The sequence below is a fragment of the Chitinophaga deserti genome, from assembly GCF_003149455.1.
Taxonomy (GTDB): domain Bacteria; phylum Bacteroidota; class Bacteroidia; order Chitinophagales; family Chitinophagaceae; genus Chitinophaga; species Chitinophaga deserti.
In genome coordinates, this window is sequence record NZ_QFFK01000015.1 from 1 (window position 1) to 97,540 (window position 97,540).

73 protein-coding genes and 1 tRNA gene are annotated in these 97,540 nt (G+C 50.3%); 40 read left to right on the forward strand and 34 right to left on the reverse strand.

The genetic code is table 11. The features are described 5' to 3' along the window. Nucleotides 1–322 precede the first annotated feature (322 nt). The 10 genes from DEV76_RS24475 (at nucleotide 323) to rluF (ending at nucleotide 14,013) form a co-directional block, all read left to right on the forward strand. Nucleotides 323–1,342, forward strand: a complete 1,020-nt coding sequence (locus DEV76_RS24475; protein WP_109700593.1) for an SDR family NAD(P)-dependent oxidoreductase — start codon at nucleotides 323–325, stop codon at nucleotides 1,340–1,342. Between the two features lie 10 nt (nucleotides 1,343–1,352). Continuing rightward, nucleotides 1,353–1,997, forward strand: a complete 645-nt coding sequence (locus tag DEV76_RS24480; protein ID WP_109700594.1) for a DUF2652 domain-containing protein — start codon at nucleotides 1,353–1,355, stop codon at nucleotides 1,995–1,997. Nucleotides 1,998–2,079: 82 nt separating this feature from the next. Continuing rightward, the gene (locus DEV76_RS24485) at nucleotides 2,080–2,892 is read left to right on the forward strand and encodes a helix-turn-helix domain-containing protein (RefSeq protein ID WP_109700595.1); all 813 of its coding nucleotides are present in this window, start codon (nucleotides 2,080–2,082) and stop codon (nucleotides 2,890–2,892) included. A 112-nt stretch (nucleotides 2,893–3,004) separates the two neighbouring features. Next, nucleotides 3,005–3,580, forward strand: a complete 576-nt coding sequence (locus DEV76_RS24490; RefSeq protein WP_157963093.1) for an RNA polymerase sigma factor — start codon at nucleotides 3,005–3,007, stop codon at nucleotides 3,578–3,580. A gap of 136 nt (nucleotides 3,581–3,716) precedes the next feature. Continuing rightward, complete coding sequence (locus DEV76_RS24495) at nucleotides 3,717–4,805, forward strand: FecR family protein (RefSeq protein ID WP_109700597.1); 1,089 nt, start codon at nucleotides 3,717–3,719, stop codon at nucleotides 4,803–4,805. A 195-nt stretch (nucleotides 4,806–5,000) separates the two neighbouring features. Further along, nucleotides 5,001–8,384: a SusC/RagA family TonB-linked outer membrane protein gene (locus DEV76_RS24500; protein WP_109700598.1), complete on the forward strand. Its 3,384-nt coding sequence runs from the start codon at nucleotides 5,001–5,003 to the stop codon at nucleotides 8,382–8,384. Nucleotides 8,385–8,394: 10 nt separating this feature from the next. After that, complete coding sequence (locus tag DEV76_RS24505; protein ID WP_109700599.1) at nucleotides 8,395–10,323, forward strand: RagB/SusD family nutrient uptake outer membrane protein; 1,929 nt, start codon at nucleotides 8,395–8,397, stop codon at nucleotides 10,321–10,323. Nucleotides 10,324–10,340: 17 nt separating this feature from the next. After that, entirely contained in the window at nucleotides 10,341–11,513 is a 1,173-nt protein-coding gene (locus DEV76_RS24510) for a DUF4959 domain-containing protein (protein ID WP_109700600.1), read from the forward strand. Nucleotides 11,514–11,537: 24 nt separating this feature from the next. Continuing rightward, nucleotides 11,538–12,644: a DUF4998 domain-containing protein gene (locus DEV76_RS24515; protein WP_109700601.1), complete on the forward strand. Its 1,107-nt coding sequence runs from the start codon at nucleotides 11,538–11,540 to the stop codon at nucleotides 12,642–12,644. Between the two features lie 217 nt (nucleotides 12,645–12,861). Beyond that, on the forward strand, nucleotides 12,862–14,013 hold the full coding sequence (gene rluF, locus DEV76_RS24520) for a 23S rRNA pseudouridine(2604) synthase RluF (protein ID WP_109700602.1): 1,152 nt from the start codon (nucleotides 12,862–12,864) through the stop codon (nucleotides 14,011–14,013). 112 nt (nucleotides 14,014–14,125) lie between these two features. Here the strand turns inward: rluF and DEV76_RS24525 are convergent, their stop codons facing one another. The 5 genes from DEV76_RS24525 to DEV76_RS24545 all read right to left on the reverse strand — a co-directional run bounded on the left by DEV76_RS24525 (nucleotide 14,126) and on the right by DEV76_RS24545 (nucleotide 20,919). After that, nucleotides 14,126–14,926, reverse strand: coding sequence for a hypothetical protein (locus DEV76_RS24525; RefSeq protein ID WP_157963094.1), 801 nt, complete (start codon nucleotides 14,924–14,926; stop codon nucleotides 14,126–14,128). 11 nt (nucleotides 14,927–14,937) lie between these two features. Then, nucleotides 14,938–15,720 (reverse strand): hypothetical protein, encoded by a 783-nt coding sequence (locus DEV76_RS24530; RefSeq protein WP_109700604.1) that lies wholly within the window; start codon nucleotides 15,718–15,720, stop codon nucleotides 14,938–14,940. A gap of 26 nt (nucleotides 15,721–15,746) precedes the next feature. Further along, entirely contained in the window at nucleotides 15,747–19,178 is a 3,432-nt protein-coding gene (locus DEV76_RS24535; protein ID WP_109700605.1) for a TonB-dependent receptor, read from the reverse strand. Between the two features lie 163 nt (nucleotides 19,179–19,341). Then, nucleotides 19,342–20,277 (reverse strand): FecR family protein, encoded by a 936-nt coding sequence (locus tag DEV76_RS24540; protein ID WP_109700606.1) that lies wholly within the window; start codon nucleotides 20,275–20,277, stop codon nucleotides 19,342–19,344. A gap of 69 nt (nucleotides 20,278–20,346) precedes the next feature. Continuing rightward, a complete protein-coding gene (locus DEV76_RS24545; RefSeq protein ID WP_109700607.1) occupies nucleotides 20,347–20,919 on the reverse strand; it encodes an RNA polymerase sigma factor in 573 nt (190 codons plus the stop codon). 170 nt (nucleotides 20,920–21,089) lie between these two features. Between DEV76_RS24545 and DEV76_RS24550 the strand changes: the two genes are divergently transcribed. The 4 genes from DEV76_RS24550 to moaCB all read left to right on the forward strand — a co-directional run bounded on the left by DEV76_RS24550 (nucleotide 21,090) and on the right by moaCB (nucleotide 25,327). Beyond that, nucleotides 21,090–22,007: an endonuclease/exonuclease/phosphatase family protein gene (locus DEV76_RS24550; protein ID WP_109700608.1), complete on the forward strand. Its 918-nt coding sequence runs from the start codon at nucleotides 21,090–21,092 to the stop codon at nucleotides 22,005–22,007. A gap of 590 nt (nucleotides 22,008–22,597) precedes the next feature. Next, nucleotides 22,598–23,779: a molybdopterin molybdotransferase MoeA gene (locus DEV76_RS24555; protein WP_109700609.1), complete on the forward strand. Its 1,182-nt coding sequence runs from the start codon at nucleotides 22,598–22,600 to the stop codon at nucleotides 23,777–23,779. Continuing rightward, nucleotides 23,769–24,407 (forward strand): molybdenum cofactor guanylyltransferase, encoded by a 639-nt coding sequence (gene mobA, locus DEV76_RS24560; protein ID WP_157963095.1) that lies wholly within the window; start codon nucleotides 23,769–23,771, stop codon nucleotides 24,405–24,407. The genes DEV76_RS24555 and mobA overlap by 11 nt, the downstream gene beginning before the upstream one ends. An 11-nt stretch (nucleotides 24,408–24,418) precedes the next feature. Beyond that, the gene (moaCB, locus tag DEV76_RS24565) at nucleotides 24,419–25,327 is read left to right on the forward strand and encodes a bifunctional molybdenum cofactor biosynthesis protein MoaC/MoaB (protein WP_109700611.1); all 909 of its coding nucleotides are present in this window, start codon (nucleotides 24,419–24,421) and stop codon (nucleotides 25,325–25,327) included. Nucleotides 25,328–25,356: 29 nt separating this feature from the next. Here the strand turns inward: moaCB and DEV76_RS24570 are convergent, their stop codons facing one another. Beyond that, nucleotides 25,357–28,695: a DEAD/DEAH box helicase gene (locus DEV76_RS24570; RefSeq protein WP_109700612.1), complete on the reverse strand. Its 3,339-nt coding sequence runs from the start codon at nucleotides 28,693–28,695 to the stop codon at nucleotides 25,357–25,359. A gap of 224 nt (nucleotides 28,696–28,919) precedes the next feature. Between DEV76_RS24570 and DEV76_RS24575 the strand changes: the two genes are divergently transcribed. Beyond that, on the forward strand, nucleotides 28,920–29,834 hold the full coding sequence (locus tag DEV76_RS24575) for a CPBP family intramembrane glutamic endopeptidase (protein WP_109700613.1): 915 nt from the start codon (nucleotides 28,920–28,922) through the stop codon (nucleotides 29,832–29,834). A 78-nt stretch (nucleotides 29,835–29,912) separates the two neighbouring features. Here the strand turns inward: DEV76_RS24575 and DEV76_RS24580 are convergent, their stop codons facing one another. Further along, a complete protein-coding gene (locus DEV76_RS24580; protein WP_157963096.1) occupies nucleotides 29,913–30,419 on the reverse strand; it encodes a hypothetical protein in 507 nt (168 codons plus the stop codon). Nucleotides 30,420–30,544: 125 nt separating this feature from the next. Beyond that, nucleotides 30,545–31,273, reverse strand: a complete 729-nt coding sequence (locus DEV76_RS24585; protein WP_109700615.1) for a Crp/Fnr family transcriptional regulator — start codon at nucleotides 31,271–31,273, stop codon at nucleotides 30,545–30,547. 95 nt (nucleotides 31,274–31,368) lie between these two features. Here DEV76_RS24585 and DEV76_RS24590 point away from each other — a divergent pair, with 95 nt between their 5' ends. The 4 genes from DEV76_RS24590 (at nucleotide 31,369) to DEV76_RS24605 (ending at nucleotide 33,435) form a co-directional block, all read left to right on the forward strand. Further along, complete coding sequence (locus DEV76_RS24590) at nucleotides 31,369–31,773, forward strand: hypothetical protein (protein ID WP_109700616.1); 405 nt, start codon at nucleotides 31,369–31,371, stop codon at nucleotides 31,771–31,773. Nucleotides 31,774–31,880: 107 nt separating this feature from the next. Then, nucleotides 31,881–32,372, forward strand: a complete 492-nt coding sequence (locus DEV76_RS24595) for a methyltransferase (protein WP_109700617.1) — start codon at nucleotides 31,881–31,883, stop codon at nucleotides 32,370–32,372. A 22-nt stretch (nucleotides 32,373–32,394) separates the two neighbouring features. Further along, entirely contained in the window at nucleotides 32,395–32,649 is a 255-nt protein-coding gene (locus tag DEV76_RS24600) for a hypothetical protein (RefSeq protein ID WP_109700618.1), read from the forward strand. 78 nt (nucleotides 32,650–32,727) lie between these two features. Beyond that, nucleotides 32,728–33,435, forward strand: coding sequence for a Crp/Fnr family transcriptional regulator (locus DEV76_RS24605; protein WP_109700619.1), 708 nt, complete (start codon nucleotides 32,728–32,730; stop codon nucleotides 33,433–33,435). A gap of 28 nt (nucleotides 33,436–33,463) precedes the next feature. Here the strand turns inward: DEV76_RS24605 and DEV76_RS24610 are convergent, their stop codons facing one another. The 7 genes from DEV76_RS24610 to DEV76_RS24640 all read right to left on the reverse strand — a co-directional run bounded on the left by DEV76_RS24610 (nucleotide 33,464) and on the right by DEV76_RS24640 (nucleotide 41,707). Then, nucleotides 33,464–34,216, reverse strand: coding sequence for a YoaK family protein (locus DEV76_RS24610; RefSeq protein WP_109700620.1), 753 nt, complete (start codon nucleotides 34,214–34,216; stop codon nucleotides 33,464–33,466). Between the two features lie 50 nt (nucleotides 34,217–34,266). After that, on the reverse strand, nucleotides 34,267–34,863 hold the full coding sequence (locus DEV76_RS24615; RefSeq protein WP_109700621.1) for a methyltransferase domain-containing protein: 597 nt from the start codon (nucleotides 34,861–34,863) through the stop codon (nucleotides 34,267–34,269). A 1,463-nt stretch (nucleotides 34,864–36,326) separates the two neighbouring features. After that, complete coding sequence (gene rsgA, locus DEV76_RS24620) at nucleotides 36,327–37,388, reverse strand: ribosome small subunit-dependent GTPase A (protein ID WP_109700622.1); 1,062 nt, start codon at nucleotides 37,386–37,388, stop codon at nucleotides 36,327–36,329. A 251-nt stretch (nucleotides 37,389–37,639) separates the two neighbouring features. After that, nucleotides 37,640–37,726: transfer RNA gene (locus tag DEV76_RS24625), tRNA-Leu, on the reverse strand. A gap of 73 nt (nucleotides 37,727–37,799) precedes the next feature. Beyond that, nucleotides 37,800–38,744, reverse strand: coding sequence for a DUF5996 family protein (locus DEV76_RS24630; RefSeq protein ID WP_109700623.1), 945 nt, complete (start codon nucleotides 38,742–38,744; stop codon nucleotides 37,800–37,802). 120 nt (nucleotides 38,745–38,864) lie between these two features. Further along, on the reverse strand, nucleotides 38,865–40,547 hold the full coding sequence (locus DEV76_RS24635) for a C25 family cysteine peptidase (RefSeq protein ID WP_157963097.1): 1,683 nt from the start codon (nucleotides 40,545–40,547) through the stop codon (nucleotides 38,865–38,867). 125 nt (nucleotides 40,548–40,672) lie between these two features. After that, nucleotides 40,673–41,707, reverse strand: a complete 1,035-nt coding sequence (locus DEV76_RS24640; RefSeq protein ID WP_232827039.1) for an MBL fold metallo-hydrolase — start codon at nucleotides 41,705–41,707, stop codon at nucleotides 40,673–40,675. 52 nt (nucleotides 41,708–41,759) lie between these two features. Here DEV76_RS24640 and DEV76_RS24645 point away from each other — a divergent pair, with 52 nt between their 5' ends. After that, entirely contained in the window at nucleotides 41,760–42,110 is a 351-nt protein-coding gene (locus DEV76_RS24645; RefSeq protein WP_109700625.1) for an MmcQ/YjbR family DNA-binding protein, read from the forward strand. On the opposite strand, the gene DEV76_RS24650 is transcribed toward DEV76_RS24645, so the two are convergent. Further along, entirely contained in the window at nucleotides 42,105–42,887 is a 783-nt protein-coding gene (locus DEV76_RS24650) for a DeoR/GlpR family DNA-binding transcription regulator (RefSeq protein WP_109700626.1), read from the reverse strand. The genes DEV76_RS24645 and DEV76_RS24650 overlap by 6 nt on opposite strands. A gap of 352 nt (nucleotides 42,888–43,239) precedes the next feature. Here DEV76_RS24650 and DEV76_RS24655 point away from each other — a divergent pair, with 352 nt between their 5' ends. From DEV76_RS24655 to DEV76_RS24680, 6 genes are read left to right on the forward strand one after another with little or no spacing between them, the layout of a single operon-like run. Further along, entirely contained in the window at nucleotides 43,240–46,389 is a 3,150-nt protein-coding gene (locus tag DEV76_RS24655; protein WP_109700627.1) for a SusC/RagA family TonB-linked outer membrane protein, read from the forward strand. Nucleotides 46,390–46,407: 18 nt separating this feature from the next. Next, complete coding sequence (locus tag DEV76_RS24660; RefSeq protein ID WP_109700628.1) at nucleotides 46,408–47,949, forward strand: SusD/RagB family nutrient-binding outer membrane lipoprotein; 1,542 nt, start codon at nucleotides 46,408–46,410, stop codon at nucleotides 47,947–47,949. Nucleotides 47,950–47,996: 47 nt separating this feature from the next. Further along, complete coding sequence (locus DEV76_RS24665; protein WP_198652225.1) at nucleotides 47,997–50,225, forward strand: glycoside hydrolase family 20 protein; 2,229 nt, start codon at nucleotides 47,997–47,999, stop codon at nucleotides 50,223–50,225. A gap of 13 nt (nucleotides 50,226–50,238) precedes the next feature. Further along, complete coding sequence (locus DEV76_RS24670; protein ID WP_109700630.1) at nucleotides 50,239–51,540, forward strand: GntP family permease; 1,302 nt, start codon at nucleotides 50,239–50,241, stop codon at nucleotides 51,538–51,540. Between the two features lie 14 nt (nucleotides 51,541–51,554). Then, entirely contained in the window at nucleotides 51,555–52,025 is a 471-nt protein-coding gene (locus DEV76_RS24675; protein WP_109700631.1) for a RidA family protein, read from the forward strand. Between the two features lie 49 nt (nucleotides 52,026–52,074). Next, complete coding sequence (locus tag DEV76_RS24680) at nucleotides 52,075–53,097, forward strand: sugar kinase (RefSeq protein WP_109700664.1); 1,023 nt, start codon at nucleotides 52,075–52,077, stop codon at nucleotides 53,095–53,097. Nucleotides 53,098–53,103: 6 nt separating this feature from the next. On the opposite strand, the gene DEV76_RS24685 is transcribed toward DEV76_RS24680, so the two are convergent. Next, a complete protein-coding gene (locus DEV76_RS24685) occupies nucleotides 53,104–56,247 on the reverse strand; it encodes an ATP-binding protein (protein WP_109700632.1) in 3,144 nt (1,047 codons plus the stop codon). Beyond that, a complete protein-coding gene (locus DEV76_RS24690) occupies nucleotides 56,247–58,094 on the reverse strand; it encodes a hypothetical protein (RefSeq protein WP_109700633.1) in 1,848 nt (615 codons plus the stop codon). The genes DEV76_RS24685 and DEV76_RS24690 overlap by 1 nt, the downstream gene beginning before the upstream one ends. 197 nt (nucleotides 58,095–58,291) lie before the next feature. Here DEV76_RS24690 and DEV76_RS24695 point away from each other — a divergent pair, with 197 nt between their 5' ends. The 5 genes from DEV76_RS24695 to DEV76_RS24715 all read left to right on the forward strand — a co-directional run bounded on the left by DEV76_RS24695 (nucleotide 58,292) and on the right by DEV76_RS24715 (nucleotide 69,969). Next, nucleotides 58,292–61,189, forward strand: coding sequence for a caspase family protein (locus DEV76_RS24695; protein WP_109700634.1), 2,898 nt, complete (start codon nucleotides 58,292–58,294; stop codon nucleotides 61,187–61,189). 11 nt (nucleotides 61,190–61,200) lie between these two features. Continuing rightward, the gene (locus DEV76_RS24700) at nucleotides 61,201–63,804 is read left to right on the forward strand and encodes a S8 family serine peptidase (protein ID WP_109700635.1); all 2,604 of its coding nucleotides are present in this window, start codon (nucleotides 61,201–61,203) and stop codon (nucleotides 63,802–63,804) included. A 228-nt stretch (nucleotides 63,805–64,032) separates the two neighbouring features. Next, entirely contained in the window at nucleotides 64,033–67,632 is a 3,600-nt protein-coding gene (locus tag DEV76_RS24705) for a PAS domain S-box protein (RefSeq protein WP_109700636.1), read from the forward strand. 64 nt (nucleotides 67,633–67,696) lie between these two features. Then, entirely contained in the window at nucleotides 67,697–68,914 is a 1,218-nt protein-coding gene (locus tag DEV76_RS24710; RefSeq protein ID WP_109700637.1) for a PAS domain-containing sensor histidine kinase, read from the forward strand. Further along, entirely contained in the window at nucleotides 68,911–69,969 is a 1,059-nt protein-coding gene (locus tag DEV76_RS24715) for a response regulator (protein ID WP_109700638.1), read from the forward strand. Before DEV76_RS24710 ends, DEV76_RS24715 begins: the two co-directional genes overlap by 4 nt. Here the strand turns inward: DEV76_RS24715 and DEV76_RS24720 are convergent. From DEV76_RS24720 to DEV76_RS24740, 5 genes are all read right to left on the reverse strand, one after another. Continuing rightward, nucleotides 69,962–70,285, reverse strand: coding sequence for a hypothetical protein (locus DEV76_RS24720; RefSeq protein WP_157963098.1), 324 nt, complete (start codon nucleotides 70,283–70,285; stop codon nucleotides 69,962–69,964). The two genes, DEV76_RS24715 and DEV76_RS24720, sit on opposite strands and share 8 nt — an antisense overlap. Nucleotides 70,286–70,287: 2 nt before the next feature. Continuing rightward, nucleotides 70,288–71,109: a universal stress protein gene (locus DEV76_RS24725; RefSeq protein WP_109700640.1), complete on the reverse strand. Its 822-nt coding sequence runs from the start codon at nucleotides 71,107–71,109 to the stop codon at nucleotides 70,288–70,290. 151 nt (nucleotides 71,110–71,260) lie between these two features. After that, on the reverse strand, nucleotides 71,261–72,262 hold the full coding sequence (locus DEV76_RS24730) for a glycoside hydrolase family 43 protein (RefSeq protein WP_109700641.1): 1,002 nt from the start codon (nucleotides 72,260–72,262) through the stop codon (nucleotides 71,261–71,263). A 67-nt stretch (nucleotides 72,263–72,329) separates the two neighbouring features. Then, the gene (locus tag DEV76_RS24735; protein WP_109700642.1) at nucleotides 72,330–72,764 is read right to left on the reverse strand and encodes a carbohydrate-binding protein; all 435 of its coding nucleotides are present in this window, start codon (nucleotides 72,762–72,764) and stop codon (nucleotides 72,330–72,332) included. Between the two features lie 64 nt (nucleotides 72,765–72,828). Then, nucleotides 72,829–74,136 carry a sensor histidine kinase gene (locus tag DEV76_RS24740; RefSeq protein WP_109700643.1) on the reverse strand — a complete coding sequence of 436 codons (1,308 nt, stop codon included), beginning with the start codon at nucleotides 74,134–74,136 and terminating at the stop codon, nucleotides 72,829–72,831. Between the two features lie 99 nt (nucleotides 74,137–74,235). On the opposite strand from DEV76_RS24740, the gene DEV76_RS24745 reads away from it, so the two are divergent. Continuing rightward, entirely contained in the window at nucleotides 74,236–75,090 is an 855-nt protein-coding gene (locus DEV76_RS24745; RefSeq protein WP_157963099.1) for a tetratricopeptide repeat protein, read from the forward strand. Between the two features lie 221 nt (nucleotides 75,091–75,311). Here the strand turns inward: DEV76_RS24745 and DEV76_RS24750 are convergent, their stop codons facing one another. Together DEV76_RS24750 and DEV76_RS24755 are read right to left on the reverse strand one after the other, a co-directional pair. Further along, a complete protein-coding gene (locus tag DEV76_RS24750) occupies nucleotides 75,312–76,037 on the reverse strand; it encodes a LytR/AlgR family response regulator transcription factor (RefSeq protein ID WP_109700645.1) in 726 nt (241 codons plus the stop codon). Next, nucleotides 76,006–77,127 (reverse strand): sensor histidine kinase, encoded by a 1,122-nt coding sequence (locus tag DEV76_RS24755; RefSeq protein ID WP_109700646.1) that lies wholly within the window; start codon nucleotides 77,125–77,127, stop codon nucleotides 76,006–76,008. The genes DEV76_RS24750 and DEV76_RS24755 overlap by 32 nt, the downstream gene beginning before the upstream one ends. 213 nt (nucleotides 77,128–77,340) lie before the next feature. Here DEV76_RS24755 and DEV76_RS24760 point away from each other — a divergent pair, with 213 nt between their 5' ends. After that, nucleotides 77,341–77,700, forward strand: coding sequence for a SnoaL-like domain-containing protein (locus DEV76_RS24760; RefSeq protein WP_109700647.1), 360 nt, complete (start codon nucleotides 77,341–77,343; stop codon nucleotides 77,698–77,700). Between the two features lie 8 nt (nucleotides 77,701–77,708). Here DEV76_RS24760 and DEV76_RS24765 read toward each other — a convergent pair whose 3' ends face one another. Continuing rightward, entirely contained in the window at nucleotides 77,709–78,515 is an 807-nt protein-coding gene (locus DEV76_RS24765; RefSeq protein ID WP_109700648.1) for a nuclear transport factor 2 family protein, read from the reverse strand. A 77-nt stretch (nucleotides 78,516–78,592) separates the two neighbouring features. Between DEV76_RS24765 and rpiA the strand changes: the two genes are divergently transcribed. Continuing rightward, nucleotides 78,593–79,264, forward strand: a complete 672-nt coding sequence (gene rpiA / locus DEV76_RS24770) for a ribose-5-phosphate isomerase RpiA (RefSeq protein ID WP_109700649.1) — start codon at nucleotides 78,593–78,595, stop codon at nucleotides 79,262–79,264. A 27-nt stretch (nucleotides 79,265–79,291) separates the two neighbouring features. Continuing rightward, the gene (locus DEV76_RS24775) at nucleotides 79,292–80,194 is read left to right on the forward strand and encodes a DNA-3-methyladenine glycosylase family protein (RefSeq protein ID WP_109700650.1); all 903 of its coding nucleotides are present in this window, start codon (nucleotides 79,292–79,294) and stop codon (nucleotides 80,192–80,194) included. A 9-nt stretch (nucleotides 80,195–80,203) separates the two neighbouring features. Here DEV76_RS24775 and DEV76_RS24780 read toward each other — a convergent pair whose 3' ends face one another. From DEV76_RS24780 to DEV76_RS24800, 5 genes are all read right to left on the reverse strand, one after another. Next, the gene (locus DEV76_RS24780; RefSeq protein ID WP_109700651.1) at nucleotides 80,204–80,917 is read right to left on the reverse strand and encodes a 2OG-Fe(II) oxygenase; all 714 of its coding nucleotides are present in this window, start codon (nucleotides 80,915–80,917) and stop codon (nucleotides 80,204–80,206) included. A gap of 27 nt (nucleotides 80,918–80,944) precedes the next feature. Further along, nucleotides 80,945–81,784: a methylated-DNA--[protein]-cysteine S-methyltransferase gene (locus tag DEV76_RS24785; RefSeq protein WP_109700652.1), complete on the reverse strand. Its 840-nt coding sequence runs from the start codon at nucleotides 81,782–81,784 to the stop codon at nucleotides 80,945–80,947. 71 nt (nucleotides 81,785–81,855) lie between these two features. Beyond that, nucleotides 81,856–82,455, reverse strand: coding sequence for an alpha-ketoglutarate-dependent dioxygenase AlkB family protein (locus tag DEV76_RS24790; protein WP_109700653.1), 600 nt, complete (start codon nucleotides 82,453–82,455; stop codon nucleotides 81,856–81,858). Further along, nucleotides 82,431–82,697, reverse strand: coding sequence for an Ada metal-binding domain-containing protein (locus DEV76_RS24795; protein ID WP_109700654.1), 267 nt, complete (start codon nucleotides 82,695–82,697; stop codon nucleotides 82,431–82,433). Before DEV76_RS24795 ends, DEV76_RS24790 begins: the two co-directional genes overlap by 25 nt. A gap of 308 nt (nucleotides 82,698–83,005) precedes the next feature. Further along, nucleotides 83,006–86,167 (reverse strand): TonB-dependent receptor, encoded by a 3,162-nt coding sequence (locus tag DEV76_RS24800; RefSeq protein ID WP_109700655.1) that lies wholly within the window; start codon nucleotides 86,165–86,167, stop codon nucleotides 83,006–83,008. A gap of 499 nt (nucleotides 86,168–86,666) precedes the next feature. On the opposite strand from DEV76_RS24800, the gene DEV76_RS24805 reads away from it, so the two are divergent. Both DEV76_RS24805 and DEV76_RS24810 read left to right on the forward strand, forming a co-directional pair. Next, a complete protein-coding gene (locus tag DEV76_RS24805) occupies nucleotides 86,667–87,557 on the forward strand; it encodes a TraB/GumN family protein (RefSeq protein WP_157963100.1) in 891 nt (296 codons plus the stop codon). 42 nt (nucleotides 87,558–87,599) lie between these two features. Next, nucleotides 87,600–88,997: a serine hydrolase gene (locus tag DEV76_RS24810; protein ID WP_109700657.1), complete on the forward strand. Its 1,398-nt coding sequence runs from the start codon at nucleotides 87,600–87,602 to the stop codon at nucleotides 88,995–88,997. 2 nt (nucleotides 88,998–88,999) lie between these two features. Here the strand turns inward: DEV76_RS24810 and DEV76_RS24815 are convergent, their stop codons facing one another. Then, a complete protein-coding gene (locus DEV76_RS24815) occupies nucleotides 89,000–89,884 on the reverse strand; it encodes an alpha-1,2-fucosyltransferase (RefSeq protein WP_109700658.1) in 885 nt (294 codons plus the stop codon). Between the two features lie 358 nt (nucleotides 89,885–90,242). On the opposite strand from DEV76_RS24815, the gene DEV76_RS24820 reads away from it, so the two are divergent. Together DEV76_RS24820 and DEV76_RS24825 are read left to right on the forward strand one after the other, a co-directional pair. Beyond that, entirely contained in the window at nucleotides 90,243–91,001 is a 759-nt protein-coding gene (locus DEV76_RS24820) for an SDR family NAD(P)-dependent oxidoreductase (protein ID WP_109700659.1), read from the forward strand. A gap of 146 nt (nucleotides 91,002–91,147) precedes the next feature. Further along, nucleotides 91,148–91,618, forward strand: coding sequence for a DinB family protein (locus DEV76_RS24825; RefSeq protein ID WP_198652227.1), 471 nt, complete (start codon nucleotides 91,148–91,150; stop codon nucleotides 91,616–91,618). A gap of 14 nt (nucleotides 91,619–91,632) precedes the next feature. Here DEV76_RS24825 and DEV76_RS24830 read toward each other — a convergent pair whose 3' ends face one another. Both DEV76_RS24830 and DEV76_RS24835 read right to left on the reverse strand, forming a co-directional pair. Next, nucleotides 91,633–92,466 carry a gasdermin gene (locus tag DEV76_RS24830; protein WP_109700660.1) on the reverse strand — a complete coding sequence of 278 codons (834 nt, stop codon included), beginning with the start codon at nucleotides 92,464–92,466 and terminating at the stop codon, nucleotides 91,633–91,635. Between the two features lie 34 nt (nucleotides 92,467–92,500). Further along, nucleotides 92,501–96,268: a caspase family protein gene (locus DEV76_RS24835; protein ID WP_198652229.1), complete on the reverse strand. Its 3,768-nt coding sequence runs from the start codon at nucleotides 96,266–96,268 to the stop codon at nucleotides 92,501–92,503. Between the two features lie 536 nt (nucleotides 96,269–96,804). On the opposite strand from DEV76_RS24835, the gene DEV76_RS24840 reads away from it, so the two are divergent. After that, nucleotides 96,805–97,362: a hypothetical protein gene (locus DEV76_RS24840; RefSeq protein ID WP_157963101.1), complete on the forward strand. Its 558-nt coding sequence runs from the start codon at nucleotides 96,805–96,807 to the stop codon at nucleotides 97,360–97,362. Nucleotides 97,363–97,540: the final 178 nt, after the last annotated feature.

The following is a 97,540-nucleotide window of genomic DNA, read 5'->3' on the forward strand; positions in this document are numbered from 1 at the left end:
TGGGCTATCGCTATGCGCTCTGAATCTGAATATTGGCTTTTTCTGCCCTGCGTCTTCTTCATAAAGGAAATTTAATTTAAACGTTATTAAATCCCTAAACTGTAAAGCCAATTTTGAAATAAGACATAATTGCGGCCAAAACGGCCAAAATGGCCATTCCGGTTGTCAGGAAATTTCCAGCTTCCTACATTCGGGATACAAAAGAAGCATGGTTACCAGCCCGCCTATCTGAATGGCCCGGAAAACAAAGTAAATTCGGCCCGCAGAACAAAGCCGTCCAATTGCGCGCATCCTACTTTTGTATCAACAAAAAGAAATCACTATGATACAAAGTAACTACCAGGGCGCGCTTCAGCACCCAATAGGCACCGGGTTCAATGCCCAATCCACCACTTCTGATGTAATCAAAGGCGTCTCTCTGAGCGGCAAAGTGGCCATCGTAACAGGAGGCAATACCGGTATAGGTATGGAAACTGTCAGAACACTTGTTGCCGCGGGAGCAACAGTGATCGTGCCTGCCAGAGATGTGGAAAAAGCCCGTAAGAACCTTTCAGATATCCCTCATGTGGAGATTGAGCCAATGGATATGATGGACCCTGCTTCCATTGATGCTTTTGCTCAAAAGTTCATGGCCTCTGGCAGGCCGCTGCATCTTCTCATCAACAATGCCGGCATCATGTGGGTGCCCCTGCGTAAAGATGCCCGCGGTATCGAATCCCAGTTGGCAACTAATTATATCGGTCAGTTTCACCTCACCGCAAGGCTCTGGCCCGCATTGAAACAGGCAAACGGTGCCCGGGTGGTGAATGTTTCCTCACTGGGGCATCACATGGGGGCTATCGACTTCAATGACCTGAACTTCGAACATCGTACCTATCAAACGCTGCTGGCCTACGGGCAATCAAAAACTGCCAGCAACCTTTTTGCCATGGAGCTGGACAGCCGTGCAAGCGCCAGCCAGGTAAGAGCCTACTCCGTTCATCCCGGGTCCATTGCCGGTACCGAATTAGGGCGGGAAGCCCCGGTGGAACTCTTTCGGGAAATGGGCTTTCTGGATGAAAATGACCAGATGCGCCCCGAAGTACTGGCTTCGCTGAAAACCATTCCCCAGGGTGCTGCCACCACCATTTGGGCAGCTACCAGCCCACTGCTTAATAACATCGGCGGTGTTTACTGTGAGGATGGCGATGTGGCGGAATTGTTAGCTACCGACCCTGCTGTTGCAACTCATCCTAAACAGCACCAGAATGGTGTGATGCCTTATTCCCTCGATGAAGAAACGGCAAAGCGTCTGTGGTCGATCACCGAAGAGATAACCGGAATTGCTTTTGATATCAATTAAAACCTTATTTATGTTCCCCTCCATCTCAAAAAACAGGAAGAAAGCCAACAGCATCACTGATGGAAGTCCCCGTAAAGGCATGGTGTTCATCCCGGATATCAGTGGGTTTACGGAACTGGTCCGCAGTACCGACCTGGTGACAGGGCGGATTATCACCAGCGAACTACTATCTGTCATCATCCGGCATAACAGGCTGGATATGGAAATCGCGGAAATAGAAGGGGATGCGGTTTTCTTCTTTAAATGGTCATCCATTCCTTCCGTAGACGCGCTGTTTGAGCAATTCGAGATCATGAAATCCGCTTTCGACGCTAAAATCAGGGAGCTGGAATACAGGTATGATATTGAACCGGCTCTTCACCTGAAAGCAGTAGCCCATTACGGGGAAATGACGGGGTTTTCCATTGAAGGATTTCAAAAACTGTATGGGGAAGTGGTGGTGGAGGCGCACCGCCTGTTGAAAAACGCTGTGCCGGCACGCTCGTACCTGCTGGTAACGGATGAGCTGATGGCGGCGGCAGGAACAAAAGAGTCGGAGGCATTACTCCGGAAAGGCCACTCCAGCACTTTGTGTGAGCTCTATGAAGGCGTGCGTAATCTCTGTTTTACATACATACTTTTTCCATACCTCCGGCAGGCGCCGGCACGTGTTTAAATAACTCCAAACCTGACAAGAGCCATGGATCAGGGATATTATGTAAATTGATATCAGGTGGCGGAACTAAAAAAAATTGCTAATGGAATATCAGGCTAAATACATAACGGAAGATATTAAATTGTCGTGCTACCCCGACAAGTTCTTCAAATCGGACATTATGTTCGAGCATCACATGCTGATCTGGTTCATTTCAGGAGAAACGAAGATCGTACAGGCAGAAGGGACGTATATGTTTCAGAAAGGGGATATTTTCCTGATCCCACGAAATCAGCTGGCCACGATCATCAATTATCCAAAAGATGGGTTGCCACATCAGACGGTGGTGATGCACCTTACTACGGAATGGCTGCGCAGCTTCTATGAAAACCGCAATGTGAAGCCGGTGATAGTGGGTGAGCAGAAGATCCGCCACTACAATAACCACCCGCTCCTGCAAAGCTGCCTGGCGTCATTGATACCCTATTTTGAAATGACAGAACTACCGGCCGAAGTAGCTCAGCTAAAGATCACGGAAGCTGTCAGCATCCTGCGGTCTATCGACCCTGGCATTGATGGAATGTTGATGAATTTCGAATTGCCGGGAAAGATCAATCTGGCGGAATATATGGAGAAGAACTTTATGTTCAATATGCCGCTCGAGAAATTCGGTTACCTCACCGGCAGGAGCCTTACGACTTTTAAAAGAGACTTCAGGAAAGCTTTTGATACAACCCCGCAAAAGTGGCTGACGCAGAAAAGGCTGGAGCTTGCGCATTACCAGTTTGTGGAGAAGAGGATGAAGCCTGTTGATGTATGCTATGAAGTGGGCTTTGAGAATCTCTCGCATTTCTCTTTTGCGTTTAAGAAGCATTTTGGTTATGCACCCACCGCATTGCTGGCGGCGAGGGGGTAGTCCCCCATCTTTCCGAATCTCCCCAAAAAAAGAAATAAAAAAATCAAAAAAACCTAATAACTTGATCCGCACTTCATACTGATATTGTCGTCTGTCATATAAATCACTGCAATTGGAAAATACACGTTTGTCTGAAATATCCAAACGGATCGAAAACGACGATGAAAATGCATTCAGGGAGATCTACGATCTGTTCTATTTCGACCTGACGGCCTTTTCCCGGCAGATCATTGCGGATGAACCTGCCGCGGAAGACGTGGTGGAGAACGTCTTCATCCGCCTTTGGCAGAACCGTAAAACCCTCGGCAATATCAATAACCTCTCTGCTTACCTCTACACCGCCACCAAATACGCCTCCATTAACCATCTGAAGTCCCGGAAGAACATCAGCGATGTGTCTATCGACGATCTCGACGACCGGAGCCTCTATTCCTTCGCCACCCCGGAATCGTCTATGATAGGGAAGGAGGAAGTCCTGACCATTGAAAAGGCGATTAACCAGCTCCCGCCCAAGTCGAAGCTCGTTTTCTACCTCGTGAAGGAAAAGGGGCTTAATTGCCGGGAAGTGGCCAAAATCCTCAATTCCTCCGTGCGTACGGTAGAAACCCAGCTCTATCATTCCCTTAAAAAGATCGCCGCCATCCTGGAAGAAAGCCAGGTAATCCTCCCCAGGCGCAGCAGCCGGTAACCACAGGCAGCTCCATTAATTCAATACCACAGCCGATTTCAGCACTTTATTCCGGAATTCCGGAATTTTTTTTTGGTACGACTACGTAAGTTGACCTGTTTGGTTGTCTTATAGGAGAAGAATTTATGATAAGTCCATGCAAAGAAGCCGTTTAATTGAATTGCTCGCAAAGAAGAAATCAGGGGGCATTTCGCTCAAAGAACAATTTGAGTTGTCTAAATGGCTGCAGGAGAATGAAGACGACCGGAATCTGGCCATCCAGATAGATGAGTTGTTTAGCCTGGAATATGGTCCGGAACGTACCGAAGACGACCGTAAGGGAAGCGAAAAAAGCTGGGACCGCATCATGAAATCCATGCATCCGGAAAGCAGTGAATTACCTGTCCTGCCAAAGAGGCCCGGTATCTTTACCTGGCGCCGCTTTATGCATTTGTCGGTTGCTTCCGCTGTATTGCTTTGCGTGGCGGGAACGGGTTCTTACTACTGGCTTTCCGCAAGGAAAGAAGCCCGTACGAGCCAGAATATTGTGGGCACGGAGAAAGGATCGCGGTCCAAACTCACGTTGCCCGACGGGTCGCACGTATGGCTTAATGGCGACAGCCGGATTACCTATGGCGCCAGCTTCGGGAAAAACAACCGGGAACTGACCCTTACCGGCGAAGCGTACTTCGATGTAGCAAGGGATCCTAACCATCCCATGATCATAAAAACGGCTACCGTCACCATTAAGGTGCTGGGAACCGCTTTCAACGTCAGGGCTTACCCCGACGAGAAAACGACCGCCACCACCCTTGTGCAGGGCAAGGTACAGGTGTCCGTCAACCATAAAAAAGAACTGAGCTATGTGCTGCTGCCCGACGAAAAACTGATAGTGCAAAACGAATCCGGGGAACCCGCAGCATTTCATGATAAGCATCCGAAGGAAGAAGAGATCCTGGAAAACATAACCAAAATCAAAATAGTAAAAACAGACACGATTCCTCCTGAAGCACAATGGACCAGAAACAAACTGGTTTTTGCCAACCAGCCACTCCACGAAGTAGCCAATATTTTGTCTCGTTGGTATGGTGTGGTAGTGATTGTACAGGGGAACGATGACATGATGGCCCGCCAATACACGGGTATATTTGAAAACCAAAATATTCAAAGCGTTATGGAATCATTACAGGTCGCCGGCGGTTTCACGTACAAAATGAAGAACGACACAATTTTGATAGCGCCTTAAAACCAAAATTTACATTGCATATGATAAGTTGACGTACCCTGATTTTAAACCGGATCAGAAGGGCCCCCACGTGCCCGGAAGTAAACAATGGACACTCTTCGGCCGTGCAATGCGGTTGATTCTCAATTGAATTCTAAACTTATGACGAACACGTACTGCTATAGCCGAGGCTATATGTTTAAGCACTTTGTTGCCATGAAAATTGTATTATTCCTTGTACTCCTTACCGGATCTTCCCTGATGGCGAACGACCTTGCAGGGCAAGACCGGATCACCCTGAATTTCAGCAAAGCTCCTCTCGAAAGTGTGCTGCGAAACATTCAGGCGCAGAGCAGGTATTCTTTCGTGTATCAGTCCGAAGTAATACCACCGGGTATTAAGATTAACATCATTACCAAAGATGCCTCTATCGACTCTGTAATGGCGCAGATGTTCCGCAACACGCCCCTCTATTACAAGAAGATGGAGAACAACATCATCATCATCCTGAACCGCCAGCAGCCGGAATCCCGCCCGGAGCTGCCGCCTGTTACCGTGAGAGGTGCGGTGAAAGACAAGGCTGGTGGCATGATGCCACACGTGTCGGTCTACGTTAAAGGTACCCAGCACGGTACCATGACCAATGAGAAAGGTGAGTTTACGCTCGAGGCTAACCTGTACGACAGCCTCGTTTTCTCGTTTGTGGGATACAAACAGCAAACGATCTTCGTGGCCGACTCCCGGCCTATTATCATTGTTCTGGAGGCACAGGAAGGAAGTTTGAACGAAGTAGCCGTGGTAGGTTTCTCCCGTCAGAAGAAATCCAGCATGGTGGCTTCCGTAACTACGATTAAGCCCGGTGAGCTGCGCATCCCCAGCAGCAACCTCACTAACGCCTTAGCCGGCCGCCTGGCAGGCGTTGTAGCCTACCAGCGAAGCGGGGAGCCGGGTTCGGATAACGCCTCCTTCTTCATACGGGGCATCACTTCGTTCGGGGCCTCCGCCAAGAAAGACCCCCTCATCCTCATCGATGGTATCGAGCTGAACACCAGCGACCTCTCCCGCCTTAACCCCGACGATATCGCCAGCTTCAGCATTATGAAGGACGCACTGGCAACTGCCCTCTATGGTGCCCGTGGTGCCAACGGCGTAATCCTCGTAACCACCAAAGAAGGCAGGGAAGGAAAGATGAACGTGGATCTGCGGTTCGATAACTCCTTCTCCATGCCTACCCGGCGCATGAAAGTGGCAGACCCCGTTACGTTCATGAAAATGCATAACGAAGCGGTGAAAACACGTAACCCCGCCGGCGAGACCCTCTACACCGACGAAAAGATCACCTTCACCGAAATGGGGAAGCATTCAGATATATATCCTGCCACCGATTGGAATGAGGCCATGTTTAAAGACTATGCCGTAAATAACCGCATCAACCTCAGCTTCACCGGTGGTGGTACTGTGGCACGTTATTACGTAGCCGGTTCCGTTACCAAAGATCAGGGCAACATGCGGGTAGATAAAAAGAATGATTTCAACTCCAACATCAACTTATACAAATACAATATCCGCTCGAACGTAAACATCAACCTGACGAAGACGACGGAAATGTCCACCCGCTTCGTGGCGAACTTTGATGATTACACCGGCCCGATAGACGGTGGTTCTGCCATGTACCGGAAAGTGATGCAGGCCAACCCAGTACGCTTCAAGCCGTACTATGAGCCGGATTCTGCTTTCAATTACGCCCGGCACATCCTTTTCGGCAACTTCGAAACGGCCAACTACCTGAACCCATATGCAGAAGCACTGCGTGGTTACCGCGATTACAGCCGGAGTAATATGCTCACCACTGTAGAGCTGAAGCAGAACCTGGATCAATTTGTGAAAGGCCTCATGCTGCGTGCTTTGGTGAACTTCGACCGCCGGTCGGAATACGCCATCTCCCGCGCATACGTTCCCTTTTACTACAATATTTCCGCATTTGATCTGAAGGATGATTCTTACCGCCTCGTGCGGCTGAACCCTACCACTGGTGAGGAAACACTGGACTACGACTTTAACAATACTTCCCGCACGGTTGCCAACAGTTATTACTTTGAAGGCGCCAGCCAGTATAACAATAACTTCGGTAAGAACAGTGTGAGCGGCCTGTTGGTGTTTACCGCCCGCCAGTTTAAGCAGGGTGCCCCCAATACCATCCAGATGTCGCTCCCTACGAGGAACGTAAGCCTGTCGGGCCGTTTCTCTTACAACTACGACTCCCGCTACCTCGCTGAGTTCGCTTTCGGATACAACGCTTCCGAGCGCTTTTCGAAGAATAACCGCTGGGGCTTTTTCCCCTCCTTCGGTTTAGGCTGGGTAGTGTCCAACGAGCCTTTCTTCGAAGGGCTGACATCTACCTTCCGCCAGTTGAAATTACGCGGATCGTACGGTATTGCGGGTAACGAGGCTATCGGTAGTGCAAACGAGCGTTTCTTCTACCTCTCTGAAGTAGACCTTAAAGCACCTTATGCGGTGAACTGGGGTATCAATATGAACCAGAACCCCGGTGGTATTGATGTAAGGCGTTATGCGAACGATCAGGTAGGCTGGGAGCGCTCTTACAAATCCAACCTCGTACTGGAGTTTAACCTCGTAAACGGCCTTTCGTCCATTATAGAAGTATATAAAGAAACCAGAAAGAACATCCTGCAGGACAGGATCATCCCGGCCACCACAGGTATTATTCCATCTGTAAAAGCTAACCTCGGCGAAGCGGAAGGCAAGGGGATCGATATTGAACTGAACTACGACAAGCGGATCGGCAGGAACCTGCAGCTGACCGGCCGTGGTACCTTCACTTACAGCACCAGCCGTGTCATCAAATGGGAAGAACCAGATTATGGACAGAACTACTGGATGTCGCGCGTGGGCAGGAGCCTTGGGCAGACCTGGGGCCTTGTTGCAGAACGTCTGTTCGTAGATGATGCTGAAGTGAAGAACTCGCCCAAGCAGGAATTCGGTGAATACATGGGTGGCGACATTAAGTACCGCGACATTAACCGCGACGGAAAGATCGACCAGCTCGATTACGTGCCCATCGGCCACCCCACCACTCCGGAAATTATCTATGGCTTCGGTTTATCCGCATCCTGGAAACAATTCGATGTTAACTTCTTCTTCCAGGGCCTGGGCCGCGAGTCTTTCTGGATCAATCAGGACAATATGACGCCGTTCATCGACGGTGATGGCGGAGACGGGAAAGTAGGACAGAATGCCGTAACCCAGGTGATTGCGGATAATTACTGGTCAGAATCCAATCGTAATCCATACGCTTTCTGGCCCCGGCTGGCTAACTACCGGGTAGAGAACAACCGGCAAACCAGCACCTGGTTCATGCAGAACGGCGCTTTCCTCCGCCTTAAATCAGTGGACATCGGTTATACCCTTCCCCGTGAATGGCTGAAGCGTTACAAAGTGAGTAACCTGCGGATTTACGCCAGCGGTTCCAACCTTGCGATATGGAGCGCCTTTAAGCTCTGGGATGCCGAAATGGCTGGCTCCGGGTTCGATTACCCGCTGCAGAAAGTGTATAACATTGGTTTTAACATTGGCCTGTAAAAGAATCAACATGAAGAAAGTATTTATTAAGATAGCTGTTCTTTGCAGCGTTTTGACAGGAGCGGTTTCCTGCAACAAATATCTCGATGTTGTACCCGATAACATTCCGACCATCGACGATGCTTTTTCGGACCGGTACAATGCCATGAAGTTCCTCGCCACCTGCTATTGGGGCATTCCTAAATCAGCAGGCTGGAACGAAAACCCCGCTATGCTGGGTGCCCTGGAGCTGGTCTTTAACCGCGACCGACGCACCGAAGGCGGCATGCAGTATGCCCTTGGCCAGAACAGCGCCGTATTAGCCATCACCAATTACTGGAGCTCGAAAGGCACCATGGTACGCTCGCTGTACGCCGGTATGCGCGATTGTAACACCTTCCTGGAAAACATCGACGGCGTGCGGGATATTAACCGCTACGAAAAAGACCGTATGAAAGCGGAAGTAAAACTGATCAAGGCTTATCTGAACTTTTACCTGATACAGTATTACGGGCCCATCACACCGCTCAGGAAAAACACCTCACTTACTGAGTCTACCGCCGGCATCCGTGCCTATCGCGAAAAGATCGACGACTGTTTCGGATATGTGCTGCAGCTGATCGATGAAGTGATCAAGTCTGAAGCTCTGCCCCTGAACATTGAAGGAAAAAGCACGGAACTGGGCCGGTTCTCACGCCCGGTAGCTTATTTCCTGAAAGCAAAGGTGCTGACATACTGGGCCAGCCCGCTCTTTAATGGTAACAGCGACTACAGCGGATTTAAAAACCACGAAGGCCAGCCCTTCTTCAACCAGACATTTGTAGCCTCCCGCTGGGATAGTGCTGCTGCTGCCTGCAAAGCAGCGATTGATGTATGCATCGCCGCAGGCCACCGGTTGTATGTAACGGGCGACTATAAATCCGTGAACAGCAAACCAACATCCGATACCACTTTGCTGATCAATACCCTCCGCAGCGCAGTTACCCAGCGCTGGAATCCGGAGATCATCTGGGCTAACTCTTCCTACCCCGCCAACTGGAACTACCAGATCACCGCACTGGCGCGTATGGAGCCGGGTACATCCACCCCTTCCGGCAATACAGGGATTTTGAGTGTGCCGCTTTCTACCGTTGAACAGTTTTACTCTGGAAACGGAGTGCCTATCAATGAAGACGTATCGTACCCTTACGCTAACCGGTACAACATACGGGTAGGTGATGCCGCACACAATCTGTTTATCGCCAATGGTGAAAAAACAGCAGCCCTCAATTTCGACAGGGAAATACGTTTTTATTCTTCCCTGGGCTTCGACAGGGGACGCTGGTATGGTAATACCTATATGCAGATCAATGAAAATGCACTGCCTTTCCCCAAGAACCGTTTCGGGGAATATTCTTCCGTGTTCAACCCCGGAGAATACAACGCCACCGGTTACTGGCCTAAGAAGCTGGTTTCCATGAACACCACCTGGCGCGATGCCAACAGCGTTTCGGAAGAAAGCTATCCCTATCCGGAAATGCGCTTTGCCGATCTGCTGCTCCTCTGTGCAGAAGCGCTGAACGAATCGAAAGCAGCACCTGATGATGAAGTGTATAAATACATCGATTCCGTAAGGGCGCGTGCAGGCCTGAAAGGCGTGCTGGAAAGCTGGGCGCAGTATTCCAACCAGCCTTCCAAACCGCTGTCTAAAGAAGGGATGCGCCAGATCATCCAGCAGGAAAGGAAGATAGAACTGGCCGCTGAAGGCGTGTATATGTGGGACAGCAACCGCTGGAAAACTGCCATGCGTGAACGCAACCGGCCCATTCAGGGATGGAACATTAACGGTAGGGAAGCGGAAGAATATTATTCCGTAACCACGGTGTATTTCCAGCGGTTCACCTACAGGGATTATTTCTCGCCCATTCCACAAACAGAACTGATTAATAATCCACTCCTCGTTCAAAACCCCGGTTGGTAAGGTCTAAAATACAGGTTATGAAAAAATTGATTATACTGATCCTCGTTCTTGCAGGCACATTGCAGGCCTGTACCGAGAAGGACAACACACCCATCTCTTCAGCCACCGGCAAACCCGGACAGGTAACGGAAGTATCGGTACAGAACCTTCCTGGCGGCGCCGTGATTACTTACCGCATCCCGAATCAGGCAGAAGTACTCAGCGTGAAAGCAGTGTACACCATCTCTACCGGGAAGAAGTTTGAAGCTGACGCGTCTTTCTATAACAATAAACTCAGCATCACCGGCTTTAATGATGAGAAGGAGCATGAAGTGCTCATTTATACGGTGAATCGTGCGCAGGAATTATCTGAGCCCGTGAAATGCATTATCAAGCCAATGGTTTCTCCGCTCAAACTGGCGGCAGCAACCGTACAGATCCAGAGCGATTTCGGCGGTGCGCGTTTTACCTGGATGAACGAACTTAAATCGCCGCTGGCGTTTGAAATGTATACGCCGGATTCACTGGGCCGTATGACGCTGGTACGTGTTATCAATTCACAGGTAACGGAAGGCTCACAGGCCCTGCGCGGATATCCGCCTGTACTCCGGGAATTCGGTCTGGTGGTGAAAGATAACTTTGGCAACCGTTCAGATACTATTTTCCCTGCCGGCAGGAAGATACTGCCGCTGTTCGAAGAACGCCTCCCGAAATCTGCTATGGCAATCATGAAACTGGCGAATGATCAGAACTTCACCAACTGGGAAGGATCCGATCAGAAGATCATTGATGATGACCTTACTTCTTTCGGCCACTCACCATCATCCTCCCTTCCCGCACCCTTTACGCTGGATCTCGGGGTAACGGCCAAAGTAAGCCGTATCGTACTCTTCCAGCGTAATTTCAGCAGCAGCTACTATAACTGGGGGAACCCTAAGGAAATTGATGTGTATGTAAAAACGACGACACCCTCACAAAGCGGTGACTGGAGTGAGTGGAAGAAGATCATGGAAACGGAGATCGTTAAACCTTCCGGCAGCAGCAGCAATGTAACGGACGATGACCTCCGCGCCGCCGAAAACGGGCACGAGTTTACCTTCGATCTTTCACAGGAACCGGTTCGTTACATCCGCATCGTTATCCGCTCTACCTGGGGAAGCACCACGTTTACCCACCCTGCGGAAATTGATGTATACGGCGAGCGGAAATAATCATCCACCTAAACTGACAAGCACATGAAATATATACTGCATGCTTTTTCGTATCTGTGCATCCTCACCATGGCTGCATCCTGCGATAAATTCACGGATATTCATAAACCATTTATAGAAGGCGGAGAAATCATCTACGCCGTTAAGCCCGATTCGGTGGTATTCATCGCCGGTAAGGAAAGACTGCTGATGCGCCTATGGATGGAGAACGGCCAGAATATTAAGAATATCATCGTTTCCTGGAACGGCGGGGCCGATTCGCTCATTATACCCATGAAATTAAAGACCGGAAGGGATAGCATTGAAACACTGCTGCCCAACCTGGTAGAAAAAGCCTACTCTTTCAATATATACGCTGTGGATGGCTTCGGGCATCGTTCCCTGACATACACACAGTTTGGTACTACATTTGGCGATGCCTATGCCGGTTCTCTCCAGAACCGGAGGCTTAAAAAAATCTCCCTTACGGAAACGGAAGGCCTGCTGGAGTGGTTCGCACCGGCGGAAGGGATGATCCTTAACGAAGTGAAATTCATCAACCGCCGCGGTACCGATACCACCGTTCGCTTTGCATCTTCATCTTTTAGTGTTGGGATAGACGCTCCGGGAGGCACCACCTTCCAATACCGTTCGCTTTATATTCCGCAGTCGGAGGCGATCGATACCTTTGCCTCGGCCTGGGCATCTGACAAGCTGCCGGATTTCTACACTATCGACCGTTCCGCTTGGGAAGCCCTTTCTGTATCCGATGAAACCGCCAGCGATGGTGGCGGAAAGGATGCGCTGATAGACGGTGACCTGGGTTCCTACTGGCATTCCCAGTGGGGGCCGGATATTGCCTTACCACACTGGGCAATTATAGACCTGAGTACCGTAAAGAATATTGCGTATTTCACAGTATACCGCCGTAAGAACAATACCAACTCAAAGTCAGTACAACTCTTTCTCGGTAATAGCAGCGATCCCAATGGAACCTGGACGCTGGCTGGACAAGGTGCCTTCACATCAGGCGATCTGTTGAAAATCGACAATACCGCTAACGCCTCCGGCAGATACCTGAAAATATACCTGGCCGACAGTAATAATCCGCCATTTACAAGCATAGCAGAAATCTATGCATATGGGAAGTAATTCAAACGGATAACCGGCATTATTAAAGGGCAGCTCTACTATGAGCTGCCCTTTTTTACTTTAATGCAAATACGCGTGTTGATTATATATTGATATATTCTATACTTCGTGGGCCCTCCGAAAGCCACCGGTAAGGTAAAATGCGTTTATTTCCTTCCAATTACCGACTTTTGCACCCGGAAGGTATTTGCCTGCCGGTTAAAAGCATTTTACAACATTGGACCAGTCAATCAGTTTAAACAAGTTTATCAGTGATACGGGGTATTGTTCGCGCCGTGAGGCAGACAATCTCATCACCTCCGGCCGTGTGTTGCTGAACGACAAGCCGGCTACTTTGGGTAACCGCTATAAACCCGGTGATACGGTTGAAGTGGATGGCAGTCTTATTACTGCTGCCAAAAAGGAGAAACGGGTTTACCTGGCGCTTAACAAGCCGGTAGGCATCACTACCACTACCGAACTTCACATCAAAGATAATATCATCAGCTTTGTGGGTTATCCTAAAAGGATATTCCCCATCGGCCGGCTTGATAAAGACTCCGAAGGACTGATCTTCCTCACTAATGACGGGGATATCATCAATAAGATTCTGCGGGCTGCTAATAATCACGAGAAGGAGTATGTAGTGCGGGTGAACAAGCCTGTGAATGCCGCGTTTGTGAGACAAATGTCGCAGGGGGTGCGTATACTGGAAACTACCACGTTGCCCTGTAAGGTGGAAATGACGGGCCGCCAGACGTTCCGCATCACACTTACACAGGGCCTCAACCGCCAGATCCGCCGCATGTGCGAAGCCCTCGGTTATGCTGTTGTAGCCCTACAGCGCGTTCGTATCATGAACGTAAAGCTTGATAAACTGGCTGTAGGTAAATGGCGCTACCTCAGCGAAGCGGAGATCGCGTTAATTAAAGAAAGTGTGGCTGATTCCAGCATGGGTGGTGATGAAAGTACTTCACAAGCAAATCGTAAGAAGAACCGCGCACAGAAACCTGCGGGAAAGCATCCCAAACCTGATTTTAACCCGGTTGAAAAGCTTGCAGGCACTAAGTTTAAATCTCCTAAGCCCGAATTTAACCGGGACAAGAAACCATCTGACAGTAAGTTTAAATCTCCCAAACCCGAATTTAACCGGGATAAAAAGCCATCAGACAGTAAGTTTAAATCTCCTAAGCCTGATTTAAACAAGGATAAAAAAACGAATGACAGTAAGTTTAAATCTCCCAAGCCACCGGCTAAAGAGGGTAAACCTAAATCGTTCGAGAAGCCAACAAAGAGGGGTAATCCTTCTCAGAAACCCGCTCCTTCAAAGAAAGGCAAACCCGCTGCCCGACCGGCAAAGCAATCCGGTAAAAAAAGGGGTGGACGATAATTTCCCCCGAGTGATACGGTGGAATGAAATGTATCAGTTTATATTTCATAATACAAAAAAAGGTTGAAGTAAGCACTTCAACCTTTTTTTGTATTGCGTATTTAGGGAACGATCAGATCCTGTCCGGATAGAAGAACATCCGCCCGATCTCCAGGCCCCATTTACCCTGCACCACCAGGTATGGTTGCACCAATCCTTTTTCTCCGGCTCTTGGCATGACCAGGCTGCTGGCAGCCATTTTACTTTTACTTTCATCGTCGTAAAATGCCCACTGGTCTGTAGTACCGGCTTTTGTAAAGCAGATGTTGGTGGAACTAAGCATATTGATAGTTGCGAATCTCTCGTCTGCGAGGTATCCGGCATACGCCCATTTATTGGGCTGTACGTTCCGGGCAAGGTAGGCGCGGTACTCCTGTCCGTTGGCGGCATCTGTTCTGCTGAGGAAGATGTCGACCGGATCGGTGCTTTCGGCGTAGCGGATATAGAACCCGAGCTTATTTGTGTTGGGGTCAGCTGCGGGTGGCTGTGAGGGAACTTCCTTTCCATCGATATACAGAAAGTTATAGTAGGCTTTGGTACCGGTTTCAGGCAATTGTTGTCTGAAGACTTCCTTTTTCGTTACCGTGTCTGTAATCACCAGCATTTTGTTGGTTCGGCCGGGTACATAGCGGTGCGTGGCATTGAAGTGCACCAGTGATGTGGGTTTAATGATGTAATCCCCGTTGTTGACAGATACGTCATAAACTGATGTATCGAGCGAGATCTGCAGGGCATGGTCTGAGTTATTATAACCAGCCACCAGCACCTGCATCGCCATGCCGGCATTGAGGTCTTCTTTATTGCAGGCCGTAAACGCCACAGACGATAAGGTCAGCAGTAATACGGTAATGGTTTTGTTGATGAATAATCGCATATTGACAGGTTTTAGAGTTCCAGGTTCTTCACGAAGGCCATCAGCGACCCGGAAGGGTTTTCGGTAAAGATGTACATTTTGGAAGAAGCTACGTTGGCATTGGGCTTCGGCGCCGATGTGGTGATATTCCAGTTGTAACCGGTGCCGGCAGTGTAAAACTCATTGGTGCCGGCTTTGTAGAGGTATATCACAAACAGCACACTGGTAGGCTGGCCGTTGTAGGTTTGTCCGGCGGTAGGGAAGGGATCAATGGTGATCGTTTCACTAAACTCCCCGGCTTTCACGTTTTTTATCCGTGCCAGTTCCTGGAACACCTTCGGTGTGAAGTACAGTTTGCCCACGGCAATATCTACCGGGCCATCATACTTCGTCATCACGGGGTTCCACATATACCGCAGCTTTATCTTTCCTTCTTCGAACGCTGGTGGCTCAGGCATTTCTCCCGCTACCCCGTTCAGGTAAAAGAAATTGACTTTGCCCACATTGTCTCCCTTCTTCCATTCTCTTTCCAGTACGGGTTTATCGGCGCCTTCCGGTGTGATGGACACTTTCAGCGATTGCTGGCCTTCGGGAAAGGTAAATGCCTGACTTACTTTGAAAGGGCCGTTTGGGATCTGGAAAAGGCGCTGGAAGGTATCAAGCTTCACATTGAGTTTCTCATTGCTGGCATTGTAGCCGGAAATAACGAAGGGCAGCATATCGCCTTTGTACAGGAATTCGACGTCTTTTTTGCAGGCCGTGGCCAGTATAGTAAATGTGGCCAGCAGGCTAAAAAGTATATGTTTCGTTTTCATGGTTTGTTATTTGAATGCGGGGAATGTTAGAACGTGTATCCGATAGACAGGCTGACAGAGGTACCCACCTTCCGGATGAAAGTATCCTGGTCGCCGATCCTTCTTTTCGTTTTTCCGTCTTCCGACAGTTCCAGGTACCCTTCTTCATATTTCTGGGAGAAGCCGAATTTCCATTCATAGATGGCGCTCCAGTCTGTTTCACTGATGAAGGAGAGGGGTGTGTTGCGGTATTTATCCTGCAGTTTGTAGGTTTCGTCGCTGTTGATGTAGAAGCGGTGCGCGGAGTTGGTGAGGTTGCTCATATTGAGCCTCACCATCAGGTTTTTGTTTTTCAGAAACGCATAGCTGAGCTGTGCATCGAGCTGGTCGCGCGGACGTTCGTATTCCACAATGCTGGGCAGTATTCCCGTGGTAAAGGTTTTATACCCCATGTGGTTGAATGCGATGTTGGCACCTAGGCGTTTGCCCGCATATTGCAGGGCTATATTGTACAGTACGGGCACCTGGCCATAGAGCGGCCGTTTTTCTGTGAGCAGTTTTTTTGTACGGTAGCTGTATTTATAGCCGTATTTATCGTCGCTCATGCTTTTTCCGCTGTATTGGCTCGCCTGCACGGTGGAGTTCTGCAGGGTGAGGTTGCCGCTCAGGAAAAGGTTGTCGAGGAACTTCCAGTCGGGGTTAATGAATCCGAAGTTTTTCCGCAAATCGAATTCCCAGCCGCTTACTTTGGCCCATTCCGAGTTATTGGTTTTGACGTAAATACGGCCCGTGGCGTCTGGCTGATCGCGGTAGATCTCAGCAGGTTTGTCGAAGTATTTATAGAAATAGCCGAAGGAGATAACCTCACCGGGTTTGGGGTACCATTCCAGGCGGAGGTCGTAATGGTCTATGAGGGTAGACAGTACGCCTTCGTTCATCCTGTAGGAGCCCAGAGCGGGGTCGAAGCGGATCATACGGGAGTTCTCGATCAGCGAAGGGCGCACAACCGACTGTGCATATGCGGCGCGGATGTTGAAGTCTGCCAGCGGTGTAATAGTGAGGCTTGCAGAAGGCAGGTAGCGCCAGGTTTTCTCCTCTTTGGAAGGATCGGCAAAGGCACTCACTATTTTTCCGGATTCGGGGTCTACATAACGGACTTTTTCGCCATCCTTAATGAGCTGGTCTATCAGCAGATCGTTAGGGCCACTGCGGAGCCTTTCATACTTGTAGTATTCGGCACGCACGCCCCATACGAGGCGCATCCATTTCGTAAACCGGTTATCGAGCATGGCGTAGAGGCCCTGATTGGTGTTTTTGCCCTGGTAGCCGTTAGAGGAGAACCCTGCAGGGAAATACATCAGGTCTGAATATGGATCTTTAAAATCGAGGTACTTACCCCATTCCTGCACAGGCAGGTAGGGGAATACGGAGGTGTTTGGGTTCAATGTGCCGATGGGCAGAATGGTCCAGTCGTAGAAGCCTTTGCGCTCCATAAACTGGTATCCAACTTTCACCAGTTGCTTCTGACCCAGCAGTTGCGTATTGTAGCTGAGGGAGGCTTCACCAATACGGTTGGTTTCTTCGTAGAGGTATTGTGCGCGGTTAAATGTGCCGTAGCCGGGGTTGGTGACCCCGTGAACCATCACGTTATATGTTGTCTGGTTGAGAGTAGTGGTGGGCGCCAGCCAGGCTTCCACGGCATCTTTCTCAAGGTTCGTGAGCTTGTTACGCGCAACGTTCCATTCAAAACGGAACTTACCGAAAGTGTGATCGCCGTTGATGCGGTTCTGCAGCATGTTGAGGAACTTGGGGCGGTCGTATTCGCGGATGGCGGGCTTGTCACCGAAACCGATCTCGTTGCCCCAGCCCACCATGCGGTTGAACTGGTTGTTGAACACACGGGAGTAGAAGTTGCGGATGGTGATCTTATGATTGGCTGAGCTCCAGCCTGCGTTCAGCAATGCTGCCCAGGTAGTGTTAAAGTTATACTGGTTGGCAAAGGTGGGCTCCAGTTCTGCGCCGGTAGCTGCATCGTAGCGGCGGTTATCGAGCTTTTCCCAGTTACCGCGTTCAAAGTGTTCGATATCATCCATCGACTGCTCGTTGCGGTAGCTGATGCTGCCCACAAAACCGAAGCGGCTGTTTTTTACCTGGTAGTTGCGGCCCATACTCACCTGGTAGTTTTGCCCCGGTGCGGCTTTATAAATGCGGGTACCGAGCCGTTCCAGCCCGCCGATCCTTTTGTTTTGTGCGCCTACCTGCTCCGGGGTGATCAGTGTTTTACCGGGTTCCGGTGTGGCGTAGGGATTCGCAGGATTATAGTTCCTCCCATCGAACAGGATCAGGTTGTCGGGGAAGTGGTCGCGGCTGCCGTCGTCAAAACCGAGGTAGTCGTATTTGCCACGGCCATAGCCGAGGAATTCCTTTCCCGTTACGCCGGAAATGTATTTGGTGCCGATACTGATGTTGGTGAAGTTCTGGTGGGGGATAGCGAATGTATTCACCTGCACGAGGCCGCCACCGAAACCGAAGCTCATATCGGGCGTGGCGGTTTTAGAGACAATCACATTATCGATCAGGTTATTGGGAATGATGTCGAACTCAAAATCCCGTACCTGCACGTCAGTACTGGGGAGGATGGCGCCGTCCATCATAGCGAGGTTATACCGCTCCGCGATGCCGCGGATCACTACCCGGCGGTTATCGTTGGTGCTTACACCGGAAATGCGTTTGAGGGTTTCGCCGATATGTTTATCTGGCAAAGCGGAGATCTGTTCGCGGCTGATGCCGTTGGAGATACCGGCTTCGTTTTTCTGACGGGCGTATAGCGAGGCAACGGATTCGCGGCTGGCGGAAGAGGTAACCACTACGCCGCTCAGGGTGCTTTTCTGTCTTTTCAGGGTGATGTTCAGCTCAAAAGTCTGCCCGTCTTTCACAGTAATTTCCGTGATACGTTTTGTCCCATACCCGATAGAGGATATTTCCGCTTCATATTTACCCGGGGGCAGGTTAATAATGAAGGAACCATCTGCCTTGGTGGTGGTGCCTTTATTGCCGATGCGTACGGTAACGAAGGGCAGGGCTTCGCCGTTGGTTTCGTCAATCACTTTGCCGGAGATGCGGCCGTCGGCGGGTTGTGCCTGCTGTACGGGTGCTTCGGTGGCGGCAGGCTTCAGTATAATAGCGCCCATGTCGCCGGAAGTGTGGGTAATACCGAGGGAGGATTGCAGGGTGTGCAATACTTCTTTTACTGTGGGCTGGGCACTTTTGAAATGGAGGGATTTCTCGAGGCGGCCGCTTACTTCCTTCCCGAAAGTAAACTGTACGGATTCTGCTTTCTCGATGAGAGCGATCACTTCTTTCCCTTTCAGTTCTTTTCCGGGTAATGTGATCTGCCGGCTCATATCCTGCGCCCGGATCAATGTGGGAGCTAACATGCCGGCTATAAAACCGGTGATACAAAGTATCCTTATTTGCATAACTTTATGTGATTAAATGTTGCGGACTTTAATGAGTACGGTGCGTTTAATGAGCAGCCCGGGAGGTGAGATGCCTGGCTGCGTGAGCCGGCCTGCTACAACAGGCCGGTTTCTTTTTTCAGTGGTATAGCTACATCATACGTTCTACAGGCGTTTAGAGTGGTTAGTAAATAATGATGCTGTTATTTTCTTTTTTATACTTAAACCCAAGTGTTTGCGAAAGCAGTGTAATAGCCTCGCTGCACGACTGCCGCTGAATGCGGATGGTGACGGGTTCTGTATTCCATTTAGCGTTGGTGATCACGATGGGTACGTTGTACCAGTCAGATAATGCCCGAGTCACTTCCCCTAAAGATGCCTGGTTAAACACCATGCCGTTATTCCACCACTCGCAAAGCAGTGCGGCATTCACATCATCGATGGTGAAATCGTTATGCTGTGCGTTGAAGCGGAGGCGCTTGCCGGGCGTGAGTTCCGCCAACGGCCGTCCGTCGTACTGCACGCCTACTTTACCAGTTCGTACCGTAACGGATGCGTGCATGCTGTCAGAAACCATTACTTCGAAAGATGTTCCCAGTACGCGGGTAAGCATCTTCCCGGATGCTACGAGGAAGGGGCGGGAGGGATCGGGTTTCACTTCGAAGAAGCCTCTGCCAGTGAGAGCGATACGGCGGTCCTGGGTGTTAAAGTCTTCCGGAATGGTGAGCGAGGCACCGGGGAAGAGGTGGGCCACACTACTGTCTGGCAGAGTTACTTTTTTATGGGAACCGGGGAGGGCGGCAATGGTTTGGGCAGATGGGGTATGTGGCGTGGCGGGCCGCAGCCATATGGCACATGCTGCGAGGATGGCGATGGCTGCGGCATAGGCCAGCCATTTACGGGATATAGGGATGGTTCGGGTGGGTGAGGGTTTCAAGCCGGTACGGTCGGTGACAGACTGCCATAACATGGATTGTACAGCTTCGCGTTGTTGCGGGGGGAGGGGCTGGCCGTCTTCCGGGCGTTCCCGCAGCCATTGCTCCACCAGTGCTTTTTCGCTGTTGGTGGCGGTACCGTTCAGGTATCTGTCGATGATGTCTCCCAGTTGTTCGATGTTCATATGGTAAGGAGGCTTTTCAGCTCCTACCTATATGCGTACAAAACTGCTTGTTTCAACTATCCGCGAATGTTACCAAATCATTACCAAAGACAACACGGCCTCTTTCAGGTGTTTGCGGAGTTTGTGATAGCTGGCGTTGAGCTGGTTGCGGACGGTTTGTTCGGAAACATCGAGGAGGCGGGATATTTCTTTAACGGAAAGGTCTTTTTCCTGCCGCAGGCGGTACACCTGCTGCATTTTTTCAGGAAGGCGCGCCACTTCTGCTTCTACGATGGCCTCCAGTTCTTTCAGTTGAACCGGGTCGAGGAAGCTGGTAAATTCAGTGAGGATGGTTTTCTCCAATGTTTCTTTCCGGCTGGCCATTTTGCTGGCTTTGGAAAGGAAGGACAATACCTCGTATTGTACCGCAGCATGGAGATATGCGGCCAGTGAGGTAGTGATGTCTACGGTAGCCCGCCGCGTCCATAAATTGATCATGACTTCCTGCACTACATCCTGTGCATCAGATTCGGATTTGAGGCGGTTGAAGGCATATACATAGAGCTTTTCCCAGTAGCGGATAAACAGCAACTGGAATGCGGGCCCATTGTCCTGCCGGACCTTTAGCCAGAGATCGGAATCGGTATGTTCGCCGGAGTGCATGGTTTGGTTACGGGATGTAAAAGTAGGGGGATTATCGGGAGTCAGAGGTTATGTTTTCTTTAAGGTTTGGTGAGTGAGGCCAAATTACCTTGTGATATTTTAATGTATTCCCCGTAAAATTATTGCTTACTTACTTGTATGTCCATACATTTGAGTAAAGGGATTCCTCTATGAAACACATCTTGCTACTTTTATTGTCAACATTGTTTTTTTACGAAGGCAATGCGCAAAAGCGCAATCATACATTTACTGTAATGGCCTGGAATATATTGCATGGTGCAAATGATATCACTGATGGGAAGGCCAAAGCAATACAGATTATCCGGGAAATTAACCCGGATGTGATCCTGATGGTGGAAACCTATGGTTCCGGTAAATTAATTGCCGATTCTTTAGGTTACAATTTTCATTTAATAGCTCCGGAAGGCACTGCTTTAGACGATAAGCGTATAAACCTCTCGATCATATCGCGGTACCCGTTCGGGAATAGAATGGATACTGAGCATCCCTTTTATTTAGGAGGAAGGGAAGTAATAATACATAGCCAGCCGGTAAGGTTTTTTACGAACTGGTTTCATTATCTGCCCTGGGAGAACGAACCGGAGAAGTTAGGCAAAACTGTTGAAGAGCTGCTGGTTTGGGAAAGGTCGGGCAGTAAATTTGAGATGATACAAAAAGTGCTGCCATTTATAAGGAAGTATGCTGCAGATGCGGAAGCCGTGCCAATGATTTTTGGCGGTGATTTAAACACACCTTCGCACCTGGATTGGGGAGAAGCAACCAGGAAGCAGCATAATGACCTGGTGGTACCCTGGTATTCTACAAAGGTATTGGAAGATATGGGGCTGCTAGATACATACAGAAAGTTGCACCCGGATCCTGTCACCCACCCGGGCATAACATGGCATACAAAAGGAGTAAAGGATAACCACCGTATAGATTATATATTCTACAAAGGCTCCCGGTTGAAAGCCATCAAATCCGAGGTATATAAAGCGTTTCTTAATGAACCTATCCACCTGAATGGTAAGGAGATTATTTACCCTTCAGACCATGGGTTTGTTGTGACTACTTTTGAAATGAAATAAGAACTGACTTTATTATTCCATAAAACGAAAGGCCGCTTCCATTGAAGCGGCCTTTCGTTTATAGTTTACCGGATTAGGTTTAGTATTCCGGGTTGTTGGGTAATAGTTTAGGGGGATGGCTTCACGGAGGAGGGGCGTGGGCTTTGAGCCGTTGATAGATTCTCGTCCATACAATGAACAATTTTGCATCGTTTTTGCCAGATCCCGGTTTCTTATTTTTCAACCTCTTCCTTACAAATGTATGTATAAACACGTGCCATACATGTATGAAATATTTCTCATTCTGCCCTCTATCTCTTATATTTAGGATATGCAGAAATTACCGGACCCGAGAGCTTTTGCAGTAGCATTACCATTTTGCCGGCAAACCTGTTTATTCAGATAAGGTTATTTACACCGCGCTGAATAATGTGCCGGACGTACATCCTGATTTAGCCTGGAGTACCTTCATTGCTTCAGGTGTATTGTTCCTTGCCAGTGTGATCTGGCTGTACTTTCTGCCCAAAAATGTAAAGTGATTACTGCCGGATAACAGGAATATGATGAAGACGGGTGGATAGATATCCGTTGTAAAAACCACTACTGAAAAGATGATTTCCGTAAAAGAAGTTTATAAGATATTGGAGCATGCGGCTAAGCCATTGGCTCCGCAGGAACTGCCATTGCTCGCCTGTATGGATCTGGTAGCGGCAGAAGAAGTGACGGCGCCTATAAATGTTCCTGTGTTCGATAATTCTGCCATGGATGGGTATGCTATCCGCTTTGATGATTATGCGGCAGGGTTACCCTTACAGGTCGCTCACATCGTTGAAGCGGGATCGCCCGTTATGCTGCGCCTGCAAAAGGGGGAGGCAGCCCGGATCTTTACGGGAGCGCCCGTTCCGGAAGGGGCGGATACCGTGGTGCAGCAGGAAGTATGTGAAGTGAAAGATAATCTGCTGACATTCATGCAGCCTATCACCCGGGGGAGTAATATCCGGGAGAAAGGCTCACAAACCAGTATAGGTACCCGCGTGCTGCAACCGGGAAAGGTCATTACCGCAGGGTATATCAGCTTCCTGGCCACCCTGGGCATCGCAGCCCTGAAGGTGCATCCGCGGCCGAAGGTGGGTATTATTGTCACCGGTAAAGAGCTGGTTGCTGCCGAACAGCCCCTGCTGCACGGACAAATCTACGAAAGCAACGCTGTGGCCCTGCAGGCGGCGTTATTGAAAATGGGGCTCGTTGCTGCTTTTGCAAAGCATGCAGACGATAATGAAGCGGAACTGACAGCCTGTATTGCAGGTTGTATCCCGGATGTGGATATGCTGCTTATTACCGGAGGCATTTCTGTAGGAGATTACGATTTCGTGAAACCCGTGCTGGAAAAACTCGGGGCTGAAGAGCATTTTCATAAAGTGAAACAAAAGCCCGGCAAGCCCCTGTATTTTGGACGATTGCAGGGGAAGGCGGTATTTGCCCTGCCGGGTAATCCCGCTTCGGTGCTTACCTGCTTCCATGTGTACGTACAATCATTTCTGAAAGCCATGATGGGTCAAAACCCATTTGCGCTGAAGCGATATGGCATTTTACTGACCCCCTATACCAAAAAGGCGGGCCTTACGCATTTCGTGAAAGCCCGGGCAGAAAATCATAAAGTGGAAATATTGTCCGGTCAGCCATCATTTCAGATGGACGCCTACACCCGCGCCAATGCATATGCAATTTTACAGGCAGAGCAGGAAGAGTTCCAGGTAGGAGAAAAAGTAGAGATCGTACTTTTTGAACAGTAAATTTCTGCCGGGAGGAACTATAACAATACATATCAGCCATATGGCCATACCAGTAAAAACATATATCCTGTCTGGCGGTAATAGCACAAGAATGGGAGAAGACAAAGGTCTGAAACCGATCCTTGGCAAACCGGGCATCATGTACCTGTTGGAAATGCTGCAGGCACAGGATATCAACCCCATTATTATAGCGAATAAAGCTGGTTATGATCAATTGGGCGTACAGGTTATTAAGGACTTAGTGAGCGACAAAGGGCCTTTGGGGGGAGTATACACGGCACTGAATGATGCTGAAACAGATGTGCTGATCCTGGCGGCGGATACGCCCTTTGTTTCTGCGGTGGTTATACAGCTATTGCTGGAGAAGCGGGAGGAGGACAAGATTAATGTGGTCCGTTATAAAGGCAGAATTCAGCCATTGTGCGGAGTGTATCCTGCAGCATGCCTAAAGGAGGTTGGTGAAAGGATAAGGGATTCCCGGCTTAAAATGATGGATTTACTGGATGGGTTTCCTATACATTTTATAGATTTAAATGGCGAAGAAGAGGTTTTTCATAATAACAATACACCGGCAGATCATGCCATTGCCGTAAACTATCTCAGGAAATTACAGGAGATCAAAAAGTAAGGCTTAAACAAATGATTGATATCACACATAAGAGCAATAGTCTGCGGGTAGCCACTGCACAGGCTATCGTTAAAGTCAGCAAACAGGAAACCATCGATGCGGTGTTGAATAAAACCGTCCCGAAAGGGGATGTGTTCGAGATGGCGAAAGTGGCCGGATTATTCGCTGCAAAGAGAACTTCGGATATGATTCCCGATTGTCACCCTTTGCCTATAGAATACACTGGCGTACAGTATGCGGTAGAAGGATTGGAGATCAGGATTACGGTAGAGATAAAAACCGTGTACAAAACCGGTGTGGAGGTGGAAGCGATGCATGCAGCATCTGTAGTGGCGCTTACCATGTACGATATGCTGAAGCCTATTGATAAGTCTATCGAAATACACCAGATAAAGCTATTGGAGAAGAAAGGCGGTAAATCGGACAGGAAAGATACGTTTGAAACGAAGATCAAAACTGCGGTGATCGTTTGTTCGGATACCATTGCCAACGGTACTAAATCCGATGCCTCGGGAAAGGCGATTATCGAGAAACTGCAAAGCCACCCTGCGGAAGTGATCGGGTATGAAGTGATTCCTGATGGTGTAGAGAGTATTCAGGCGCAGCTAAAACTGTGGCGGGAGCAGGGCGCGGAAATGATCCTGCTTACCGGTGGTACGGGCCTGTCTAAACGGGATTATACACCTGAAGCCATCAGGCCGCTGCTAGACAGGGAGATTCCCGGTATCGGCGAACATCTTCGACAGTATGGACAAGACCGTATGCCTTATTCCATATTGTCCAGGAGTATCGGAGGGCTTATAGGTGATACGCTTGTTATTGCCCTGCCAGGTTCCACGAATGGAGCGAAGGAATCTATGGATGCTTTATTTCCGCACATCCTGCATGTGTTTAAGATGATACACGGAGGGAAGCATTAACGCCAGCGTCATTTTCACAACTACGTTTCCTACAATATCCCCAATAACTCTTCCTTACTTAAATGTTGCAATAATGTGGCATCAGTGGTAACAAGATCCTGGGCAAGCTGCTGCTTTCTGGCCTGCAGTTTCCTGATTTTTTCTTCGATCGTGTCTTTACAGATCAATCTCACGGCCATTACATTCCTCTGCTGCCCGATACGGTGAGTACGGTCTATGGCCTGATTCTCTGCTGCCGGGTTCCACCATGGGTCTACGAGGTATACGTAATCGGCTTCGGTGAGGTTAAGGCCAACGCCGCCGGCTTTCAGGCTGATGAGGAATACGCGGATGGAATCGTTGGTCTGGAAATTGTTGACCTTTTCTCCGCGATTGCGGGTTTGCCCGTCGAGGTACTCGAATGGGATGTTCAGTTTTTGAAGGGCTGTCCTGATAAGGTCGAGCATAGTAGTGAACTGGGAAAATACAAGTATTTTATGCTCCTGAGATTTGTTGGCAATCTGTTCGGTCAGCACTTCGATTTTTACCGAGTTATCTCCCGAATGCCCTTCTTTCAATAATATCGGTGAATTGCAGATGAGGCGCAGCCTGGTAAGACCGGTTAATACATGCATGGGGTTCTTATGGATCTCTTCCACGGTAGATGCTGCGATGTAGTTACGAAGCTCCTGTTCACAGGTGTCGTACACTTTCCTTTGTTCGGCGTTCATCTCACAATAGATGGTCATCTCCGTTTTTTCGGGCAGCTCCAGCGCCACCTGCTTCTTGGTGCGGCGCAGGATGAAGGGTTTAACAGTCTGTTGCAGTTCCATGGCCCGTTTCGTGAAACCGAACTTATCGATGGGGATGGAATAGATTTCTTTGAAATATTGTTTACTGCCTAACAAACCCGGACAGGCAAAAGAAAGCTGTCCGTATAAGTCAACGGTGTTATTCTCAACTGGTGTGCCTGTAATTACGATGCGGTTGCGGGATTGCAGCAGCCGGGCTGCTTTATACCTTTCTGAGCCGGGGTTTTTAATGGCCTGCGACTCGTCAAGGAAAATATAATCGAAACGAAACGTTTTAAGGAAGGTGATATCAGATAGCATGGTGCCATAGCTCGTGAGTACGATATCGGAATTATGCAGCCCTTCCACGCTTTTCAGGCGGGTTCCGCCATGGTGAAGCTGTACAGACAGTCCAGGTGCAAAACGTTGTATTTCCTCCTGCCAGTTGAACAGGAGCGAGGTGGGCGCTACCACCAGGTGTGTGGCATGGCCATGCTGTGCTTTGCGGGAAAGAATGAAGGCGATGATCTGAACGGTCTTGCCCAGCCCCATATCATCGGCGAGGCAGCCGCCGAAATTGAAACTGTCGAGGTAATGGAGCCAGTTAAGGCCTTCGCGCTGGTAGTGGCGTAGTTCTGCCTGCAGTCCTTCGGGTACCGCCACCCGGGGAATGTTTCCGGGTGTGCTGAAGGCCTCTTTATACCGCGAAATCTCATTCTGCGCCTCAATAGACAGCACTTCCTGATCAAATAGCTCCGATACTTCAGAGAAATTACTTTTAGGGAATTTGAGCATCTCAGCATCTATTTCCCCTGCCTGAAAGTATTTGGCCAGGCTTTGGATCCATTCTGCGGGGAGCAGGCCGGAGGTGCCGTCTCCCAGTTCCACGAACCTGCTCTTGTTACGGATGGCTTTATAGAGCTGTTTCAGTGAGGCGGTTTTGTCGCCAAAGGTTACTTTCACACTGGCATTGAACCAGTCGATTCCGCTATTGACCTCGATACGGATGCCCGCCTTATACGGACTGCGCTTATTTCCCGGCAGCTCGTTGAAGCCCAGTATGGAAATTCCTGCATCGCGCCATGCTGTGAAAGCGTCGAGGAACCAGTCTTCGTCAATGAATTTGTTTTTATGGAGATAGAAGTATTCGTATGCCTGGATCTGTTCTTTGAACTCCGGGTGCTGGTTCATAACGATCGCCGTTAGTGCCAGTTCGGATTCGCTGTCTCTTTTAACTTTGAATTCATTGCCGTTCCGGTCAACATCAGTGAGTTGTTTGCGGGAATAAACCGGTACTTCGATCTCACCGTACTTCATGACCGGGGTAATGGCAATGTAGTTGCCCTGCTGCTGCAGGTAGATGAGCTTTTCGGTGGAGCGTTTCCTTTCCGTCAGTTGGGACGGAGTGGCTTGTTTGATATAGCTGTAGTCGATATGGACAAGATGCTCCAGCGACCGGAGGGCCGTTTGCATGAAGTTTTCGTACCTGGAAGCATGTACCAGTAAAATCTCGTTATTCTTTTTGAAAAAGCGTATGACCCGGGTAAGATCAGGGTTATCTAAGAGGTATAAGCCCTTCTTGTGCAATACGAATTGATTATGCCGAAGGCTTACTTTTTCAAAGGGGATGGAAACATCTTGCAGCAGTAGTTTGCCGGTAATCTCGTAGAAAGGTGTTTTTCTGAATACCGACAAGTCTATTTCCGCTTTAAGAACGTGCAGTTCGATTTGGGTTAGTGACCTGGGGGAGATCACCTCTGTTATACTTCGGTCGTGTTGATAAACATCCAGTTTCATCGGGTTTGCGCAGATCAGCCGTAAAGCCTGCTGGTCTGATATGTGGTGCATATCGATGGCTTTCTGAGAGATGGATGCTATGGCTGCGATGAACTTTATAACGGAGGGGTCGTTGCTTTCCCAAATGAGGTGCAAAGGATCTACCTGTGCAATGGGGTGTTTTATCTTGCCTGCCTGTGTGATATTGACCCGCATGAGGTGAAAGGTGGCCTGCTGGTAGAGGCGGTGTTTATCTACTACCAGGATAACCCTGCCTTCGGATTCGGCGGCATCGGCTTTTTGTGCCGCGTTGTTACGCAGGGGGAGGAGTTCTTCCGTAAGGGTCCGTTCATTGACCCTGATGAGTGCCTTTTGGATTGGCTCAATCTGGAGTTCGCCGGAAGTGTATATGAGCTGGAAGTAGGTATCGAGGTTGGGTTCATTCTCCAGACCGTAATCCTTCGCGATCTTCTGGAGATATTTGCGCCGTAAGGGGCCATCGAAGAAGATCCGGAACTGATGTTTTTCGATGATAGCAGAAATCACTTCCATCCGATGCTCACAAAGCCCGGTGGTATTGCTTCCGCAGGTGCAGGAAGACGAGATGGAATTATCTGACTGGGATACTGTTACAGTGGGTGATTGTCCGGATGCCGATTTCCTTTCAAATACAGCTTCGTCGATCTCCAGCGAAACCGGATGGAAATCCAGTATAGTGCCGGTTTCGGGGATGATGCCGTTACGCGTGTGTTGCAGCAGATCGTACACCGAAATGGTACCGATAGTGGCAGCGGGTATGATGTATGGTTCCGGAAATTCCATGTGGATGCAAATATATGCTGGATATTCTGATACACGAAACTATCCGGAACACTACCAGAGGCCGGAAAGGTCTTAGCTGTAGAAGGGTGTCGGGCGGCAGGAGTCCGGGTATGAATTGCGATTATCATGATTGTGCTTTTAAAGGCGACTGTCAAAAAAAGACATCCGGAATTGCGTATATTTAGAAGCACAGGCTATTGAAATAACCCTATAACGTATTGAAAATGAGAAAAGGAAGTTTGATATATAAATATCCGGTTATCTCTTTTGTGGTACTTACATTCCTGATTACTCATGTACTAAATCCAATTATAGTAGAGATAGTTCACATCTTGTTTCCTGGTTTTTCATTCAATTTTCCTGCGTCCCAACTGAATGAAAGAAGTCTGCTGGCGCAATATGGAGGTACTATTGCCGCTATATTCGTTACTGTAAGATTATACGGTTGGAAAGGTTTGCAATCAGTAATTCTTTTAAGCAGGTTGAGCGTTGTTACCATTCCCTGGTTATTTGCAGGTCTGCTGTTGCCTTTGGTTATGATTGTTTTATCTTTTCTGCTTTCGGGAGTAGGTATGAACGTTTTGTTAATGACGCTGCATGATCATTGGCCGTTTTATTTACTTATAATATTGGGTTTTGTAATTTCTGCCGGTCTTGCCGAAGAATTTGGCTGGCGCGGTTTTTTGCTTCCTCAGTTACTGAAGGCTATGCATCCCCTGATGGCAACATTCATAGTTTTTGTTGTTCTAAGCCTGTGGCACTTCCCGGCACTCCTCGCCGGTTGGAAAAATGAGCCAATTTTACCCTGGATTATCCTTGCATTAGCAATTGCAATAATTCACTCATGGTTGTTTTTCAAGTCTAAGGGTAATCTAATTGTAGTGATAATATTTCATGCTTCGTTTGATGCGCAATATTCGTTTTATTCCCAGTTTATTCCCAATGCTGAAATTGCCAATTCGCCCTTTCATCAGGGTTGGGCGTATATCACATTGTATTGCATATTAGCTTCAGCATTAATAGTATTAACTAAGGGGAAGTTAGGATACGATCACTCAATTTTGAATAGCAAAGGTTTTTATGGGGAAGATAGATTGAATACTGTTGATCACATTATCGTTGAAAATAGTACCAGGTAAATTGCCTGTAATAGAAAAAGGTTGAAGGGAAATCTTCAACCTTTTTTGGGTGTGCCTTTGCAGGCTTATTATATGTCTTTATTCCAACAGCTTTTTCAGTCCCGCTTCATAATTGGCAATTTCTGCGATCAGGGTGTCGGTCAGTGCTTTTTTAGCAGCTTTATCCCCATCCATGATGATAGACCAGCGAACAAGCGAAGTGTCTTTACTATCAGGGATAGATTCTACCAGTGCGGTAACGATTGCTTTTGTTACTCCGGAGGGAAGTGGGGTTGTAACTTCAATCACGAAAAATTTATATGCCTCGTGTACCTGTTGTATTTCATCTGAACGCTTGCGGCCGTCTGCAAATTCGAGGTCGCGGAACTGTGTGCCCCCGGTGGTACGGATGTTTACTGCGGTGATCATGCCGTTGGAGTATTCTTTAACTTTCGGCAGGTCGCGGATGGTTTGCCAGATGGTGGGTACGTCGTTTTTGATCCGGGTTTCATGGAGGTATTCCGGGGTAACTTTTTGTGCTGCTCCCATTTGCGCCATGGCGGATCCGCTCCAGCAAATCAATAGCAATAGCAGGTACTTCTTCATAATTCCAGTTGATTTTTGGAAAAAGTAAAAGATTTGCCGGGAATGGAAGGGAGTTAATATGCAAACGGGATAAATTCAGGGACGAAATCCCGGGGCGTTAACAAAAATGTTGTGGTGTGGCAAACTTAACCCAGCGGATTTTCAGGTATGCCGCAGCCGGATACCTTTATAAGTTGCTTTATGTCCTTGATGCAGATTTTTTTGTTGTGCGAGGTAATTATGCCTGCAGACTTAAACTCTGTGAGAAACCTTACAATATTCTCCTTACCGGTCCCTACCATATTGGCGAGGTCACTACGGGAAAGATTGATCATTATATCTTCACCAGCCGCTGTTTCTTCTTTGAATTTTTCGCGCAATACTATTAATGTAATCGCCAGCCTTTCCTTCACAGATCGCTGTGCAAATACTGAAATGCTGTTTGCCAGTACGGTGAATTCATGACTGAGGATTTTGAGTAATCTTCGCGGTAATACGCTGGATTTCTCCAGGATAGCCAGGAAATCTTCTTTAGGTATAAATGCAATGACACTTTCCTCTATTGTAGCAGCGGAGTCGGGATAGCGTTCTTCCGCCAGTATAGCATGATATCCGATTAATTCGCCCGCATTGGCAACGTATATGATCTGTTCCCGGGCGGTATGGTCAACCTGGTACTTTTTAACCTTACCCTTTTTAATAAAGAAAATACCGGAAGCAACAGCTCCCTCCCTGAATATTACTTCGCCTTTCCCATAACGTTGTTCAGACATATGAGAGAGAAGAGCGGCATACTCTTCTTCGGGCAGATTATTCAGGATGGATTGAGACTTGAAATTCCATTTATAGATAGGAAACAGACCTTCTAAACTCATAGAACATGACCCATTTGGCAGAAAAGTGATTTTTTGCAGGTTTTTAATTGAAAAGTATCAATTAAACCGAATGCAATCAAAGGTACCTTTGCAAAATGAAAGTATCAACTATTTCTCGTCCGAGGATTAATTTCACAGACAATCATGAGTGGATTGATTTAAACGGTAGTGTTGGTTTTGTAGGTATTTCTGCTCATAGACTGAAAGGAATTAAAAATATAGTTAATATAGTATGGCATAATCCCAAAGGCATTATTGTGAAAGGGGCTGTTATTGCTGAAATCCACACGGCCGATGAGATTATTTTTATTCAGGCACCTCTCGGTTGCAAGTATCTTGGCCGGAATCAAAAATTATCAGGTAATCTGAACCTTGTATTGGAAAGCCCGCAGGACAATGGCTGGATTTTTTTCGTGACCCCGCTGAAATTTCACAGCCAGGCCCCGCTACTTTCACCTGAATGTTATCAGAAGTTAATACGGTCAAAAGTTGCTAATTAGTAAGGGGAAATAAGCTAATGAAACCAGCATGGTATTTGACGGATGCATCCTTCGACTGGCTGTTCCCGGAAAGGATCCAACAATTGTCAAAGCGGCATTGGACCCCTGTGGGAATTGCAAAAAGTGCGGCTGCATTCCTGGCATCAGCAGGGGGTGGAAAGATCCTCGATATAGGAAGTGGTGTTGGTAAATTTACCCTTATCGGTGCACATTACTACCCGGGATCAATTTTTTATGGTGTTGAGCAAAGAAGTGAATTGCATCATTATGCATTGGCAGCAAAAGAATACACGAAAACGGGCAATTCAGCATTTATAGAAGGCAACTTCACGCAGGTTAACCTTGCAGATTATGATCACTTCTACTTCTACAATTCCTTTTTTGAAAATTTAGACCCCGGAAACAGCATTGATCAGCAGATTGATTATTCCATCAGTCTTTACCGGTACTATACGCGCTATTTGTACAGAGAGCTCGAAAACAAGCCTGTGGGAACGCGGCTGGTTACTTTTCATAGCCTGGAAGATGAAGTGCCTCCCGATTATTGGTTGATAAATGCCTCTGAAGATTCTCTGCTGAAAATGTGGATGAAGAAATGATATATAATAAATACATCAGACCATGACAATTGATTTAAATGTAACTACAATACTTGAACAGATCAGCAGGGCAAAAAACAATATAGAAGTGGAAGCGGTTATCCGGGAATCTGTTAATAACATGACTACGATGAATAATGGAACTATCGTACAGCGCTGCCTTGGTAAATTAGAGATGGCATTGGAAAGGATCCCACCGATTGAATGCAGCAGCGAGCAATGGAGCGCTTATCGTTTCGCACTCATTTGTATCAGAACTAAAGCTGCATGCATATAACGCCTCGCCTGAGAAGAATGTATTAATGAAGCAGTTTTGCGGGAGTCTTGTCAGCTTAGAAATCTTATTTAGCGGGTTATGAGTATCAAGGATAAATTTCCAATTGATAAATGGGATGTCAAAAGTGAATCCATTCTTGCCGATCTTCCACCTGATGTTTTCCAGTTGTTGACAAACCATATGAGTGAGCAGGTTTATAAAAAGAATGAATTGATTTTTAGGGAAGGAGCATATCCATCCGGCATATTTTACATTACCAAAGGAAAGGTCAAAAAGTATAAAGTTGATAATGATGGTAAAGAGCAGATTATCTATTTAGCTGTTACAGGGCAGCTTTTTGGCTATCATGCAGTATTATCAGAAGCCAGGTATTCTGACTCCGCAGCCGTATTGGAAGAGAGCACAGTTGCATTCATTCCAAAAGAGGATTTTCTAAATGCACTGGATTATTCCCCTTTGCTGACCAGGAGGTTACTCAAAAATTTAAGCCATGAATTTGCTGTATTGGCTAACAGCCTTTCTGTTTTCTCACTGAAAACAGTTAGGGAAAGATTGGCCCTTCAATTAATTCTTATCCGGGAGAAGTATAAGGAGAATTATGTGGATGGGATGTTGATTGAGATAAGCATCAGTCGGGAAGATCTGGCCAGTCTTGTAGGTACTGCCAGGGAGAATATTGTAAGGGTGTTATCCGAATTCAAAGAAGAGAATATCCTGGAATCGAAAGGACGGAAAATAATGATTAAAGATGTCAACAGATTGATTACGATAGCGAACTATAAATAGCTGCTACTCTTCGATGATCGAAATATTATCAGTGGTTAACTTCTTTTATTTTTTTATGCTGTATCCCGATGCGACGGACCATTTTGTAAAATCTAACCCGGAATGCATCATAGAACATGGCAATAAGCAGTACAATTGCCGGTATGTAGAAGGTAACATATTCGAATTTAATAAACATATATCCTCCCACGATTCCGCCTGTCAGGAAGAAAGTGATGATAACGAGGCGCAGGATTATTTTTTTTCTTTCGGTTGCAATGTTTTTATCAGAAGCTGATATTAATGTATACAGGTCAATCCCGAGATCTGTAAACATTCCGGTCAGGTGTGTGGTTCTAACCACATATCCGGAAATTGTGGATACCAGGGCATTTTGCATTCCCATTGCAAATAGCAGGCTTCCGGCAAAGTACTCTGTTTTGATGATGGAATGATCAAAAGTATATCCAAAAGTGCCTGCCAGCAAAAGGATTACTATCTCGCATAAAATAGGTATTGCATATCCCGGTCTTTTGTTTTTTCCTTTATTGCCGGTGCAGAGACTTGAAAAAAATGCCCCGGCAAGAAAGAGCAGCAGCCATAGGCCAACCATCCTGGCGGAACGGAAATCTCCCGTGGCCAACTTCTGCGCCAGTAGTGCAGCATGGCCGGTTACATTAGTGGTTAGTACAGCAAAAGCCAATAAACCGGCTGCATTTACCATTCCGGCAGTGAAACATAATAGTACGGCAAGCCGTAAATTATGCCTGTAGTTTCTTTTTCGTCCTACATGTCGCAGCATTTGTTTTCATTATTCCCGGGTTTAATATGCGCCCTATATCACTTTCCCGGTTATCGTTTTATCCACATTTTTAAGAGAAAATCAACTGTAGCATCTACAACCTGATAGCTCGGGGGGATTTCATCTTCCAGGCTATGAAATGTCACTACTCTGGTGCCGCTTGGTTTGTTGTCCAGTGCTTTGTACATATATCGTGTATAGTAGTTGTAAAGGCTGGTGGAATACTCCATATCCTGGTCTATTTGCCCTTCATTGACAATGTTTTCAAAGAAAGAATTGTAGAAATAGAAATTATCAAAGTCATCAAAATCTATCTGCGTAAAGTTATTGTTGATGAATTCAACATTCAGTGATGCGGTCCGTTCTCTGGCAGCTTGTGCAAAATGATATAACTCTTTACGTTGCTCCACTCCATAGAATTTGGCTTCCGGGGATTGATGTGCAGCTATAAGACAGAATTTGCCAACGCCGCTTCCAATATCAAGAATTCTTTTGCCGTTTCCGGAAGCCAGGAATTTGGCGGATTTTCTTGCTACCTCCATAGGTGTCCAGTGCAGCTTGGATAATTGCTGAATCCTCTCCGGATACAACCAGTCAAATGCCGCATCACTCACATACCACGTAGGGCTGGACGTAATATTTTCCATATTTTTTGCTGACGATTTTAGAAAGAATTTACTGTTAGCTGGCAGAAAACAGTTAACCGGGTAACCGGGGGAGAATGTGTTTACTCATGAGGAATGCAGACGGTTTTGCCAGGACTGATACTGCCATTGATATTTCCATATCCGCTGTGCTTTCCAGCTATTTCAACTTGAACCCCTTTATTATTTTTAGTGCAAAGTTACTGGAAGATCCTTTCGGATAAGTTGATACTTTTCAACGGTATTATTGCAAAAAGTCACTTTTGTTTAAGTAATAAACGGGAGTAGCAACAAGTGGTATGGGATTGGAACGCAAGATTGTTTGGGGGATTTTGAATCAGGTAAGATACCCGGGGGCAAACTTAAGCATTCATTAGCATTATCTACCTGTACCGGATGATGAAATATGCTGCATCACTTTCTCTGCTACTTTCGGATTGAATCTTTTGAATCCACAAACAATATAGCCCCTCAGATGCTCTTTGCCGTAATAGGGGTTCTAAATTCATTCTGGAGCCGGATTAATGCTTTTACAAGTTAGTATGAAGCTAAGGACTAGTTAAGGACAAGGTATTATCTAAGGGTTTTTGACGGCTTTTCATGCACTCAACATGCACTCAACATGCGCTCAGCAAGCGCTTTTGATGCACTTATCATGCACTTTTGATGCATTCAGGGTCGCTTTCAAACCGGAACAAATGACCCAAAAGAACCCAAATCGGAACATTTGGACCCTTTGCCTTTTTGAAATAACAGGATGTGCATACTTTTGAATTGTAATTGCAACCACACAGATCATGAGAAGACTAATCAGCATTGTTATTTGAGCTCGGGCCTTAAAGGAGACCCCAAAAAATGTATTTGTGCATAAGTGAAACTGGGCGTACTTCGTAAAATGTAAAAGAAGTGTCATGCCCAGGCGCTTTTTGGAAAGAAACTCCTAGTGGAGGATCGCCCTTAGCATGTTTACGCAACATAGAAAGTCAAGCTGTGTGAAGAAACATATAGTTACGTTTAATTTTGGGAGGCTGATAGTATTTTCATGAATGGGGCAGTAGGCAGTGCATATAACGGGAAATCCGGGTGAAACCAGCGTATAATCTAAGGGGAGTGCGTATGAAAGGTGGACATAAGGTGGACATAAGGTGGATATGAGGTGGACTTGATATTCAGGTGGGATTGTGAAAATAATATCATCGGTGGAGTGGAAAGCTACTTATCCTGTCGGATGATCTTCGGGGTGGAAGCCGTGATATTGGATGTAAATTAATGAAAAAACTGAATGGCTATTGTGGAGTGTGGGAGAGATTTATGTAAAAGAAAAAACCGCGAAAATCGCGGGTTTTAAATTGTTGCTGCACCGGAGTGTGCTTTTCTCGAACCAATTCCTCATAGGTCTAAAATATATTTGCGGTTTAAAAATAGCGGCCTGTGTATTTACAGGCCACTATTCTAATATTACGGCATCAATACTTGGTGTCTTTGCGATGTTTGAATATTTGCCTGGCAACTTTAGAGAATTGCTTTTCATTTCGCCTTTTATCGGCTTCGCTGGCCTTGAAATGGTATTGCTCGCGCAAGAGTTTCAGGTAGCTGCGGTACACCAGTTCCGGCAGGGTGCCGTCCTGAACAGCGGTTGTAACGGCGCATCCGGGTTCATGTTGATGGGTGCAGTCGCCAAACCGGCATTGAGATGCCAGCTCGTTTATCAGCGGGTGGTGAACGCCTTCGTTTCCGCTTTCGCCTGTAACGCCGAACTCCCGCATGCCCGGCACGTCAATGATCATACTGCCATTGGGTAGCAATATAAGATGCCTGGCGGTAGTGGTATGCTTCCCCTTCCTGTTTGAGGTGCTGGTGGTGCCTTCTTCCTGTAACCGGTAACCCAGCAGGCTGTTGAGCAATGTACTTTTGCCTACGCCCGACGATCCCAGCAGGATGTAAGTATGCCGGGGCTGAAGGTATTGGCGCGTCCACGCTTCCTGCTGCGATTCGTTGAGCGCGCTGGTGAGTATCACCGGACAATCATATCCCAGTTCCAGCACCGCTTGCCGGTATGTTTCCGGGTCGGGGACGAGATCGGCCTTGTTTAGGATGACAACCGGCCGGATATTGCACTGTACAGTTTGCTGGAGATAACGTTGCAGGCGCATAGGGTTGAAATCCCTGTCCAGCCCCTGCACGATAAATGCAGCGTCTATGTTGGCTGCCAGTACCTGGCGTGTGCTTTGCGTGCCGGGCGCTTTGCGGCTGAGCGCGTTGATACGCGGCAATATGTCGATGATGATGCCTTCTTCATCATAACGTTTCATCAGTACCCAATCGCCTACTTTGGGATAGGCTTCAGGCTCGCGGCTGTTCAGGAGTGCACCTGCGAGTTCCGCATCCACGTTGCCGGTTTCGGTGATCAGGAGGTGTTTGAATCCCTGGATGGACAATACCCTCGCGACTTCGAGGGACTGTGAGTTGATTTGTTCGGAATGACGCATGAAATGCTCGTTCCATCCGTACGACTGTAATGTCGGCATGGTATAATGTTGCTGTCTTGCTTATGCTGATAGGGCACAGCAAGCTGAAATCAATAAATGAATTGAATAAATTAACGCAGGTAGCCGGGGAGTATCAAAGCGGAGATGCTTCGTGGGCCTGCGTTAGGCAGCAATGATCGACAGGAGGTTATATGTTGATTGGCGTGTCATAAGTTACAAAGGTAGTAAAATTGGGGGTTATGACCTGAAATGAAAAAAGACAAATCAGTATAAACCGATTTGTCTTTTTCTGGTGCCCAGAACTGGATTCGAACCAGCACACCCTTGCGAGCGCTGCGACCTGAACACAGTGCGTCTACCAATTTCGCCATCTGGGCATCCCTGGTTTGTGTTCGGGATTGCAAAGGTAGATTATTCCCGGAATTTTCCAAATTCTGACGCAAAAAAATATCACACCCGGAAACATCCGTAGTCATTTTCGAAAGATGTTAAATCACATTCAAGTGCTGAACGGTCCCACTGTGCTGCGTTTGCCGCTGCTTCGTAAGTGCTTTGCAGAAAATCCATCAGTGTTTTTTCAGGATTTGCCGATTGTTGTACCACGCTGTAGGGTAAAAGAAATTCCCCCAGTTCCTGGCTGAAATATGCGCCTTCCGGTTTTACCGGCTGCTCTGCAAAACCTTCCGGGGCCGGATAGGCATAACTGTAGAACGCTGCTTCCGGAAATGCATCGCTTCCGGGCCAGAAACCACAGGAACTTACTTCCTTCGAATAGGCTTCCTGCATCACGCGGGCAGGCATATTGGGCGCGGAGCCGGTATGCAGGGGAGCGTCGCGGCCTGAGAAGCGGGTAACCGCCAGGTCGAAGGCGCCCCAGAAGAAGTGGACGGGGCTCACCTTGCCGGTAAAGCGGGCGCGGAACCGGGTAAAAACAATATGTATATGTACCAGAGCCCGCCAGCATTCTTCCATGCGTGCGGCATCGTAGGAGCGGTGGGTGTAATCATCTTCAAAAGGCACGGCATCTTCCAGCTCACTCGGCATGGTGAAAATTTCCACGTCTACCTCCAGCTTTTTCAGTTTCTCGAATACGGCGTTGTAAAAATCGGCTACGGCCATGGGGCGCAGCTCCAGGGTTTCCTGGCTGCCGGCGCTCGTAATTATCCGCAAACGATGGTGTATGAAATCGAAATCGATCTGGAAAAGCCCGCCGGGGTAAGGCATACTGCCTGTGCTCAATCCTGCCGGACTTACGGCCAGCGTCACATGCCAGGAGTGGTTGAGCCAGGGCATGGAGCGCAGGCGGATTTTACCGATAACCTGCGTCCAGCGGTGTACGGTAGCCAGTGTGTCTTTCCAGGAGTTATAGTCCAGTACGGGCCATTTTGTTGCCATAGCTTTTGGGTTTGTTATAAAAACAATCCCGCGCCACTTTGGTTGTACCCATAAAAACGACCGCGCCCGGGAAATTAACCCGGGGCGGCCGTTGTCGTCTTATGCTGAAGAATTACTCCCTTATACAGTGAACCGGAAATAGCACCAGCAGCTCCATGCGCAGTAGCGGTCTCCGATCTTGGCCCGTACTCTCCACCTTCCGGGCTGAGCGCCTACGAAGTTGTAGTTGAAACTGGTACCGGCAATGTTGTGGAACACGGCAAAGTTGCGGAAGCTTTGTGCGGCCCACTGCCCGGCGTTCACGGCACCGAAAGCATCGATCTCAATGCTGTAAGTAGCACCGGGAATGTTTACGGGCAGCCATTTGAACGTCATGGTGCGGGGATAGTGGTTGAATACGCTTCCGTCTGCCGGCTCAATTGCACGGGGAATGGCACCTTTCCACCAGGTGAGTGTGGGATCTCCCAGGATGCTCATACCATAGAACCATTGGCGCTCGCCCAGGTCGTGATCGGTGCCGCGTGCCTTCCACCAGTCTACCATCGCATCGCCAATGCATTTGCCTTTGCCGATGGGATCGTAGAAGTCTGCGAAGAAGAGCATAGAACCGGTTTTGGTGCTGCCTACCGCGGTAAGTCCGTAATTGGTTTCTCCACCTGCTTTATCGAAAATATACCATCCGCCCAGGTAATCATCCTGCGTGTAGCGGGCTGTGCTGCAGCAGAAGAGGTTGTAGAAGTGTGCATTCGGGGCACGGCTGTCGCGGAAATAGCTGCGGTCGATCCATTCTGTAGTGCCCGTTGAAGGGATGTGGAACGAATGTACGTGTGGCGATGAGTGGGAGCAAAGCTGTACGAAGGAGCGCATCTTGTTCACTTCGTCTTTGTACAGATCGGCGTCGGTGATATTGGGGTTGGTGTACTTGGTGATGAAAGATGCGGGCGTCATCAGGTCCATCTCACAATCGTCGAAGCTGGTCCAGTCATCTTCCACATACGCCAGTGCGGAACGGCTGTGGCCGAGGTTACCGGTGCGGAAGAGGTGGTTGCGGTCGAAATAATTGTTGAGCAAAGCTGCGTCGTTTCCACCAAGGGTGGGCGTCCACATACGGCCTATCCAGATCTCAGGAGTTACATCACCGCTAACGGCGTTGTATTTACCATCGGCATCGGTATCGCTCCAGGTGCCATTGGTGTCCATGTAGAAGAGGTCGCAGGGGAACTCGGTGCTGGCGCCGTGGAAGTCGTCGCTCATTTCAAACCATGCCACGGGGATGGAGCCTACCATTACACAGCCTACAGGGCTTTTGCTACGGATGTAATTGCGGATGAAGGCCGGCTTACCGCCGTTAACGACGTGCAGGGTAGCCCAGTAGCCGTCGCGGGCGAGATCGAGGATGTAACGGTCGGTTTTTTCTTTGGTGGCAACATACACGTCTTTATGCACGAGTATGAGCACTTTGCCTTTGGGGAAGCGCAGCCAGCTGTAGGTATTGAGGTAGCTTTCTGCTGCCGGTGCGGCGGGGCGTGGCTTTTCGTCGATGAGGGGCGGCAATTCAAGGATGCTCTTGTTGATCTGAGCGTATTCAGCGAAAGAACTGAGTCGGATTTTATTGGGGTCTCTCAGCTCCAGATTGCGCACGCTCTGATAGGCCTGCGCCAGTTTGTAATTGCGGCCTACTGCCTGCATGTTGAACACGGTCCGGTCCTGCAGCACCTGTGTACGCACGGTGGCGAGGTTGGAAAGGCTCTGTTTTTCTCCGGCGATGGGTCCGCCTTTTTGGGGTTGCTTTTCGTTGGACATCTTCAATGCTTTTTTTGAGGTTAAACAACGACCCAAAATTACATTTGCCCATATCCTTCGAACAGGTAGCATATACCTGAAGTTTTGCGTACTTCTACGGCGCCGGTGCTTGCGGAATGTACGGCCTACGGCAGTTTCACCTCTTCCCACCAATGCGTGGAAGGGAAAGGCTTATGCAGCACGGTGGCTTCTCCGATGCGGGGAGTGGCTACAGGGATGTTATGCTTCTGTGCTTCGGCAACAGTTCTGCGAACGGGTTCATCCCAGGGGTGGAAGGCGAGAGCGAATTTGCCCCAGTGTACCGGCAGCATGCCTTTGGCGCGGAGGTCTTTGGCGGCCTGCACTGCCTCTTCCGGCATCATATGAATAGAGGCCCAGTCGGTATTATACTGCCCGGTTTCGAGGATGGCGAGGTCAAACGGACCGTACTGTTCACCAATAGATTTAAAATGCGGGCCGTATCCTGAATCGCCGCCGATATAGATCTTTTCCTTTCCTGATGCAAGGATGAAAGAAGACCAGAGGGATTGGTTCCTTTTCACACCACGGCCGGAGAAGTGGCGGGCAGGGGCTGAAGTAAGGGATAGTCCTGCAGGAAGTTGGGTACTTTCGCCCCAGTCCATTTCCCGGATCCTGTCTTTGGGGATGCCGTACCGTACAAGATCAGCCTTCACGCCAAGCCCGGTATATACTTCGCCCACACGGTTGCGGAGGCTCCGGATGGTGCGGCCGTCGAGGTGGTCGTAGTGGTTGTGGGTGATGATGAGCACGTCAATATCCGGCATGTCATCCGGTCCAAATACATTCGACCCTGTGAAGGCTTTGGCGAAAATGGGAACGGGGGATGCATGGTTGCTGAACACGGGATCTACGAGGATGTTTTGCCCGTTCATGCGGATGAGATAGGAGGAGTGGCCGAACCAGGTAACGGAGGTTTCGTCAGTCAGCTGTTCCTTCAGATTGCGGCGCAGGGCCGGCAATGGTGCGGGCGGGTATACGCTGCGCGGTTTGCGCATGAATTTGAAGAAGGCTTTGAGCATCGAAGAGTCGGGAGACATGAGCACGGTATGTTCCTGATTGTGAAAAACACCGTTACGGTAGTTGGGAGATTTCCATTCCATGACAGCGAATGTACGAAGCGTGCTGAATTGCTGAAGCACAGATGTCGGATTTTTACAATCCGGAGGCGGAAGCAGCGCGTACATTTGTGGTATGATCACAATTGCCACATTCCGGGAGCTTTGCTTGTCTATGCCGGAAACCACGGAAGTGAAGCACTTCGACCGTCAGGCTTTCCGTACGAAGCGGAAGATCTTTGCTACCCTGCTGGAGGATGCCAATACGGCTAATTTTCCGTTTACCCCCGAAGAGCAGGCGGCCTGGTGTAAAGCAGCGCCGGGAGTTTTTTATCCGGTGCCCGGCGGGTGGGGCCTGCAGGGTTGGACTACCGTTGATTTACGTAAAGTAAAGAAAAGCCAGCTGGTGGATGCCGTGCAAAGCGCCTGGTATCATGCCGCTCCGCCTAAGCTGCAGGAGCATTTCCGGTTGCAGAACGGGCTATAAGATGGTGAGGTTCTTGGCGCGGTAGGGCTGTATCTCCGGACTGTCGGCAGGCAGTTCCGTGATGAGGTAATGTACTTCCTGAAGATCTGCAATCTTCATTTTCATAGAGGTGTTGAGTTTTTCGGCGATGGCAAGGATGGCGATTTTATCTGCCGCCTTGATCATGGCCTTTTTTACCTGGATGGTTTCCCAGTCGGAGTCGGTAAGGCCGTTGGCCGGGTCTATGGCGTTGGTGCCGATGATGCAGAGGTCGGCCTGGATGTTTGAAAGGTATTCGAATACTTCACCGCTTACGGTCATCTGGCTGTAGGCGGATATCTGCCCGCCGATAACGATCGTTTTGATCATGGGTTTATCGAGCAGTTCCACGGCAGATAATACGTTCACGGTAATAAAGGTGGCGCGCAGGGTGGGAGGGATCTTTTTGATGAACTCCCGGATGGTAGTGCCGCCACCGATGAGTACGATCATATCATCCTGCAATAATTGCAAAGTTTTTTCGGCTATAACCACCTTGTTGTTCTGCGCATAGGTCTCCGATTCATGGCCGTAATGATAGGCGATAGACATGGCGCCGCCCTTAATCTTCACTACTTCACCATCTTCCGCCAGCTCATTCACATCGCGGCGGATAGTATCCTCCGACACGTTGATAAGCCCAACCAGATCACTGTAGGTGATCCGGGTATGAATATTAACCTGTTTAATGATTAGTTCCTTCCTGGCCTTTTTGGTCAGGGAAACCGGGGGTAACTGGTCTTGCGATTGAATGTCCATAGTCATCTTAGTTGCGCTTGCAAATGAATTTTACTGAAAATTCCCTGTTATGCAAAGAATTCCGGTTAAATCACCGGTAAAAATAATATTCTGACCCATAATTTCGCAATTTTTGAATACAAACTGATGTTTTTGCGTTAATTTTTTTCCAGTTGAGAATGGCTGGTAGTTTATATATATTGATATACAATTGGTTGTGTAGATGAAGTCGCAATTCCTGCGGACATACTAGATAACTATTTGCAATTATTGCTAAAAATAGCTGCAAATAATTTGCAAATCTTGCAATAATGCGTAATTTGAGTCAAGAATTTTGCATTTATCCGACTTATTTATCAACCAAACCACCGAGATGAAAACATTCCAACTGGCTGCTTTTCCACGACTGCTCCTATTGTTTTGCAGTATGTTCCTGTGTCTGGAAAGTATGGCCCAATCCCTTAAAATTACCGGCACGGTTTCCGGTGCCGACGGACAAAAAATCCCCGGCGCCTCCGTTTCCCTCGCCAGCGCCCGCGGTACCGGTACTGTATCCGATCCCGGCGGCCGATTTTCCCTCTCCATTCCTGCTTCGTCTTCTCCGGTTACACTCGTGGTGTCTTTCATCGGGTACGACAATGCCACCGTTACCCTGCAGCCGGGTCAAACCAACATCGATGTGGTGCTCACAGAAAGTACAAAAGCCCTCAACGAAGTGGTGGTTACGGCACTTGGTATTAAAAAGGCCCGTAAAGCAGTAACCTACTCCGTTTCCGAAGTGAAAGGCGCTGACCTCACGCAGGCCCGGGAGATTAACATGGTGGAAGGGCTCACGGGTAAAGTAGCGGGTGTTTCCGTATCCGGCCTTGCCGCCGGCCCCGGCAGCTCCAGCCGCGTAGTGATCCGTGGTAACGGTTCGTTTGGCAACAACCAGCCGCTCTATGTAATCAACGGTATGCCGCTCGATAACTCCACTTCCAACGTACCAGCTTCCGGCAACGCTTCTATCGGCCTCAATGCCGACCGTGGCGATGGTATCGGCGGTATTAACCCGGACGATATCGAGACTATCTCCATCCTTAAAGGCGCTACCGCTTCTGCCCTCTATGGCAGCCGCGCAGCCAACGGGGTGGTTATCATCACCACTAAACGCGGCCTCAAACAGAAGGGCATTGGTCTGGAATACAATTCCACCATTACCCTCGAAACTCCGGCCATCGTGCCCGACTGGCAATCAGAATACGGTCAGGGTACTCGCGGTAACAAACCCACTACCCAGAACGAAGCCATTAACTCCGGCCGCCTTTCCTGGGGCCCAAAAATGGATGGCTCCAATGTGATCCAGTTCGATGGCGTATCCCGCCCTTATGTTGCACAAAAGGATAACATTAAAAACTTCTACCGCACAGGTACTACTTTCACCAATACGGTGGCCGTAAGCGGTGGCAGCGAGCTGGGAACCTACCGCCTGTCTATGTCAGACATGAACAATCGCGGTCTGGTCCCTAACTCAGAACTGAATAAAAAGATCTTTAGTCTGGGTGTGGTAGCCAATCTCCATAAACGCCTCACAGTAGAAGGTTACGCGCAATACAACAAAGAAAAGGCGAAAGGCCGCTCCAACGTGGCGGACGCTACCGGTAACCCTAACTGGGGTACTTACATGCTGGCCAGCACGGTAGATGTGCGGAGTCTGGCCCCGGGGTATAACCTCAGCACGGGTCAGGAAACGCCCTGGAACCCTTCCGGCTTCGCTACCAATCCATACTGGGCGGTGAACAAGTTCATCAATAACGACGACCGCGACCGCTTCATCGGAAACCTGAACGCTAAATTCAATATCCTCGATAACCTGTTCGTCCGCGGCCGTGTAACGCACGACTATACCACCATTAACTGGCTGGGGGTAGTGCCTTCCGGAACTGCCTACGAACCGCGTGGTTATTATCAGGAGCATACCACCGGTATTACAGAAACCAATGCTGAACTGACCTTGAACTATCAGGGCCGCTTCGGCCGCGATTTCACAGTGGATGTACTTGCAGGCGGCAACCGCCAGCGGTACCGCTCGCAGAACAAGATCCTGCTCGGTAACTTCTTCGCAGAGCCGGGCTTCTACGATCCTTCCAATGTTCGCAGCCTCACCACTACCAATGTGCTCCGCCGTTCAGGGGTAAACTCCCTCTTCGCTTCGGCCGACCTTGGGTATAAAGACATGTTCTTCCTTACCGTAACAGGCCGTAACGACTGGTTCTCTACCCTCGATCCCGAGAACAATAATATCTTCTACCCATCCTTCGGCGGTAGCTTCATCCTCAGCGAAGCTGCCAATCTGCCAAAGGCCATCACATTCGCCAAGATCCGTGCTTCCTGGGCACAGGTAGGCGGTGGTGCGCCGGAGCCGTATGCGTTGAACCAGACGTATCACCTGGTACCCGGTGGCGGTCACTTCGAGCAACCGCTGCAAACACCTTCGCAGGTAGCCGGTGCCGGTGGTGGTACACTCACCGCGCCTAACAGGAAACTCCGTCCGTATACGAATACAACACTGGAAGCAGGTTTTGAAGCGCGCTTCCTCAATAACCGCTTGTCTGCAGACTTCGCGGTGTACGACCGCCGTACTAAAGACGATATCGTGAACATCACCATCTCTCAGGGTTCCGGTTACAACTTCACCAATATCAACATCGGTGAAATGAGCAATAAAGGCGTGGAGCTTTTACTGAGCGGTATTCCTATTCAGAAGAAGAATTTCAGCTGGGAAGTGACGTTGAATGCCGCTTACAACAAAAACGAAGTGGTGCGTCTTGCGGATGGGATCAAGTCTATTGAGATCGACCGTGCAGTGAATGGTTACGCTACCATCTCGGCAGTTGTAGGTAAGCCCTTCAGCATGATCAATGCTACCAAGATCATCCGCAATGCGCAGGGGCAGGCGGTATACGGAGCCAATGGCTGGGAAATGGCTACCATCGCGCCTGAAGAGATCGGCACGGGTGTAGCGCCCTGGAATGGCGGTATCAATAACAACTTCCGTTATGGCCGTTTTAACCTCGGCTTTCTGGTGGATGCCCGCTTTGGCGGATATGTATATTCCGGTACCAACCTGTACGGCACCCGCTTCGGTTTAACGGATATCACACTGCCGGGCCGCGATGGCGGTTTAACCGTGAATGGTGTGGATGATAAAGGCGCGCCTTTCACCAAAACACTTCAGTATGCAGATCTGCAGGGGTATTATGATAACTGGAAGGCACAGTCGGAGCGGTTTGTATACAAATCAGACTTCATTAAACTGCGCCAGGTGATCCTGGGGTATAAGCTGCCTTTCGAGAAGATCGGAGCGGTGAAATTCCAGGGAGCTTCGCTCTCCTTCGTAGCGCGCAACCTGCTCATCCTGCATAAGAAAACACCGAATGTAGATCCTGAGTCTACTTTCAACAACTCCAACGCGCAGGGCTTTGAGATGTTTGGCGTGCCCCGCACCCGTAGCTTCGGCCTGAATCTGATGGTTAAACTGTAAACGCAAAAAAGAACGATCATGCAACGCATAGCCAAATATACTTACGCGCTTCTGCTGGGCGCATCCATGGGCCTCGCTTCGTGCGATAAGGGTTTTGAGGAAATGAATACCAATCCCAATGCCTCTACCAAACCCAATGTCGATTTCCTGTTTTCACAAAGCATCCTACAGGGGAACTATGTGTACGACCGTGTGTATTTCTACACCTCGTACCTCACCTGCGGTGCTTTTATACAGCATTTTTCCTTTGCAAAAGATGTGACGCTGGCAGGCAGTGGGGATAAGTACGGTCAGGTGGATGCTTACCAGGGCCAGTACTTCCGCTTTGCATATACCAATGTGCTCACTACGCTCTTCGAATTGCTCCGTGCCACGGAAGGGAAGCCTGAACTGGTGAATAAAGCCGCATCCGCACGCATCTGGCGTGTCCTCATCCAGCAGCGTATTACCGACCTGTATGGCGAAGTGCCTTACACAGAAGCTAACAAAGGCGCTGTTGAAGGGATCTTTCAACCTAAGTATGACACACAGGCTTCCATCTACGATGGTATGCTCCGTGAACTGGAGTCCGCTGCTAATTCTTTCGATAACGGACAGCTGAAGTTTGCTGCGGCCGACTTTGTGTACAAAGGCGATATCGCCAAATGGAAGAAGCTGGCATATTCACTTATGCTCCGCGTTTCCATGCGCATGTCGAAAGTAGCGCCGGAAAAAGCCCGCGAGTGGGCAGCGAAAGCCATTGCAGGCGGCATCATTATGCAGGAGGAAGACCAGGCTGTTGTACAGTACGGCAGCGGTTCGCAAACCTATAATGTGAACCCGGTGGTGTTTGAGCTCGTTGGACAGGATTTGAAACCCAGCTCCAAAGGCGCGGATAATACAGAGAACGGTAAGTACAGCAAAACGCTTATCGATTTCCTGAAATCCAATAACGACCCCCGTCTGCCGGTTATCTCGGTAGTATGGAACGGCGGTGTGCCCGATACTTCGGCAGCCTTGCAGAAAGGGATGCCAAATGGAACGGAAGTTCGTCCGAATGATTTTGTAACGTATTCCGAGCCTAACCCGGCCACTGTATTGCAGAATTCAGCACCGCTGATCGTGGTATCTGCCGCAGAAATGCGTTTCCTGCTTAGCGAGGCTATCCTTCGCACCTGGGCTACTGGCAACGCTGCACAGGCATATAAAGAAGGAATTGAGATCGCCATGCGGAACTGGGCGCTTTTTGGCGCAGCTGGCCGTATACCGGCGGATAGGATCAATGCCTATACTGCAGCACATCCGCTGGCAGGTACCTTCAATGATCAGATGAGCCAGATCCACAGCCAGTTCTGGGTGGCAACGCTGTTCGATGAGCAGGAGGCTTATGCTAACTGGCGGAGAACGGGTTATCCAGTACTGACGCCTGTAAATGCAAAGGATAATCAAACCAATGGTACAATTCCCCGCAGACTGCCTTACAGCAGAACCGAGCAGGGTAGTAACCGTCCTAATTACGACGCGGCCGTATCCCGTCAGGGAGCTGATTTATTGACAACCCGCATCTGGTGGGATAAATAACACTGATGCGTTTCTTAGTTTTTCTCATTCTGTTTTACCATTTGACCTTGCCAACAACAAGGGCCCAGCGGCCCGGCGCTTCCGATAAGGAAGCGCCGGCACCGCGGGCTTCCAGAGTGGTGAAGTCCGGCGGCGCTTCTTCGCGGACGTTGCCTGCACCGGTTATCCCTCAGCTGATACCGGTGCCGGCATCTTACCGTACTTTACCCGGTGTCCTGACTTTACGCAATGCTGCCGGTATGCAGTTCCCCCGCGAATTATCCAATGCCGCAGCTTTGCTGGGTGAATATCTGCAAAAGGAAGCGGGATTAAAAAACGGAACCGGCGGAGATATTGTTTTCCTGCTGGATACGAATGCTGTTAAAAAAGATGAAGCCTATCATCTCCTGATAACTACCCGTAATGCAACCATTACCGTGCGGGATACCGCCGGTGCTTTTCATGCCGTGCAAACACTGCGGCAATTGTGGAAACAACGTAACGGGCAGGTGACCTTCCCAGCCTGCGAAATTTCGGACTATCCGCGCTTCGCTTACCGTGGTATGCACCTCGATGTAAGCCGACACTTCTTTTCAGTGGATTTCGTGAAAGGGTATATCGACAGTCTTGCCCGTTACAAATTCAATACTTTCCACTGGCACCTGACGGATGATCAGGGCTGGCGGATCGAGATAAAGAAATACCCTAAACTGCAATCGGTAGCCGCATGGCGCGATGAAACCATGACTGGCCATAAGAAAGAGCTGCCTCACCGCTTCGATGGCATAAAATACGGCGGCTATTATACGCAGGATGAAGTGCGGGAGATTGTTGCCTACGCTTCTTCCCGAGGCATCACCGTAATCCCGGAAATAGAAATGCCAGGACATGCGCAGGCGGCCCTTGCCGCATACCCGCATCTGGGTTGTACCGGCGGGCCGTACAAGACCGCTGCCTTCTGGGGTGTGTTTGATGATGTGTTCTGTGCCGGGAAAGACAGTACGTTCCAGTTCCTCGAAGATGTACTGGAGGAAGTGTTGCCCCTGTTCCCTTCAACATACATCCATATCGGCGGCGATGAATGCCCTAAAACCCGCTGGAATGCCTGCGCTGCCTGTAAAGCACGGATGGAGAAAGAAGGGCTCCCGGATGCAGATGCGCTGCAAAGTTATTTCGTGCGCCGCATTGGAAAGTGGCTCAATGCGAAGGGCCGTAAACTGATTGGCTGGGATGAAATACTGGAAGGCGGATTGGCTCCCGGCGCTACTGTTATGAGCTGGCGCGGTACGGAAGGTGCTACACAGGCTGCAGCTCAGGGCCACCGGGTAATCATGACACCGGAAGATGAGTATTACTTTGATCATTACATCTCACTATATAACGACGAGCCCGTTGCTGCAGGAGGTTACACTCCGCTGCAGGAAGTTTATAACTGGGAGCCTCCTTTGCCCGAACTCATTGCGGGTGTGCAGGGGCAGCTCTGGAGCGAGTATCTGCCCACCGAAAAACAGGCCCTGTACATGCTCTATCCCCGCATACTGGCAGTTGCGGAAACCGGTTGGAGTCGTGCAGATAAAAAATCGTGGCCCGGTTTCCTGGCGCGCCTCAGCAACATGGATGCTTCACTGATCCCTGATGAGGTGGTGATGCATGCAGAAGCCGGCAAACCGGGAAGTATCCGCGTTTCGCTGGAAAGTACCGGAGCCATTCAATACCGCCTGGGCAATGGACCGGTTCAGCTTTACCAAGGCCCCTTCACCGTTAAATCTTCCACGATACTGGAAGCGTGGCGGAAGGAGCGTGGCCCGGACCGGAAGCTGCGCCGGGAGTTGCTGGTGCAGCTCGCAACGGGAGCAAAGGTGATGCTGCAACAGCCTCCCAACACGAAGTACAATGCCGGTGCACAAACACTGGTGAACGGTATATCCGGTACGCACCGCTACAACGATGGACAGTGGCTGGGCTTCTCCGCCCGCGATCTCGAAGTGGTGATAGACCTGGGCGCTAAAAGAACGATCCGGAAGGTGGGAGCCAATATCCTGAACTATCACTGGCAAAGGATGTGGGAGCCAACAGACTTGCAATTCTTTATTTCTACAGACGGGGTAAATTATACTCCCGTTGCTTCTACAGACCGCTTCCCCGTTTACGGCATCAATGCCATAAGACTGGAAGTGCGTGCGGCAGAAGCCCGGTTTGTGAAAGTGACAGCCCGGAACAAAGGAAAAATTCCACAGGGGGAATATGGTGCAGGTGGCAACAGCATGTTGTTGGTAGACGAATTGATTATCGAATAATAAAAACGGAAGGATGGCTTTTGGGATTGTTGCTGCCTGCATACTTTTACTGATCGTTTTGCTGACCTGGGGTAAGATGAACGCTTTCCTCGCCTTCCTGCTCGTATCCATCGTTGGTGGCATATTGCTGGGCCTGCCACTTCCGGCGATTCCCGGGGCATTGCAAAAAGGTATCGGGGATACAGTAGGCGGATTGCTGCCCATCCTCGCACTGGGAGCCATGTTGGGTAAACTGGTAGCAGAAAGCGGGGCAGCGAAGCAGATCGCCCAATCGCTTATGGAGCTGGTTGGCCCAAAGTATGTGCAGTGGGCGCTGCTGGCGGCGGGTTTTATTATCGGCATCCCGCTGTTTTACGGAGTGGGCTTTGTGCTGATGGTGCCGTTGATTTTTTCTGTCATTTACCGCTATAAATTACCCGCAGTAGCCACAGCGCTTCCGGCGCTGGCGGCCTTGTCTGTCACCCATGGCTTTTTACCGCCGCATCCTTCGCCGGTTGCACTGGTGCAGCAGTTTGGGGCCGATATGGGGAAAACACTGTTGTATGGACTGGTTGTGGCCGTGCCTGCCATCCTGGTGGCGGGACCGCTGTTCGCGCAGTTCCTCAGGCGCATTCCCGCCGGAGAATCAACCATGTTCCGCGCACCGGAAAATGATGATGTGCCACTGCCGGGCAAAATGTCCAGTTTCCTCACGGCATTGCTGCCGGTGCTGTTACTGATGGCAGGAGCCGTAACTTTGCACTTCTGGCCCAGCCTGCCCTGGCTGCAATTCGCAGCCGATCCTTCCGTGGTAATGCTGTTCTGTGTACTCACCGCCTGCCTTACACTGGGGCGGATGCAGGGGAAGGATATGGCCACGGTAATGCGTATCTGTGGAGAGGCGGTGAAGGATATTGCGCCGGTGTTGCTGGTGATTGCCGGAGCAGGTGCACTGAAGCAGGTACTGGCCCAAACGGGCGTCAGCAACCAGATTGCAGCAGCTATGCAAACTTGGCCTGTGCCTCCCCTGGTACTGGGGTGGATGATGGCCGCCATTATCCGTGCTTGCGTAGGGTCTGCCACCATCGCTGGTCTTACCGCCGCAGGCATGGTGGCGCCACTGGTGCAGTCCGGACTGGCCGATCCCAACCTTATGGTATTATCCGTAGGCGCGGGCAGCCTCATGTTCTCGCATGTCAACGATGCCGGGTTCTGGATGTTCAGGGAGTATTTCTCATTGAGCATTAAAAGCACCCTGCTGTCGTGGTCGGTTATGGAAACATTGGTAGGTGTGGCCGGGATGGCAGGAATTTTACTGTTACAATTGATCTTATAAAAACAGGATATCTTATGAATTACAATGCAGAAGAGCAGTTTGAAAAGACCGGATTGGTATTGCCTCCGGCACCCGCGCCGCTGGGGGTGTACAAGCCTTACCTGATCGACGGGAAGTACCTTTACCTCTCCGGCCACGGACCAGTGCAGAACGACAAATCCCTTATCATCGGCCGTATCGGGAAAGACATGGATATGGAAGCCGGCAAACTGGCCGCGCAGCAGGTGGGGCTCACCATGCTGTCTACCATCAAAACCCATGTGGGAAGCCTGAACCGGGTGAAAAGGGTTATTAAAGTGCTGGGAATGGTGAATTGTACACCTGAATTCGAAAGACATCCTTACATCATCAACGGCTGCAGCGAACTGTTCGCCGCCGTATGGGGAACGGAAAACGGGATAGGCGTGCGCAGTGCCGTGGGATTTGGTTCACTGCCGGATAACATCCCTGTGGAAATTGAAGCGCTGTTTGAATTACATGATTGACTTCGCTGATTTTCCCGAAAAGTCCTACTTTCCCGGAAAATACCCGGATATGATCCCATCGCTCACCACATTCGGAGAATTATTGCTGAGGCTGCACAGCAGTGGCGACAGCCGCTTTCTGCAAACCTCTGGCTATACGCCCTTCTACGCAGGTGCAGAAGCTAATCTGAGTGTATTACTGGCGCGGCTGGGTATTCCGGCGCAGTATATAACGCGGGTGCCGGGCCACGATCTTTCGCTGGCCGGCATCGCGCAATTGCGCGGGCAGGGAGTGGACGTAAGTAACGTGCTCTACGGCGGTCAAAAGCTGGGCATCTACTTCTCAGAAACCGGTAACCACATCCGCCCGGTACAGGTCATCTACGACCGTGCCGGCAGTGCCTTTTCAGAACTGAAGCCCGGCATGATTCATTGGGACGATGTGCTGGATGGGCAAACGCATTTCCACTGGACCGGCGTTTCCCCTGCAGTATCTGCGTCCGCTGCCGAAGTGTGTGCGGAAGCTATCAATGCCGCGCGCAACAAAGGAATCAATGTATCCGCCGATTTCAATTACCGTTCCCGCCTATGGCAATATGGTAAGCATCCACGGGAAGTAATGCCCGCACTGCTCGCACAATGCCACATCGCAGTGGCGGACCTGGATGCCTGTCATGTATATTTTGGATTAGAGACGGATGCTTCCCGGAGTTGGGAACAACAATTCGAAACTGCCGCACATGCGCTGAAAGATCAGTTTATGACCGATCTGCAGGCATTGGCAATGAGCTTCCGCGTACAGGAAGGAGGGCAACTGATGTATACGGCCGCACTCATGACGGCCGGTAAAGCCTTTTTCAGCCACCTCAAAGTAGCCTTGCCACAGGTGCGGGAAAGCATCGGTACGGGCGATGCTTTTGCAGGCGGGTTGTTATATGCTACCATGATGGGCTTCTCCCCGCAGGATACCATCGACTTTGCTACCGCCTGCGGTATCATCAAACAAAGCATTCCCGGCGACTGGCCCCTGTTTTCCAAAGAAGAGGTGCAGGCCATGATGAGCCGGGGTATCAATACCCGTATCTCCCGCTAATATTGTTTATTTAAAGTTCAGGCCCAGCTCACGGATGCGCTTTTTGTCCGTAATAGGCTTCACCGGCGATCCCGGGCTGCTGATCCGCGCCCAGATAGACGCCTGATCAAATACGTTGAGGCGTGCACTGTCATTGTCAAATACGGTGAGGTAGCGGTCGCGTGCATAAAAGAATGCTTTCCCTGACCGGGCCATTCCATACGTATCGTTAGAAGTCAGTTTAAGCCCTTTTTTGACCCCGAGCCGGTCGTCGAGTACAAAGAGCTGGTTGGCCCGGGTAAAGGTTAGTACGTTGCCGGTAGTGCGGTTGTATTGCACGAAATCGATCCCTTCCGGTACCAGGTATTGCGAAGGTTGCTGATTGCCGGAAATATCGTATCGCCGCAGTGTATCGGTTTTGGCATCGTAGCCATTGGCGTTGGGATTGTTTAGCCGGGTAACCAGGCCGCCTTTCACGAAATCTATACCTGTGGCAATGCCCGGATAAAATTCCTGTTTACCGTTGTTGATATCCGCAATAATTACACCTTCCCGGTATATCATGGAATTTTCCACCTCATCAGTCGTATTCACCCTTAGCGCAATTTTCCCGGTAGCCACATTGCCGTATGCATAACTGATGCTCGCATTGGCAGGGGCGTCGTAGGTAAGGGTATCGTTGCCGTGAAGGATGTGGCAGAAAGATGTGCTGCCCCAAATGGGAGAGCCTTCGTCGGTGAAATCCGCGTAGGTGATCTCATCACGTATCGCATGTAGCAGCTGTCCGTTTTCATTGAATATCTGCAGTGCGGGATAATCACCTCCGTCGAAATACATGTTCATGAACCGCCGGCCGTCGCGCGAGGTGGTAATGGTAGATTGAGAGGGGATGTGGCGGATAAGGCGCCCGTCTGGTGAGAGAAGCATCAGCAGGTCCTGGATATCGCTCTGGTAAGGGACCAGAATGTTCCCGTTGGCCAGAACACGCACGTTGTAAGACTCTTCAGAATTATTGGCATATTGTGAAATATCCGCCAGTCCGTGCAAATGCTCTCCCGGGTCCAGCGGCATGGTAATATGCACGCGTTTATCGCAGTCATACAGCGTAGCCTGACTAAACTTCCTGTATTGCCTTTTTTCAGGTTGCTTCTTCATCTTGGTTGGCGGAGGGGGTACTTCCTGCAACATACTACTGCGGCTTAATACCAGAATGTTACCTCCATCCGCGAAACAGGCATACTGCACGGAATCGAATTCTTCCACGATCTGCCCGTTGATGGTAGAAAGTATGTAATTCCTCACGGAATCCCGCCGCTCTTTAGGGCGCACATTGTAAACGATGTATTGCCCGTCATCAGAAATATCTATATCGATCTGTTCCACTTTCACATAAGGCAGGTCGTAATCCCAGCGGGCAAACAACGCCTGCGCGGCCTGCAGCTGCATCGTTTCTTTCAGCTTGAGATTTAACATGGAAGTATCTTCTCCATACACTTTCGTGCGAAATATGCCGAAAAGCCCCAGTGCCGTGGCGGCATCTTTGTCGGCAAGGTCGTACCCCATATACACGAGGCTCTCGTTGCGGTTGAACTCCCGCTGCAGCCGCTCCTGATTGAAGTACAGTGCGGTAGTGACAAGTAACAGTATCCCGAAGCCAATCCATCCCAGCTTCCAGCGTTTCTGCCGGCGTTTCAGGCGGTCTGTCCGTTCTGCTTCTATGGCCTGCTGGATCTTTACTTCTTCCTGCTTTTTAATACTGGCTTCGTAAAATGCCGTCACCTCCGGCGAAAGGTTCAGTTGTTTTATGTATGGTCCGTAAGAGATGATCTCGCGTTCGCTCAGGTGATCGCTGGCGTTGTTCTTAAATCCGTCGTACCGGCTGTTGATCTGCCTTTCTGTGAATCCCGCGCGGCGCTGTTCTTCAGTACGCCGGTTGTCGATCAGTTTGGCGAGAATGTCGTGCGCCAGTTCATAGGTTTGTCCGTCGGACCGTAATATTTTGTTTTTATCCAGTTCCGAGAGACAGGTGTTCATTAATGCAGAGGATCGTCCCTGCAGGTATTTGGGGACCTGACCGGTAAACCATATCCCGCTGTTTACACGCGCATAGGGAACGGGTCTTTTAGTGCCCTCACTCGTTACAAATGCATCCAGTACGTTACCCACGAAGTTGTCAGGCAGGTCGGGGAACTGGGTTTGCAATTGCTCCTGGATCACGTGTATACGCTCATGCATGAAGCGGTCGAGCACATCCTGCAGGCAGCCGAACCGGCGGATGATAGTACTGTTGAAACGCAGGTGCGGCCAGGTGGAATTGCCCGGTTCCGTTTTGTTGGGTGTATTCAGGTAAACGGTTCGCCACAGCTGATCGAGGTAGATCTGGAGATAGGGGAGTGATACTGTTTGCCGGTCGGATAATACTGCTATGATTTCCCTGGCATTGTCCGCCCCCTGTTCCAGTTCTATATTGAACCGCTCGCACGACCGGACAATCACTTCTTCCACATTCCGGTTGTTCATCGGCTCAATGCGCAACCGGCGGTCGCAGAAGTCGGGGATGTCTTTTTCGAAGCGGCTCAAGCCTGCAAAGAATTCTTCCCGCATAATGAAGAGGAAGTTGCAGAACTGCAGCTCCGGATCGGTGAGGATGTGATCGATGATGCGGATGGTATTAGCCTTTTCCTCTTCGCTGCCCATAATAAGCAGCTCTTCAAACTGGTCGAAGATGAGATAAACGGAGCGCAGGTAACGCAGGTTAATGCCTTTGAGCGCGGCATATATTTTCTCCGGCGCATCGCTGGATGCCGGGCGCGCGCGTAATACCTGCGGTGCGTTTTTATATTGCTGGCTGCCGGTGAGTGAGGTGGCAGGCATCTCTACGGCTTTTGTATCCGCGGCCATTTCGGTAACGGCCAGCAGGGAATCCACCAGCTGATCGCCCCGGCGGATGAACAGCGGAAACCAGTCGGTATCGTCCATCCGGTTTTGCAGCCCGCATTGCACGATGCTCGTTTTGCCGGTACCGCTGGTGCCGTACACCAGCACGAGCCGGTTCTTGTGGATGTGCTGATACAATGCGTTTACTTCTTCGTCGCGCCCGAAAAAGATATTGTAGTCATCCCTGCCGTAAGGGTCCAGGAACTTAAAGGGGCTGTTGAGTATGCTTTCCATTACGGTATCGGGGTTAAGGCTTGTTGGGCGAATTTCCGGAAGGCGGTGAGCTGCTGGCAAACGGCCTCATATCTTCCCTGCTCCTGTTGCTCGTTGCGCGCAAACCGCCGGTTGATGTTAATCCGCACATAATCCATGGCCTCATCGGGCTTAGGTACGGTACGGAAAACGTAGGTATCGTCTGCAGGCTGGTATTGCCCGAAGATGACGAGGTTTGATCTGTCTGCCCTGCTTTCGAAGGCATTTACATCCACCACCAGCGGTGAGAGATTGAGGAACTCCAGCGAATCCCCTTTGTACTGCCGTCTTTCCACATTGAAAACCGGAAGTACCTGCTTGATGAGTACCACACCACTGTTATCGAGGTGTTTGGCAAGCAGGTAATAATTGATCTCATGACTGGCGTTGGAGTTCATGAGCTTCACTACCTGGTGGTCGAATACGGTGAGGGTATCGTGCCGGTATTTGTTGATGCGGATATTCTGAATACTGGTAAGCGTGTAGCGGTGAAGGAACCCCAGCCGCTCGAATACCGTACTGAGCATAGCCTCGGCTGTTATGCACATGCCGGGTACCTCTGTTTCCGCGATCTTTGGCTGGCCGGAGGAACCATATCCTGCGTAAGTGGCGGAGCGGATATATTGCAGGTATTCACAGGCTTCCCCGAATGGTTTGTTTTCCGGGTCACTATCGCGCAGTGTACTGAGTTCGCTTACGAAATACTGTACATCTGGTAAGGTGTCGATGTATTTGCGGATGGAACGGATAAGTGCGGAATAGTCGTATACGGAACGGTCGGCAATCGACAGACTGAAATATTTATCCAGCAGCTGCATCATCTCATCGGGCAGTTCTGCTACTTTTTGCATGATTTTCAGTTCCCATAGCTGGGAGATCATGATGATGCCCATGAACTCGGAAGTGATGTGGAAAACTCGACCTATCTGCTCGAGCCTTTTTAGGCCGGGCTGTTTTAATCCCTCCGCCCCGTACTCGGCAGCAAACAGCGTTTTGAGCTGTATGGCGATGGGGTGGGGGAGCACGTCGAGGATGGTTTTTTGGATGACATTATCTTCGATGATTTCGGTTTGCCGGCGTTCATCGATTTGTTTGGCCGGGAGGTTGCCATCTTTCACCAGTGCGGCGAACAATGTTTGTGTAAGCTGGATATTGGGTTCTTCTGTAGGTTGAACCGTCTTTACTTCTGCTGGTACGGGATTCTGATCTACCGCAGCAGCATTGTTAAAGAATAGTCCCCAGAATGGCTCGCGGGGTGTTTTGCCGGGGAGGTTAAGATCTCGCGATGGAGGTGCATCCACACCGAGGGGTACTGCAGATGCAAGTTGAGCCGCGGCGAGTGCGGCTTCGAAAGCCTGCCGGATGCTCATTCGTTTCACGCAAACTCCTTTGAAGAATTCCACACCAAAGATGCGTGCGGAACGGTCGTTGATGGCTGCAGAAGTGGCAATAACTGCCGGAACGCCCAGTTCCAGCAATTGTGCTACCTGCGCGCCCGTGGAACAGCCGTTGAGGATCACCAGTTTCAGTGCGCCCGACGCTGCACTGGGTTTCAGCTGGTAAGCGAGGCCCTGCCCGTTGGCAGCCTGGTCAGTAAATAGTAAGGATTGTTCGCCTGCATGACCGGCGTAATGGAAGATAGCAATGTCTGAACCGTAGGTGGAAAACGCATTGTTCATATTGGCGACCGTAGCGAAAGACTCCCGGTGGATGCTGTAATCACCCCGGTTAGCCGCTATGAGCGTATTATGAATGCCCTCGTCTTCCTCCGTTACCGATTGCAACGGCGCCTGCGGATGATTTGCAAAGGCAATGATGATTTTTTTCATTAGTAACGCGCAATTGGGGGTAAATAAAATTCCGCTCTGCCCGCTGGAAATCTCAACTTTTGGAGTTAATTTGGAGTCACAATCTGTTACCTAAGGTACGATTTTTCAACGAATTAGTCAGGACGATAACCCCAGAACCAAACAAGTTAGCTCATTCGGCATAACCCCGGATCTCCTTTAAAACTGTAGAACAGCATATGCAAGAACGTCGATTTTATGCGGCTTTCGCCGGCATAAACGCTTATCCCGACAGTCCGCTCAGCGGTTGTGTGCAAGACGTGCTCAAAATGGACCGCCTGTTCCGTGAGCAATGTGCTGCGCAGGAAGGCTTCAATTATCTGCCCGCATATTACCTTCAGCCCAATACCGCCGATGCCCGGTTGCTGGAACAATATGGCACCGCTTTAGGTACTCCGGTCTCCTGGCAGCCTGCTACTTTCGAAAATATTACGCAACAGCTGTTCGGCCATTTCAAAGAAGCCAAAGCTGGCGATATCTGCGTTTTCTTTTACAGCGGCCACGGCTCACAAACGGAGGCGCCTCCCCAGTTTCATTTCAATAACCCCGGCCGCAAACTGCAAACACTAGTTTGTGCAGACAGCCGCACCGGGGCTCGTGACCTTACCAATAAAGAACTGGCTTACCTGCTCTGGAAGGCTTTTGGCAATACCGAGGCCCACTGCCTCGTTATCACAGATTGCTGCCATGCCGGGGGCAATACCCGCGCCCTTCGGCCGCAGGGTACTTCAAAGGAGTTTCGTACCCGTTTCCATGCCGATGCGGGGAGGCAGCTGGCGTTTACAGATCTCCTCGGCCACGATGCACCCGGTTTTTATACGGCAGTTAACGGCGAAATGAAACCCGCCATTGCAAGGTATGTTCACCTGGCTGCCTGTCGGAGCGATGAGCTGGCACAGGAATCGTGGCGTGGCGGGCTATTCACCGCCCGCCTGGCAGATACGCTCCGGGCAAACGGTGGAACTACCTCATACCGCGATCTGATGTGGCGGCTGCAGTCGGTAGTGAATTCCGCAGCAGGCCAGCAGCATCCTGTTGTGTTTGCCACCAACGATGCTGACCTCGACCGCAAATTCCTCTCAGATGCCCTGCAGCCGATTGTACCACAATTCGATGTGCTGTTCGACGTGAGCCTGCAACGCTGGAAAGTTTTCGGCGGTGCGATACACGGCCTCGTACCGGGTACCCTACTGCAGGTACGCGATGGAGCTACGATTATCGAAACAGAGCTTCGTGAAGTGGAAGCCATGTTTGCGCTTGCTGACCTGCCCGGGTTAGATGAAGCTTCAGAAACTGCCCGCGCTACGGTAATCAGGGCTGCCGCGCCTGCAGTTACGATCTGCAGTGCCCCCGATCATTTGCTGGAAACTGCCTGGAGGGCAGGGCGTTATCCGCTGATGGATCTCCGGTTCGGGGTAAACGGGGCAGGATATGAAGTATTCCGGCCAGCAGATGGTAGTTTTGTATTGCTGGAAAGCGGCAGGAACCTGCCATTATTCCGTCGTACACCCAATGCCGCACTGTTTCTGGACCATGCACACCGTGTGGCCAACTGGCTGGCGGTGCGCGACTGGAAACGCCTTGATCCGCACCTCGGGCGCGAACATTTTGAACTGAAATGGTCAGTAACAGACGGTACAGTTACGGGCGATGATGTTGCATTAACCTACCACAATGGAGACTCTCCGGGATTCTCCCTCAGTATTGCATTGAAAGCTAACGCACCTGTGGAGCAGTGTTTTGCCCGCGCACTGTACCTTGGCAGTAAATACGATATATTCACAGAGCTGTTACGCAGTGATCTGCCGCTTACACGCGGCGGTGATCCCGTTCACCTTTCCTATATAAATGAAGGCCGCACGGAAACCACCATCCCGGTATCCATCGACGAACTGTATCCCACCTACAACCGGTACGAAATCACGGACTATCTGAAGATCGTGGTTTCTACAGCCGATTTTCGGGTAGATCGTTTTACGCAGGCCTCTCTGGAGCTGGATCAGCCGGGTAGCAGGGGGATTGGACTGTCAGCAAAAAATACATTCGGGAAAGACATTGGTGAATCACCGTTGTGGTCCATCTTCAACTGTAGTATTACCACTGCTTTTGAAGGTTTGGAAATACAGTCAGACGGAGGTAAGAAGCTCCGGCTGGGACCGCTGGAAATTACCACACCCGACGCGTTTACCGGCAAACTCACATTATTACCTGAGCGTAAAATATCCCCGGCAGACCCCGCGGCCTGGGGCGATAACATTAATGAAAATGCGCTGGACGGCGGCATGGCTGCCATCAGGATCGATACCGCCGTCTCATTCCGGCCGGAAGCCCCTTTGTATGTTTTGCAGCCTGCTCCCGCAGTGGCTGTGAGGCAGCTGCCCGACCATATAATTATCCCTTATGCTCCCGATCCTGTTACGGGGGCATATATTCCTGTGGGGTTCCAGGATAAAACCAGCCGGATAGCGATCGTTCATTTGCCTTCTCCTGATGTACAATTCCGGCGTGTGTATATTGCTGTGCGGAACATCGGACTGACTGTTTACGCTAAATCAGGCAAAGTATGGAAACAGGAATCTGTTTATGGTGGAGAGGGGCCGGCTGTGTTGCTGATAGATGGTATTGCCGGAAATGCGGAGCTGATGTGGCGTGTCTTCTCTGGTCATGCAGCCGCACCACAATGGCTGGCACGTTTTGATTTTACAGTTACGGATAACCCGGCTGCCATTGCCGGAATGCTCGCTTCCGCACTTGCAGCAGCAGGTATTACATCTGTTAAGATCGTAACGCATGGCATGGGAAAGCAGCTTGCACAACTGGCGGGAATCACAGAACCGGGCACACTCATTTTTACCGGGAAAGAAGAAGAAGGGCAAACCACAGGCGAACTGTTACGGATACTGACCGTTTCCCTTCGCGATAGCGGTGCCGTGAAAGCAATAATCCCCGTGATTGGGGAAGCCCTTCGTATGAAGGATGCGCATGACCCCGCAACGGTTGCCGCACCGGAGTATCCGGAGTATCTAATGGATACGGAACGCATCCGAAAAATCATGAATCAGATCATTCCACATTAAACTGATACAACATGTCTAAAGGTTATTCCCTGCACATAGGGTTGAACAAGGTTGACAAAATACATTATGCCGGCGTTCCGGAACTTAACGCCGCCGTCAGCGATGCAGAATACTGGAAACAGTTTGCGCAACAGTCAGGCTACGCTGCTGCTCACCTTCATAATGAAGATGCTACCGACGAAGCGGTGCTTACTGCCCTGAAAGATTATGCCGGCAAAATGCTGCCGGGCGATATACTGTTGCTCACCTATGCTGGTCACGGTAGCCAGATCCCCAATGAAAAAGTTGCCGGGCTCGACAATGAGCGCAATGATCAAACCTGGTGCCTCTACAACCGGGAGCTGCTGGATGATGAACTATTCGAAGCCTTCCGCCAGTTCAGGGAGGGTACGCGCATTCTCATTGTTTCCGACAGCTGTCATTCCGGTACCATCGCACGCGCTTTGCCCGATTCCCATAACCTAAGTGATCTGCTCGCTGCCGGACTGGAAAAGGCTGCAGCCAAAAGGGGGCTGCGTTCCCGTAAGATTCCGCTGGCAGCAGAACAGGAAATTATGTCGCGGTTTGGTGACAGCATATATGCGCCGGTGCAAAATAAATTCAAACGCCAGGCACAGGTCGCTAACGTGAAGGCATCGGTGAAACTCATGGCTGCCTGTCAGGACGATCAGACTACATTCGACGGAGAAAAGAATGGAGTATTCACCGAGTCTTTCATTGAGTTATTCAAAAAGGCAACTTCCCGAAAAAAGAATGCGCCTGAGCTGATAGATGCCATCCGCGAAAGATATTATTACCCCAGGGCAAACTTCTTCGAATACGGTGCAATCATCCCTTCCTTCGATACGGCCTTTCCTTTTTTGATAGATATTCCCGATGCAGCTAAGGTGACAGGTTTCAGGAAGCCGGATCTGAGCCCTTCCACAGCCGGGCGTAATCTTACGAAAGAAGAGGAGTGGGATGAAGTGAAAGTAAAGCGTAATGCACAATTGCTTCTCACATTCAAAACATCACCGGATTTTCAGGTGAACCCGGGAGCTGATGCGGAAGTATTGGAACAGGGACCCGGTTATATGCTGGTGGAGCTGAAAGGAACCCCGCATGAACATAGTTGGAGCGCAGCCCATGCTATCAGTCAGAGTTTGCTGGCGGTAGGCATTGAGGCGGAAGTGGAGCCGGTGCTGAGCGTATCGCCGGCACAGGATAAACGCGCTACCCGCGAAGGGGATGCCAATAACCCGGATTACATCCGCGAATGGCCGCCATCTATGGGCCAGGCCGCCATTGGCTGGCATCTTGATGATACCCATTCCCAGCTTGCAAAAGCCACGGCAGAAGTGCGGGCACAGGCAAATGCACATGTTCGCATTGCTCACCTCGATACCGGTTATATCGCCGGGCACCCTGCGCTTCCTGAAAACCTCGACTTCCAGCGCCAGCGCAGTTTCGTTAGTAAGGAAGATGCAAATCTGGCACAGGATAAGCCGGAGTCCGGACAGGACGGTCACGGACTGGGAACTATGGTGTTGCTGGCCGGAGGGAAAGTAACAAAGGAGCAAACATTCGGGGAATATGAAGGATATATCGGCGGGGCACCTGTAGCCACGGTGATACCCTGCAGGATCGCGGAGTCGGTAGTGATCATGAACGACCGCACTTTTGCACAGGCGATTGACTATGCAATAGAGCAGGGGTGTGAAGTGATTTCCATGTCGATGGCAGGTAAGCCCAGTCAGCGTATGGCTAAAGCCGTAAACCGGGCTTATGAAGCCGGGATCGTCATTGTATCTGCTGCCAGTAACTGCTGGTACAAGGGAACCGGAGCATTATTGCCGAAGTGCGTGTTATACCCGGCGGCTTTCGAGCGGGTGATAGCTGCTACCGGCGCTATGCATGACCATAGGCCTTACGATGTGGATTTCCTGCGTGAAGGGTCGGAGAGGGCTATCAGTACCCAATATATGCAGGGTTCCTGGGGGCCGGCATCCCGGATGACGAAAGCACTGGCTGCCTATACTCCCAATACACCCTGGGCCTCGTCCGTCCACCCGTTCGTGAGGAGCGGCGGAGGGACCTCTTCCGCTACGCCCCAGATCGCAGCAGCTGCGGCACTCTACATTGCCCGGCACAGGGAAGAAATGGAACAGAAAGGGTATTACGAGGAAGGGAAGAAGTGGATGAAGGTGGAAGCAGTACGCCATGCCCTGTATACCAGTGCTGCAAAAGGCAGTGTATTCCCTGACTGGAAGAAGTATTACGGAAATGGCATACTCCGCGCATGGGATGCATTACAGGTACCGGTAGCGGGCCCTGCAGGACTAACCCCGGCTCCCTCGGCAGAAAGCACCTGGTTTGGGGTAGTGGAAATCGTAGGGTCGTTCTTTAAACGGCGGAAGCTCTTCCGGAGTACTGAACCGAAGCCAACTGCAGAAGCTCTGGCGGCAGAATTGCTCCATTTGATGCAGACAGACCCACAGTTCTATGACATTTATTCCCGTATCGATCTGACCAATGCCGATGAAATGGAAGCCACCATTGGCCAGCCCGCTTTCCGGGATAAAGTGCTGGCCTCTCCCTGGGCCTCTGCATGGCTAAAAGAGGCGGTGATGATGTAACCGGTTCACTGCTGTTACGGCCGCAGCTTACCAAAATCATAAGTAAAACTGACTGGCGTCAGTGGCTGTTGCAGTGAATGGGCGGATATTTGCATCACGTTTTAAGCAATTTTAGTGTTTTTCATAGGATATGGTTTATAGCGCCGCAGATTCTTCTGCGGCGCTTTTTTGTTTTTTTTGTACTATTTTTAGTGCTGTGAAAATCAGAAGGAGTCCTGATTTCAAACTATGAAAAAACCGCCTGTTCCTCATAACGAAGCCGCCCGTGTGCGTGCACTGCGCAGCTACAACATTCTGGATACATTCCGGGAAGAAGAGTATCAAAAGCTGACGGATCTTGCATCCCGGATTTGCGGCATGCCGATTTCCCTTGTTACGCTGATTGATGAAAACCGCCAGTGGATCAAAGCCAAAACCGGGCTGGAAATCGAAGAAACACCACGCAGCGAATCTATTTGCCAATACACCATCTCATATTCCGATCTTTTTGAAGTGAACGACGCATCAAAAGACGATCGTTTTGCCACCTTACCCGGCGTTTCCGGTGAAGAACACATCCGTTATTATGCGGGCTATCCCCTGATCGACAGGGAAGGCTTTGCACTGGGTGCCCTGTGTGTGCTTGACCGTAAGCCGGGAAATCTTAACCACGAACAAAGGGAATCCCTGAAGCTGCTGGCCGAAATGGTGGTGTCCCTTATCGTGGAAAGGCGGAAGAATATCGAAAGGAATTATTTCGAACAGCTGTTTGAGTTGTCGAAAGACTTAATCTGCATTGCGCAGCCTACCGGTTACTACCGGAAAGTGAACCCTGCCTTTACCCGCCTGCTTGGCTGGGACGAGCGGGAGCTCATGACAAACCCGCTGTTATTTTTTGCCCATCCTGATGATGTGGAGATTGCGAAGTTAAACCTGTCGAATATCCGGAAAGGAACAGATACCGTCAATTTTACCCGCCGCTTCCGCACTAAAACGGGCGCTTACCGTCTTATTCAATGGGCCGCAAGTCCTGATCCCGATTCGGGAGATATCTTCGCCATTGGCCGGGACATTACTGACGACCGTATCAAGGAAGAACTGCTGGAACGAAGCCAGAAAAAGCTCAGCGCCTTCTTTGAACACAGCCAGGGCCTCATGTGTACGCACGACCTGCGGGGAAATATCATCTCCGTTAATTATGCCGGGGCTAATCTGCTTGGCTATACGGTGAGTGAAATGTCGAAGATGAACCTGAGCGACCTTCTGCCAGAGGATCACCGTCCTGATTTCAGGTATTACCTCGAAGAGATAAGGGATAAAGGCATGGCTGCAGGACAAATGTCGACCGTTCACCGCAACGGCACCCGCCGAATCTGGATGTTCAGCAATGTGCTGGAAAGCGGTCAGAATGAAGAGCCTTATGTGATCGGTAACGCCATCGACATTACGGAACGCTATCTGCTCGAGAAAGACCTCGCCAGTACCAAAGAAATGCTGGAACAAACCAACAAGGTAGCCCGTGTTGGTGCATGGGTGGCGGAAATGACGAAGAACAAACTTTTCTGGACCGATATGACCCGCGAGCTGCACGGTGTACCGCCCGGCTTTGAGCCGGATCTGCAGGCAGCACTGGGCTTCTTCAAGAAAGGTGAGCATCAGAACAAAGTGATCCGCGCCGTTAACCGCGCCATTCATTCGGGCCGCTCGTTCGACCTGGAAGTGCTCATCATCACCTGGCAGGGAGAAGAACGCTGGGTGCGTACTCAGGGGCATGCCGATTTCGAGAACGGTATCTGCAAACGCCTGTACGGTGCATACCAGGATATTAACGATAAAAAGAAAGCGGAACTGGATATTTCCAGCTCCCGGAAACTACTGGAGGAAGTACTGCAGTCGGCCTCGGAAGTGAGTATTATCGCCACTAATAAATCCGGGCAGATAACCCTGTTCAATCGTGGAGCCGAACGGCTGCTGGGGTATACTTCCGAAGAAATGATCGGTAAAGTGATGACTGGTATTATCCATGACCCTGAAGAAGTAGAGGCTCGGGCGCGGGAACTATCGGAAGAATCGGGTGAGGATGTATCTCCCATGAGAGCCTTCGTTTATAAAACCGACCTCGAAGGCTCTGAGCAACGGGAGTGGATATACGTGAAGAAGGATGGGTCACGGTGTATCGTTTCCCTCGTAATGACTTCGATCCGTGATATCCGTAACCAGGTGGTGGGCTACCTCGGCATCGCCACCGATATTACGAAACGGAAGCGCATGGAGCAGGCACTTATTGCTGCCAAACAGCAGGCAGAACAGGTGAGCAGTGCCAAATCGGAATTCCTGGCGAATATGAGTCACGAAATCCGTACACCGCTCAATGGTATCATCGGGTTTACTGACCTCGTCATGAAAACTGAGCTGGACGGTCAGCAACAGCAATACCTCAGCATCGTACACCAGAGCGCAAATGTTCTGCTAAGCATTATCAACGATATTCTCGACCTGTCAAAGATCGAAGCCGGCAAGCTGGAACTGCATATCGAAAAAGTCAACCTTTTCACACTGGGCCAGGAAGCGATGGATATCATCACTTTCCAGGGTCATCAGAAAGGACTCGAGATCCTCCTGCAAATTCCGCCACATCTCCCCGCATTTATTCATGCAGATGCGTTGCGCCTGAAACAGGTGCTTGTAAACCTTTTGGGTAACGCAGTAAAATTCACCGAGAAGGGTGCAGTAGAACTCCGCATCACTTCCATCGCTGAGGCGCGGAATGGCGATACTACATTCAAGTTTGAAGTACGGGATACCGGCATAGGCATCAAACCCGAGAAGCAGGAGCGTATATTCGAGGCTTTTGCACAGGAAGATGCCTCTACCACCAAAAAATACGGTGGCACAGGCATAGGACTGGCTATTTCCAATAAGATACTGGCCCTTATGGGCAGCAAATTACAGTTGATCAGCTACCCCGGTTCCGGAAGTATCTTCTATTTCTATGTAACCCTGCCGGTAGAATATTCGGACGCGTCTGATCAGAGCGGAAACAATACGGAAAGCGATGGACAGAAATCGGCTCCGCTGCTGGAACGGAGGGCTACCATACTGGTGGTGGAAGATAACACCGTGAATATGTTGCTTACCAAAACCATCATTCATAAACTGATGCCCGAGTCAGTTATTATTGAAGCCGGAAACGGGCTGGATGCCGTGCGGATCTGTAAAGAAGTACGCCCGGATCTTATCCTGATGGATATTCAGATACCTGAAATGAACGGTTACGAAGCTACTTACAAGATACGTGGTATGGAAATCAATTCCCGTGTTCCCATCATCGCGCTCACTGCTGGAAACATCAGCGGCGAGAGGGAGAAAAGTCTTTCCGCAGGTATGGATGATTTCCTGTCCAAACCGATTGTAGAGGAAACCCTTGCCGCCATATTCCGTAAATGGCTGCCCGAAAACCTCCCGCTGGCGGAAGGTACTAAAACCCATACCGGAGGTGAAGATGCCCCGGAAAAGCACTTCGATGCCAGTGTACTGAAAATGTACCTTGGAGAAGATACCATCGCAAAAGAAATACTGCTGCTGACGAGGGAGGAACTGGAAAAGTCCCTCGAAGCGCTGGAGCAGCACATTGTGGAAGGGAATCTGAAAGGGATTAAAGCGATCGGGCATAAAATGTATGGTACTACCGCCAGCGTAGGTATGGGCGAATTATCCCGCCTGTCACGCGTTTTTGATACCCTTACTGAATTTCAACCCGCTCAGCTGCAGGCATTGCTGCAGGAAGCAAAAGCCGAAATGGCACTTGTGCGCGAATTACTGCAGAAAGAACTGGATAAGGAGGCGTAAAGGGGACGCTACCGAAATTAAATTGTAAATTCGCTGCGCTATTCACGATACAACAGCCATCGAAATGAACAACGCAGTTTTCGGATTCGACGTACTTTTCAACTTTGCCACACTGGGAATCCTGGTGACCGACACCGGAGGGAACATTATGCTGGCAAATCCTTTCCTGCTGCGGCAATTCGGATATACTGCCGAAGAGCTTGCTGGTAATAAGGTGGAATTGCTCATTCCAGACAGGTATGCTCACCGGCATGAAGGGCATCGCGACCGCTTCAATCACCATCCCCACAACCGCCCTATGGGTATGGGAATGGATCTGTACGCCAGAAGAAAAGACGGTAGTGAGTTTCCTGTTGAAATCAGTCTCGGTAATTATGAAACCCCTGCCGGGCGGTTTGTGGTAGCATTCGTTAACGATATTTCCCTGCGTAAACAATCGGAAGATGCATTGCGAGAACTCAATGCCGAACTGGAGCAGAAAGTAGCCGACCGTACCGCATCACTCTCCAGGCTTGTGAAGCAGCAGGAGGTCCAGATGCAGGAAATCAAACAGAAAGATGAGGAATTGCGGAAGGCTTTACAGAAAGAGAAAGACCTGAATGAATTGAAAAGCCGCTTCGTATCCATGGCTTCCCACGAATTCCGTACCCCGCTCAGCACCGTCCTTTCTTCTTCCTACCTCATTTCCCGCTACACTGCAGCCGAAGAGCAGCCCCAGCGTGAAAAACATATTCAGCGTATCGTTTCTTCCGTTAATCTGCTGACGGATATCCTCAATGATTTCCTCAGTGTTGGTAAAATCGAGGAAGGGCGCATCCATGTACGCCCGGCTACCATTAATGTGGAAACCATTATCAGCTCTACTGTGCAGGAGCTGTTCGAACTAAACAAAAAGAACCAGCGCATCCATTATCAGCATAATGGTTTGGCAGAAGCCATGATGGATCCTGCATTGTTAAAACACATCATTCTTAATCTCTTATCTAACGCCATTAAATTCTCCCCCGAAGGCAGTGCTATCAGCGTTTCGTCTGAACGGGAGGGGCAGCAGCTCACCATCCGCATCCGCGACGAAGGGCTGGGCATCAGCGAGGAAGACCAGGCACACCTGTTTGAACGCTTCTTCCGCGGTAACAACGTGTCCGATATTCAGGGCACGGGGCTCGGACTGCACATCGTAGCCAAATACACCGAACTGATGGATGGTACTATCCAATGCCGGAGCCAGGTAGGCCACGGCACGGAATTTATATTGACTTTTCAAATCCCGACGCAACCATGACGACGATTCTCCTGATTGAAGACAATGCAGACATCCGCGAAAACACCGCGGAGATCCTCACGATGGCTAACTATAAAGTGCTCACTGCTGCGGATGGTATGCAAGGCGTTCAGATGACCTTTGAACATCAGCCGGATCTCATCATTTGCGATATTTCCATGCCCGTACTGGACGGCTACGGTGTGTTGCATATGTTGCATAAGCGCAATGTACTGCAGCATACACCTTTCATTTTCCTTACCGCACGTACCGAACGTTCGGATATGCGCAAAGGCATGGAGATGGGTGCGGATGACTTCATCACCAAACCTTTCGATGCTATGGAATTGCTCCAGGCCATCGAGATACGCTTGCAGAAATCAGCGAAGCTGAAAGAGGATATCGCGCAGGGGCCGGGAGGTATTTCTGCACTGTTGTCCGCCGCAGGTAACGGTGATCAGCTGGAAGCGCTGAAGAATGAGCGGAATACCCAATTGTTTAAGAAGAAGCAATCGGTATATTCAGAAGGTAAGCATGCTACCAATCTTTTCTATATCATCAAAGGGAAGATCAAAGCCAGCAAGCGCCACGATAACGGGAAGGAGCTGATCACCGGATTATTCAACGAAGGAGATTACTTCGGGTATACGCCCCTGCTGAGCGGAGGGCTGTACCAGGATAGTGCGGAAGCAATGGAAGATGCCGAAATAGCCATGATTCCAAAGGCGGATTTCGAAGCGCTGATGAACAGTAACCCTGCCGTACAGCGTCGTTTAATCCAGATGCTGGCCAATAACATGGCAGAAAAAGAAGAGCAGTTGCTGGGTATCGCTTATAATTCCCTCCGCCGTAAAGTGGCCGATGCGCTGCTGGCACTCGATAAAAAGTATAACGCGGCTAACAGCGTGCAATTCAGCATCGATATCAGCCGCGATAACCTGGCTGCCGTAGCCGGCGTTGCCAAGGAGTCCCTCATCCGGACGCTGGGTGATTTCCGTGACGAAAAGCTCATCAGCATCCGGGAGGGCGAAATTATCCTCGACGACCGCAAGAAACTGGCGCGCCTCCTCAACTAGGGAGGTCGCTGCACTGTTTGCGGAGATGTTCAATCTCTTCTTTCATCCGGCCCAGATCAGACTCCAGGCCATCTTGCTGCAGCAGGTATATTTTACCATCACTGCTTCTCTGATACAACATTACCAGATCGTGGTGCATGAGCGCGAGGGCCTGATCGTTCTGCAGAAACTGTTGCTGGAGTGTTTCCGCCCGTTCCAGGAACTGGCGCGACGCATTGATGCGCAACGCCTCCATCAGCCGTTGTTTCAGCATGATGTTTTCCTGTTTCAGGAACTCCAGCATCCTTAGTAATTCAAATTTCTTCTCTCGGCTCATCTTTACTTGTTGTGGGCAATGAATAACGCGCAGGGGATGGATTTCATCAGTAAATCTGCCATACTTGCCTTGAACCAACGGCTTACCGTAGTGCGCTGATAAGCACCCAGTACCACCATTGTGCGGCTGTCTGATTTCAGCAGGTGCTCCAGGATAGCGTGTTCCGCTTCACCTTGCAACACTGCGTACTCTGCGCTCGGGTGGTGCCTTTTCATGAATTCTTTCATCAGCTGATTTTCCGGAACATGACTGTTCTCGTCTCCACGCACGGTAATAACGGTTGCGGGTAGTTTATTTGTTTCCGGCAGTATGCTGGTGAACATTTTAATGGCATATACCGAAGAAGGCGCACCGTCGTACAGCATCACTGTTTTTTCCAGCGGCTGCCATTGCAGAGGGGCAATGAGGACGGGGCACTGTACTTCCGACAGCAGGTCACGTACAAACCGGGAAGGTGGTGCTTCAGTAAAACGGGTAAAAGTTTCTTCAGCACTAATGATCAGCAGATCGGCGTATATACTTTCCCGTAACAGGTCGGGGAGGGCGAACGATTTATCGCGGCGGACGGTGAAATTGATCCCGGCCGCCTGGCAGGCGCTTTCGAATTCTTTTACGGCATTGTCCCGGATTTGTTTGTCTTTATCCATCCTTGCTTCCAGGTCATTGGTTTCCATGGCGGTGGCTATGGAGAAGCTGTTATGGGTGAAATCGTCCAGGAATACCCCTACCAGGTGGGCCTTTTCGCGGGCGGTGAGGGCCACGGCAGTTTGTACGCTGGATTGGGAGAGTTTCAGGCCGTCGAGGGCAACAATGATCTTTTTCATGATATAAAGTTGAGTTAATCCGGGTGAGGAAGGAATGATGATGGTCAACGAATGCGTTGATCGTGGTCGGGGGAATCAGCGGCTTCCATAAAAGCCGCGCCCCCCGCCTTTCTCAACAAAAAGCGGGGGGCGCAGGTTCGGGTACAGTAGTTTATTTATCGTAAGAAACAGGCGGTATTTTCGTGGCCGGAACTCCTTCTTTCGTTATAATTACCGGCTTAATATGCCCGTTTTCATCAAATTCCAGCTTTTCGATGCAGGTTTCGCGGGAATTGGCTCCCTTTTCCCCCAGCGGGCGCCGGTGGTATATGATAAACCAGCGGTCGGTACCAGGTACATGGACAATAGAATGATGACCTGCCCCCCGGGCAATCTCCGGGTTCTGCTGAAGGATTGTCCCGATACGGCGGAATGGTCCCACGGGGGAATCTGCAATGGCATAGGCCACGCTGTAGTCGGGACCCGTCCAGCCCCCTTCAGACCACATGAAGTAGTACTTCCCGTCTTTCCGGAACATAAACGGTCCTTCCACATACTTTTCCGGGGTTATCTCCCGGAATACGGTACCATCCTCAAAAGGTAGGAATCCGGTAAAGTCGTCGTTCAGCCGTGCTATGTTACAGTGCCGCCATCCGCCGTAAATGAGATAATGCTGCCCGTCGTGGTCGCGGTAAACAAACTGGTCGATGGGTTGCGCTCCATTATGAAAACGGTCTATGAGGGGTTTCCCGAGATGATCGCGGTAGGGCCCTTCCGGTTTATCGGCTACTGCCACGCCTATGCCGCCGTACTCTTTGTCGTTCTGAATATCATTGGCACCGAAGAACAGCCAGTATTTCCCTTTATGGTGGATCACAGAGGGCGCCCACATGGCGCGTTTAGCCCATTTGATGGAGGACGAATCCAGGATGCGCGGGTGTTTTTTCCATTTTATGAGGTCGGAAGAGGAGAAGGCATCAAAGAAGACCTGTTGCTCATACGGTGCGGAAAAAGTAGGGAAGATCCAGTATTTCTTACCGTAAATGATGGCTTCGGGATCTGCGTACCAGCCCGGGAAGAGCGGGTTGCCGGAGGTTTTGGCTTTGGATTTCCGCTGGGCGGAAGCCGGGAAAAAAGCCATTGCGGCACAGCAAAGGATAAGTAAACGCTTCATGCCGGAAATATAGAAAAAACAATCGGGCCTTATACTGAAAAGTAGCTGTAAAGTGCCGGCTGGCTAATCATTTCTCCGCAAAGTAGTTGTGAATAAAGGAGAACCCCGAAATCTCGAAATCTCCATCGCCTTTGGCGACCAGGAACAGGTCGTGTATGCCGAATGCGTGCCTGAGCTGGCCGGTTAATTTAATCTTGTAAGTGGTATCTGCTGTATCGGGGATCCTGATGGAGCCGAGTTTTTTACTGCGTTTGCCTTTCGGCTGATCTATCCGGAACTCCAGCCGGGGGGATGATTTCCCTTTGATGTTACTGCTGATCATTAATTCAAACCCGATCTCTCCCATACTAAGATTCACCTGCCGGAAGCCGAGGTAAGTACCGGATTTCATTACATACTTCACTGTGTCCGATGCCGGTGTACGCATTGCTCCCTGACCGCTTGCCCCAATCGACAAGCAGCACAACAGGGCCGCCGTAACGAGGATCGCAAGTGGTTTCATAGGTATGGTTCGATCTCTGGTATTTTCTAACCGCTAAAATAAGGCAAAATATTATAATATAATATTATGAATCAATTTTTGCCAGCACAGGTTTACCGGCGGGTAGAGTGAGCGTGAACTGTGTGCCCTGTCCTGGTATGCTTTGAACATGCAGCTGACCTTTATTCTGAATGGTGAATTCCTGGCAGAGCAGTAACCCCAGGCCGCTACCGCGTTCGCCTTTGGTGCCGTATCCGGGAGATGATTTGAAGCTGAAGAGCTGCGGTATTTTTTCGGTAACAATACCGGTACCGTTATCCTGTACCCTGAAACTTACCTGTCCTTCCACCGTTACGGCAGATATGCGGATTTCTCCGCCGGGATAACTGAATTTAACGGCATTACTGATGAGGTTCCGAAGGATAACGGAAACCTGGTCACGGTCGGCATAAACCCAGCAATCTGCCGGAACCTCCACGTGTAGGAGTATTTCTTTTTCCCGGATGGCATTTTCAAAAAGGATGAGGATTTCCTCGTTGAGTGAGGCCAGCGAGGCATGCACAGGCTGTACACGGATGCCTTTCATCTGGCCCATGCTCCAGCGCAGCATATTATCCATGGTGCCGGCAAGGCGGTTTACTTTCTGGTACAGCTCGTCAGCCGCGTCTTTCATTTCTTCTTCCGGATATTCGCCTTTCCGGAACATATCCAGCAGCATTTCAAGGGTGGCCAGCGGCCCGCGGATGTCGTGGGCTATGATGCTGAACAGCTTTTCCTTGTCGCGGTTCAGGGCTACCAGTGCCTGGCGCTGTGTCTCCTTTTCATGCTCATAATCGTCGTGCACCCTTTTGAAATAGGAGAGGGCCATAATAATGAAAGCAAGGCCCCATGTTACATTGGCGATGATCCGCTGGGGCGGGACCGGGTGGGCAGGGATGAAGTCGAACCATTCGAACCGTACGGCCAGAAAGGCCAGGATCATGATGGTAGACAGGGTAAGAATGAGCCACTTATTGTCATATACCAGTACGGTGACAATGAGGATGTTCAGGAGGAAATATTCGGCTCCGTTCCGGTAAATGACGGCGGTAACCGTGTAAATGATTATACCGGATATGATGATGAAGAGCCTGGCGCTGAGGTAACGCTGCTTCCAGGTGAGCATAAGGGTGCCCACGCTGCATGCCACATTGAGGCAGTTGAGGAAAGAAAGCAGGTACCGTTCCTGTACGGCGTTGGTTATGGCGAAGAAAATAAGACCCGGTATCCAGGGGATAGCCAGGAGGTTGAGGAGCCGCGTTCTGCGGGCCTCTATGAATGGCATTTCAGGAGTAATGCCGATGTCAAGTATGCGGAAAAATAGTGTTTTGGCCGATATTTCGGAAAATGGCATGGTGCAAAGATAAAAAACCTCCGCATCATTCCCGGTAGGGCCTGAATGCCATCCCTTTACGGCCGAAATCCTTATTTTTGCCCCTTAAAACCCGATTGTATGGCTGCCAGGTTCTATTCCCGAGATCAGTTTTTTCAGCGTATGCCCCAGGAAATTGTGCTGGCGGCCGACATGTACCGCCGTTTAACCGAAACCGGCTGGAAGGAGTTTGCCCTCGTGGAATTAGAGGTCTACTTCGTGTCTGACGACCGGACGAAGCTGGAAACCCTGGGTTATTTCCTTAAAGATGTATATGAAATGAAGGTGGCCGGCACCCGTGCGTCTGGTGGAGGCATCATTGAGCTGGGAGCCATTACTGCCGCCATCCCCCTGAGTGAAGAAAACCTGCTCTGCTGGGTGATGGATATGTGTCTGAAGGGATTTGAGCATGATTGCAGGATGGACGGATATTCTGCCCCTCCGCCTCCGGAAGAATTTGAATTCCCCGACGAATCCCCCGGAAGGCTGGCGGAAATCTTCGATAAAGGCCTCGCATCTTATGCCAAACGCAATTACAGCGATTGTGCCATTCAATTTACTTCAGCCATCCGCATCTTCCCTGAAAATGCCAATGCATGGTACTCCCGCGCCATCGCCAAAGACGACCTCTTACTGAATGCCAAAGCCCGGGAAGATTACGATGAAGCCCTCCGTTTATCCCCCGAATTCAAGGAAGCTTTTATAAACAGGGCAGTTAATAAAGACGAAGCAGGAGATTATGCCGGTGCGCTGGAAGATTATAACCAGGCAATACTGCTGGATGCACTGAATCCGGCGGTTTATTTTAACCGTGGCAATACAAAGCAAAGGCTGGGCGACCAGGAAGGCGCCTGCCGCGACTGGACGAAAGCCCGTGATCTGGGGGCAGACTATGCGGAAGACAGTCTGAAAGCTTATTGCCGTTCTGCGGAATAGAAATTCTCTTATTTAGATTCTGATGCGGTTCCGGGCGGCCTGGAACCGGCTGCGGGGCTCCCTGCCAAAGAAGGCGTACAGCCTGCGGAGCCAGAAGCGTAAGATGTGCATGGTGATTCTTTTGCCGGAAGGTAATACCATTGCAGCATCCGTTGCTGGCCTGTCGATAAACTGCAGAACAGGGGTGATGAATTGCCCGGTGCGTCGACGAAAAGTTTTCCTTAGTAGATCAGTTTTTTAAGATTGTCGGTATAGTTGCGTCCGATGCTCAGTTCGGTACCGTTTTCCATGACAAGGAACATTTTGCTGATATCCCGGTATACTTCCCGGATATGCAGGATATTGACGATGTGGGAGCGGTGGATGCGTATGAACTTCTCCGGATCCAGGCGCTTTTCCATGGTGCCGATGCCCTGTGAGCTGAGGTAGGAGGCATCGTGGGTATGGATCTGGGTATAGTCTTTCTCCGCTTTCAGATATATTATTTCATCTGCAGCTATGCTTTTAAGCCGGTTCCCTTTTTCCACCAGTATGCGCTTGGGGTAATTAATGGTTTGCGCATCTGCCAGGAAATGGAGGTTTTGTGTATGCCCGCTGCGTTGTACCCGCTCCATGGCTTTGCTGAAGCGCTCTCTCGTATAAGGCTTCAGCAGGTAATCGAGCGCATTCATCTCAAACGCCTGCAGTGCAAACTGATCATAGGCGGTAGTGAATATAATCAGCGGGATATGGGTGATTTCTTCCAATACCCTGAACCCGTTCAGTGCCGGCATCTGAATGTCGAGGAACACGAGGTCCGGAAGCATGGCATTGATGTCGCGCACTGCCTCCAGTCCGTTCCGGCATTCTCCGGCAATGGTTATTTCTGGGAAATCCGCCAGGTATTGACGGATCAGGAAGCGGGATGCTTCTTCATCATCTATGATCAGGGCTGACTTTCGGCTCATGGCTGTTGTACAAATTGGTATGTGTATAAAATTTAAACCGGAGGCCGGATGGCTGGTTACGGTATATGTGCATGGTTTCGGAGAAAAGCAGTTCCAGCCGCTGGCGGATGTTACGTAATCCTACTCCCGGACTTCTTTCAAGATCTGTCAGCTCCCCGCTATACCCTACGCCGGTATCGCTGACCTCGATCCGCAGTTTATCCGCCTCCTGCGCAATGTCGATATTGATTTTACCACCGTGTATGCTGGGGGCAATTCCGTGGCGTATGGCGTTTTCCACTACAGGTTGCAGCAGCATGGCAGGGATCATGATGTTTTCCGAACCGTTTAAGGGGCTGATATTGAATTCCAGCCGCTCCCTGAAACGGCTGTGCTCCAGTTCCAGCATGGTTCGGATGTACCGGATTTCTTCTTTCAGGGGCACCCATTCATGCTCGGTGCAGTAAAGGGAATACCGGAAAGTATCGGCCAGCCGGGCTATCAGCTCACGGGTAGGCTCCTGCTCAATGGGCACGCTGGCGCTGATGGAGTTAAGTGTGTTGAATAAAAAGTGCGGCTGTATCTGTGCCTTAAGGGCATTGATCTCACTGCGGTGGGCGGCATCGGCCAGTTCCTTTTCTTTCTTCAGCTGTGCCTCCCTTTCGAGGAAGAAATTATACACATGCAGGAGGCTGAAGCACTGCAGGTAATAAACAATCACCGGGAATACCGACCGCAGCATTTCCAGCGGGGCCATGAACGGGCGGTTAGACAGGTAATGGAAGATCTGTGTTCCGCCGAACCAGGTAAGCCAGAACAGCGGTATAATGAACAGATGCAGGCGGAAGCGGAACCGGAGCGGACGATCTTTATACTTCCTGAAAACAAGGTACCAAGCCGGCACACTTACAATAAGGAGAATTACGGCATCCCACCAGATCATCTGCAGGTATGAGGCATTAATACGGCCTACAACCAGTTCGGGCATGTAAAGGACGAAATCCTGCAACATAAACAGCAGGCAATAGCCGGTTAACTCCCCCCAGGTAATATTACTGAAGGCTCTCTTTTTAAATGCTGCTGCTATTTTACCCATAAAAGACTTGCTCATATAGTCCAAGTTGGCCGGAAGTTACGCCAAATTCAGCATTGATTCCCTGTGGCCGGGCCTTTCCGGTTGTTTTTCAAAACCCGCTACTGGCCGGCATCTGGCGGAATTGACGGTTGAAGTGCAGCTTCTGATGTGCGAAACGGCGGATGAGGCCGGCGAAATACGGCCGTTTGTCAGGCATCCTGTTTGATGGGTAATCATAAACTTTAAGTTATGACTACCGCCCAAATTGCTCACCGCCTCGAAACGCTCTGCCGCCAGGGTGATTTCCGTACAGCCGTGGAAGATCTTTATGCTGCTGATTCCGTAAGCATAGAGCCCGAAGCTTCGGGAGGATTCGAGAAGGAAACCCGCGGCAAAGACAAAATCCTTCAGAAAGGAGAACAGTTCAATAGTATGGTTGAAACAGTACATGGTATTGATATCCGTGATACTACCATTACCGGGAACATCATCGCCCTTGTTTTAGCTATGGACGTTACCATGAAAGGAAAGCCCCGTGCTACCTGGGAAGAACTGTGCGTTTACCAGGTGAAAGAGGGGAAAATCATTTCAGAACAGTTCTTTATGTAAGGTACTTATCACTGCATTACCTGCACCAGTATCTTCCAACCATCGGGCGTATGCCCCCAGATGCGGAAATAATGCGCCCTGCGGCCCTCGTACACCAGGTTGCCATACACATAAGCAAGATCCTTACCGCCCGATAATCCGGACCCGGCAGGTTCAAATTGCGGGGCCGCCGGCATCCTGCTGATAAGTTCACGGAACCGGTCTGCTCCTCCCACAGGCTTATATCGGTTCAGATTGAGCCACGACATGCTGTGGAGAAAAGCTCCATAGGCTGCAATGCCTTCATTTTTATACCGTTGCAGAAATGCTTCTTCCACCGCCATGGCATTAGCCTGGGGATCGGGTGTTACGGATACGGTAACCGGTTCCGCTTCCGGCGCCGTATACTGCTTCTTAGGGTACTGAATACCGAAATCGATGAGGTACTTCCAGGCCCCGTCACTATTCTTTTTCCAGAAGGTAGTGTACTGTCCGGCACTCAGTAATGTGTCCGCATCGGGGTGGCGCATATAGTAGGGCCCTGTGGTAAATCCGCTGGCACTGTCCGCCGAGGCAGCTGCGAACTGAGGCGCCCATTGCAGGTTGATTTTACTGTCGGGCCGCTGGTGCCATTGCGCAAGGGCATTAAGATATTGCCCGTTTTCCATAGAAATGGCCGTACTGTCAGTATACGTCAGGAAAGCGGAGCGCACACCATGGGTGGCGGCATGTGTGGCAAAACTGCGCTCGGCCCGTATCACGGGCGCGGCACTTTGGGCGGTGGCGGCCAATGCGGCGGCCAGCGGCAGGCAGGTCAGGTTAAGTGCTCGATACATAGATTTTGGGATAGTGTTGTAACTAACAGCAATCTACGAAATGCTGTGCAAAATCCGGAAATGCCGTAAATTCCGGGATGACTTCCCAACAGGATAACGATAAACTGCTTGCTGCAGAAGCTGCTGCAGACCTCCTCCATGATGGAATGATCGTGGGCCTCGGAACCGGCTCCACCGCAGCAAGGGCCATCCGTGCCATTGCACGCCGCCAGTTAAAAATACAGGGTGTTCCCACTTCCCTGCAAACTGCCGAACTGGCCACATCGCTGGGCATTCCGCTGGCAGATATCAACCGCGTTCCACATATCGACATTACCATTGATGGTGCCGATGAGTTCACCACTTCACTTGATCTTATCAAAGGCGGTGGCGGTGCGCTGCTGCATGAGAAAATAGTAGCCGTCCGGTCTGGTCAGGTGGTGATTATCGCAGATGCCACCAAGCTGGTTTCCCGGCTGGGGAAATTCAGGGTGCCGGTGGAAGTGATCCCGTTTGCCGCACGGTATGTGCAGGAGCGGCTGGCGGGCCTTGGGGCATCCAGCAGTGTGCGGCCCGGAACAGTGACGGATGAAGGGAATCTTATTGTAGATGCGGATTTCGGGCTGATAGCAGAACCCGGCATACTGGGTGCCCGCATTAAAGGCATAACCGGAGTGGTGGAACACGGTATCTTTTCCGGTATTGCCTCGCTGGTGCTGATGGGAGACAATGGCGTGGTAAAACGCTTTCCGCAAGTTTCGGGTAGCTGATTGCTCCGGCTGTCATAATTTTGCAGGATGCCATCACGCTCCGTCATCATTCCCGCCGCCGGGCCTTTTAGTTTTGAAGAATGCCATTGGTTCCTCGACAGGGGATACGATGAATGCCTCCATACCATACTCCCCGATACCGTCCGGAAACTGATACCCCTGCCTGCCGGCCCCGTGCTGGCCGATTTACGGAAGCATCCTGCCGGTATAGAAGCGATAATCCTCGAAGGGAATTCAGATACCGCCACCGCAGCAGCGCTGCAGGATTATGTGGCAGACTGGCTTGCCCCGCAGCAGGATCTGCTGCCTTTCTACGATAAGCTCACAAAAGTAAAAGCGCTGGCATACATGCCCGCCGCATACAGCGGACTTCGCCTCATCGGCATTCCCGACCTGTTTGAAGCCCTTGCCTGGAGCATCATCGGCCAGCAAATCAACCTTACATTTGCCTACCGCCTGAAACGCAGACTGGTAGAACGCTGGGGCGAAAAATACACCTCCGGCGGCAATACCTATCATATCTTCCCGCAACCTTCCGCTATTGCAAATGCAGATCCCGCAGAACTTCGCGCCATGCAGTTCACCGGAAGAAAAACAGAATACCTCATCGGTGTGGCGCAACAATTTGCATCGGGCGCTATCAGCAAAGCTTCACTACTTGCATTACCCGCATTGGAAGCCCGCCGAAAAGCTTTAACCGACCTGCGCGGCATCGGCATCTGGTCTGCCAATTACGCGCTCATGAAAAGCCTGCGCGATGAAACCTGCATCCCCCATGGAGATGCAGGCTTACTGAATGCGCTGCTGGCCCACGGCCTTATCAAAGACAAATCCGATAACGATTCCATGGAAAAACTATACCGCCGTTTTAAAGGCTGGGAAAGTTACCTGGTGGTGTACCTGTGGAGAAGCCTGGCGGTGAAAGTATAATGCGTGGCATCAGGTTGATGCATCATGAAATATAATCCCCAGCGTATGCCGGTGGCCTGAATGCACGGTGCTTACTCCATGCTTCATATGGGCCCTGTAAAAACCACGGCTGCCTTTCGCCGGCCTGAATTGGGTGGTGAACAGCAGAATGTCTCCCTTCGCGGGTTGCAGTACGATGGCTCTCGATTGCGCGCGGGGCACCTGTTCTGTTAATACGAATTCCCCGCCTGTATAATCCTTTCCGGCTTCATCGAGGAAAAGAACGGCCTGAATAGGGAAGTACACATCCCCATAAATATCCTGATGCAGAGTATTAAATCCTCCGGCTCCGTATTGCAGGATGAGTACGGCGGGAAGGTCCTGCCCGTTGGCAGCGCAGCGCTCCTGAAATCCGGCATGCGTTTCCGGATACCGGATATCGATTTCCATCTGCTCCATCCATTTATTCGCGACTGGTGCAATACGTGCATACAGCGTTTCGCGTAAGCTTTGCAGCAGATCGGGGAGAGGGTAACTGAAGTATTTGTATTCACCAAGGCCAAAGCGATAACGCGCCATGGTAATGGTTTTGCGGTAATGTGCAGGATCGTGGTAGGCGCCTGCCAGCTCGTGGCAATCGTTGTAAGGAATCGCTTTCGGAATAATAACATATCCGTTATCCTGCAATTGCCGGGCAACAGGGTGCCAGTCCCTCTCATAGAGGGCTTTTGCGGTTGGATGCATGTATGTGGTTTGAAGAATTGAAAAGAATCAGGAGACTTTCGCGGCCTCCCAGCCAATGATGGCCGATTTACGGTCGCTGCCCCAGTGGTACTGTCCGGTTTCTCCGGAAGAGCGGATCACGCGGTGGCAGGGGATGAGGAAGGCTACCGGGTTTGCGGCCACAGCCGTGCCCACTGCGCGGGAGGCGCCTTTATGCCCTGCGTTTTCTGCGAGGGAAGAATAGGTAACGAGCCCGCCCATAGGCACATTCAGTAAGGTTTCCCATACACGTATCTGGAACGGTGAGCCTTTCAGGTGTAGCTTGATGTCCGGCAGCTGATGCCAGTCCTGCCCGAAAATAAACAATGCATTCTGCTGATGCTGGTCTACAAACTGACGGTAGACAGCCTGCGGAAACTTCTCTTTTAATTCGCTGAGCGATGCTGCTTCTCCTGCATCGGCAAACGCCATGTGGCATACGCCTTTTTCGGTAGATGCTACGATCAGCGGGCCAAAAGGACTATCAGCGAAGCTGTAGTTGATTTCGAGGCCGGCCCCGCCGTTGCGGTATTCCCCGGGTGTCATGCCTTCAATCTTGATGAACAGATCGTGCAGGCGGCTGGTGCCTGATAATCCTGTTTCAAAAGCGGCATCAGACAAGGTAGCACCTTTCATGAGCCTGCTTTTCGCATGATCGAGGCTGAGGTATTGCAGGAACTGCTTGGGACTTACACCCGCCCATTCCTGGAACATCCGCTGGAAGTGGAAGGGGGAAAGATGAACATGCCCTGCCGCGGCTTCCAGATCCGGCTGGTCTTTAAAGTGTTGCCGGAGGAACGCGATGGCTGAAGCAATCCTGTTGAAATCTAATTGTTGTTGCGTTTCCATGTTTCCATTTTTAATACCTCAAAATTACTACCGGCCTGCCCACCGGAAAACCCGCTTCTTGCGCAATAGGATCATCCCACAATCGTCCGGAAAGTAATATTGATCCTCGCTTCCGTTACCCTTGCCGTTTTAGGAACACTATGGTACCAGTGCTCCTGCGTATCGCCCGCCATTAGCAGGAAACTGCCATCGGTTAAAACGGTCTTTACGCGAAGGTCTTTGTTTTTGGTGTGTTTGAAATGAAAATACCGCGCTGCCCCGAAGCTTACCGATCCGATAACGGGTTGCGGTCCCAGTGATTTTTCATTGTCGCGGTGCCAGCCCATGCTGTCGTTGCCGTCGCGGTAATAATTGAGCAATGCGCTGGTAAAATGTACACCCGCCAGCGGCTCTATTCGGGAGCGGATGAATTGCAGCTCTTCCGTCCAGGGCAGTGGCTGCATGGTGGTGCCGGAATAGGTGTATGGCTTATCTGCATCGCCATACCATGCTGTAAGGCGCGGCTGCATCACCTGGCGGCCCATGATGGTGATGGGTTCCTGTTTCCACTGGATGCCATTCACCAGTGCATCCATGATGCGGGCGCTTTCTTCGGGTGGGAAGAAGTGATTATACAGCCGTGCTTCACCATCTACGGGCAGCAGGTTTATGGGTTGTTGCGTAGTTTCCATTGTTTGTATTTGTCAGGGAGGCAATGCCCGCAGGGGCGGTACCCTTCCGCAATCGCCTCTGCTTCGCTGGAGAAAAACACCCTGTTCTCCATCAGCATCCGTTTGCCGCTGGTGCACCGGAGCGTGCCGTAAATCCGCCCTTTGCGGTATCCGCCAAGGGTAACCTCGCCTTTCCGGTAAAGTGCTCTAAAAACGGCCTTTCTGGCCAGAACGGTATTTCCCATGTCACGATGTGCGATCATCCGGGCAATTTACACCATCCTGCCCGACCGGCCAGCCCGTTTCTTGCGGACCCTGTTGCTAAAATCATATCGGATTCGGAATATTTTCCTTCATACATCCTTCATCCATCCTTCATCCATCCTTCATCGAAACCCACCTTTTGCTATAGGTTGGATGAAGGATGGATGAAGGATCGATGGACAAGTCATTGATAATGAATAGACTACTGGAATTATTGAAAGGGATAATATGTATAGTATTTTAACATAAAAAGGGCCGCCTCACACATGTGAGACGGCCCGGCAGGAAATCTTAGATTAAGAAAGCATTAGAAGCTGTAGCGGGCGCCAAACTGTACCTGCCATGGCGTACCCGAAGGGGATACCACGCCGGTAGTTGCGCCTACACGGTATACATACACATTCTCCGCTCTGTTAAATGCGGTAGTGGTGTAAATGTTCTGCTTGCCGAGCGATTGGTTGGTACCCCAATCCTTATTCAGCATATTGGCCACGTTAAACCCGTCAATAGACAGCTCAATGCCATGACGCTTGGCGAAGTTGAACTTCTTGGCAATGCGGAGATCCCACACGCCAAAGAAATCGTTGATACCGCCATTGCGTTCTGCCACTTTACCCATGCTCTCACGGATGTACTTTTTCAGGCTGTTGCTCGCGTTAGGGTTATTCAGGATGGCATTGATACCATCGCGGTAAACCTGCGGTACCTTCTGGTCGTTCACGTCGAAGATGTAGGCCAGGTCGTTGGAAGCTACGAAATCACCGTTTACGTTACCATTCACTGCAAGGGAGTAGCGGGTGCCACCCAGGCCGGAATAACGTACGCCCACGCTAAAGCCTTTCCAGGAAGGGAGCGTACCGTAAAGCACCACCTTGGTGCGGAACTGGTTGTCGGAATACGTCATTTTGCTCAGGTTGCGGGGATCTTCCGCAGTCATCAACCCGAGGGTTGCGGTATTGGCCACGTCGCCGTTGTAAGAGGTATTGTCTTTGGAATCGTTCCAGGTAAAGCTACCGGTCACTTCTCCATCTTTCCAGTAACGCCAGGTTGCATCCAGCACCACTGCGTATTGATTCACTTTACCACCGCTGTTCAGTTCCAGTACACGGCCCACGTCAGTGGTTTTGCGGCCGGATTGCCAGTCGAGCGTACCGTTATCACGGATAGTAGACGCAGGTACGTATACACCACGGTTGCCTTCGTTGGCAAGGCGGAAGTAAGGCTGGTCCACCATGTTACGGTCCACATACATGTAGTTGTGGCGGGCGATGGTGGTGAAGAAGGTGATACCTGCTTTCAGACGGTCGTTGAAGAAGTGGTTATAGGAAACGTTCGCTTTATAGATCACGGGGATGCGGGCATCCTTACCGTTCATGTTGATGGTGCTGGTTTTAGGCAGGTTCTTTTCCGCGATGTAAGCCTCGCCGGGAGCGGAAGCCGGGTTGTCGCGGTAGCCGGGGAAGTTGGGGATGGGCAACAGCGCCGGGTCGTTCACGTCGATAGAGATCACCTTGGTACCATCAAACAGCTGGTTGTTGATCATCGCATAGTTGTTGATATCGGAACCGAAGATGCCGGCACCAAAACGCAGGTAGTCGGTATGCTTGTCTGCGATATCCCAGTTGAACTGGATACGCGGCTGGATGATAAAGGAGTTAAGTCCGTTGCTGGTATTGAGACCCAGTTTGTCGGAAACCGTCTGGTTGAAATTGGGCTTGTCCATGTAACTGGTATAATCAGCACGGAGACCGGCAATCATTTCCAGACCTTTCGCCAGCTTGGTCTGCATTTGTGCATACAGGCCTGCGTTCAGAACATTCTGATTCAGCGCGGGGTTGCCGCCGATGGCTACTTCGCGGGCGTAACGGTAAGGGGTGTTAGCCTCAAAAGCATCCATGCCACGGTAGTAGAAACGGCCATTCATTTCACTGCCGTACAGGGAGTTCAGATGGCTGTACATGATGTCTGTACCGAAAGTGAAGTTTGCCTTATCGGTGTTGTAATACACGTTATCCACCAGTTGCACGATGTTGTTGTAGAAGTGCTCGGGCGAATAACGCTGGCCACCCAGCTGGATGTTGGTGTTCACCGTTTTACCGTTCACGGTAGAGGTGATGTTTTCCACGATGGCACGGGGGATGTTTTCACGCGGCAGTTGCTTGTTGGGTACGCTTTCCTCGAAAGTATACAGGTGCTGCACTTTCAGCTCATTGGTTACTTTCGGGTTTACCACTGTACGGAGAGTAGCGAGGAAGCTGTTGTTGTACACATTGGCATCGCCATATACTTCATACATGTTGATGGAAGTATTGTCGTCGCGGCCCTGGAAGTTGCGGTCGTTGATGTAGTTGTTGCGGATGGTGAGGAGGTTACGCTCATTCAGCTGCCAGTCTACACGCGCAAAAATCGCATCCGTTCCGCGCTTCTTATCGAAGTTGCCAAACTGGGGGGTGTTAGCCACACCATATTTGGTACGCGCGGTGTTGAGGAAACGGTCGAGGGTAGTCTGTGTAATATTAAGACGGGCTTCGTCTTCCGGACTTTTGATCTCTGCGATCAGGAGCGGACGGGCATCGGCCTGGTGATCCCAGGTTACGAAGAAGTGGGCCTTGTCTTTGATGATGGGGCCGCCGAAGGCTACGCCATACTGGTAGGTGGAGAACTTGGCATCGCGCTTGGCGCCGCGGATGTCGTACTTGCTGGAAGCCCAGTCTGTACGGCCGAACATAAACGCGCTACCGGTGAATTCGTTGGTGCCGGATTTGGTTACGGTGCTGATGGTACCGCCACCGCTTCTGCCGTAGGTTACATCGTACTGGTTGGTTACCACTTTAAACTCACGGATGGCCTCCATCGAAATGATGTAAGGGGCGCCGGTACGGCTGTTGGAGCCACCGCCGGATGTAGGGTTACGGGCGGATGTACCGTCGATCGTGAAGTTAACGGAAGATGCCAGCTGGCCGGACAGGTTGCTGCCGCGGCTGAGCGGGGAGAGGTCTACCAGGGAGGTAAAGTTCCTGCCGTTCACCGGGAGCTTCTGAATATCGCGGGCGGTTACGGTAGTAGCGGCGCCGAAGTTCTCGCGCTTGTTGCGGAGAGCGTTGCCTACCACTTTCACTTCCCCGATACTAACGGAAGAGGATTTAAGCACGATGTTCTGCCGGAGCACGTCGCCCTGGTTGAGGGAATGACCGCCCTGCTCATAAGTGGCATAGCCAACATACGTTACGGTGATCGTGTAAGGGCCGCCGAGGGGCAGCTCACGGAAGTTGTATTCCCCCTTGTTGTTGGTGACGGTTCGGTTGGTAAAGCCAGTTGAATTGTTCTTTACCATCACCGATGCACCGGGGATGAGTTGTTTGTTTTCGTCCGAAACTACCCCGAGAATCGAGGCCTGCGTGGTTTGAGCGCGCAGCCCTGGCACAGCCAGACAGCTAAGGCAAAGCATAAGAGAGAGGATGTGTTTCATGCAGCAGCATTTTTTTTCGAGGTGTAAAATTATAAAAGGTACATAGCTATCCGATACTATAGGGCATTGGTAACAGAAAGTTCATATAAGCCCGGAGTAACAGGTGGTTATGCCTGTTGCTGAGACGATGAACCCGCAACTTGATGAACACGCATGCTTATTGGAAAGATGCCTGTTGCTCTTGTAATGATTCTGAATTTCTTCTCCGACAAGAGAAGCTGAATGTGCGGTTTTATTTTCCTGTCACCAGTATGCTGACCGTTAGGCTGGTGATTGTAGATTTAACTGTTAATTTAATTTACTGATTTGATCGTTAGGCGTTTTGCTCTCATGCATAACGTTACGTGGTTTTCTTGTTTTTCGTATCATGGAATATTTCGATTGTAAAGATAGTAGAATTCCCCAGCCGTCAAAATGGAATTTTCACGGGATAAGATGGCGCCGGGGGATCCGGAGGATTTGGAACAGTTGTTGCAGATATGGGAATATAATAATATCTATGATGTTACTCCGTTGTATAATCCTTCCCCTGGCAGCCTTGTTACTTACCCTTCCTGCCCGTTCCCAGAAAGTTACCCGCTATTCCCAGTTATGGAAAGTAACGGGCAAAGGTCTCCCGGCACCTTCGTATCTCTTCGGTACCATGCACAGTATCGGCGGCTCCTTTGTGGATTCCTTTCCTGCCATCGGGCAATCCCTGTCTAAGGCGAAAGTGTTTGTCTGTGAGTCGTTACCCACCAATGCGGAAGATTATTCCGATCTCCTGTACTTCCCGGCTGATGATTCCCTCCAGCGTTACATGTCGGCCAGTGCTTATGATACGCTTATGGTTTTCTTCCGTAGTAAGCTGAAAGGGGAGGATTCAACATACCTTTCGCAGATACCCCGGTTAAAGCCCCAGGCAGCCAATCAACTGATCCTTGACCTGAAATCAGAAGAATCCTCCGGCAATTCGGCCCCTGCAGAAGCGGGGATCGATCAGTTTCTGAAAGAAAAGGCTCAAAAGCTGGGGATGAACGTTTCCGCCCTCGAAACCCCGCGCGAACAGGTAATGGCGCTTAATTCCAGTGCAGCCCTGCACGATCAGGCTTCCAGACTGGCAGGCCGCGTCAGCGGACATTCAGGCGAAACCGATAACCAGCACCAGCTCCTGCAGACCAGTATATACCGCAGCCGCCTTATTCCCTATTATTTCAATTATTCCCTGCAATCACAGTTCGAAAAAGCCATGGTAGGTGAAAGGAATAAGAAATGGATGGAGAAGATCCCTGCCATCATCGCAAAAGAGCCCGCCTTCATTGCCGTAGGTAAGGATCACCTGATCAGTAAGGAAGGCCTGATTATGCTCCTCCGGAAAGCAGGGTATACCGTTACCAACGTGCCCCTGTAACCAGGCGCTCCATTCCTGCCGGAAATTGCCGATATTAGGGATATGTTCCGCATCCCCCTGATTACCCTATGCTGCTGCCTCGCAGCACTCGCCACACAGGCGCAATCTTCTGTTCCTGCACAACTTGCCGCCCGCATTCCCGCGCTTATGCAGCGCGACCGTATCCCCGGGCTTACCATCGCTTACATCGAAAACGGCCGTCCTGTATGGACGCAGCATTTCGGTGTGGCGAATAATTCCAACGGTGCTCATATTACAGACAGCTCCCGCTTCGAAGCCGCATCCCTCACCAAGGTGGTAACGGCATACATGGCATTGCTCATGGCAGGCAGCCATCAGCTCGATCTTGATAAACCGCTTTCCGAATACCTTGGCAATACGTATGATGTAGGCAACGATCCCCGGCTGGCTGGTGTTACCGCCCGCCGGACGCTTACCCACACCGCCGGCTTCCCCAACTGGCGCAGCGATTCCCTGTTGCGCTTCCTGTTCACTCCCGGTGAAAAATTCCAGTATTCAGGCGAAGGGTTTGTGATGCTGGCGAAAGTGATGGAGAAACTGACGGGTAAAAAGTATGCGGAGCTGGCGAAAGACAGTGTATTCATTCCCCTCGGCATGCACCACAGCAGCATGACGTTCGATTCAACCCTCAGGGCTCTTCACGTACCACGCCACAACTGGCTGGGGAACACGGCATACTCGGCCGATTATCCAAATCAGAACGCCGCCGCCAGCTTGCGCACCACCGCGGCAGACTATGCCATTTTCCTCTCCGCCCTCATGGCCGGTAACCGATTAGATCCCGAACTGCACCGCGAAATGTTTACACCGCATGCATACCCCGATATGGAGAAGATGCCCGGTGTTGCCTGGGGGCTGGGTGTGGGGCTGGACAGCTCAGCTACCGGCAGGTACGCCTGGCATTGGGGGGATCAGGGCGACAGCCGTGCGTTGTTCGTTATAGACCCCGCAAAGCGGAACGGGATTGTATATTTCACCAACAGCGCCAACGGACTTTCACCCGCGGCAGATATACTGGCCATTGCTCCCGGAGGCCGGCAGGATGGTGTGGTGAAATGGGTGGCATATGGGAAATTCGACGGGCAGGCCGAAGCAGTTACGCGGTCTATACATCAACTGGGAGGGGAAAAGGCTATTCAGCAACATGTGGCCGCGCGTAAGCAAAAGATCGGGGAAGATCAGATGAACATGATCGGTTATGAATTACTACGCAATAAACGATATGCCGATGCCATTGCCGTATTTAAGCAGAACGCGGCAGACTACCCGGCATCTGCGAACGTGTGGGACAGTCTTGCAGAGGGGTATATGGAGAACGGCGATAAGGCACAGGCTATCGCCAATTACGAAAAAACACTCCGCATGAAACCGGATAATCCCAATGCCGTGGAAATGCTGAAGAAGCTGCGGGATAAATAAATCTATATCCTTTCCCAGCCGGAGGGCAGCAGGTCCTGCGTGTCGCGCGGACCGTTGGCAAACCAGTGGTAAGGGGCTACTACTTTTTTATGGGCATGAGCCGGCAGCCAGGCAGCCCACCAGCCAAAGGTGCTGTTGGGAATAATGAAGTGCCTGCAGGCTGTCATCATCCTGAAAATGTCGCGGTACTTTTCACCGGCGCAGGTAAGGGGCACATGTGTAACCGGCCCTTTGAACCGCAGCTTTTCCATACACCATTCCGGCTCATCAGAAAAGATGAAGAAGTGGGGATCTTTCACCAGTTTACGCATCCGGGTTTCTGCCATTGCATAATATTGCGGATCCATAGCTCCATGATAGGGGTGCCCGACAAATTCTTTCCGGCGCACATTCACACATACCGATGTTGTATTTTCTATCCTCTCAAGAATAGATGCAGCATGCCCTTCGAGCGGGTGACGGAGGGTGAAATCCTGCCGGATAGCAGCGGCATGTGATGCAAAGTATTTCTCCGACTGCCAGTATCCGTCCAGGTAAACATCCGGGCCGCTTTTACGGATTGCAGGGCTGTGATGGAAGTGCGGCTCGCGGCACCAGGCAGGAGGGATATTCAACATGGCGTGCAGCCAGCGGTCTACACATTTGCAGGACGTCCACGATTTGCGCAGTTTCCGGATCTCGGCTTCTGTTGCGATTTCGGGTTGTATGCCGAACACATCAAGGTCGTAATGCCGGTGTATAAAGTTGGGGCCACGGTTGGCCCGATGGTCGTGCAGCCACTGCAGGTCGAGCTTTAGAGTAGTACCGTGCTGAAGGCTGAGCGCGCGGCCCAGCGCGTACTGGAACATTTGATTGCCCAGTCCGCCCATTAGTTTCACAATGATCATATGCCTTGGTTTCGGGGCATGGATTTCCCAATACAGCACCAGGCCCTGTATGCGGACTGGTATGCTAACTTCAGAAATTATAGCGCATAGTTTTCCGGAAGGGGAATCAGTTCTTCATGCCAATGTTTTGGGAATAGACAGGCCTTGAGAAAGAAAAGGTTGGGAAGAGGAAAGATTATTTTATACGCATCACATACCGTTTATACCGTTATCTAAACAAAATGTTAATTGATGGTGTTGATGATAGTTGTCATGTTTATGCCCCGCCTGTTTGGGTAACTTTGAAATACTTCAACACACAACCCTTTTTATCCCGCCTCACCAGTAACAGTATTGTATCATTCTAAAATATTGCATTATGAAAAGATTGGAAAATAAGGTAGCCCTCATCACAGGAGGTGCAGGCAGTATCGGACAGACGACCGCAAAGTTATTCCTCGAAGAAGGTGCCAGTGTAGTGCTGGTAGACCTGGATGAAGGTGCATTGAAAAAGATTGCAAGAGAGTTAGGTGCTAAAGCCGCCTATGTGGCGGCAGATGTAACAAAGTCAGAAGATGTGAAACGTTACGCAACGGAAGCCGTAAAGCATTTCGGTAAAATCGATATATTCTTCAACAACGCCGGTATCGAAGGCGCGGTTGCCCCTATCACCGAGTTCCCTGAAGAGGTGTTCGATAAAGTGATGGCCGTAAACGTACGGGGTGTGTTCCTCGGATGTAAGTACGTGCTGCCGCAGATGAATGACGGTGCGAGTATGATCATCACTTCTTCCGTAGCCGGCCTTGGCGGCTCGCCCGATTTCGTGGCTTACGTCACCAGTAAGCACGCTACGCTGGGTATCATGAAAACTGCCGCGCTGGAAGCTGCGGCACGTAAGATCCGGGTTAACTCCATTCATCCATCGCCTGTTAACAACAGGATGATGCGCTCCATCGAAGAAGGCTATGCTCCCGGTAAAGCCGAGGAAATGCAGAAAGGCTTTGCTTCCGGTATTCCTCTCGGCCGGTATGCCGAACCGCTGGAGATCGCGAAGCTGGTACTGTTCCTCGGGTCCGACGACAGCCAGTTTATCACCGGCGCACAATATGTAATCGACGGTGGCTCAAACGCTAAGTAATAACCACGCTCATATTAATAAAAAGCGGCTCCCTGGTTGGGGAGCCGCTTTCTTTTTGCAGGTATCTTATCCTGAAAGCATTAAAGTTGACCGAATGGTATAAAACAGTATATTTGATGCAGATTCAACGCTTAAAACAACAGAAGATGAAACCTGTATCAGTAGAACAGAATATGTGGACCATATTCGCACAATTGCTGGATCGCGATCTGCAAAAGCTGCACGATGAGATCAGTGCCTTTTCCGAAGAAAGTAACCTCTGGAAAACCACGGGCGCTATCACCAATCCCGCAGGTAACCTTTGCCTTCACCTCACCGGTTCCCTCAATCATTTCATCGGCGCCACCCTCGGTAATACCGGCTTCGTGCGCCAGCGCGAAGGGGAGTTTGCCAATAAGAATGTACCTCGTCTCGACATGCTCCGGGAGCTTACGGCTACCCGCATAAAATCAGTAGAGATCCTGTCGTCCATGCCCGAAGGTTCCCTCGAAGCTACGTTCCCCCGCAAATTCATGGAGCAGGATGTTTCTACCGCCTGGTTCATTACACACATCCTTACGCATATCAGTTACCACCTCGGGCAGGTGAATTACCTGCGCCGTGTACTGGAAGGCTGATCGCCTTCCGGTTATCAGTCTACCGATAGCAGTCCCGGGTGGAAATCGTCGTCGTCCAGCAGTACCAGCGGCGTTGTTTCTTCTGTTTGCTGTCCGTTCGCTCCTTTTGATTTTCGGGGCGTAACATTTTCCATGATGGATACCGAACCGGTTTCAGGGTGATATTTAAGCTTTACGCAGGAAAACGCGAAGGTGAGGGGGATGGTGTTGGTAAATGAGATGGATGTTTTGGCGGTTTTTTCCACTTTCACACCCAGCTTCCCGTCGGCAATAACCTTTTCGATCAGCGGAATGCTGGCGTCGAAAGAGGTATCGCTGCCGGATTCATCGTTGATGGTAAAGGAAGGGCTCACAATCGCATCGGTGATCAGCAGCATATCTGCCGGTTCTTCACCGGTAAATACTCCCAGTGCAGGGTTCTGTGTATCGATGGTATTGTTGCGTACGGCCTGGCCCAATTGGCCAAGGTCTACCCAGTTGCGCTGGGTATTGCTGAAGGAGAGCGATATCTCTTTCACGCCTTTCAATACCAGCCCGAGGGTGATGGGGCTAAACTGTAATGCTTTGAAGAAACCATCCAGGATGTTGAAGCCGGCGTTGATATCCATCTTGCGGGTGCGTTCCATGGCTACATCGGCCACCGGAGTGGTGTTGATGGCGATGTTGAAGGCAGCTGTGTCTTTCAGGAGAAACTTCAGATCTCCCCTGAACTTAGTTTCGTCGTTATGGGAAGCGAGCACAATTAATGGTGCCATCCGTGCTTCCGGCACTTTGAGGGGTGTGGCGGCGAATGTTTCCCGGATGTAATCCGTAGTGTTGTTTTTGCAGAGGCGCGATTTGAATGCCATGATATGTATTGGTTATGAAGTGATGATGTAAGTGTTAAGACATGGCGGCAATGAACTTATCTGCCACCAGCGCGAAACCTTCATTGGTAGGGTGGATCTCGTCATACCAGCTGTCGCGGTTCACGAGTTTCCTGGCATCAATGTAGGTGGCATTCTGCGGGAATTCCTCAATCACGGCTTTCAGCTTGTCGTTGAACTGGTCGAGGATATGGATGAGCAATCTTTCCCGCTCGTCCTGCTCCCGGATGTTCTTTTCGATCATGTACTTACCCAGCCAGCTGGTTTTCTTCGGATAAATGTCTGTATCAACCGGTATCACATAATCGTAACTGTGTGCCAGTATTCGGATGTTGGTATTATATGCGATAAGGTCGTTGAACATGACCCTGTACCAATCCTGCAGCTGTTGCAGTTTTGTATGAAAGAGCGGTTCCAGGTATTTGTTGAGCGTGGTATCTCCGGGGTCGGGTGCCTCCCGCAGAAAATCGCGGAACTGGCTGCCAAGGATATCGTTACCACCACCGCTCACGAGGAATACCGGCGGATTTTCACTTTTCACATATTTCAGATAGTCTTTGCTGACCATGTAATTTTCCAGCGTATCACCCGCTTCTGCGATGCTGCAGATGGCGTAGTGGCGGTACAGGTGATCGAGGATGTCCTTGACGAGGATGGGGTATTGGAACCATGAGTCTCCTTCTGCTACAATCCTCGGCAAATCAGTTTTCTTCAATCGCCGGTACAGCTTCTTCCTCATGGTGGTTTCTACCAGATTGGCCAGCTTCAGCTTCAGATCGCCTAATATGCTCTTTGTGCCGATAACAGTAATTTCAGGTTTTAATTCCAGATCTGATGGCTGGCCGTTTGCATCCAGTTTTACATTGTAGTAAATGCCGGCAGCGAAGAAGGCGGTTTCTTCATCTTTCAGTAAAAGATCCAGCGTTTTTGCGTCGATTATATTGTAAGTAGGGTTAATGAACTGGATATCCAGGTGCTGTGTTACCCAACCGGTAAACTTAGGCTTTCCTCTTTCTTCCGGTTTCCGGAGTTTAACACCCCGCGATCTGGTTTTATTTGTAGTGGGGGGAGCGGGGAGGCCCGGCATTTCAAGAGAACTTACACTGAATACTTCCGTGCTCACGAGGAAAGTGAATGCCTCACGGGTAGAAGGCCAGTTGTATTCCTGCACGTACTGTTCCAGTTCAAGTTCCAGAACAGGCTTATTATCGTTTATAAGGAATTCAGATTTACCCGGCGGCAGCTTGATCACGCCATCGCCCGGAAGAAGCCCGCCGGTACTGCCAAACAGGGCATTGAGGAATATAGCTGCCACGTAAAGATCCTGATCTGTAGTGTTGGTCAGCTTTACTTCGAGTGCCCCTATCCAGCCATTGGGTGTTTCTTCATATTCCAATACCACATGCTCGTTTTGCTCCGGTACTGTATGCCGCGCCCCGCCTGTAGTGATGCGGGTAATCGCAATGTCGAGCGGCTGCGGGGGGAAGCCTGGCTGTTCTGCCGTGTTGCGCAACTGCTTGATGAAATGCCAGCGCGACAGCTGCTTCAGTTGGGCGATCACCGTGGCAAGACTGTGCTCCTGATCCAATGGGACGGGCGCTGTTACCGGCCGGTAAGGATCGCCGGGAAGGGTTATAATGGCATCGCCATAACGGATGTGGAGCGTGTAATCGGGTTGTTCACCCGCACCGTCTTTTCCCCCGGAAGCAAAAGTGTTAAAGTTTTCCGCTTCCTTATCCAGCTGTTCCAGCATTTTCTCCAGTTCGGCCGGGTTGCCGTTTACATTATTCAGCTCCAGCCTGAGCTGTCCGCTCATAATCCCGGTCACCCTTGCCCTGTGCGATTTTTTGCTGTCGGGCTTCATGGGGTCAGTGCTGTTAATAGTCACTTTTGTATAATCTACCCTAATCTCATCCACTGTGGCGCTATAGGTTTTATTGGGACTGGCGGAATCGGTTACTAAGATGGTGCTATTGGTTTGTATGCCGTGGATAGCGCCGAGGTTCAGCTGCCAGCCTTTTGATTTGTTGTAGCTCACCTCGGTGATCAGATAGGGCTGATCTATCCGCTGATTCAGGAAGCCTTTCTGCAACAGTGCATGTGCTTGTCCGGCTGCGTAGATGCGGGGTGTCTGTTCATAAGTAAAGCGCATCGTTTGCCGAAGGCGGTCGCGCAGCGTGATGTAGCTGAGGTTGCCGTTAGCCGCGTCCAGCGTAGCCAGCAGGCGGGTGGTGAATACACCGGCGCCGTTCTTTTCGATAGACAGCTGATCGTCTTCACAGGCGGCCATTTGTACATGGCTTCCTTCCGGCAGGAGTTGTGCGGGGCCTTCCGCTTCGAGGCGTGCGCGGGTAAATACATCTGCAAACAGAAAATCATCCCACTCACGCTGTTCTCCTGTTTCGCTGAGGCGGCGTTCGTGTATTTCATTGTTGTAAGCTTTCCGTATGCCGGCGCCGCGGGTATTATCTCCGGCGTGGCAGCAGTCGAATATCGCAAGTATGTGAGCGCCTGTGGCTTCATGCAGTTCGCGCAACAGGAAGCGCAGTTCTTTATCCGTCAGCATGAATTCGGCGTCTTTATCAGTGGCATCGTAGCATACGATGGTTTCGAGGAATCCGTCGTTTTCCTTCCAGGCAGGGTCTGCATGCTCCTGTGCACCATGGCCGGAGAAGAAGAACAGCAGGGTGTCTTCGGGCTGTGCGTCTTTCTTAAGCTCGCGTATCCCTGCTATGATGGCATCCCGCGTGGCTTCATCATCTCTCAGTATACGGATGTCGTTGGCGCCGGGTGTAAAAGAGGTGCGTTTGCGAAGGTATTTCTCCATGTTTTCCACATCTTTCAGGCAGCCGGTGAGCGGGTTTACGTTGCGGTAGTTGTTGATACCTGCCAGCAATGCACGGAGCTTCCCGGGAGCAGTGCCTTCCGGTTGCAGGGGGGCGTTCTCAAACAGTTCTGGTGTATACCCGCTGTTGTCGCCCGCTTGTGTCATGGGTTCTGGGGCCGTTTTCTGCGTGGCAAACAGGGCGGTAATATCTTCTTCACTATCCAGCGCATCGGCGGCAATACCGCGTGGAGCAGGGGCAGTAGAAGTATATTGTGGTTGCTGAACAGATGCCATCAGCCCCGCCCAGTCAAAGGCCGGCCCAATGTCCCATTTGCCGGAGGGACGGTAATTGGCATGCGTAACGATCCCTTTAAACTGTAACACATCATTGGTAGCCATGTACCGCGTTTCCTGCGGGAGGAATTGCCGGGGGATATTGTACTTCGCAGTCAGGAAGCGCAGCAGTATGATGGTACTGTTCATTTGCTCAGGAGTATACGTAGCATAATATGACTGCCCTCTGTAAGGGTCGTCCAGCTTCGTATAAGCCTCTGTTTGCGAAAGGAGGCAGTAGGGGTCCGGCGGGCTCACACGGCCCGTTGCCGGGTTCCGCACGCGGGAATAAATCGTTTCCAGCTGGTTGCCCTGCGGCACCAGGTATCCGTAGTTAGATATTTCTATGCCGATGGTTGCCTTATCCTGACTGTTGCCCGTGCCCTGATTGCCGATACCCGCACCAATATGGCCCGACCATCCGGCCGAAGGAAACAGCTGGTAAATGGTGCCGTCTCTTGCTATTACGAAAGCTACGGATACATGGCGGCCGGGTTGGGTAAGACTAATCATATCCGACCTGGTATTGCCCGCCGTGAAATGGAGTACGATCCTTTCCTTGGGGTGTGCCGCGGAATAGTAATAGTCCCGGTTAGGAGGGGAGTATAATAAACCATTTAGCATAAGAGCCGGTTCATTGGATACAGGTAACGAAAATGGCCGTAAATATGCCGCGGCTTCGCTCCTAAAACGCGCTTCAATCTGGGGCAGAGAATCATATCGCATCATTGCTACAGGTTTGGGGTTTAGCAGATTTGTGGGACAGATTTTAAACAGGGTAAATTATGCTCAGGTACAATAGGGACCATCAATTATCTTCATTCAGTTAATCTTCAAATGGAAAATGCCGGGGTCTTGTTCACGTTATTCCAAATATAACATTTCTACAGTAATAACTGTTTGATACAGTAGGTTTTTTGCCTGTTTGCTTACTTTGAAACACATACCTGAAAGCATTCCCCATAGTGGCAGGCAAGTTATGGAAAAAGAAAGTGATACAGTTGTTGATTAATATCAAATTGAATAATTTCATGGGATGTTGGGTAGTGCAGAGATGTTGGTTGTGATGAGAATTTTTTATAAAAATTTCCGAAACAGAAGTATCTTTCCCATCACCCTTACTGATAACGGATACGGAAACAAACCCTGAACCTATACTTATGCATCAATTGGCTTTTCATCCCCGCATTTTTTTCAGAACAGTTTTATTCTTTTTGATTGCTACGGCAATATGGTCTGTTGCTGTTACGCATTACGATGAGTTTACTAAAAATGATAAAGGCCTTGTTACAGGCCTGGGCTTCCTGACACTGATGGCTGCTTCCATCATATTCGGATCCGGCAGGCTCCACCTCGCCAAATTAGTGTTCCTGCCCATTGGTGTTATCCTCATTTTCCTCTTCGGCAGCTTTATTCTTTTACCGCTCATGATGACCATTACCAAAACGGAATGGGCCTATAACGTGTGCAACGGCCTGTTTGTAGCGGTTACTATGACTTTTCTGATAGACCGCTGGGACATTGTCCGTTTCCGCAAACTAACCATTGCACTCACCTGGTTGTGTATGATCATAGCCTATGTGATTATGGATCGGTTTGGTAAAAGCTGGATCTGGCAATACGACATCCTCCCCCGGGTTGCCCTGTTTGTATTGTTCAATACCATGATGATTATTCCCCTGGCACTGGGCATGGCACTTGGCTGTAAAGAGGAGTAAGGCAAGTTTGTCATGTAAACATTATTTAAAACAGTGTTACCGCCACGCCGGGGTTGATTCCTGTCTTATTTCAAAATTGGCTTTACAGTTTAGGGATTTAATAACGTTTAAATTAAATTTCCTTTATGAAGAAGACGCAGGGCAGAAAAAGCCAATATTCAGATTCAGAGCGCATAGC

Excerpts from the sequence above, each read along its gene's own strand:
- rsgA (WP_109700622.1), bottom strand. The coding sequence starts at position 37,388 with ATGCCGACATTACAGTCGTACGGATGGAACGAGCATTTCATGCGTCAT.
- DEV76_RS24585 (WP_109700615.1), bottom strand. The coding sequence starts at position 31,273 with ATGAGTTTAGAAGGTCTGTTTCCTATCTATAAATGGAATTTCAAGTCT.
- DEV76_RS24790 (WP_109700653.1), bottom strand. The coding sequence starts at position 82,455 with ATGGAAACTACGCAACAACCCATAAACCTGCTGCCCGTAGATGGTGAA.
- DEV76_RS24730 (WP_109700641.1), bottom strand. The coding sequence starts at position 72,262 with ATGAAGCGTTTACTTATCCTTTGCTGTGCCGCAATGGCTTTTTTCCCG.
- DEV76_RS24515 (WP_109700601.1), top strand. The coding sequence starts at position 11,538 with ATGAAATATATACTGCATGCTTTTTCGTATCTGTGCATCCTCACCATG.
- DEV76_RS24680 (WP_109700664.1), top strand. The coding sequence starts at position 52,075 with ATGATCCCATCGCTCACCACATTCGGAGAATTATTGCTGAGGCTGCAC.
- DEV76_RS24685 (WP_109700632.1), bottom strand. The coding sequence starts at position 56,247 with ATGGAAAGCATACTCAACAGCCCCTTTAAGTTCCTGGACCCTTACGGC.
- DEV76_RS24500 (WP_109700598.1), top strand. The coding sequence starts at position 5,001 with ATGAAAATTGTATTATTCCTTGTACTCCTTACCGGATCTTCCCTGATG.
- DEV76_RS24840 (WP_157963101.1), top strand. The coding sequence starts at position 96,805 with ATGCATCAATTGGCTTTTCATCCCCGCATTTTTTTCAGAACAGTTTTA.
- DEV76_RS24715 (WP_109700638.1), top strand. The coding sequence starts at position 68,911 with ATGACGACGATTCTCCTGATTGAAGACAATGCAGACATCCGCGAAAAC.
- DEV76_RS24540 (WP_109700606.1), bottom strand. The coding sequence starts at position 20,277 with ATGAACATCGAACAACTGGGAGACATCATCGACAGATACCTGAACGGT.
- DEV76_RS24575 (WP_109700613.1), top strand. The coding sequence starts at position 28,920 with ATGAGAAAAGGAAGTTTGATATATAAATATCCGGTTATCTCTTTTGTG.
- DEV76_RS24735 (WP_109700642.1), bottom strand. The coding sequence starts at position 72,764 with ATGAAACCACTTGCGATCCTCGTTACGGCGGCCCTGTTGTGCTGCTTG.
- DEV76_RS24835 (WP_198652229.1), bottom strand. The coding sequence starts at position 96,268 with ATGCTAAATGGTTTATTATACTCCCCTCCTAACCGGGACTATTACTAT.
- DEV76_RS24570 (WP_109700612.1), bottom strand. The coding sequence starts at position 28,695 with ATGGAATTTCCGGAACCATACATCATACCCGCTGCCACTATCGGTACC.
- DEV76_RS24775 (WP_109700650.1), top strand. The coding sequence starts at position 79,292 with ATGCCATCACGCTCCGTCATCATTCCCGCCGCCGGGCCTTTTAGTTTT.
- DEV76_RS24655 (WP_109700627.1), top strand. The coding sequence starts at position 43,240 with ATGAAAACATTCCAACTGGCTGCTTTTCCACGACTGCTCCTATTGTTT.
- DEV76_RS24720 (WP_157963098.1), bottom strand. The coding sequence starts at position 70,285 with ATGAGCCGAGAGAAGAAATTTGAATTACTAAGGATGCTGGAGTTCCTG.
- DEV76_RS24480 (WP_109700594.1), top strand. The coding sequence starts at position 1,353 with ATGTTCCCCTCCATCTCAAAAAACAGGAAGAAAGCCAACAGCATCACT.
- DEV76_RS24550 (WP_109700608.1), top strand. The coding sequence starts at position 21,090 with ATGAAACACATCTTGCTACTTTTATTGTCAACATTGTTTTTTTACGAA.
- DEV76_RS24510 (WP_109700600.1), top strand. The coding sequence starts at position 10,341 with ATGAAAAAATTGATTATACTGATCCTCGTTCTTGCAGGCACATTGCAG.
- DEV76_RS24590 (WP_109700616.1), top strand. The coding sequence starts at position 31,369 with ATGAAAGTATCAACTATTTCTCGTCCGAGGATTAATTTCACAGACAAT.
- DEV76_RS24695 (WP_109700634.1), top strand. The coding sequence starts at position 58,292 with ATGCAAGAACGTCGATTTTATGCGGCTTTCGCCGGCATAAACGCTTAT.
- DEV76_RS24660 (WP_109700628.1), top strand. The coding sequence starts at position 46,408 with ATGCAACGCATAGCCAAATATACTTACGCGCTTCTGCTGGGCGCATCC.
- DEV76_RS24700 (WP_109700635.1), top strand. The coding sequence starts at position 61,201 with ATGTCTAAAGGTTATTCCCTGCACATAGGGTTGAACAAGGTTGACAAA.
- moaCB (WP_109700611.1), top strand. The coding sequence starts at position 24,419 with ATGATTGATATCACACATAAGAGCAATAGTCTGCGGGTAGCCACTGCA.
- DEV76_RS24805 (WP_157963100.1), top strand. The coding sequence starts at position 86,667 with ATGATGTTACTCCGTTGTATAATCCTTCCCCTGGCAGCCTTGTTACTT.
- DEV76_RS24705 (WP_109700636.1), top strand. The coding sequence starts at position 64,033 with ATGAAAAAACCGCCTGTTCCTCATAACGAAGCCGCCCGTGTGCGTGCA.
- DEV76_RS24810 (WP_109700657.1), top strand. The coding sequence starts at position 87,600 with ATGTTCCGCATCCCCCTGATTACCCTATGCTGCTGCCTCGCAGCACTC.
- DEV76_RS24535 (WP_109700605.1), bottom strand. The coding sequence starts at position 19,178 with ATGCAAATAAGGATACTTTGTATCACCGGTTTTATAGCCGGCATGTTA.
- DEV76_RS24825 (WP_198652227.1), top strand. The coding sequence starts at position 91,148 with ATGAAACCTGTATCAGTAGAACAGAATATGTGGACCATATTCGCACAA.
- DEV76_RS24780 (WP_109700651.1), bottom strand. The coding sequence starts at position 80,917 with ATGCATCCAACCGCAAAAGCCCTCTATGAGAGGGACTGGCACCCTGTT.
- DEV76_RS24725 (WP_109700640.1), bottom strand. The coding sequence starts at position 71,109 with ATGAAAAAGATCATTGTTGCCCTCGACGGCCTGAAACTCTCCCAATCC.
- DEV76_RS24740 (WP_109700643.1), bottom strand. The coding sequence starts at position 74,136 with ATGCCATTTTCCGAAATATCGGCCAAAACACTATTTTTCCGCATACTT.
- DEV76_RS24635 (WP_157963097.1), bottom strand. The coding sequence starts at position 40,547 with ATGTCCAACGAAAAGCAACCCCAAAAAGGCGGACCCATCGCCGGAGAA.
- DEV76_RS24530 (WP_109700604.1), bottom strand. The coding sequence starts at position 15,720 with ATGAAAACGAAACATATACTTTTTAGCCTGCTGGCCACATTTACTATA.
- DEV76_RS24495 (WP_109700597.1), top strand. The coding sequence starts at position 3,717 with ATGCAAAGAAGCCGTTTAATTGAATTGCTCGCAAAGAAGAAATCAGGG.
- DEV76_RS24675 (WP_109700631.1), top strand. The coding sequence starts at position 51,555 with ATGAATTACAATGCAGAAGAGCAGTTTGAAAAGACCGGATTGGTATTG.
- DEV76_RS24710 (WP_109700637.1), top strand. The coding sequence starts at position 67,697 with ATGAACAACGCAGTTTTCGGATTCGACGTACTTTTCAACTTTGCCACA.
- DEV76_RS24750 (WP_109700645.1), bottom strand. The coding sequence starts at position 76,037 with ATGAGCCGAAAGTCAGCCCTGATCATAGATGATGAAGAAGCATCCCGC.
- DEV76_RS24785 (WP_109700652.1), bottom strand. The coding sequence starts at position 81,784 with ATGGAAACGCAACAACAATTAGATTTCAACAGGATTGCTTCAGCCATC.
- DEV76_RS24800 (WP_109700655.1), bottom strand. The coding sequence starts at position 86,167 with ATGAAACACATCCTCTCTCTTATGCTTTGCCTTAGCTGTCTGGCTGTG.
- DEV76_RS24600 (WP_109700618.1), top strand. The coding sequence starts at position 32,395 with ATGACAATTGATTTAAATGTAACTACAATACTTGAACAGATCAGCAGG.
- DEV76_RS24615 (WP_109700621.1), bottom strand. The coding sequence starts at position 34,863 with ATGGAAAATATTACGTCCAGCCCTACGTGGTATGTGAGTGATGCGGCA.
- DEV76_RS24815 (WP_109700658.1), bottom strand. The coding sequence starts at position 89,884 with ATGATCATTGTGAAACTAATGGGCGGACTGGGCAATCAAATGTTCCAG.
- DEV76_RS24485 (WP_109700595.1), top strand. The coding sequence starts at position 2,080 with ATGGAATATCAGGCTAAATACATAACGGAAGATATTAAATTGTCGTGC.
- DEV76_RS24610 (WP_109700620.1), bottom strand. The coding sequence starts at position 34,216 with ATGCTGCGACATGTAGGACGAAAAAGAAACTACAGGCATAATTTACGG.
- DEV76_RS24755 (WP_109700646.1), bottom strand. The coding sequence starts at position 77,127 with ATGAGCAAGTCTTTTATGGGTAAAATAGCAGCAGCATTTAAAAAGAGA.
- DEV76_RS24505 (WP_109700599.1), top strand. The coding sequence starts at position 8,395 with ATGAAGAAAGTATTTATTAAGATAGCTGTTCTTTGCAGCGTTTTGACA.
- DEV76_RS24820 (WP_109700659.1), top strand. The coding sequence starts at position 90,243 with ATGAAAAGATTGGAAAATAAGGTAGCCCTCATCACAGGAGGTGCAGGC.
- DEV76_RS24630 (WP_109700623.1), bottom strand. The coding sequence starts at position 38,744 with ATGGCAACAAAATGGCCCGTACTGGACTATAACTCCTGGAAAGACACA.
- DEV76_RS24525 (WP_157963094.1), bottom strand. The coding sequence starts at position 14,926 with ATGCGATTATTCATCAACAAAACCATTACCGTATTACTGCTGACCTTA.
- DEV76_RS24830 (WP_109700660.1), bottom strand. The coding sequence starts at position 92,466 with ATGGCATTCAAATCGCGCCTCTGCAAAAACAACACTACGGATTACATC.
- DEV76_RS24765 (WP_109700648.1), bottom strand. The coding sequence starts at position 78,515 with ATGTATCGAGCACTTAACCTGACCTGCCTGCCGCTGGCCGCCGCATTG.
- DEV76_RS24545 (WP_109700607.1), bottom strand. The coding sequence starts at position 20,919 with ATGCACTCCGGCGAACATACCGATTCCGATCTCTGGCTAAAGGTCCGG.
- DEV76_RS24670 (WP_109700630.1), top strand. The coding sequence starts at position 50,239 with ATGGCTTTTGGGATTGTTGCTGCCTGCATACTTTTACTGATCGTTTTG.
- DEV76_RS24645 (WP_109700625.1), top strand. The coding sequence starts at position 41,760 with ATGATCACAATTGCCACATTCCGGGAGCTTTGCTTGTCTATGCCGGAA.
- DEV76_RS24690 (WP_109700633.1), bottom strand. The coding sequence starts at position 58,094 with ATGAAAAAAATCATCATTGCCTTTGCAAATCATCCGCAGGCGCCGTTG.
- DEV76_RS24795 (WP_109700654.1), bottom strand. The coding sequence starts at position 82,697 with ATGATCGCACATCGTGACATGGGAAATACCGTTCTGGCCAGAAAGGCC.
- DEV76_RS24650 (WP_109700626.1), bottom strand. The coding sequence starts at position 42,887 with ATGGACATTCAATCGCAAGACCAGTTACCCCCGGTTTCCCTGACCAAA.
- rpiA (WP_109700649.1), top strand. The coding sequence starts at position 78,593 with ATGACTTCCCAACAGGATAACGATAAACTGCTTGCTGCAGAAGCTGCT.
- DEV76_RS24475 (WP_109700593.1), top strand. The coding sequence starts at position 323 with ATGATACAAAGTAACTACCAGGGCGCGCTTCAGCACCCAATAGGCACC.
- DEV76_RS24745 (WP_157963099.1), top strand. The coding sequence starts at position 74,236 with ATGGCTGCCAGGTTCTATTCCCGAGATCAGTTTTTTCAGCGTATGCCC.
- DEV76_RS24555 (WP_109700609.1), top strand. The coding sequence starts at position 22,598 with ATGATTTCCGTAAAAGAAGTTTATAAGATATTGGAGCATGCGGCTAAG.
- DEV76_RS24580 (WP_157963096.1), bottom strand. The coding sequence starts at position 30,419 with ATGAAGAAGTACCTGCTATTGCTATTGATTTGCTGGAGCGGATCCGCC.
- DEV76_RS24605 (WP_109700619.1), top strand. The coding sequence starts at position 32,728 with ATGAGTATCAAGGATAAATTTCCAATTGATAAATGGGATGTCAAAAGT.
- DEV76_RS24760 (WP_109700647.1), top strand. The coding sequence starts at position 77,341 with ATGACTACCGCCCAAATTGCTCACCGCCTCGAAACGCTCTGCCGCCAG.